The 109,579-nt window shown below is 63.9% G+C and carries 117 protein-coding genes, 1 tRNA gene and 1 pseudogene (2 of these 119 cut by a window edge); 59 read left to right on the top strand and 60 right to left on the bottom strand.

Translation table 11 applies throughout. The features are described from left to right. The 3 genes from ASS64_RS07580 to rpsI all read left to right on the top strand — a co-directional run. Window positions 1-91, top strand: partial view of a hypothetical protein gene (locus ASS64_RS07580; RefSeq protein ID WP_067692186.1) — the 3' end only. The gene continues 629 nt to the left of window position 1, outside the view; 91 of the gene's 720 nt are visible here — the last part of the coding sequence; its start codon lies beyond the left edge, outside the window; the stop codon is at window positions 89-91. A gap of 168 nt (window positions 92-259) precedes the next feature. Further along, entirely contained in the window at window positions 260-739 is a 480-nt protein-coding gene (gene rplM, locus ASS64_RS07575; RefSeq protein ID WP_067692183.1) for a 50S ribosomal protein L13, read from the top strand. Then, entirely contained in the window at window positions 739-1,275 is a 537-nt protein-coding gene (rpsI, locus tag ASS64_RS07570; protein ID WP_083508234.1) for a 30S ribosomal protein S9, read from the top strand. The genes rplM and rpsI overlap by 1 nt, the downstream gene beginning before the upstream one ends. A 69-nt stretch (window positions 1,276-1,344) precedes the next feature. Here the strand turns inward: rpsI and ASS64_RS07565 are convergent, their stop codons facing one another. From ASS64_RS07565 to ASS64_RS07550, 4 genes are all read right to left on the bottom strand, one after another. Continuing rightward, complete coding sequence (locus ASS64_RS07565; protein ID WP_067693065.1) at window positions 1,345-1,542, bottom strand: hypothetical protein; 198 nt, start codon at window positions 1,540-1,542, stop codon at window positions 1,345-1,347. Window positions 1,543-1,630: 88 nt separating this feature from the next. Beyond that, complete coding sequence (locus tag ASS64_RS07560) at window positions 1,631-2,491, bottom strand: metallophosphoesterase (RefSeq protein ID WP_067692180.1); 861 nt, start codon at window positions 2,489-2,491, stop codon at window positions 1,631-1,633. Further along, the gene (locus tag ASS64_RS07555) at window positions 2,481-3,335 is read right to left on the bottom strand and encodes a diacylglycerol kinase family protein (RefSeq protein ID WP_067692177.1); all 855 of its coding nucleotides are present in this window, start codon (window positions 3,333-3,335) and stop codon (window positions 2,481-2,483) included. The genes ASS64_RS07560 and ASS64_RS07555 overlap by 11 nt, the downstream gene beginning before the upstream one ends. Before the next feature lie 38 nt (window positions 3,336-3,373). Beyond that, window positions 3,374-3,640, bottom strand: a complete 267-nt coding sequence (locus tag ASS64_RS07550) for a hypothetical protein (RefSeq protein ID WP_067692174.1) — start codon at window positions 3,638-3,640, stop codon at window positions 3,374-3,376. 194 nt (window positions 3,641-3,834) lie between these two features. Here ASS64_RS07550 and ASS64_RS07545 point away from each other — a divergent pair, with 194 nt between their 5' ends. Further along, on the top strand, window positions 3,835-4,128 hold the full coding sequence (locus ASS64_RS07545) for a UrcA family protein (RefSeq protein WP_067692171.1): 294 nt from the start codon (window positions 3,835-3,837) through the stop codon (window positions 4,126-4,128). A 107-nt stretch (window positions 4,129-4,235) separates the two neighbouring features. Here the strand turns inward: ASS64_RS07545 and ASS64_RS07540 are convergent, their stop codons facing one another. The 3 genes from ASS64_RS07540 to ASS64_RS07530 form a co-directional block, all read right to left on the bottom strand. Beyond that, window positions 4,236-4,988: a LytTR family DNA-binding domain-containing protein gene (locus tag ASS64_RS07540; protein ID WP_067692168.1), complete on the bottom strand. Its 753-nt coding sequence runs from the start codon at window positions 4,986-4,988 to the stop codon at window positions 4,236-4,238. Beyond that, on the bottom strand, window positions 4,981-6,183 hold the full coding sequence (locus ASS64_RS07535) for a sensor histidine kinase (protein WP_067693062.1): 1,203 nt from the start codon (window positions 6,181-6,183) through the stop codon (window positions 4,981-4,983). The genes ASS64_RS07540 and ASS64_RS07535 overlap by 8 nt, the downstream gene beginning before the upstream one ends. Before the next feature lie 99 nt (window positions 6,184-6,282). After that, window positions 6,283-7,800 (bottom strand): fumarate hydratase, encoded by a 1,518-nt coding sequence (locus ASS64_RS07530; protein WP_083508265.1) that lies wholly within the window; start codon window positions 7,798-7,800, stop codon window positions 6,283-6,285. Window positions 7,801-7,960: 160 nt separating this feature from the next. On the opposite strand from ASS64_RS07530, the gene ASS64_RS07525 reads away from it, so the two are divergent. Genes ASS64_RS07525 through ASS64_RS07510 form a run of 4 tightly spaced genes read left to right on the top strand, consistent with a single transcriptional unit; the run spans window position 7,961 to window position 10,963 of the window. Continuing rightward, window positions 7,961-8,557: a protein-L-isoaspartate O-methyltransferase gene (locus ASS64_RS07525; protein ID WP_067692163.1), complete on the top strand. Its 597-nt coding sequence runs from the start codon at window positions 7,961-7,963 to the stop codon at window positions 8,555-8,557. Further along, window positions 8,558-10,039 carry a TolC family outer membrane protein gene (locus tag ASS64_RS07520; protein ID WP_067692160.1) on the top strand — a complete coding sequence of 494 codons (1,482 nt, stop codon included), beginning with the start codon at window positions 8,558-8,560 and terminating at the stop codon, window positions 10,037-10,039. Between the two features lie 53 nt (window positions 10,040-10,092). Next, window positions 10,093-10,572, top strand: a complete 480-nt coding sequence (locus ASS64_RS07515; RefSeq protein WP_067692157.1) for a DUF2497 domain-containing protein — start codon at window positions 10,093-10,095, stop codon at window positions 10,570-10,572. Window positions 10,573-10,588: 16 nt separating this feature from the next. Then, window positions 10,589-10,963 carry a ferredoxin gene (locus ASS64_RS07510; RefSeq protein ID WP_067692154.1) on the top strand — a complete coding sequence of 125 codons (375 nt, stop codon included), beginning with the start codon at window positions 10,589-10,591 and terminating at the stop codon, window positions 10,961-10,963. On the opposite strand, the gene ASS64_RS07505 is transcribed toward ASS64_RS07510, so the two are convergent. After that, window positions 10,960-11,250: a hypothetical protein gene (locus ASS64_RS07505; protein ID WP_067692152.1), complete on the bottom strand. Its 291-nt coding sequence runs from the start codon at window positions 11,248-11,250 to the stop codon at window positions 10,960-10,962. The two genes, ASS64_RS07510 and ASS64_RS07505, sit on opposite strands and share 4 nt — an antisense overlap. A 113-nt stretch (window positions 11,251-11,363) precedes the next feature. Between ASS64_RS07505 and ASS64_RS07500 the strand changes: the two genes are divergently transcribed. The 3 genes from ASS64_RS07500 to xth are packed head-to-tail and all read left to right on the top strand — an operon-like array spanning window position 11,364 to window position 12,980. Then, complete coding sequence (locus ASS64_RS07500) at window positions 11,364-11,795, top strand: CBS domain-containing protein (protein ID WP_067692148.1); 432 nt, start codon at window positions 11,364-11,366, stop codon at window positions 11,793-11,795. Between the two features lie 31 nt (window positions 11,796-11,826). Further along, window positions 11,827-12,156 (top strand): iron-sulfur cluster assembly accessory protein, encoded by a 330-nt coding sequence (locus ASS64_RS07495; protein WP_067692146.1) that lies wholly within the window; start codon window positions 11,827-11,829, stop codon window positions 12,154-12,156. A gap of 38 nt (window positions 12,157-12,194) precedes the next feature. Further along, a complete protein-coding gene (gene xth / locus ASS64_RS07490) occupies window positions 12,195-12,980 on the top strand; it encodes an exodeoxyribonuclease III (protein WP_067692143.1) in 786 nt (261 codons plus the stop codon). A gap of 65 nt (window positions 12,981-13,045) precedes the next feature. Here the strand turns inward: xth and ASS64_RS07485 are convergent, their stop codons facing one another. The 9 genes from ASS64_RS07485 to ASS64_RS07445 all read right to left on the bottom strand — a co-directional run bounded on the left by ASS64_RS07485 (window position 13,046) and on the right by ASS64_RS07445 (window position 19,061). Then, on the bottom strand, window positions 13,046-13,705 hold the full coding sequence (locus tag ASS64_RS07485; RefSeq protein ID WP_067692140.1) for a cell wall hydrolase: 660 nt from the start codon (window positions 13,703-13,705) through the stop codon (window positions 13,046-13,048). Window positions 13,706-13,906: 201 nt separating this feature from the next. Further along, window positions 13,907-14,242 carry a DUF1491 family protein gene (locus ASS64_RS07480; RefSeq protein WP_067692137.1) on the bottom strand — a complete coding sequence of 112 codons (336 nt, stop codon included), beginning with the start codon at window positions 14,240-14,242 and terminating at the stop codon, window positions 13,907-13,909. A 5-nt stretch (window positions 14,243-14,247) separates the two neighbouring features. Continuing rightward, a complete protein-coding gene (locus tag ASS64_RS07475; RefSeq protein ID WP_067692134.1) occupies window positions 14,248-14,712 on the bottom strand; it encodes a PaaI family thioesterase in 465 nt (154 codons plus the stop codon). Between the two features lie 15 nt (window positions 14,713-14,727). After that, window positions 14,728-15,297, bottom strand: coding sequence for a ribosome hibernation-promoting factor, HPF/YfiA family (gene hpf, locus ASS64_RS07470; RefSeq protein WP_067692131.1), 570 nt, complete (start codon window positions 15,295-15,297; stop codon window positions 14,728-14,730). Between the two features lie 78 nt (window positions 15,298-15,375). After that, on the bottom strand, window positions 15,376-16,071 hold the full coding sequence (gene dnaQ / locus ASS64_RS07465) for a DNA polymerase III subunit epsilon (RefSeq protein WP_067692128.1): 696 nt from the start codon (window positions 16,069-16,071) through the stop codon (window positions 15,376-15,378). A 41-nt stretch (window positions 16,072-16,112) separates the two neighbouring features. Next, a complete protein-coding gene (gene coaE / locus ASS64_RS07460; protein WP_067692125.1) occupies window positions 16,113-16,727 on the bottom strand; it encodes a dephospho-CoA kinase in 615 nt (204 codons plus the stop codon). Then, window positions 16,724-17,578 (bottom strand): shikimate dehydrogenase, encoded by an 855-nt coding sequence (locus ASS64_RS07455; protein WP_067692122.1) that lies wholly within the window; start codon window positions 17,576-17,578, stop codon window positions 16,724-16,726. Before ASS64_RS07455 ends, coaE begins: the two co-directional genes overlap by 4 nt. Beyond that, window positions 17,575-18,180, bottom strand: a complete 606-nt coding sequence (locus ASS64_RS07450) for a nucleoside triphosphate pyrophosphatase (protein ID WP_067692119.1) — start codon at window positions 18,178-18,180, stop codon at window positions 17,575-17,577. Before ASS64_RS07450 ends, ASS64_RS07455 begins: the two co-directional genes overlap by 4 nt. Then, complete coding sequence (locus ASS64_RS07445; protein WP_083508233.1) at window positions 18,177-19,061, bottom strand: pyruvate, water dikinase regulatory protein; 885 nt, start codon at window positions 19,059-19,061, stop codon at window positions 18,177-18,179. The genes ASS64_RS07450 and ASS64_RS07445 overlap by 4 nt, the downstream gene beginning before the upstream one ends. Window positions 19,062-19,338: 277 nt before the next feature. Here ASS64_RS07445 and hemE point away from each other — a divergent pair, with 277 nt between their 5' ends. Both hemE and ASS64_RS07435 read left to right on the top strand, forming a co-directional pair. Then, window positions 19,339-20,364 carry a uroporphyrinogen decarboxylase gene (hemE, locus tag ASS64_RS07440; protein ID WP_067692115.1) on the top strand — a complete coding sequence of 342 codons (1,026 nt, stop codon included), beginning with the start codon at window positions 19,339-19,341 and terminating at the stop codon, window positions 20,362-20,364. A 33-nt stretch (window positions 20,365-20,397) separates the two neighbouring features. Then, window positions 20,398-20,841: a CopD family protein gene (locus tag ASS64_RS07435; protein ID WP_067692113.1), complete on the top strand. Its 444-nt coding sequence runs from the start codon at window positions 20,398-20,400 to the stop codon at window positions 20,839-20,841. Here the strand turns inward: ASS64_RS07435 and ASS64_RS07430 are convergent. After that, window positions 20,828-21,784: a phosphatase PAP2 family protein gene (locus ASS64_RS07430; RefSeq protein WP_067692110.1), complete on the bottom strand. Its 957-nt coding sequence runs from the start codon at window positions 21,782-21,784 to the stop codon at window positions 20,828-20,830. The two genes, ASS64_RS07435 and ASS64_RS07430, sit on opposite strands and share 14 nt — an antisense overlap. 206 nt (window positions 21,785-21,990) lie before the next feature. On the opposite strand from ASS64_RS07430, the gene rho reads away from it, so the two are divergent. Beyond that, a complete protein-coding gene (gene rho / locus ASS64_RS07425) occupies window positions 21,991-23,256 on the top strand; it encodes a transcription termination factor Rho (protein WP_067692107.1) in 1,266 nt (421 codons plus the stop codon). A 70-nt stretch (window positions 23,257-23,326) separates the two neighbouring features. Then, window positions 23,327-24,745, top strand: coding sequence for a sensor histidine kinase (locus ASS64_RS07420; protein WP_234002356.1), 1,419 nt, complete (start codon window positions 23,327-23,329; stop codon window positions 24,743-24,745). On the opposite strand, the gene ASS64_RS07415 is transcribed toward ASS64_RS07420, so the two are convergent. The 3 genes and pseudogenes from ASS64_RS07415 to ASS64_RS07405 all read right to left on the bottom strand — a co-directional run bounded on the left by ASS64_RS07415 (window position 24,746) and on the right by ASS64_RS07405 (window position 27,432). Next, window positions 24,746-25,144, bottom strand: coding sequence for a nuclear transport factor 2 family protein (locus ASS64_RS07415; protein ID WP_067692101.1), 399 nt, complete (start codon window positions 25,142-25,144; stop codon window positions 24,746-24,748). Beyond that, a pseudogene (locus tag ASS64_RS07410) lies at window positions 25,141-26,706 on the bottom strand (FMN-binding glutamate synthase family protein). Before ASS64_RS07410 ends, ASS64_RS07415 begins: the two are co-directional and overlap by 4 nt. A 27-nt stretch (window positions 26,707-26,733) precedes the next feature. Continuing rightward, window positions 26,734-27,432: a dienelactone hydrolase family protein gene (locus ASS64_RS07405; RefSeq protein ID WP_067692098.1), complete on the bottom strand. Its 699-nt coding sequence runs from the start codon at window positions 27,430-27,432 to the stop codon at window positions 26,734-26,736. A gap of 99 nt (window positions 27,433-27,531) precedes the next feature. On the opposite strand from ASS64_RS07405, the gene ASS64_RS07400 reads away from it, so the two are divergent. From ASS64_RS07400 to ASS64_RS07375, 6 genes are all read left to right on the top strand, one after another. Then, entirely contained in the window at window positions 27,532-27,795 is a 264-nt protein-coding gene (locus tag ASS64_RS07400) for a DUF6489 family protein (RefSeq protein WP_067692095.1), read from the top strand. A gap of 15 nt (window positions 27,796-27,810) precedes the next feature. Further along, window positions 27,811-29,082 (top strand): tRNA uridine-5-carboxymethylaminomethyl(34) synthesis GTPase MnmE, encoded by a 1,272-nt coding sequence (mnmE, locus tag ASS64_RS07395; RefSeq protein ID WP_067692092.1) that lies wholly within the window; start codon window positions 27,811-27,813, stop codon window positions 29,080-29,082. A gap of 61 nt (window positions 29,083-29,143) precedes the next feature. After that, window positions 29,144-30,994 carry a tRNA uridine-5-carboxymethylaminomethyl(34) synthesis enzyme MnmG gene (mnmG, locus tag ASS64_RS07390; RefSeq protein WP_067692089.1) on the top strand — a complete coding sequence of 617 codons (1,851 nt, stop codon included), beginning with the start codon at window positions 29,144-29,146 and terminating at the stop codon, window positions 30,992-30,994. Further along, a complete protein-coding gene (rsmG, locus tag ASS64_RS07385) occupies window positions 30,991-31,620 on the top strand; it encodes a 16S rRNA (guanine(527)-N(7))-methyltransferase RsmG (protein ID WP_067692086.1) in 630 nt (209 codons plus the stop codon). The genes mnmG and rsmG overlap by 4 nt, the downstream gene beginning before the upstream one ends. Continuing rightward, complete coding sequence (locus ASS64_RS07380; RefSeq protein WP_067692083.1) at window positions 31,617-32,408, top strand: ParA family protein; 792 nt, start codon at window positions 31,617-31,619, stop codon at window positions 32,406-32,408. Before rsmG ends, ASS64_RS07380 begins: the two co-directional genes overlap by 4 nt. Beyond that, on the top strand, window positions 32,405-33,370 hold the full coding sequence (locus ASS64_RS07375; protein ID WP_067692081.1) for a ParB/RepB/Spo0J family partition protein: 966 nt from the start codon (window positions 32,405-32,407) through the stop codon (window positions 33,368-33,370). The genes ASS64_RS07380 and ASS64_RS07375 overlap by 4 nt, the downstream gene beginning before the upstream one ends. A gap of 55 nt (window positions 33,371-33,425) precedes the next feature. On the opposite strand, the gene ASS64_RS07370 is transcribed toward ASS64_RS07375, so the two are convergent. After that, window positions 33,426-34,409, bottom strand: a complete 984-nt coding sequence (locus ASS64_RS07370) for a glycine zipper 2TM domain-containing protein (protein ID WP_067692078.1) — start codon at window positions 34,407-34,409, stop codon at window positions 33,426-33,428. A gap of 123 nt (window positions 34,410-34,532) precedes the next feature. Continuing rightward, complete coding sequence (locus ASS64_RS07365; RefSeq protein WP_067692074.1) at window positions 34,533-35,015, bottom strand: GAF domain-containing protein; 483 nt, start codon at window positions 35,013-35,015, stop codon at window positions 34,533-34,535. A gap of 78 nt (window positions 35,016-35,093) precedes the next feature. Here ASS64_RS07365 and ASS64_RS07360 point away from each other — a divergent pair, with 78 nt between their 5' ends. Next, window positions 35,094-36,554, top strand: coding sequence for a sorbosone dehydrogenase family protein (locus tag ASS64_RS07360; protein WP_067692071.1), 1,461 nt, complete (start codon window positions 35,094-35,096; stop codon window positions 36,552-36,554). A gap of 1 nt (window position 36,555) precedes the next feature. Here ASS64_RS07360 and ASS64_RS07355 read toward each other — a convergent pair whose 3' ends face one another. Continuing rightward, window positions 36,556-38,295 (bottom strand): acyl-CoA dehydrogenase, encoded by a 1,740-nt coding sequence (locus ASS64_RS07355; protein ID WP_067692068.1) that lies wholly within the window; start codon window positions 38,293-38,295, stop codon window positions 36,556-36,558. Window positions 38,296-38,341: 46 nt separating this feature from the next. Here ASS64_RS07355 and ASS64_RS07350 point away from each other — a divergent pair, with 46 nt between their 5' ends. Then, window positions 38,342-39,271 (top strand): L-threonylcarbamoyladenylate synthase, encoded by a 930-nt coding sequence (locus ASS64_RS07350; RefSeq protein ID WP_067692065.1) that lies wholly within the window; start codon window positions 38,342-38,344, stop codon window positions 39,269-39,271. Here ASS64_RS07350 and ASS64_RS07345 read toward each other — a convergent pair. From ASS64_RS07345 to ASS64_RS07310, 8 genes are all read right to left on the bottom strand, one after another. Beyond that, complete coding sequence (locus ASS64_RS07345) at window positions 39,268-39,597, bottom strand: hypothetical protein (RefSeq protein ID WP_067692062.1); 330 nt, start codon at window positions 39,595-39,597, stop codon at window positions 39,268-39,270. The two genes, ASS64_RS07350 and ASS64_RS07345, sit on opposite strands and share 4 nt — an antisense overlap. Window positions 39,598-39,651: 54 nt before the next feature. Then, window positions 39,652-40,428 carry a head GIN domain-containing protein gene (locus ASS64_RS07340; RefSeq protein WP_067692058.1) on the bottom strand — a complete coding sequence of 259 codons (777 nt, stop codon included), beginning with the start codon at window positions 40,426-40,428 and terminating at the stop codon, window positions 39,652-39,654. Window positions 40,429-40,562: 134 nt separating this feature from the next. After that, window positions 40,563-41,300 (bottom strand): head GIN domain-containing protein, encoded by a 738-nt coding sequence (locus ASS64_RS07335; protein WP_067692055.1) that lies wholly within the window; start codon window positions 41,298-41,300, stop codon window positions 40,563-40,565. A 159-nt stretch (window positions 41,301-41,459) separates the two neighbouring features. Continuing rightward, on the bottom strand, window positions 41,460-41,993 hold the full coding sequence (locus ASS64_RS07330) for a CarD family transcriptional regulator (protein WP_050601467.1): 534 nt from the start codon (window positions 41,991-41,993) through the stop codon (window positions 41,460-41,462). Window positions 41,994-42,219: 226 nt separating this feature from the next. Further along, window positions 42,220-43,002 (bottom strand): YihY/virulence factor BrkB family protein, encoded by a 783-nt coding sequence (locus tag ASS64_RS07325; RefSeq protein ID WP_067692052.1) that lies wholly within the window; start codon window positions 43,000-43,002, stop codon window positions 42,220-42,222. Between the two features lie 12 nt (window positions 43,003-43,014). After that, complete coding sequence (gene fdxA / locus ASS64_RS07320) at window positions 43,015-43,353, bottom strand: ferredoxin FdxA (RefSeq protein ID WP_067692049.1); 339 nt, start codon at window positions 43,351-43,353, stop codon at window positions 43,015-43,017. Window positions 43,354-43,405: 52 nt separating this feature from the next. After that, window positions 43,406-43,663 carry an RNA-binding S4 domain-containing protein gene (locus ASS64_RS16660; protein WP_067692046.1) on the bottom strand — a complete coding sequence of 86 codons (258 nt, stop codon included), beginning with the start codon at window positions 43,661-43,663 and terminating at the stop codon, window positions 43,406-43,408. 13 nt (window positions 43,664-43,676) lie between these two features. Then, the gene (locus ASS64_RS07310) at window positions 43,677-46,181 is read right to left on the bottom strand and encodes a helicase-related protein (RefSeq protein WP_369815362.1); all 2,505 of its coding nucleotides are present in this window, start codon (window positions 46,179-46,181) and stop codon (window positions 43,677-43,679) included. A gap of 199 nt (window positions 46,182-46,380) precedes the next feature. Here ASS64_RS07310 and ASS64_RS07305 point away from each other — a divergent pair, with 199 nt between their 5' ends. The 4 genes from ASS64_RS07305 to ASS64_RS07290 are packed head-to-tail and all read left to right on the top strand — an operon-like array spanning window position 46,381 to window position 50,143. Then, a complete protein-coding gene (locus ASS64_RS07305; RefSeq protein ID WP_234002355.1) occupies window positions 46,381-47,988 on the top strand; it encodes a M23 family metallopeptidase in 1,608 nt (535 codons plus the stop codon). Between the two features lie 37 nt (window positions 47,989-48,025). Continuing rightward, entirely contained in the window at window positions 48,026-49,024 is a 999-nt protein-coding gene (gene hemB / locus ASS64_RS07300) for a porphobilinogen synthase (RefSeq protein WP_067692043.1), read from the top strand. Beyond that, window positions 49,017-49,574, top strand: a complete 558-nt coding sequence (locus ASS64_RS07295; protein WP_067692040.1) for a GNAT family N-acetyltransferase — start codon at window positions 49,017-49,019, stop codon at window positions 49,572-49,574. Before hemB ends, ASS64_RS07295 begins: the two co-directional genes overlap by 8 nt. After that, window positions 49,571-50,143: a gamma carbonic anhydrase family protein gene (locus ASS64_RS07290; RefSeq protein WP_067692037.1), complete on the top strand. Its 573-nt coding sequence runs from the start codon at window positions 49,571-49,573 to the stop codon at window positions 50,141-50,143. The genes ASS64_RS07295 and ASS64_RS07290 overlap by 4 nt, the downstream gene beginning before the upstream one ends. A 36-nt stretch (window positions 50,144-50,179) precedes the next feature. On the opposite strand, the gene ASS64_RS07285 is transcribed toward ASS64_RS07290, so the two are convergent. The 4 genes from ASS64_RS07285 to ASS64_RS07270 all read right to left on the bottom strand — a co-directional run bounded on the left by ASS64_RS07285 (window position 50,180) and on the right by ASS64_RS07270 (window position 55,568). Continuing rightward, entirely contained in the window at window positions 50,180-51,772 is a 1,593-nt protein-coding gene (locus tag ASS64_RS07285; RefSeq protein WP_067692034.1) for a cisplatin damage response ATP-dependent DNA ligase, read from the bottom strand. A 2-nt stretch (window positions 51,773-51,774) separates the two neighbouring features. Further along, window positions 51,775-52,782 (bottom strand): ligase-associated DNA damage response exonuclease, encoded by a 1,008-nt coding sequence (locus tag ASS64_RS07280; protein ID WP_067692031.1) that lies wholly within the window; start codon window positions 52,780-52,782, stop codon window positions 51,775-51,777. Between the two features lie 67 nt (window positions 52,783-52,849). Further along, on the bottom strand, window positions 52,850-55,237 hold the full coding sequence (gene clpA, locus ASS64_RS07275; protein ID WP_067692028.1) for an ATP-dependent Clp protease ATP-binding subunit ClpA: 2,388 nt from the start codon (window positions 55,235-55,237) through the stop codon (window positions 52,850-52,852). A 130-nt stretch (window positions 55,238-55,367) separates the two neighbouring features. Further along, window positions 55,368-55,568, bottom strand: coding sequence for a DUF1192 domain-containing protein (locus tag ASS64_RS07270; protein ID WP_067692025.1), 201 nt, complete (start codon window positions 55,566-55,568; stop codon window positions 55,368-55,370). 132 nt (window positions 55,569-55,700) lie between these two features. On the opposite strand from ASS64_RS07270, the gene ASS64_RS07265 reads away from it, so the two are divergent. The 5 genes from ASS64_RS07265 (at window position 55,701) to ASS64_RS07245 (ending at window position 61,364) form a co-directional block, all read left to right on the top strand. Next, window positions 55,701-56,687 (top strand): NAD(P)H-quinone oxidoreductase, encoded by a 987-nt coding sequence (locus ASS64_RS07265; RefSeq protein WP_067692021.1) that lies wholly within the window; start codon window positions 55,701-55,703, stop codon window positions 56,685-56,687. Window positions 56,688-56,789: 102 nt separating this feature from the next. Further along, window positions 56,790-57,686 (top strand): UDP-2,3-diacylglucosamine diphosphatase, encoded by an 897-nt coding sequence (locus ASS64_RS07260; RefSeq protein ID WP_067692019.1) that lies wholly within the window; start codon window positions 56,790-56,792, stop codon window positions 57,684-57,686. Between the two features lie 92 nt (window positions 57,687-57,778). Then, window positions 57,779-58,894, top strand: a complete 1,116-nt coding sequence (locus ASS64_RS07255; protein ID WP_083508262.1) for a glycosyltransferase family 1 protein — start codon at window positions 57,779-57,781, stop codon at window positions 58,892-58,894. Then, complete coding sequence (locus ASS64_RS07250) at window positions 58,870-59,595, top strand: DUF1013 domain-containing protein (RefSeq protein WP_067692016.1); 726 nt, start codon at window positions 58,870-58,872, stop codon at window positions 59,593-59,595. The genes ASS64_RS07255 and ASS64_RS07250 overlap by 25 nt, the downstream gene beginning before the upstream one ends. Window positions 59,596-59,690: 95 nt before the next feature. Beyond that, window positions 59,691-61,364: an AMP-binding protein gene (locus tag ASS64_RS07245; protein ID WP_067692013.1), complete on the top strand. Its 1,674-nt coding sequence runs from the start codon at window positions 59,691-59,693 to the stop codon at window positions 61,362-61,364. Between the two features lie 109 nt (window positions 61,365-61,473). Here the strand turns inward: ASS64_RS07245 and ASS64_RS07240 are convergent, their stop codons facing one another. Together ASS64_RS07240 and ASS64_RS07235 are read right to left on the bottom strand one after the other, a co-directional pair. Then, window positions 61,474-61,863: a polymer-forming cytoskeletal protein gene (locus tag ASS64_RS07240; protein ID WP_067692011.1), complete on the bottom strand. Its 390-nt coding sequence runs from the start codon at window positions 61,861-61,863 to the stop codon at window positions 61,474-61,476. A 16-nt stretch (window positions 61,864-61,879) separates the two neighbouring features. Beyond that, complete coding sequence (locus ASS64_RS07235) at window positions 61,880-62,965, bottom strand: M23 family metallopeptidase (RefSeq protein WP_083508261.1); 1,086 nt, start codon at window positions 62,963-62,965, stop codon at window positions 61,880-61,882. A 327-nt stretch (window positions 62,966-63,292) separates the two neighbouring features. Here ASS64_RS07235 and ASS64_RS07230 point away from each other — a divergent pair, with 327 nt between their 5' ends. From ASS64_RS07230 to wecC, 10 genes are all read left to right on the top strand, one after another. Continuing rightward, window positions 63,293-63,955 carry a nicotinate-nucleotide adenylyltransferase gene (locus ASS64_RS07230; protein WP_067692005.1) on the top strand — a complete coding sequence of 221 codons (663 nt, stop codon included), beginning with the start codon at window positions 63,293-63,295 and terminating at the stop codon, window positions 63,953-63,955. A gap of 57 nt (window positions 63,956-64,012) precedes the next feature. Next, entirely contained in the window at window positions 64,013-64,432 is a 420-nt protein-coding gene (rsfS, locus tag ASS64_RS07225) for a ribosome silencing factor (RefSeq protein ID WP_067692003.1), read from the top strand. 132 nt (window positions 64,433-64,564) lie between these two features. Beyond that, window positions 64,565-64,987: a 23S rRNA (pseudouridine(1915)-N(3))-methyltransferase RlmH gene (locus ASS64_RS07220; RefSeq protein ID WP_067693051.1), complete on the top strand. Its 423-nt coding sequence runs from the start codon at window positions 64,565-64,567 to the stop codon at window positions 64,985-64,987. Between the two features lie 19 nt (window positions 64,988-65,006). Then, window positions 65,007-66,218 carry a murein hydrolase activator EnvC gene (locus tag ASS64_RS07215; RefSeq protein ID WP_067692000.1) on the top strand — a complete coding sequence of 404 codons (1,212 nt, stop codon included), beginning with the start codon at window positions 65,007-65,009 and terminating at the stop codon, window positions 66,216-66,218. A gap of 103 nt (window positions 66,219-66,321) precedes the next feature. Beyond that, window positions 66,322-67,662 carry a S41 family peptidase gene (locus ASS64_RS07210; RefSeq protein WP_067693048.1) on the top strand — a complete coding sequence of 447 codons (1,341 nt, stop codon included), beginning with the start codon at window positions 66,322-66,324 and terminating at the stop codon, window positions 67,660-67,662. A gap of 15 nt (window positions 67,663-67,677) precedes the next feature. Beyond that, window positions 67,678-68,154 (top strand): disulfide bond formation protein B, encoded by a 477-nt coding sequence (locus ASS64_RS07205; RefSeq protein ID WP_067691996.1) that lies wholly within the window; start codon window positions 67,678-67,680, stop codon window positions 68,152-68,154. After that, entirely contained in the window at window positions 68,151-68,678 is a 528-nt protein-coding gene (locus ASS64_RS07200) for a demethoxyubiquinone hydroxylase family protein (protein ID WP_067691993.1), read from the top strand. Before ASS64_RS07205 ends, ASS64_RS07200 begins: the two co-directional genes overlap by 4 nt. A gap of 93 nt (window positions 68,679-68,771) precedes the next feature. Continuing rightward, a complete protein-coding gene (locus tag ASS64_RS07195) occupies window positions 68,772-69,344 on the top strand; it encodes a hypothetical protein (protein ID WP_067691990.1) in 573 nt (190 codons plus the stop codon). 40 nt (window positions 69,345-69,384) lie between these two features. Then, entirely contained in the window at window positions 69,385-70,509 is a 1,125-nt protein-coding gene (gene wecB, locus ASS64_RS07190) for a non-hydrolyzing UDP-N-acetylglucosamine 2-epimerase (RefSeq protein ID WP_067691987.1), read from the top strand. Between the two features lie 71 nt (window positions 70,510-70,580). Next, entirely contained in the window at window positions 70,581-71,846 is a 1,266-nt protein-coding gene (gene wecC / locus ASS64_RS07185; protein ID WP_067691984.1) for a UDP-N-acetyl-D-mannosamine dehydrogenase, read from the top strand. A gap of 8 nt (window positions 71,847-71,854) precedes the next feature. Here wecC and fabI read toward each other — a convergent pair whose 3' ends face one another. From fabI to ASS64_RS07170, 3 genes are read right to left on the bottom strand one after another with little or no spacing between them, the layout of a single operon-like run. Next, on the bottom strand, window positions 71,855-72,661 hold the full coding sequence (gene fabI / locus ASS64_RS07180) for an enoyl-ACP reductase FabI (RefSeq protein ID WP_067691981.1): 807 nt from the start codon (window positions 72,659-72,661) through the stop codon (window positions 71,855-71,857). Then, on the bottom strand, window positions 72,658-73,674 hold the full coding sequence (locus ASS64_RS07175; RefSeq protein WP_234002354.1) for a YihY/virulence factor BrkB family protein: 1,017 nt from the start codon (window positions 73,672-73,674) through the stop codon (window positions 72,658-72,660). Before ASS64_RS07175 ends, fabI begins: the two co-directional genes overlap by 4 nt. 3 nt (window positions 73,675-73,677) lie before the next feature. Next, on the bottom strand, window positions 73,678-74,637 hold the full coding sequence (locus ASS64_RS07170; protein WP_234002353.1) for a DnaJ C-terminal domain-containing protein: 960 nt from the start codon (window positions 74,635-74,637) through the stop codon (window positions 73,678-73,680). A 194-nt stretch (window positions 74,638-74,831) separates the two neighbouring features. On the opposite strand from ASS64_RS07170, the gene pdxH reads away from it, so the two are divergent. The 3 genes from pdxH to ASS64_RS07155 are packed head-to-tail and all read left to right on the top strand — an operon-like array spanning window position 74,832 to window position 77,166. Further along, on the top strand, window positions 74,832-75,440 hold the full coding sequence (pdxH, locus tag ASS64_RS07165; RefSeq protein ID WP_067691978.1) for a pyridoxamine 5'-phosphate oxidase: 609 nt from the start codon (window positions 74,832-74,834) through the stop codon (window positions 75,438-75,440). After that, window positions 75,437-76,372, top strand: a complete 936-nt coding sequence (locus ASS64_RS07160; protein ID WP_067691974.1) for a cation diffusion facilitator family transporter — start codon at window positions 75,437-75,439, stop codon at window positions 76,370-76,372. The genes pdxH and ASS64_RS07160 overlap by 4 nt, the downstream gene beginning before the upstream one ends. Continuing rightward, window positions 76,369-77,166: a PhzF family phenazine biosynthesis protein gene (locus tag ASS64_RS07155; RefSeq protein WP_067691971.1), complete on the top strand. Its 798-nt coding sequence runs from the start codon at window positions 76,369-76,371 to the stop codon at window positions 77,164-77,166. Before ASS64_RS07160 ends, ASS64_RS07155 begins: the two co-directional genes overlap by 4 nt. On the opposite strand, the gene ASS64_RS07150 is transcribed toward ASS64_RS07155, so the two are convergent. Continuing rightward, complete coding sequence (locus tag ASS64_RS07150; RefSeq protein WP_067691968.1) at window positions 77,163-78,293, bottom strand: serine hydrolase; 1,131 nt, start codon at window positions 78,291-78,293, stop codon at window positions 77,163-77,165. The genes ASS64_RS07155 and ASS64_RS07150 overlap by 4 nt on opposite strands. A 31-nt stretch (window positions 78,294-78,324) precedes the next feature. Here ASS64_RS07150 and ASS64_RS07145 point away from each other — a divergent pair, with 31 nt between their 5' ends. Beyond that, window positions 78,325-78,669: a hypothetical protein gene (locus ASS64_RS07145; RefSeq protein ID WP_234002352.1), complete on the top strand. Its 345-nt coding sequence runs from the start codon at window positions 78,325-78,327 to the stop codon at window positions 78,667-78,669. Here the strand turns inward: ASS64_RS07145 and mnmA are convergent. Beyond that, on the bottom strand, window positions 78,666-79,820 hold the full coding sequence (mnmA, locus tag ASS64_RS07140; protein ID WP_067691965.1) for a tRNA 2-thiouridine(34) synthase MnmA: 1,155 nt from the start codon (window positions 79,818-79,820) through the stop codon (window positions 78,666-78,668). The genes ASS64_RS07145 and mnmA overlap by 4 nt on opposite strands. A gap of 106 nt (window positions 79,821-79,926) precedes the next feature. Between mnmA and ASS64_RS07135 the strand changes: the two genes are divergently transcribed. The 6 genes from ASS64_RS07135 to ASS64_RS07110 all read left to right on the top strand — a co-directional run bounded on the left by ASS64_RS07135 (window position 79,927) and on the right by ASS64_RS07110 (window position 87,370). Continuing rightward, window positions 79,927-80,220, top strand: a complete 294-nt coding sequence (locus ASS64_RS07135) for a hypothetical protein (protein WP_067691962.1) — start codon at window positions 79,927-79,929, stop codon at window positions 80,218-80,220. Then, on the top strand, window positions 80,217-80,516 hold the full coding sequence (locus tag ASS64_RS07130) for a DUF1153 domain-containing protein (RefSeq protein ID WP_067691959.1): 300 nt from the start codon (window positions 80,217-80,219) through the stop codon (window positions 80,514-80,516). The genes ASS64_RS07135 and ASS64_RS07130 overlap by 4 nt, the downstream gene beginning before the upstream one ends. Before the next feature lie 142 nt (window positions 80,517-80,658). Further along, window positions 80,659-80,922, top strand: coding sequence for a GlsB/YeaQ/YmgE family stress response membrane protein (locus ASS64_RS07125; RefSeq protein WP_067691956.1), 264 nt, complete (start codon window positions 80,659-80,661; stop codon window positions 80,920-80,922). 252 nt (window positions 80,923-81,174) lie between these two features. After that, the gene (locus ASS64_RS07120; RefSeq protein ID WP_067691953.1) at window positions 81,175-82,377 is read left to right on the top strand and encodes an efflux RND transporter periplasmic adaptor subunit; all 1,203 of its coding nucleotides are present in this window, start codon (window positions 81,175-81,177) and stop codon (window positions 82,375-82,377) included. 11 nt (window positions 82,378-82,388) lie between these two features. Beyond that, complete coding sequence (locus ASS64_RS07115; RefSeq protein WP_067691950.1) at window positions 82,389-85,865, top strand: efflux RND transporter permease subunit; 3,477 nt, start codon at window positions 82,389-82,391, stop codon at window positions 85,863-85,865. Window positions 85,866-86,158: 293 nt separating this feature from the next. After that, window positions 86,159-87,370, top strand: a complete 1,212-nt coding sequence (locus ASS64_RS07110; RefSeq protein WP_067691947.1) for a DUF445 domain-containing protein — start codon at window positions 86,159-86,161, stop codon at window positions 87,368-87,370. Window positions 87,371-87,434: 64 nt separating this feature from the next. On the opposite strand, the gene ASS64_RS07105 is transcribed toward ASS64_RS07110, so the two are convergent. From ASS64_RS07105 to ASS64_RS07095, 3 genes are all read right to left on the bottom strand, one after another. After that, entirely contained in the window at window positions 87,435-88,355 is a 921-nt protein-coding gene (locus ASS64_RS07105; protein WP_067691944.1) for a hypothetical protein, read from the bottom strand. Window positions 88,356-88,418: 63 nt separating this feature from the next. Then, on the bottom strand, window positions 88,419-89,348 hold the full coding sequence (locus ASS64_RS07100) for an electron transfer flavoprotein subunit alpha/FixB family protein (protein ID WP_067691941.1): 930 nt from the start codon (window positions 89,346-89,348) through the stop codon (window positions 88,419-88,421). 122 nt (window positions 89,349-89,470) lie between these two features. Further along, window positions 89,471-90,217 carry an electron transfer flavoprotein subunit beta/FixA family protein gene (locus tag ASS64_RS07095; protein ID WP_067691938.1) on the bottom strand — a complete coding sequence of 249 codons (747 nt, stop codon included), beginning with the start codon at window positions 90,215-90,217 and terminating at the stop codon, window positions 89,471-89,473. 202 nt (window positions 90,218-90,419) lie between these two features. On the opposite strand from ASS64_RS07095, the gene ASS64_RS07090 reads away from it, so the two are divergent. Beyond that, complete coding sequence (locus ASS64_RS07090) at window positions 90,420-90,929, top strand: DUF6265 family protein (RefSeq protein WP_067691935.1); 510 nt, start codon at window positions 90,420-90,422, stop codon at window positions 90,927-90,929. A gap of 18 nt (window positions 90,930-90,947) precedes the next feature. On the opposite strand, the gene sucC is transcribed toward ASS64_RS07090, so the two are convergent. Next, complete coding sequence (sucC, locus tag ASS64_RS07085) at window positions 90,948-92,147, bottom strand: ADP-forming succinate--CoA ligase subunit beta (RefSeq protein ID WP_067691932.1); 1,200 nt, start codon at window positions 92,145-92,147, stop codon at window positions 90,948-90,950. Window positions 92,148-92,264: 117 nt separating this feature from the next. Between sucC and ASS64_RS07080 the strand changes: the two genes are divergently transcribed. Then, window positions 92,265-93,032 (top strand): 3'(2'),5'-bisphosphate nucleotidase CysQ, encoded by a 768-nt coding sequence (locus ASS64_RS07080; RefSeq protein ID WP_067691929.1) that lies wholly within the window; start codon window positions 92,265-92,267, stop codon window positions 93,030-93,032. A 217-nt stretch (window positions 93,033-93,249) separates the two neighbouring features. Here the strand turns inward: ASS64_RS07080 and ASS64_RS07075 are convergent, their stop codons facing one another. Beyond that, the gene (locus tag ASS64_RS07075; protein ID WP_067691926.1) at window positions 93,250-93,945 is read right to left on the bottom strand and encodes an OmpA family protein; all 696 of its coding nucleotides are present in this window, start codon (window positions 93,943-93,945) and stop codon (window positions 93,250-93,252) included. Window positions 93,946-94,129: 184 nt separating this feature from the next. Between ASS64_RS07075 and ASS64_RS07070 the strand changes: the two genes are divergently transcribed. After that, window positions 94,130-95,449: a hemolysin family protein gene (locus ASS64_RS07070; protein WP_067691923.1), complete on the top strand. Its 1,320-nt coding sequence runs from the start codon at window positions 94,130-94,132 to the stop codon at window positions 95,447-95,449. A 314-nt stretch (window positions 95,450-95,763) separates the two neighbouring features. Here ASS64_RS07070 and ASS64_RS07065 read toward each other — a convergent pair whose 3' ends face one another. From ASS64_RS07065 to ASS64_RS17045, 10 genes are all read right to left on the bottom strand, one after another. Next, the gene (locus ASS64_RS07065; protein ID WP_067691920.1) at window positions 95,764-96,174 is read right to left on the bottom strand and encodes a DUF3035 domain-containing protein; all 411 of its coding nucleotides are present in this window, start codon (window positions 96,172-96,174) and stop codon (window positions 95,764-95,766) included. Further along, window positions 96,171-96,722, bottom strand: a complete 552-nt coding sequence (lspA, locus tag ASS64_RS07060) for a signal peptidase II (protein WP_198147675.1) — start codon at window positions 96,720-96,722, stop codon at window positions 96,171-96,173. Before lspA ends, ASS64_RS07065 begins: the two co-directional genes overlap by 4 nt. Then, complete coding sequence (gene ileS, locus ASS64_RS07055; protein WP_067691917.1) at window positions 96,719-99,589, bottom strand: isoleucine--tRNA ligase; 2,871 nt, start codon at window positions 99,587-99,589, stop codon at window positions 96,719-96,721. Before ileS ends, lspA begins: the two co-directional genes overlap by 4 nt. A gap of 135 nt (window positions 99,590-99,724) precedes the next feature. Next, the gene (locus tag ASS64_RS07050) at window positions 99,725-100,651 is read right to left on the bottom strand and encodes a bifunctional riboflavin kinase/FAD synthetase (protein ID WP_067691914.1); all 927 of its coding nucleotides are present in this window, start codon (window positions 100,649-100,651) and stop codon (window positions 99,725-99,727) included. Beyond that, the gene (locus ASS64_RS07045; RefSeq protein WP_067691911.1) at window positions 100,648-101,817 is read right to left on the bottom strand and encodes a dipeptidase; all 1,170 of its coding nucleotides are present in this window, start codon (window positions 101,815-101,817) and stop codon (window positions 100,648-100,650) included. Before ASS64_RS07045 ends, ASS64_RS07050 begins: the two co-directional genes overlap by 4 nt. After that, window positions 101,814-102,308: a dihydrofolate reductase gene (locus ASS64_RS07040; protein WP_067691909.1), complete on the bottom strand. Its 495-nt coding sequence runs from the start codon at window positions 102,306-102,308 to the stop codon at window positions 101,814-101,816. The genes ASS64_RS07045 and ASS64_RS07040 overlap by 4 nt, the downstream gene beginning before the upstream one ends. Next, a complete protein-coding gene (locus ASS64_RS07035) occupies window positions 102,305-103,360 on the bottom strand; it encodes a 5-(carboxyamino)imidazole ribonucleotide synthase (protein WP_067691906.1) in 1,056 nt (351 codons plus the stop codon). The genes ASS64_RS07040 and ASS64_RS07035 overlap by 4 nt, the downstream gene beginning before the upstream one ends. Then, window positions 103,360-103,842 carry a 5-(carboxyamino)imidazole ribonucleotide mutase gene (purE, locus tag ASS64_RS07030; RefSeq protein ID WP_067691903.1) on the bottom strand — a complete coding sequence of 161 codons (483 nt, stop codon included), beginning with the start codon at window positions 103,840-103,842 and terminating at the stop codon, window positions 103,360-103,362. Before purE ends, ASS64_RS07035 begins: the two co-directional genes overlap by 1 nt. Before the next feature lies 1 nt (window position 103,843). Beyond that, window positions 103,844-104,530: a 2,3-diphosphoglycerate-dependent phosphoglycerate mutase gene (gene gpmA / locus ASS64_RS07025; RefSeq protein WP_067693033.1), complete on the bottom strand. Its 687-nt coding sequence runs from the start codon at window positions 104,528-104,530 to the stop codon at window positions 103,844-103,846. A 168-nt stretch (window positions 104,531-104,698) separates the two neighbouring features. Then, entirely contained in the window at window positions 104,699-104,821 is a 123-nt protein-coding gene (locus ASS64_RS17045) for a hypothetical protein (RefSeq protein WP_255356021.1), read from the bottom strand. Between the two features lie 132 nt (window positions 104,822-104,953). Between ASS64_RS17045 and ASS64_RS07020 the strand changes: the two genes are divergently transcribed. Beyond that, a tRNA-Thr gene (locus tag ASS64_RS07020) sits at window positions 104,954-105,028 on the top strand. A gap of 302 nt (window positions 105,029-105,330) precedes the next feature. Here the strand turns inward: ASS64_RS07020 and ASS64_RS07015 are convergent. Next, window positions 105,331-106,227 (bottom strand): SDR family oxidoreductase, encoded by an 897-nt coding sequence (locus tag ASS64_RS07015; RefSeq protein WP_067691900.1) that lies wholly within the window; start codon window positions 106,225-106,227, stop codon window positions 105,331-105,333. Window positions 106,228-106,316: 89 nt separating this feature from the next. Here ASS64_RS07015 and ASS64_RS07010 point away from each other — a divergent pair, with 89 nt between their 5' ends. Both ASS64_RS07010 and ASS64_RS07005 read left to right on the top strand, forming a co-directional pair. Continuing rightward, window positions 106,317-106,784, top strand: coding sequence for a PH domain-containing protein (locus ASS64_RS07010; protein WP_067691898.1), 468 nt, complete (start codon window positions 106,317-106,319; stop codon window positions 106,782-106,784). Continuing rightward, the gene (locus ASS64_RS07005) at window positions 106,781-108,313 is read left to right on the top strand and encodes a PH domain-containing protein (RefSeq protein WP_067691895.1); all 1,533 of its coding nucleotides are present in this window, start codon (window positions 106,781-106,783) and stop codon (window positions 108,311-108,313) included. Before ASS64_RS07010 ends, ASS64_RS07005 begins: the two co-directional genes overlap by 4 nt. On the opposite strand, the gene ASS64_RS07000 is transcribed toward ASS64_RS07005, so the two are convergent. Next, window positions 108,310-108,606, bottom strand: a complete 297-nt coding sequence (locus ASS64_RS07000) for a GNAT family N-acetyltransferase (protein ID WP_067693030.1) — start codon at window positions 108,604-108,606, stop codon at window positions 108,310-108,312. The two genes, ASS64_RS07005 and ASS64_RS07000, sit on opposite strands and share 4 nt — an antisense overlap. Before the next feature lie 55 nt (window positions 108,607-108,661). Here ASS64_RS07000 and ASS64_RS06995 point away from each other — a divergent pair, with 55 nt between their 5' ends. Further along, window positions 108,662-109,579, top strand: the 5' portion of a protein-coding gene (locus ASS64_RS06995; RefSeq protein ID WP_067691892.1) for a low specificity L-threonine aldolase. The gene runs 78 nt beyond the window's last position; the window shows 918 of its 996 coding nt (coding positions 1-918); the start codon lies at window positions 108,662-108,664; its stop codon lies beyond the right edge, outside the window.

Here is a 109,579-nt window from a genome sequence, read left to right as displayed (position 1 = left end):
ATTGCTCGATCTGTTCGAACGCCGGATCACGACGCGAATCGGCGAAGACAGCCGGCTTTCACGCGAAACCTGGCGCCTGAGGCTTGCCTGAAAGGGGTGGGGTTATATTTTACCCCATTCAGAGGGCGCGGAAATGCTTGACTGGCGAGCATTTCGACGCCATTTGCCGCGCGCTTCGCGGGTCCGTTTGCACGGATTCGCCGATTGGCGCCGACGCTACGCAAGGGCACGGCACAAACACTAGGAACGGAAACCAGCCATGAAGGCTCTTACGAAGACCACCCGGTCGATCAAGCCGGCCGAGGTCGAAAAGAAGTGGCACATCATCGACGCCGATGGTCTCGTCGTCGGTCGTCTCGCCGCCATCATCGCCAACCACCTGCGCGGCAAGCACAAGCCGAGCTACACCCCGCACGTCGATTGCGGCGACCATGTCGTCGTCATCAACGCCGACAAGGTGAAGTTCACCGGCAAGAAGCTGAACGACAAGGTGTATTACAAGCACACCGGCCACCCGGGCGGCATCAAGGAAACCACTCCGGCCAAGGTGCTCGAAGGCAAGTTCCCCGAGCGCGTCCTGGAAAAGGCCGTCGAGCGTATGATCCCGCGCGGCCCTCTCGGCCGTGCGCAGATGCGCGCCCTCCACGTATTCGCCGGCACCGAGCACCCCTATGACGGCCAGAAGCCCGAAAAGCTCGACGTTGCCTCGATGAACCGCAAGAACAAGGTTGTCGCGTAATGGCCCCCGAATCGCCGAACGAAACCAAGAACGAAACCGTCTCGGATCTCGCCGATCTGAAGGACATCGCCGGTGACGCGCCTCAGGGCGATGCTGCCGATATCGCAGCCACCGCCGAAGTGCCCCTGCGCGAGCAGGAGCTGGACAAGGAAGGCCGCGCCTACGCCACCGGTCGCCGCAAGGACGCCACCGCTCGCGTCTGGCTCAAGCCGGGCAGCGGCAAGGTCACCGTCAACGGCAAGGACCAGGAAGTCTATTTCGCGCGTCCGACGCTGCGCCTGATCATCGACCAGCCCTTCACGATTACCGATCGCCAGGGCCAGTACGACGTCGTCGCTACGGTCCGCGGCGGCGGCCTTTCAGGCCAGGCCGGTGCGGTCAAGCACGGTATCTCGCAGGCTCTCGCCAAGTACGAGCCGACCCTGCGCAGCACGGTCAAGGCCGCAGGCTTCCTGACCCGCGACAGCCGCGTGGTCGAGCGTAAGAAGTACGGCCGCGCCAAGGCACGCCGCAGCTTCCAGTTCTCGAAGCGTTAAGGCTTACCCGATCATCCGATCACCGAGGGGGCGGTTCCGCGAGGAGCCGCCCTTTCTGTTTGCGGCGTCTTAACGCTGCAGTAGCATAATGCCCCAGGCCAACGCCGTTCCCGCAAAGAACAGCGGCCACGACCACCAGAAGTCGACTTGGTAGATTTCGGCGCGAAAGATCGCGAGCTGGCCACCCGCCGATCCTTGAGAGCCGATCGTCAGCGCCACCACAAATGTAAGAATAGCGCCCAAGGGCGCCGCTTTGACAAGTTCCACCGCATTGCCCCCTGTCAGCAACGTGCCGAACCAGCAGATAGCGACAGCAAGTTTCCGAACCCGTGCCGAGCGGACTTAGCCGATCTGGTTAATGGACCGGGGGATCCACGCGGGGCACTTGCCGGACCGGAGCGACCGGCTCGCCCTCGCTGCGGGGCGGCAGCGCGTTTTCCGGAACGTCGTCGATCTGCATGTCCGGTGTGTCGACATGCTGGAGGTTGCGCACATCCACAGTCAATTTCGTGCCATCCCATTCGATTTCGTTGAAGCTCGGCGGCGTGGAGCGAGTGCGCTGGGAAAGGGTTCCGGCGCCGATCATCCGAACCGGTCCTTCTTCGGTCTCCTCCATAATGTCGAACGCGTCATGGACATGGCCGGAAAGGACAGCTTCGACATTGCGCTTGGCCAATTCCCGCAACGCCTTCCCACCATGTTTCGTCAATGCGGTTCCCTGAGTCCCGACTTCGCGCAAGGGGTGATGCACCGCGACCAGCGCGCGTGTATCCCTGGGCAATGCATCGAGGGCCGCCAGGCAGCGCTCGAGCGCGCGACTGCTGACCCAGCCCTTCGACCAATTGAGCCTGGGCTGCATCCGGACCGCGGTCTTGAGCGGCACAATCGCCAGTGCGCCGAGATCGAGTTCCCTTTCTACTTTCTCCTGCATGCCGCGAAACCGCTTATAGGGCGCCAAAAACCGCTCGATCGGATTGAAATACGGCATGTCGTGATTGCCGACTTCAACCGTGACCGGCGCATCCAGCGAATTGATCCACTCGGTTGCCGCCGCGAATTCGCGGTGCCGCGCGCGCATGGTCAGGTCGCCGGTAATCGCCACTGCGGCCGGACGCTTCTCGACGATTTGCTGTTTCACCCAATCGAGCGCGCGATTGTTCTCGAGCCCGAAGTGGATGTCGGAGAGGTGGAAAATCCGGCGAAGTTCAGAAGCCATGGGCAGTCGCTAGCAGGTCGACGGGGCATTCAGCTACCGTGAATTCGGCGCGCGATCCGAGCTGGGCCGGCTCACCATCGATTAGGACGGGCAATCGCTCGCCCGCGCAGTTTTCGATGACCAATCGGTCGAGCAGGCCAAGCCGCTCGTGCGGGCCCTCGCGAAACCTGCGCCGCAGGACCGCCCAGCTTTGCTGCAGGAATTCTCCCGCGCTCTCGAGACGGAAGCCATCCGCCTGCATCCCACGATGGCTCGGGGTCAGCTCGATGAGGGGGTAGCCTTCCTCGTGGCCGATGGGTGGATCGATCATTCGCACGCGCGAGCCGCTGGTGGTCTCGGCCAATGCTTCTCCCGCTCCCTTCGCCAGGCCCGCGACGTCGAAATCGCGCATCGCTTCACGCACCTCGGCCCAAGCCGTGCCGGGTCCAACCAGCAGACCGGCATGGGCGCGGCCCGCCTCGCAGCATGCCATCATCGGGCGGACGGGTCGGAACGCGCCCCGGGCAACGCGGTCGAGAATCTCCTCGCATCCTGTATCGGAGCCGTGGAGCCGTGCGCTCAAGAGGTTCATCGTTCCACCAGGCAGGACGAGCAATTGACCTTCCCACCCCGACACCGCCTCGATTACCGCATTGAGGCTGCCGTCACCGGTAAAAACGACCAAGCGAGCGACGTCCCCTTCCTGAAGGCGGGCGGAGGTGGGGAGCTCTTCCGCAGGAAATTCGAACGTCCGTTCGGGTGAAAGGTCGCGCGCGGCGAGCGAACGCAAGAGCGAGTCGCGCGCGGCATCGCTGTTCCCGCCGCTGCGCGAATTGACGACCAGCCATGAGCGCAGCGAACCCATGCCAACCAAGCGTCTATGGACCGTTGCGGTTCCCGCAGTCAGATCCGGCGGTTGAGCAAGAGCCAGGCAGTGACACCATTGATCACGCTATAGATAGCGTAGCCCCAAACGGCAGCCCTCCAGCCGCTGCCTGCCAGAAGCATGGCAGCAAGCAGGACGAAGAACTCGAAAATGAGCGAAAACCGGCCGCCGCGCGCACGAAAAGACGCGGGAAGCGTATCGAGCAAGGGATGGTTCGACTCGATGACCGCCTTATGGACCGCGAAATTGGCGATCCCGAGTACGAAGATGATTCCGATGAGCATGGGACGAGTGTTGTAGGCTCGACGTTCGCCGATTGCCAAATGCCATTGGTCGCCGGTTTGGTGCTGCCGGTCCAATCTTCCCGCATTCGGTCGAACCGCGCGTGCGATTACAGATGTAGCCATGTAATACAGTTTGTGCGGCGGGCATCTCCCCCCTCACAGATCGGGCCCGCCGCAGACCCGGAGAAGACATTATGAAGACGACCCTTGCCACTCTCGCCGCTGCTGGCCTTGCCCTGACCGCCAACGCCGCTCACGCCAACTCGGTGAACGTCACCTATGACGATCTCAATCTCGCGACGGAAGCAGGCCAAAAGGTCCTCGAACAGCGCATCGAATCCGCAGCGCGTTCGGTTTGCGGGCTCGATCGCCAGCGCACCGGCACCCGTATCCCCGATACCGCTGCCCGCAGTTGCTACAAGAAGGCCAAGGCCAGTGCCAGCGCACAGATCGCGGCCCGCATCAAGAGCGATGGCTTGGGCGGCTGATACCCCCAGCCCGCCCACTCACGGACCCCGGCCGGATGCAGTCCCCCGGTCGGGGTCTTCTTTTGTGCTTGGCGGATTTTCCTTTTGGGGCAGGAATTTAACGGCGGTCAGCGCCCCGCCATCGCCTTTACCTTGGGCAGATAAGTGCGGCCGATCCGCAGGGCTTCGCCATCGTCCAATTCGACCGACCACACGCCGAGGCCATCGTGGCGCAAGCCGGTAATGCGGTCTTTGCGCAGGATGGTCGAGCGGTGGATGCGGATGAATTTGGCCGGGTCGAGCCGCTTTTCGAGCCCTGCGATCGTCTGCAACAGCAGATAGGTTCTCGCCGTTTCGCCTTCGCCGACATGTAGCCGGACATAGTCGCGCTCCGCATCGATCCGGCCGACTTCCGAGGTCGCGATGCGAATCAGCTCGGAACGATGCGGGATCCACAATTCTTCCAGCCACGCGCTGTCGGAACGTTCGCTGTCGCTGCGACGCGCGAATGCGCGCGATACGGCACGCTCGAGCCGCTCGGGCTTGACCGGTTTGAGGACGTAGTCGACCGCATCGAGATCGAAGGCTTCGACCGCATAATTGTCGTGCGCGGTCACGAACACCACGGCCGGCCGCTGCGATTTCTTGGCCAGCGCCTTGGCGACCGACATGCCGTCCACTTCGGGCATGGTCATGTCGAGCAGCATCAGGTCGGGCTGGAGCGCATCGACCAGGCGCAGGGCCTGTGCCCCATCGCTGGCCGTCCCGACGACCTGCAGTTCCCCGATCTTCGAACAGATGACCTGCATCCGCTCGACCGCGAGCGGTTCATCGTCGACGATCAGCGTCTTTAGCTTTTCGCCCTCTTCTTCGTCAGCCATGTTTCACCATCGGAATGCGCAATTCGGTCTCATAGCCGGTGAGCGAGGGGCCGGAAACGATCGTCGCAGCATTACCAAAACGCGCCTCGAGCCGGTCACGCACATTGGCGAGACCGATACCGAAGCCGTGCTTGCCCGACGTGCCGGGGCCGTCATCGCTGACAGTCAGGACCAGCCGGCCATACTCCTCACGCGCCGAGATCGTGACCGTAACCGGCTTGCTGGAAGCCGACACACCGTATTTGACCGAATTCTCGACCAGCGGCTGCAGGATCATGCCGGGCACCTTATACCCTGCCAGCTCCGAGGGAAGGTCGACTTTGACCTTGAGCCGCTCGGGGAAGCGCACCGATTCGATCTCGAGGTAATGTTCCTGCAAGTCGATTTCGTCCTCGAGGCTGACATCGCCCGTCGGATCGTCGGCGAGGCTATGGCGGTAGAAGCGCGATATGGTCTGGATCATCTGCTCGGCGCGTTCGCTTTTCCCGGTCATGACGAGGGCAGACAGCGAATTGAGCGTATTGAACAGGAAGTGCGGATTGACCTGATAACGCAGCGAGCGCAGCTCTGCCGCCTTGGCGGCGGTACGAAACCGCTCGCCGCGACGTTCCGCCGCGCGCGCCTGCGCGCCGGCCAAAAGGGCAAGAAACAAGGCCGCCCACGCGAGCAGCAGGAAATAACGCCCGATCGCGAGGTCGAAGGTCATCCGCCACTGGTCGAGCGGGGTGGGCGCCGGGGCGATGACCACGCTTTGCGGAGCTGCTTCTCCGGCTTCTTCGACTTCCTCGTCGAGCTGCTTGCGCGGCAAGTCGATCAGCAAATTGCCCGCATCGTCGCGACGCAGCGCAATACCGCGCTCCTTGCCCATCTGCTGCTCGACCTTGGCCTCTATGGAATCGAAAATCCAGCGATTGGCCTGCGCAATCATGATGGCTCCGGGCATCGCGGCAATGAGCGCAACCGCGATCTTGATTCCCATGGAGCGGTTTTCGACCGCGCGCAACAAGAGCCACAGGAGGCCGGTTACGCCGACTCCGATGACGCACACCAATGCGCGACGCCACAGCAACTCGTCCTGGAATTCAAGGCCGACGATCACGCCGCGCAGCGTGATCAGCAGGAAATAGCACAGCCAGACGCCCACCATAGAGGCAAGGACAATCTTGCCGGGCAGGCGCTCGTTTTCGCGATTCATCGGGCGTTCATCAATCGACACGGTTTGCGATGTGCCCATTCGCGCGCGCAAATGCCAGCGCCGCGGTCGAACAGGCTGTGCGGTTTGTCGAGAGCCTTGCTATTCGGCGAGCTCCAGATCCCCTTCGGCGATTCGGCGGCGCCACTCGGCGGGCGCAAGCGTGTGGACGTTGTTGCCAGCGGCATCGACTGCAACGGTCACCGGCATATCCTCTACCTCGAATTCGTAGATCGCTTCCATGCCCAGGTCCTCGAAGGCCACGACTTCGGCGCCCTTGATCGCGCGGCTGACGAGATAGGCGGCCCCGCCCGTCGCCATCAGATAGGCGACCCTAAACTTGCTGATCACCTCGACCGCATTGTGCCCGCGCTCCGCCTTGCCGATCATGGCGAGCAGGCCGAGATCGAGCATCATCTCGGTGAACTTGTCCATCCGCGTGGCAGTGGTCGGGCCTGCCGGTCCGACGACTTCGCCCATCACCGGGTCGACAGGGCCGACGTAATAGATCGCGCGGCCCTTGAAATCGACCGGCAGCTCCTCGCCCGCCTCGAGCATATCCTTGATGCGCTTGTGCGCCGCGTCGCGACCGGTGAGCATCTTGCCCGAGAGCAGCAGGCGATCGCCATGCTGCCAGCTCGCGACCTCATCGGGCGTGAGCGCATCGAGATTCACACGTTTGGCGGCCGCGTCGGGTTTCCAGGTAACCTGCGGATATTCGTCGAGCTTCGGCGGATCGAGATAGGCCGGTCCCGAGCCGTCGAGCGTAAAATGCGCGTGGCGGGTGGCGGCGCAATTGGGGATCATCGCCACCGGCTTGCCCGCCGCATGGCAGGGGGCGTCGAGGATTTTCACGTCGAGCACGGTCGACAAACCGCCCAGTCCCTGTGCGCCGACGCCCATAGCATTGACCGCATCGAAAATGTCGATCCGCAGCTGCTCGATATCGTTCTGTGCCTCGCGTTCCTTCAACTGGCCCATGTCGATCGGGTCCATCAGGCTCAGCTTGGCGAGCTTCATGCAGTGTTCGGCCGTGCCGCCGATGCCGATGCCCAGCATACCCGGGGGGCACCAGCCCGCGCCCATCGACGGAATCTGTTCGAGTACCCAGTCGACGATATTGTCGGAGGGGTTCATCATCTTGAACTTCGACTTGTTCTCGCTGCCTCCACCCTTCGCCGCGACATCCACGTCCACACGATTGCCCGGTACCATTTCGACCGACAGGACCGACGGCGTATTGTCCCGCGTATTGCGGCGGGTGAAGGCGGGGTCTGCCAAGATCGAGGCGCGCAGCTTGTTGTCGGGATGGTTGTAGGCACGCCGCACGCCCTCATCGACGACTTCCTGCAAGGACCGCTCGCTATCAAGGCGACAGTTCATTCCCCATCGGACGAAAACATTGACGATGCCGGTGTCCTGGCAGATCGGTCGGTGACCCTCGGCGCACATGCGGCTGTTGGTGAGGATTTGCGCGATGGCATCCTTCGCCGCCGGGCCCTTCTCCGCCGCGTAAGCATCGCCCAGCGCGCGGATGTAATCCATTGGATGGTAGTACGAAATATACTGGAGTGCGTCGGCGACGCTCTCGATAAGGTCGTTTTCGCTGATGACGGTCATGTCGCTCATCGCCGCAAATTCCCATGTTGCAGATTTGCGCTCCCCGATAGGCGCGTTTGCCGCCATCGGTCAAAGCGCTTGGCCACGACCGGCCATACGCCTAAGGCAACCGGAGCTTGCATAAGCGTGTTATTGATGTAATACAGCTCGCGGAACGACCATGACCCTGACGACCACCCGCCCCGACTATGCCGCCGCCCGCAAGGCGATGATCGACAGCCAGCTGCGCACCAGCGGCGTGAACGATGCTTTCGTGATCGAACGCATGAGCAGCGTCGCGCGCGAAGATTTCGTCCCCGAAAGCGCCAAGGCTACCGCCTATATGGACCGCGCCATCCGGCTCGAAGACGGCGGCTTCCTGGCCGCCCCGCTGTTTCATGGGGCCATGCTGGCCGAGGCCCGCCCCAAGCCGGACGATCGCGTACTCGTGGTCGATGCGGGAAGCGGCTATCTGCCCGCTCTGGTGGAACCGCTCGTCGACAAGCTCGAGACGGTCGCGCCCGACAAGGCAGCGAACGGCGGCAAGCGCGGCGACTACACGCTCGTCCTGGTCGACGGGGCGATCGAACATGTCCCGCCCCAGCTCGCCAAACTGGTTGCCGACGACGGACGGATCGTGACCGGCATGGTCGAGCGCGGCGTGACGCGGCTCGCCACCGGTCGAAAATCGGGCAAGGCCCTGGCGCTCCTGCCGCTCGCCGAAATGGGCATCCCGCGGCTTGGCGCATTCGACCGGCCGCAAAGCTGGAGTTTCTGAATGCCTCGCGGAGGGTTTGCCAAATCGCTGGTTTTGGGCGCGAGTGCCGGCGCGCTGGCGCTCGCCGCACCTGCCCATGCCGACACGCTGCAGGAAGCGTTGAGCCAGGCCTACCAGAACAACCCCACCTTGCTTGCCGCGCGCGCAAACCAGCGCGCAGTCGACGAGAACGTGCCGATCCAGGAAGCCGCGGGCATTCCAAGCGTCGATGGCACCGCGACCTATACCGAATTCATCAAGAACTCGCCCAACAGCTTCACTGCGCCCGACCGCACCTTCAGAATCGGCCCGAGTCTCACCGTGCCGGTCTATGCGGGCGGCGCCATTCGCAACGCAGTCAAGGCCGCCAAGGAGCGCGTTTCCGCCGGTCAGGCCGATTTGCGCGCGATCGAGAGTTCGATTTTCAACCAGGTCGTTGCCGCCTACATGGACGTACTCCGTAGCGAGGCGCTGGTTGCCCTATCGGCCAATCAGGTAGAGGTTCTCACGGTCAACTTGCAGGCGACGAGCGACCGTTTCGAAATCGGCGACCTCACGCGCACGGACGTCGCGCAGTCTCAGTCGCGCCTCGCGCTGGCACAGGGCGATTTGCGCAACGCGCAAGCCACGCTGATAAATGCTCGCGAAACCTACATCCGTCTCGTGGGCGAGGCGCCGACCGACCTGCAGGCACCGCCGGCGCTGCCCAATCTGCCGGAGAACGTGGAGATTGCCGTCGATGTCGCTCTGGAGAACAATCCCGATCTGATCGCCGAAAAGGAACGCGCCGATGCCGCGGGCTTCGATAGCGAAGTCGCCGGGTCGGGCCGCCTTCCGACGGTCGCGCTGTTCGCCAACGCCGCCTATACCGACTATTTCAATACGCTGGCCGGCGGGGCGGGAGGTATCGCGCAGGAAGAGACGACCGCCAATGCCGGCGTGCAGGTGAGCATTCCGATCTTCCAGGGTGGCCTCCCGGCCGCCCGGCAGCGGCAGGCACAGGCGCGCGAGACCGCAGCGCTGGAGCAGGTCATCGCGACCGAGCGCGAGGTTATCGCGCAGGTGCGGGCCGCGTGGTCCAGCTGGCAGGCCTCGCTTGCGGTCATCGAAAGCAGCCAAATCGCGGTCGAAGCCGCGGAACTCAGTCTCGAAGGTGTGCGGGCCGAGAATTCGATCGGCAGCCGCCAGATCCTCGACGTACTCAATGCCGAGCAGGAATTGTTGAGTTCGCGCGTCCAATTGGTGACGGCTAGGCGCAATGCCTACGTCGCCGGGTTCACGCTGCTTGCCGCCATGGGCCGTGCGGAAGCACGCGATCTTGGTTTCGTGGGCGAGGGACTACTCTATGATCCGGCGCTCAATTACGAACGCGTGCGCGAGCGGATCTGGGACTGGGACCGCGATCCCGAACCCACCGCGACCGCCACGAGCACGGTCGATGTGCCCGCGCCCGACGCCAGCGTTCCGGCAGAGGATGAAACCGAAACCGTTTCGGGCTATTGAGCCGATGTACCGAATCGGGGCACGCCGATTCGCCAACAGGGGCTAGACTGACGATGCAGCAACCGGGTGAACCCTCGGTCGAAGAGATTCTCGATTCGATCAAGAAAGTGATCGCGCGCGACAATCGCGAAAGTGCCACCCTCGATCGTCGGCGCCGTACCGCACACACGCCGAACGAAAATTCGGCCGAACCCGCCGACGCCGACGAGGCGGAGCAGGTGCTCGAACTGGCCGAGGAAATCGCCCTCGATGACACCGAGATCGGCGATCCGCGCGAGACCGAAAGCGAAGCCGATGCCTTGACACGCGGCGATACGCGGGAAGCCATGCGCCAGAATCTCGCCGCGCTCGCCATGCTCGCCAAACCGGGCAAGCAGCCGCAGATCGTGCGTTCGGGCGAAACGTCGCTCGAGGGCCTGGTCCGCGAAATGCTGCGCCCGATGCTGGCGCAATGGCTCGACGAAAACCTTCCCGGCATGGTCGAAGAACTGGTCAAGGCCGAGATCTCGCGGATTGCCGGAAAGCGTAGCTGATACCGATCCGGACCTGTTGACTGCCACATCCAAATCCTTGCGCAAGGCCGAACGAGCGCTGGCCAAGACCGGCGCGGCGAGCGCGAAACGGCAGATTTTCCTGTGCGCCCTTTCGGAAAAGCAGAAGTGTTGCCGCCGCGAAGACGGGAAGGAAGCCTGGAACTATTTGAAGCGGCGATTAAAGGAGCTCGGGCTCGCGGGGCGCGAGGGGACAGTGCAGCGCACAAAGGCCGATTGCCTGCAGATTTGCGAAGCGGGGCCGATCGCCGTCGTGTGGCCCGACAACGTCTGGTACCATTCCTGCACACCCGAAGTTCTCGAGGCGATCATCCAGCGCCACCTCGTCGGAGGCGTGCCGGTGGAGGAATTCCGGCTCAGGCCGTTTGACTAGTCTTCCTTGCGAAAGGGGTCCTCAATCGACTCGTCGTGCCCGCTGCCCGAAGACAGGAACACGAGACCCATCAGCGCGCTGGTCAGCAGCATTGTGAAACCGATCCCCAGCGCGGCGGCGATGTAGAAGTGGATCGACACTTCCTCGTCGCCGAACTTGTAGAGCAGGGCGAGGGCAATGGTCACGATGGCGACAGTCAAGAGGAACATGAAACGCATGATCCGCCGGTAGCGCGCCCAGGCGAAAGCTGCGTTCTGGGGGTCGTCGAGAGGCGATTTACGGGTCATGCGGGGTGCACATGGCGGGTGTGCCTGCGAGATTCAACGCCGGCGGAGAAACCGATTCGCTTTTTTGCGTAGGTGGTGGCATTCTGGGCGCTCGCAGCTGGAGGATAGGGCGCATGGAAATTGGCAGGTTGATCGAAGGGCGAGCGAGTTCGGACATCGTCTCCTGTTCAATCGACATGCCGGTCCGTGATGCGGTGGCGATGCTTGCCTCGAAGCGCATCGGTGCGCTGCCGGTGATCGATAACGGCAAGGTCGCTGGAATTTTTTCCGAACGCGATGTGATCTATCGCCTCGCGGAAGAGGGCGAAGCCTGTCTCTCGCGTCCACTGGGAGAAGTGATGACCGCCCCACCCATTACGGTCGAGCGCGACACGCTGGTTCTCAACGCCCTGGGCCTCATGACGAGACGGCGAATTCGCCACCTTCCAGTGGTCGACGGCGAAACCATGTGCGGCTTCATTTCCATAGGCGACCTGGTCAAGGCCCGGCTCGACGAGATCGAACACGAGGCCGAAGCGCTGCGCGAGTATATCCAGACGGCTTGAGACGACCGGTCCGGCGCACTACATCAGGCATATGACCACCGCTCCTACACTCACCGATGCCGCCGCCGCGCGTATTTCCGCCATCGCTTCGAAGCAGGCGAAACCCGCTATCCTGCGCCTGTCGGTGGAAGGCGGCGGATGTTCGGGTTTCCAGTACAGGTTCGGCCTAGCGGACGAACCCGAAGCGGACGACTTGGTCAGCGAACGCGATGGAGTGAAGCTGGTGGTCGATTCGGTAAGCCTCGACCTCGTTGCAGGAAGCACGGTGGATTTCGTCGAGTCGCTCGGCGGGGCGGCGTTTCGCGTCGAGAATCCGCAAGCCGCAGCCGGTTGCGGCTGCGGGTCGAGTTTCGGGATTTAGATTAGACCCGCGTGAGCGTTTCGGGCATCAGGCCCGGCATGCGTATCGCCAGCTTCAATATCAACGGCATCAAGGCGCGCCTGCCGCGCCTCAAGGAATGGCTCGAGGAAACGCGCCCCGCCGTCGCCTGCCTGCAGGAAATCAAGACGATGGACGAAAGTTTTCCGGCCGAAGAATTCGAGAGCATCGGCTATCAGGCTATCTGGCACGGGCAGAAGAGCTTCAATGGCGTGGCCATCCTTGCCGATGGTGAAAAGCCCAACGAAATCCAGCGCGGGTTGGGTATCGATGGACCGAAGGACGGCGAGGGCGAGCAGGCCCGCTATCTCGAGGCCGAGGTGAGGGGTGTGCGCATTTGCAACCTCTACCTGCCCAACGGAAATCCGCATCCCGGGCCGAAGTTCGACTACAAGCTCGCCTGGATGAAGAAGCTGCGCGAACGCATGCACACGATCTGGAACGAGCAGGTTCCAGCTGTGGTGCTCGGCGATTTCAACGTGATTCCCGAGGACAAGGATGTCTGGTCTGTTCGCGCAATGGCCTCGGATGCTTTGATGCAGCCTGAATCGCGCGATTCCTACGCGCGGTTGCTGGCCGATGGCTGGACCGATGCGATCGATATGCTCAATCCGCGCGGCGGCGTATGGACCTATTGGGATTATCAGGCCGGTGCGTGGCAGCGCGATCACGGTTTTCGCATCGACCATCTGCTCTTGTCGCCCGAGCTCGCCGACCGGATGGGTGCAGCGGGCGTCGACAAGGCGTACCGCGGACGCGAGAAAGCCAGCGATCACGCACCCGTCTGGGTCGAACTGCGCGACTGACGACGCGAAGCATGAGGGCCGCCACTTGCGTGACGGCCCCTGCGTTCGAATTCCGGATTGCTAACTCAGCGGTAGAAGACGTGCGTGTCGATGGTGGCGACTGCGACCTTGCGACGGCTCCAGCCGGGACGCACGTAGTTCGCGTGGAAATAGACCGCATCGCTGGCGCTGCTGTCCCACAGGCCGCGATGGGCGATGCGGGCGATCGCCTGCGCACGCTTCCAGGCCTTCGAGCCTGTGCGAATGCGCGGCATACGGCCATTCTTCACGAACGAAAACTGCGCGCGCTGGTAAACGACGCCACAATAGCTCGAAGGCCAGCGACGATCCTCGGCGCGGTTCATGACCACCTGTGCCACGGCAAGCTGGCCGTCGAGCGGCTCGCCGCGCGATTCGAAGTAGACGGCGCCGGCGAGGCAATGCAGCTCTTCCGAGAGCTGGCCAGTGGCAGGCATGGCAGCGACGAGCTCGCGCAGGCTGTCTGCCTGCGGTGCATCGGCGGCGAGAATCTCGGATTGATTCTCCACATCGTCGGAAAGCTCCTGCACCACTTCCTTCTCGACGAAGACGGGCACCACTTCTTCCGTGAGCGGAGCCTCGGGAGCACTGATTTCGGCTGCTTCAGCCGCAACCTGGGCGTTGGCGCCGGAACCTTCCGCTCCGGCAAACGTGGTAAGGGCGATCGCCGCGACAACCGCGGTGAAACCGGTAAACTTGCGAACCATTATTTGCTGACAACTAAGCGGTTGGCGGTCTGTCGCAGGCTGGGACCCTTGGCGCGTTGATTGCGTCCTTGTAAGCGGATCCGTTAGCGGGCCTGCCGGCCACCCCCCGTCTGCGTGCTAGCGTACCGACCCCATTGCCGTCCTACGCCGCCTGCGCATCGAAGTTGGCGGCCAAATAGTCGCAAATGAAATCAAGTCAAGTTAATGTGTCGCCGCTGCGACGAAACGTTCCGCATTTTCGACGTCCAGTTCGACCACCCAGCAATCCGGGTCCGAATTGCGTCGCTTCGCCACATAATCATCGAAATCTTTTTTGTTTTCATCGCCTTGCTCGCGTGTGCAAACGAATGCGCGCGACCCGTCGAGCTGCGGCATTCGCTCCCAGAGGCGGGTATTTCTGCCACTATGCGTGGTTAATATGAGGATGACCCCAGCGTCCCTTTCGCCCTTCTGAAGCACCATGCCGAAGCCCCCCGCAGCTTCGACCGCGCGGATAAAGCCGGAAACCTCGACATGGGCGGGTAGGCGAGCGACCACGCGAATCAGGGATTTGCGCGATAGCCGGGCAGGCTCGACAAAGGGATGTGCGAGCGCATGAATGTGCCCGTGCCGCGACCGATCTCATCCCCCTCGCCATCGACCAGTCGCGATTCGGCAACGAACACGCGCTTGCGCCCGCTCACCCAGCGGCCCTCGGCCACCACCTCGCCGACCCGCACGGGTTTGGTGAAATGAAGATTGAACGAGGTCGTGAGGAGAAAGCGGTCGGTTACGAAGGTATTGGCGGCATAGAACCCGGCGTCGTCGAGCATCTTGAAGTAGATCGTGCCGTGCGCCGCGCCTGCCGCGTGGTAGACCTCTTCGGTCACGTCGAACGTGATACGCGCAGCGCCTTCGCCCGTGATTTCAAGCTTAGAGGAAAACAGCGCGTTGACCGGCGCCGATGCATAGAGGCTCTCGAGCGCTCGATAATGACGCTCCGCCCCGCTGGTCGCGGCCCCGCTCATCGCTGCCTGGTCTCCTCAGCCCGGTTCGACCCAGCCGATCGACCCGTCATGGCGGCGATAGACCATATTATGGTCTCCGCTGCCCGCGTTCTTGAACAACAGGCCGTTGGTATTCTGCAAATCGAGCAGCATGACCGCATCGGCCACGCTGCATTCGGGAATCATCGCCTTGGTCTCGGCAATCACCGGCGGGCTGTCCGAGGCGAGTTCCTCGTCATTGTCGGGCTCCGGCGCCGCCAGGATGGTGTAGGCTGCCTCTTCCTCGCGCACCGCATGCGCGGCCTGCTGGTGGCGATCCTGAATGCGCCGCTTGTAACGGCGCAACTGCTTTTCGATCTTCCCGGCAGCGGCATCGAAGGCCTGGTGCACATCATGCGCCTCGGCATGACCTTTGAGGATCAGCCCCTGCATCACATGCGTTACGATATCCGACGTGAAGGAGCCTCCCGGCCCCTTGCCGAAGGTGACATGCGAAGAGATCGCGCGATTGAAGTACTTCTCGACGATGGAGTTCAAACGATCGCCGACATGCTCCTGCAGGGCCGCACCGGTATCGATCTGGTGGCCGGAAACACGAATATCCATCTTCTCGTCTTCTCCTTTACCGTCCCCCGGACGATTCCAAAGCACCGGCGCCGCGGTCGGTTTCCGATGGTCCACACCCTAACTCCATAGCGGGTTCTCGATCCCGGCCATGAATTCCCTGTGCCGGGCCAGCTCTGCTTCGCTCGGACGATGCACTCGCGGTTCGCGGCGAGGTCCGACAGGTGCCTTGCGCACGGCGGATGTCTGGATTGCCGGCACGGTCTCCAAGGCGCTTGCCTCCGCCGCAAGTTCAAGCCCGATCTGGCGTCCGCCCCTGAGTTCGACATAGACCTGCGCGAGCAGCTCGGCGTCGAGCAGTGCGCCGTGTTTCACGCGGTGGCTGCGATCGATGCCGTAGCGCGAGCAGAGTGCATCGAGCGAGAGCTTCGCCCCCGGATGTCGCTTGCGCGCCAGTGCCACCGTGTCGACCATTCGGCTGGTGCAGACCGGCTCCCGGTCGATGAGCGTCAGTTCGGCATTGAGAAAGCCGAAATCGAAGCCCGCATTATGCGCGACCAGTGGCGAATCGCCCATGAAGTCGAGCAGCTCCGCCGCAAGGTCGCGGAACAGCGGCTTGTCCGAGAGAAACGCCGCGGAAAGTCCGTGTACGGCCTCGGCTCCTGCGGGCATATCGCGCTCGGGATTGAAATAGGCGTGGTAGCTCTCGCCCGTCGGCACGAGATTGACCATCTCTATGCAACCGATCTCGACCATCCGGTCCCCCGTCTTGGGGTCGAGGCCGGTGGTTTCGGTGTCGAATACGATTTCGCGCATCGAGTCTCCTATCGGCCTCGCGCACTCAGATTACAAGGGGGTTACAACGCCTGTCGCGCAGCGCTCTCGGCGCGCAGCTCGGCGGCGAGCGCGATGACCGCATCCTCGGTCTGTTCGAGCGTCGTTCCGGTATCGATCACATGATCGGCGCGGGCACGCTTCTGTGCGTCGGGTGTCTGTAACTCTAGAATATGCGCAAACTTCTCCTCGGTCATGCCTGGGCGGGCCAATACGCGCTCTCTCTGCGTTTCGGCCGGGGCGGAAACGACCACCACCCGATCGACAGATCCGGCACCTCCCTTTTCGAACAGCAATGGAATGTCGAAGACCACCACGGGTGCCCCGGCGTGTTCGATCAGGAACGCCTCGCGCTTCGCCGCGACGGCCGGGTGGACAATCGCCTCGAGGCGGGCAAGTTTTTCTGGATCACCGAAAACCAGTGCCCCCAGCTTTTCGCGCGAAACCCCGCCTTCATCGGTACTGCCGGGAAAGGCCGCTTCGATCGCGGGCACAAGTTCGCCATCCGGCCCTTGCATCGCGCGCACTTCGGCGTCGGCATCGAACACCGGCACGCCCGCCGCCTCGAACATCGCCGCAACGGTCGATTTGCCCATGCCGATCGATCCGGTCAGGCCCACGATCAGGGGGCGGCTCATGCCAGAAGCCTTTCGCGCAATTCGCCGTCGTCTCCGCGCGGCGGTGCGACACCGAAAAAATGGGTAAAGGCCGCGGCGGCCTGGCCAATCAGCATTGCAAGTCCATCGATGGTTTCGAAGCCGGCCGCACGCGCGGACTTCAGGAACGCGGTGTCGACCGGGTCGGTGACGATATCGTAGGCGATGGAGCCGGGAGGGGCGTGGCTCCAATGGAAGGTGAGAGGCTGTTGGCCCCGCATTCCGAGCGGCGAGGCGTTGACGACCAGGTCGCAGCAGCCCTCGCGATCGTCGAAGTCGTAATCGGTGGCAGAGGCAAAATGATCGAGCGGGGCCGCATGGTGCTCTCCCCCGGGAGCAAGCTCTTCCAGCAGTGCGCGCGCCTTGTCGGGATTGCGCCCAGCCAGAACCAGCGTGAAGCCCTCCTTTACAAGACCGGCCACGATCGCGCGCGCTGCGCCCCCGGTTCCGAGCACGCGGCCCATGCGAAAGTAATGCTGTTCGCGTAGCCGCTCGGCCAGCGGTTCGAGGAACCCCGCGACATCGGTATTGCGCCCGACCAGCTTGCCATCGGGCGCCTTCACCACCGTGTTCACCGCGCCGATGCGTTTTGCGAGCGGCTCCAGCCGGTCGAGCAGCGGTATGATCGCCTGCTTGTGCGGCATGGTGACGTTGCACCCGCACCAGTCGTTATCGCCGCGGCGCGAGGCGAGGTATTCGCCGAGCCCGCCTTCGGGTACAAGGGCCGCGCGATATTCCGCGTCGAGGCCCAATTTCTCGATCCAGAAGCCGTGGATCACGGGGGATTTGGACTGGCGAATGGGATCGCCGATCACTTCGGCATATTGTGTCACGACGGTAACGCACCTTCCTCGCGTAGAGCGTCGAGAACCTGCAGCAACGGCATTCCGAGTACGGTGAACTGGTCGCCCGCGATGCTCTCGAACAATTGCACGCCCGGACCCTCGATCCGAAACACGCCGACGCAATAGGAAACTGCGGGCCATTCGACATCGAGATAAGCTGCAATGAAATCATCGCTCAACTCGCGCACCCGCAGGCGAGCGAAATCGGAGCCGATCCAGACGATGCGCCCTCCCCGCGCAAGCGCCGCGGCACTGTGCAGGGTCATCACCTTGCCAGAAAATCGACCCAGATGCTCGGCAGCATTCTCGCGGCTGGCGGGCTTGTCGAATCGCTTGCCGTCGACCTCGACCAGCGAATCCGAACCCAGCACTAAGGCTTCGGGTCGTGCCTCCGAAACGGCCACTGCCTTGGCCGCGGCAAGTGCCTGTGCGATTTCGGCAGGCTCCGCGCCATCCATTTCGGCCTCGAGTGCGCGTTCGTCGACATCCGCACTCTCGGCGGTGAAAGCGATTCCCGCCGCCTCCAGCATCGCCTTGCGCGAGGCGCTGTTCGAAGCAAGCACGATCCCGTTTCCCGAAATCCCGTTCATATCGGCTTGGCTCCCTGGCGCGTCCCGCGCGCTTCGCGCTCATTGTACAGCCGTATCACGGCGGCAGCGGTTTCTTCGATCGAACGTCGCGTAACGTCGATCACCGCCCAGCCATTGTCGGCGAACATGCGCCGAGCAAATTTGACCTCGTCCCTTACCCGATCGTTGTCGACATAATCCGTCTCGCGTTCCTCGTTGAGAGTCAGCAGGCGATTCCGCCGGATCTGAACCAGGCGCTCGGGTGCGGTCGTTAGGCCGACGACCATCGGATGCTTCAGTTCGAACAGCTTGGGCGGAGGCGGGCTTTCGACCACCAGCGGGATATTGGCGACCTTGTAGCCGCGATTGGCAAGGTAGATGCTGGTCGGCGTCTTGGAGCTGCGCGAAACGCCGGCAAGAACGATATCCGCCTCCTCCCAGTTCTCCCAGCCGATCCCGTCGTCATGCGCGATGGTGAACTGAATCGCCTCGACCCGATTGAAATAGGCCTGATCCATCGCGTGCTGCCGGCCGGGTCGGCCATGCGCTTCCTGCCCGAGAGCCTTTTCAAGCGCCTCGGTCACCCGATCGAGAATCGGCACGGCGGGCAGGCCCAGCTGCGTACAGGCCTCTTCCAACCGGTCGCGGGTTTCCGGATTGACCAGCGTGAACAGGACGAGACCCGGATTGGTCTTGAGCTCGGGCAGGATCCTCTCGAGATGCTGACGGCTGCGCACCATCGGCCAGAAATGGCGCACGACATTGGCATCCTCGAACTGCGCGAGCGCGGCCTTGGCGAGCATTTCGAGCGTTTCGCCGGTGGAATCGGACAGCAGGTGAAGATGGACGCGGTTGGAAATTTCGATGCTCTGCGGCCTGTGGAGAACGCTGGCATAAACCACGGGAGAAAGCTGGCGACAAGTTCGGGATGGAAAACCCTTCCCGCTGCGAGTCCTTCGCGGGGCGATTCCCGCACACCAAATACGAGTTTTGCGCAGGGTGGGGACAATGGGCAAAAGTTCGACTCGACTCATGGCGGCTGGCGAGTCGCAATCCGGTCTCGGGCCTTTGCAGCGCGGGAGAAATCGGGCAGGAGCGGCTTATCCCTGAAATCCACAGGGCCAACAGACTCCTTCAACCCTATTATAAATATCATTATTTATTGGATTGGACTCCTCGATGCCCGGTCTCCTTCTCGATACGCTGAACGGCAAGCGCGCGGATCGCGTCCCACTCTGGCTCATGCGCCAGGCGGGTCGCTACCTGCCCGAATATCGCGCGCTGCGGGAGAAGAAGGGCGGGTTCCTCGCCATGGCCTACGACAGCGAGGCAGCCTGCGAGATTACCTTGCAGCCGATCGACCGCTTCGGCTTCGACGGAGCGATCCTCTTTTCCGACATTCTCATCGTGCCGCATGCGATGGGCCAGCACCTGGAGTTCCTGGCCGGCGAGGGCCCCAAGCTGTCGCCGCCGCTGGTCGATGCTGCGCTCGACGGGCTGACTCCCGACCAATCGCGCTACGATCCGATCTACGAGACCGTGCGACTTTGCCGCCAGCGCCTGCCCGAAGGCGTCACCATGCTTGGCTTTGCCGGCAGCCCCTGGACCGTCGCGACCTATATGGTCGCCGGCGAAGGCAGTCGCGACCAGCACGAGGCGCGCGCTCTGGCCTATCGCGATCCGACCAGGTTGGACGCCATTCTCGAGCGGATCGTCGCCGAGACCATCGAATATCTTTCTGGTCAGATCGAGGCAGGTGCCGAGGCAGTGCAACTGTTCGACAGTTGGGCAGGGAGCCTGGCACCCGATGAATTCGAACGATTGGTGATAGCGCCCAACGCGCGGATCGTTGCGGCTTTGCGCGAGCGGCATCCCACGACGCCGATCATCGGTTTTCCGAAGGGTGCGGGTGAAAAACTACCTGGCTATGCCCGCGAGACGGGCGTTCAGGCGGTCGGTGTCGACGAGACTCTCGATCCGCAATGGGTGGCGCGCGAATTGCCGGCGAACATGCCGGTGCAGGGCAATTTCGATCCGCTGCTGCTGCTGGCCGGCGGCGACCGTCTGGAAGAGCGTGCGCGCCTCATTCTCGAAGCCTTTGCCGACCGGCCGCACGTGTTCAATCTCGGACACGGGATCGACCGCCGCACACCGATCGCCCATGTGGAGCGGCTGATCGGTGTGGTGCGCTCATTCGAAGGGTGACGTGAGCGTTAGCGGACCCTACATGGATCATCGATGCAGGATGTGCTTGGGATGACGTATTACTGGCTGAAGGCCGGCCACATCATTTTCATGGTGTTCTGGATGGCAGGATTGTTCATGCTGCCGCGCCAGATGATCTATCTCCACCCGGTGACGCCGAACTCGGAGGAATCGGCTCTGTGGGCGAAGCGGATGGGGCTGCTACGCAAGGTCATACTGACCCCGAGTCTTATCGTCGTGTGGATCCTGGGCCTCCTGCTGGCCATGGCGATCGGTGCATGGGACCAGGGCTGGTTCCACGCCAAACTGCTCGTTGTCGTGCTCCTGACGGCGTTTCACGGCATCATTGTCGCCCGGTCCAAGAAAATGGTCGCGGGCGAACGACCGATGACCGAAAAACAGTTGAGGCTCTGGGGCGAGTTTCCCGGCATCGCGCTGGCGATCATCGTCGTTCTGGTTGTCGTCAAACCCTTTTAACGGGGACCAGGCGCTGTGCGGCAAGCAGGCCGCCAAGTGCCACGATGATCCCAGCGAGAACATCGACGAGGTAGTGCGCGCCGACGAAAACGGCCGAAACTACCATCAGCGCGTTCCAGATCGCGAATGGCCATGCCAGCCTTCGAAGATACGCAAACCCCGCGGCGAGGAGGATTGCCGCGCTGGTATGAAAGCTGGGAAAGGTGACCAGACCGTCGAGATGCTCGCGACCTATCAGGACGATTGCGCCCGCGCGTAGGCTGTCGAAAGTCTCCGCCAAGAGCCATCCTGCTGGTACGAGTATTTCCGGAGCATCGCCCGGGTCGATCCCGTGGATCACGAAGTTCGCATGGGCCGGAAAGAAGGGAAAAATCAGCGTCGCCGTCAACAGGGAAAGCCCCCAGGCGGTCAGGAACTGCCATGCGGCATCGATCCGCCCAGACGCGGCAAGCAGACCGAGCAGCACCACCGGCTGCCATGCCAGCGAGGAATAGATGACGGACAGGCTAAAATAGAGGTTGGGGACCGTTTCCCACGCCTGGAATGTCGCCAGCCAATCGAAGCCGATCACGGCATCGGCGCGCGCGAGCATCGGGTCCACCAGCGGCATGGCGGTCGTTGCCAGGACCGATCCAGCAAGCGAGCCGAGCAAGCATATCAAAAAGAAGGCGGAAAGCAGCTGAAAGCAGGCGCCGATCACTTCCGATCGATGCAATTCTATACATCGCCCCATGGCTGCAAGGCCAACAAGCCCAATCCACACCGGACCAAGCTCGGCCCAGTCGTGCAGCACCGGAAGCAGCGCGAAGGCAACAGCGCTGCTCAGCGCGAGGGCCAGAGCGATGAACAGTGCCGGGCGACTTGCAACCGACAGCGTAAGAAAGGCGTTCTCGCGCGGAGGTGTCGCGGGGACCAGGGTCTGCGAAACGGACAACGCTTCCATGTGACCCGTCCTATGAGATTGTGATTGAGATTTTCTTTCCGGCCGGACGAGTTGAGCCGAAAGCGAATTGACGTGCTTCCTCGACAGGCCTAATTCAACCTCATCCACCGGCTACGGGCCTCGCATGCTGACGAGGCCGGGTCCGCTTTCTCCAAGCCCATACCGACCTGCCGGCCATCCAAACCGAGAATACCGAGTAAAAACACATGCATCTCAAGGATTTGAAAGAGAAAACCCCGGCAGATCTGGTCGCGATGGCCGAGGAGCTGGGCGTCGAGGGGGCCTCGACCATGCGCCGCCAGGACCTGATGTTCTGCATCCTGCGCGAACTGGCCGAGGATGAGGAATACGAAGAAAAGATCATGGGCATCGGCACCATCGAGGTGCTTCAGGATGGCTTCGGCTTCCTGCGTAGCCCGGAAGCCAACTATCTCGCCGGTCCCGACGATATCTACGTCTCGCCCAACCAGGTCCGCAAATGGGGCCTGCGCACCGGCGATACGGTGGAGGGCGAAATCCGCGCGCCCAAGGAAGGCGAACGCTACTTCGCGCTTACCACGCTCTACAAGGTCAATTTCGACGAGCCGGAAGCAGTCCGCCACCGGACCAATTTCGACAACCTCACCCCGCTCTATCCGGAAGAGAAGCTGTCGCTCGACACGCTCGATCCGACGGTGAAGGACAAGTCGGCGCGCGTGATCGACATCATCAGCCCGCAGGGCAAGGGCCAGCGTGCGCTGATCGTCGCGCCGCCGCGCACCGGTAAGACCGTACTGCTGCAGAATATCGCCAAGGCGATCACCGACAATCACCCGGAAGTCTTCTTGCTGGTCCTGCTGGTCGATGAGCGCCCGGAAGAAGTCACCGACATGCAGCGCAGCGTGAAGGGCGAGGTCATCTCCTCGACCTTCGACGAGCCGGCCAACCGCCACGTCCAGGTCGCGGAAATGGTGATCGAGAAAGCCAAGCGTCTCGTGGAGCACAAGCAGGATGTCGTGATCCTGCTCGATTCGATTACGCGTCTGGGCCGAGCCTACAACACAGTGGTCCCGAGCTCGGGCAAGGTGCTGACCGGCGGTGTCGATGCGAACGCGCTGCAGCGCCCGAAACGCTTCTTCGGCGCTGCCCGCAACATCGAGGAAGGCGGCTCGCTCTCGATCATCGCCACCGCGCTGATCGATACCGGCAGCCGTATGGACGAGGTTATCTTCGAAGAGTTCAAGGGCACGGGTAACTCGGAAATCGTGCTCGATCGCAAGGTTGCCGACAAGCGCATCTTCCCGGCGCTCGACGTCGGCAAATCCGGTACCCGCAAGGAAGAGCTGCTGGTCGAGAAGGACAAGCTGTCGAAGATGTGGGTCTTGCGCCGTATCCTCATGCAGATGGGCACGGTCGACGCGATGGAATTCCTGCTCGACAAGATGAAGGATTCGAAGACCAACGAGGACTTCTTCGCGACGATGAACCAGTAGGTTCTCGGCCTCGGGCCCGCGGACGACAATTTTCACCACTTGTTACAACTTCTTGTGATAGGGCGCAGTGGTGACATCGCTGCCCGTATTCGATCTCGGCCAGGTTGCATCCACGGTGGTGCTCGACCAGTTGCGCGAGGGCATCATCGTTACCGATGCGGCCGGGGCGATCCGATTTGTCAACGAGGCCGCAAGGGCCATGCATGGCGTGGCCGAGCTCGATGTGGAGCCGAAAGACTATTCGGATCGCTATCACCTCTTCACGCTGGAAGGTGAGCCGCACCCGTTCGAGGATTTGCCGCTCGCGCGCGCGGTGGGCGGGGAGACGGTTGTCGACGCCCCCTGGGTCATCCGGCGACCCGATGGGACCGAGGTCTATGCCGTGGGTTCGGCCAAGCCGTTGCTGGGCGCCGATGGTGAGCAAATCGGGGCGGTCCTGACGATTCGGGACGAGACCGAGAGTTTCAGGGCACGCAGCGAATTGCGTGAGAGCGAGGAGACGGTCCGCGCCTTCTTCGAGACGGCCGGCGTCTACGCCGCGGTGATCGACCTCATGGCAGAGGACTTCACGCTCGTCATGGGCAACAGCCGGATGGCGAAGGCGTTCGGGCTGGAGGTTCTGACGGGACAGTCAGGCCGGACGATCCTCGGCGATCGACGCGCACAAACCGTGATTGCGGATCTGCGGAGGGCGGCCGTTTCCGACGAGCCGATAATCGTGGAATACCCGTGGAATACGGACGGCAACGACCGCTGGTTCGTCACGACTATCACCAAGATGAGCGGAACACGCGAACGGCTGTTCCTCGCATCTCTCGATATTACCGATCGCAAGCGTGCCGAGCGCGATCTCGCCGCCGCACTCAAGACGAAGGACGTGCTTCTTCACGAGGTCAATCACCGGGTGAAGAACAGCTTGCACATCATCACGTCGCTACTGGAACTCCAGGAGAGTTCGGGCGACGATGACCTCACCGCCCATTTGCGCGAGGCTAGGGGGCGGGTGGAGACCGTCGCCAGAGTGCATGAGCGGTTGTACAAGACGAGCGCGCACGACCGGGTCGAGATCGTCGGTTATCTCGAGGATCTGCTTACCCATGTCGTGGCCAGCGTTGGGCAGCGCGACGGCATCGATTTCGAGTTTTGCAAGAGGGGCGGCGAGGTAGAACTGGCTGTCGAGTACTCGGTCCCGCTTGGGTTGATTCTGGTCGAGATCGCAATGAATGCGGTCAAATACGGGTTTCCTTCCGGCAGCGGTGGAACCGTGTCGGTCGACACGAAAATTGCCGACGGTCATTTGTCGCTGACGATCTACGACGATGGCGTGGGTGTGGATGCAGGACCCAAGGATCAGGGCACTGGTCTCGGACGCCAGATCGTTCGTGCCTTGGCCATGCAGCTCAATGCCGAGGTCGGCTATTTGAAACGACCCCGCGGAACGGCCTTCAGCTTGACCATGCCGCTCCCCGACGCGGATGCGAAAAGCTGATCAGGTTTTCATCTTCTCGAGCATGGCAGCCATCTGCTCCCACACCTTGTTAACTGCCTTCAGCGGACGCACCATCACCTTGAAGTCGACGATCATGCCGTCTTCGTCGAAGCGGATGAGATCGATTCCGTTGACGTGGATGCCGTCCATCTCGGTGGTGAATTCGAGCATGGCATTCTCGCCGTCGATCAGCTCGCGGACATATTCGAAACTGTCGTTGCCGAGCGTGTTTCCGGCGGCCGCTAGATAGGCGACGACGATCGGGCGGCCCTTTTGCGGAGTATGCACGACGGGCGAGTGGAACACCGCATCCTCGTGGATGATTGCGGCGAGGTCTTCGGCCGAGCTGCCATTGTCGATAACTTCGTGCCAGCGTTTCAGGCCGATCGTCGCACTCATTGGGTTCTCCGGAACGTGTCGGCCCGCGCGGCGTGCCAGTGCGGGGCATAGGGTGTCGCATCGGGATCCTCGAGCAGCTGGCCCGGCTCGAGGAAGGTGTAAATGCGATCGATGGCATCCGAACGCGCGCCGTTCAAGCGTTCGCGCATATCGTGTGGGGTGATCTCCCACGGGCTCGACAGGCCCATAGCGACGACGATTTCGCGTAGCGAGTGGACGGTCTGACGCTGGAAGCGGGCGACGCGCGGGGCCTTGTCTTCCACCACCAGCCCGCGCTGGCGCCAGGCCTTCTGCGTGGCAACGCCGGTTGGACAGGTGCCCTTGTGACAGTTCATCGACTGGACGCAGCCGAGCGCGAACATGAACGGACGTGCGGCATTGCACCAGTCTGCACCCAGTGCGAAGGCCTTGGCCAGTTGCGCGCCCGAATGCAGCTTACCCGACGCTGCTATCTTGACCTTCTCCTTCAGGGCCAAGCCGACCAGCATATTGCGGACCATGATCTGCCCCTCGCGCAGCGGCATGCCCACCTAATTGGACAGTTCGAGCGGCGCGGCCCCCGTCCCGCCTTCGGCACCATCCACGGTAATGAAGTCGGGATGCAGACCCGTCTCCAGCATCGCCTTTCCGATCGCGAAGAGTTCGTGCGGCTGCCCGACGCACAGTTTAAGCCCGACCGGTTTGCCACCCGACAGCTCGCGCAATTCTGCGAGCCATTCGAGCATCTCGATGGGTGTTGCAAAGGCGGGGTGGGCGGCTGGCGACGTGACCGTTTCGCCCACCGGTACGCCGCGCGCTTCGGCTATTTCTTTGGTCACCTTGGCGCCGGGCAGGACCCCGCCATGGCCTGGCTTAGCGCCCTGGCTGAGCTTGATTTCGATCATCTTGACCTGCGCGTCGCGGGCATTGTCGCGGAACTGGTCGGGATCGAAGTTTCCATCGGGCCTGCGCGCACCGAAGTAGCCGCTGCCCAATTCCCAGATCAGGTCGCCGCCGGGCGAACGGTGATAGCGGCTGATCGCCCCTTCGCCGGTATTATGCGCAAAGCCGCCCAGCGCGGCCCCGGCGTTGAGCGCTTCGATCGCGCGGGCAGAAAGCGACCCGAAGCTCATTGCCGAGATATTGAGCAAGGCGCTGGAATAGGGCTGGCTGCAGGCCCCTGCGCCGACAACCACTCGCCAATGCTCGGGAACATCAGGCTTGGGCACGATCGAGTGGCTGAGCCATTCGTATTCGTCGGAGTAGACGTCGAGTTCGGTGCCCATGGGGTGCGAATCGAGATCGCCCTTGGCGCGGGCATAGACCAGCGCGCGGGCCTGGTGGCTGAATGGGCGCCCGTCGAGATCGTCCTCGACGATATAGGCCTGAGCAAAGGGTCGCAGATCTTCCATCAGCCAGCGGATGCGCCCAAGCAGGGGGTAATTGCGCCGCAGCGTGTGTTCGTGCTGGATGAAATCCCACAGCGCCAGTGCCGTTAGCGGAAAGAGGGCCCACAGCGCCCAATGCGCTGGCTCCCACCACCAAGCCAGCCCGATCGATGCCAGCAGTCCGGCGGGTACGATATAGCGGAAGGGGATGTGCTCCACGTGTCAGGCGAGGTGCTGCGCGAAGAACTCCGAAGTGCGCTTGTCGGCCAGTTGCGCGGCTTCCTTCGAGCGCCGCTTGCCGAATTCGGTCGCAAATCCGTGGTCGAGGCCTTCATAATCGTGCAGCGTGACCTTTGGGTGGTCGTCGAGCCCGTCATGCATGGCTTTCTGCGTATCCTTGTCGACGAAGCCGTCCTCGGTCGGGATATGCAGCATCAGCGGATGTGCGATTGCGTGCTTTTCGCCGAGTAGGCCATCGATGCCGACGCCGTAATAGCCGACGCTCGCATTCACATCGGTGCGCGCGGCGGTCATGAAGGCGAGCCGTCCGCCGAGGCAGTAGCCGACGCAGCCGACCTTGGGCACGCCTTCCTCGCGGCGGATATGGTGGATCGTCGCTTCGATATCGCGGATGCCCTGATCCTGGTCGAACTTGCCCATCAGATCGAGCGCGCGCTGGAATTCGGGCTCGACATCGGGATCGAGTTCGACGCCGGGTTCGAGCCGCCAGAACAGGTCGGGGGCCACCGCCAGATAGCCTTCTTCGGCCAGCTTGTCGCATTTGCGGCGGATGCCCGCATTCACGCCGAATATCTCCTGGATGACGAGGATTGCGGCTTTTGGCGCATCTGCCGGTCGCGCGACATAGGCGGTAAAGGTCTCGCTGCCGGACAGGGTGGAAATCGTGACGGTCTCGCTCATGGGCTGGTCGGCTCCCTTGGTTGAATCGGTGTCTTATGCTTGCATGACGCGTGATGCGGACCCAAATAGGGCTTCGCAAGCCATAACGGAGAAAGCGCGATGAAGGTCCATATCGAAATCGACTGTACGCCCGAAGAGGCGCGGACCTTTATGGGCCTTCCCGATGTGGGCAAGGCCAATGCGGTCTATGTCGACATGATGTCGAAGGCGATGAAGGGTGTGAACAACACTGATCAGCTGCAGGAATATGCCAAGCAGCTCGCACCGATGGGGCAGGCGGGATTCAAACTGTTCCAGAGCTTCATGGAAGGTGCCAATGCGGCGCGCTCGGCGCAGCAGGGCAAGTCCACCGACAACGACTGAGGGCGCTGCGGCGCGATGGACGACACGATCTACGCCCTGTCCAGCGGCGCGCCCCCGGCTGGTATCGGAGTGATTCGGATCAGCGGGATCGATGCAGGCAGGGCGCTGGAGACGCTTGCCGGTAGCCTGCCGCCGGCGCGATCGCCTCGATTGCGCACATTGCACGATGCAGACGGTGACGTGCTCGATGTCGCTCTCGTCCTGTGGTTCCCCGGACCGGCCACTGCCACTGGCGAGGATCTCGCGGAAATCCATTGCCACGGGGGCAGGGCAGTCGTGGCCGCCATTCTGGCCTCACTCGCATGCATCGACGGACTGCGGGAGGCGGAACCTGGCGAGTTCACAAGGCGGGCGTTCACCAACGGCCGGATCGACTTGGCTGAGGCTGAAGGTCTCGCCGATTTGCTTGCAGCTGAAACCGAATTGCAGCGCAGGGGCGCCTTGCTTGCTGCAGGTGGCGACGTGTCGCGGCGGATTGAGGATTGGCGGGACTCGATCCTGGGTCTGGCCGCCAGTGTCGAAGCGGTGATCGATTTCGCCGACGAGGACGATGTGGCGAGCCTTCCGGCATCGTTCGATGAGCAGCTCCGCGCCCTGGTGGCTGAAATTCGAAAAGTGGCCGAACGCCCGGCGGCCGAGCGGCTGCGCGACGGTGTCCGGGTGGTCCTCGCGGGGCCACCGAATGCAGGAAAATCATCGCTTTTCAATGCATTGCTGGCAGATGACGCGGCAATCGTGACCGCGGAAGCCGGTACGACGCGGGACGTGCTCGAACGACCTGTTTCGATCGCGGGCGTACCTTTCGTGCTGGTCGATACCGCGGGGGTGCGCGACCAAGGCGCGGGAGCGATCGAGGAAATCGGCATCGAACGGGCGCGCCGGGAGATCGCGGCGGGGCAGATCGTCCTCTGGCTGGGCGATGTACGCGATGCGCCAAAGGGTGCGTTGCTGGTGCAATCGAAATCGGACCTGTCGGACAAGACAGACAGCTCGGTGATAAATGTTTCGGCTGTAACCGGTGCAGGGCTGGAGGCGTTGCTGGAGCGCTTGGTGGAGTTGGGCAGGGCGACCCTGCCTCCCGTCGATCGCGTGGCTTTCAATCGAAGGCAGAAAGCTCTCGCCCTCGCTGCGGCCCAACATCTCGAAGCGGTCGATATTGCGGGTGACCTGCTCGTAGCCGCGGAGAACCTTCGCAGCGCGCGCCAGTCGCTGGACGCACTTGTCGGGCGCGATTCGACTGAGGAAATGCTCGACGCGCTCTTCGGGCGCTTCTGTATCGGCAAGTGATGTTCCACGTGAAACATCGCCCTTTGACGCGAATCCGGGTGGAAGCTAAAGGGCGCGTCCAATGCGCGAATTCGATGTTCTTGTAGTCGGCGGCGGCCATGCCGGGGTCGAGGCGGCCTGCGCGGCCGCCCGCATGGGCGCGCGCACTGGCCTCGTGACCCTCGATCTCGAGACGATCGGCGCGATGAGCTGCAACCCGGCCATCGGCGGATTGGGCAAGGGCCATCTCGTCCGCGAGGTTGACGCACTCGATGGCGTGATAGGCCGGGCAGCGGATGCTGCGGCGATCCACTACCGGATGCTCAACCGGTCGAAGGGAAGTGCTGTCTGGGGTCCGCGCGTGCAGGCCGATCGTCGCCTTTTTCATCGCGCGGTGCAGCAGATGGTCCGCCACCAGGATTCGCTCACTCTGGTCGCAGGCGAAGTCGCCGCTTTGCGCCTTGAGGGCGGCCGCGTGACGGGGCTCGATCTGGCCGATGGAACCGCTCTGCATGCACAAGCCGTGATCCTGTGCACCGGGACATTCCTAGGCGGTGTTCTGTTCCGTGGTGAGGAGCGTTTCACCGGCGGGCGGATAGGCGAGGGCGCGGCACATCGTCTCGCTTCGCAGATGCGCGATGCCGACCTCCCGATGGGGCGCCTCAAGACGGGGACGCCCCCGCGGCTCGATGGGCGTACCATCGACTGGGGAGCGCTGGAAGAACAGCCCTCGGACGACGAATGGTGGACGATGAGTTCGCTGACCGGGTCTCGTGCGAACCCGCAGGTGTTCTGCGCGATCACCCGGACCAATGCGCGTGCCCACGACATCATTCGCGCCAATCTCGACCGTTCACCGCTGTTCTCCGGTGCGATCGGAGCGGCGGGTCCACGCTACTGCCCATCGATCGAAGACAAGATCCATCGTTTCGGCGACCGGGAGGGGCACCAGGTCTTCCTTGAGCCGGAAGGCCTCGATACCGAACTCGTTTATCCCAACGGTATTTCGACCTCGCTGCCGACCGACGTCCAGCTCGCAATGCTGCGCGAGATGGACGGGCTCGCGCGCGTCGAGATGGTGGTTCCGGGCTATGCGGTCGAATACGATCATATCGATCCGCGGGCGCTTGCATCGTCGCTCGAGCTGCATGCGCTGCCGGGCCTTTTCTGTGCCGGCCAGATCAATGGCACCACGGGCTATGAAGAGGCGGCCGCGCAGGGCCTGGTGGCGGGCATGCATGCCGCGGCGCAGGCTCTCGACAAGGAGACGGCTCAGCTCGACCGTGCCAATTCCTACATCGCGGTCATGCTCGACGACCTCACGCTTCAGGGCATCACCGAGCCCTATCGTATGCTGACCTCGCGCGCCGAATATCGCCTGCGGCTGCGCGCGAGCAATGCCGATACGCGCCTGACGCCGTTGGGCATAGAGTGCGGGATCGTCGGTGACGAGCGGGCTACGTGGTATAACCGGCGACAAGAACGGCGCCATGCGTATACCCAACAGTTCGATGCGCCGATCCATTCAAAAACGCTGTCTGACGCAGGGTTTCACGTGAAACGCGATGCTGGACCCAAGCCAGCGTCTGAATGGATTGCCGGTGGACATGCGGACGTAACCGCGCTCGCGCCGTGGATGGAGGGTGTCGATCCGACCGACCCGCTGGCCGTGGAGATGGCCGAAGACGCATTTTATGCACCGTATCTCGCCCGCCAACGCTCTGAACTCGCGGATCTGCGCACGAGCGAGGCGCAGCGCCTCTCGCCCGACTTCCCCTTTGCGCAGGTGCCGGGGCTGTCGAATGAGATGATCGAGCGTCTCTCTCTGGCGAAACCCGAGACGCTAGCGGCGGCGGGGCGAATTCGCGGAATTACGCCTGCTGCGCTAGCTGCCTTGCTCGTCCACGCGCGCAAGCTGGATCGCGCGGCGTGATTGCGTCCGAGGAGGAGGCCCGCACCTATGTTGCCTCGCTATGCGACGCAGCGGCGATTCAGCGGCTCGAGGCATTGGCTGAGGAACTGAAGCGCGAGAACCAGCTTCAGAACCTGGTCGCAAAGCCCACGCTCGACATGGTCTGGCAGCGGCACATCGCCGATTCTGCCCAATTGCTCGAATTCTGCGGGGACGCGCAGGGTCCCTGGCTCGATCTCGGGAGCGGGGCCGGATTTCCAGGCCTCGTAATCGCGGCCATGCGACCTGAGATGGAGGTCGTACTGGTCGAATCGCGCAAGCGCAGGGTGGACTGGCTGACGAGGGCGACCGAGCTCATGGGACTTGCGAAGTGCCGTATCGAAGGCCGGCGACTCGAATCTGTCGAACGCTTCGATACGGGCGTGATCTCCGCGCGCGCGTTTGCGCCGCTCGAACGTTTGCTCACCTTATCCGCACGCTTCTCCACAAGCACCACATGCTGGGTGTTGCCGAAGGGGCGTTCGGCATCGCAAGAAGTAACCGGACTGCCGAAGAATCGCCGCTCCATGTTTCACGTGGAACAATCGCGGACGGATCCCGAGGCGGGAATCGTCGTCGGAAGCGGCCAGTGGAGCGCACACAGATGATCACGATTGCCATTGCCAATCAGAAGGGTGGGGTGGGCAAGACCACCACCGCGATCAACATCGCCACCGCCATGGCCGCGACGGGCTGGAAGACGCTGCTGATCGATCTCGATCCGCAGGGCAACGCTTCGACTGGCCTCGGTGTCGCGGGGGCGGATCGCGAGAATACGAGCTACGACCTGTTGCTCGACCAGGCGTCGCTAGCGGAATGCGCACAGGCGACCGAGATTCCCGGCCTCGACATTGTCCCGGCGACGCAGGACCTCTCGGGCGCGGAAGTGGAGCTGGTTTCGGTCGATGACCGGACCGCCCGCTTGACCGATGCGCTATCTGAGAAGGCGCGGGGGAGCTTCGCAGGCTACGACGTCTGCTTTATCGACTGCCCGCCGTCGCTCGGCCTGCTCACGCTCAATGCGCTATGCGCAGCCGATACGCTGATGGTGCCGCTGCAATGCGAATTCTTCGCACTGGAAGGTCTCAGTCAGCTTCTTCAGACGGTCGAACGCGTACAACAAGGCTTCAACCAGGATCTCGGCATAGTCGGCGTGGTGTTGACCATGTTCGACCGCCGTAACCGCCTGACCGACCAGGTCGCCGACGACGTCCGCGATTGCCTCGGCAATCTGGTGTTCGAAAACGTCATTCCCCGCAACGTCCGCCTGTCCGAGGCGCCCAGCCACGGCATGCCGGCGCTGGTCTACGACCACAATTGCCCCGGCAGCCGCGCCTATATCGGGCTTGCGCGCGAGCTGATCGGCCGACTGCCCGAAAAGAGGAAAGCGGCATGAGCGACAATCCAGCAGCCAAGACGATCGACCGCAAGAAGAAGCTCGGCAAGGGGCTGGGTGCCCTTTTGGGAGAAACGCGTCGCGAAGAGCCGCTGGTGCGATCGGCAAGCGGCGGTGCCACGCAGTCCGGGGCGGACGTCCCTTCGCCGCACGCATCTTCGCCGGAAGGCCTCGCATCGATCCCGGTCGCGGATATCGAACCGTTGCCGGGCCAGCCCCGTAGCCATTTCGACGAGGATTCGCTCGAATCGCTCGCCTCCTCGATCGCGGCGCGCGGTGTAATCCAGCCGATCATCGTGTCGCCACTGGGTCAGGGTCGCTATCGCCTCGTCGCCGGCGAACGTCGCTGGCGCGCGGCACAGAAAGCGCGGCTGCACGAAATTCCAGCGCTTGTGCGCGATCTCGACCAGCGCGAAGTGATGGCTCTGGCCCTGATCGAGAATCTCCAGCGCGAGGACCTCAATCCGGTCGAAGAAGCGCGCGCCTACCAGAAGCTTTCCGACGACGAAGGAATGACACAGGCGGAGATCGCCAAGCTGGTCGACAAGTCGCGCAGCCATGTGGCGAATTTCCAGCGCCTTCTGGCACTTCCCGATACGGTGCTTGCCCTCCTCGCCGACGGCTCGCTTTCCATGGGCCACGCCCGCGCGCTTATCGGCCGGGAGGGTGCCGAAGAGCTTGCGCGTAAAGCGGTTTCCGAAGGTTTGTCGGTCCGCGAGATGGAGGCGCTCACGCGCCAGAAGCGTAGCAGTTCACCGTCAGAAAGTGCGCCGCGCGCGCCGACGCCGCAGGAAGACAATGCCGATATCGCTGCGGTGCAGGGTCATCTCGAGGAATTTCTCGGCATGCCGGTGAAGATCACCACCGACACGACGCCGAACACGGGCAGCGTTACCATCCGCTACCGCACGCTCGACCAATTAGACCTTATTTGTCAAAGGCTTACGGGCGGCGATATCTAGCACGGGCTGGCCACATCGGCGGCCTAACCGATCATGACTGCCGCACTCGGCCAGGTCAGTTGACGGGCGTTCCGTCGCGATAGACGGCGCGTTGGGGAACGGCCACCGTCACCGGTACCAGCATATATTGCCCGGGTTGGCTGTATTGTACCGTCCCGGCGCTGGCGGTTGCCTTCCGCATGTAGTCGTCGAGATAGGCCTGGCACTGGCTGTAGCTGTCGGTCCGCCGACGGTTGCCGTCCTCGATCGCATCGCCCGCCGCCATTCCGGCCAGCGCGCCCGCACCTGCGCCGATCAACGTCCCGGCGGTCCGGTTGCCGCTGCCCGCGATCCGATTGCCGAGCACGCCGCCCGCAACGCCGCCGATCAGCGCCCCGATCACTTCGCCGCGGTCGCTGTCGCTCTCATATGTGTCGAGGCGCGCGCGGCATTCCTCGAGCCAGGCGTTTCTGTCGAAGGCAACGACTTGGGCCCCGGCGGGAAGATAGGCCGGAGCCCCGGCATATCCCGCCTGATAGCCATAGCCGTACTGCACGGGAGGTACCGGAGCCTGGGTCGGCGCGTTGGGATAGATCACCCGCGCCGCGCCGGCGGGGGGCTGTGCATAGACCACCGGAGTCGGATAGGCGTAGATCACCTGGGGCGGCTGCCGGACGTAGATATAGGTCGGCTGCACTGTCTGCACCGGGGTCGTGGCGGCGCGGGCCGGGATGGTCCGCGTGGCCGGTGCCGGTTGAGTCGCCGGCGTTTCGGAGCTGTAATAGACCGGATTCGAAGGATCGATCGACTGTATCGTCGGACTGCTGACGAAGACCGGGGTTTGCGGGCGCGGCGGGATGGATCGTGCCGCGCTTACCGTGTCGGTCGTCGAAGTCGCATCGGTCGCCGTTTCGGTGACGACATCGTCGTCAAGTTCGGGGCTGGGCTGCGCGTATTCGTACTGCCCTGTTTCATAGGACATGGTTTCCTGGGCCACGGCAACGCCCGCCTGGAGGGCAAAGCTGGAAGCGGTCAGCGCGAGGGCGGTACGAAGGATCATGGAACGGGCTCCCTGCAAGCGACTCGGCAAAACGCCGGCGCGCAATTACCCGACCAGTGTAGGCATCTGTCGCGCCGAGCGCAAAAACGGTGCACGCCATGTACCGCTATGGGGCAGGCACGCTCAGATCCGGTCCGACAGCATCCGGGCGAGCGCTTCGATCCCGTCCGCATCTTCGCGGTCGAAGCGTGCCTTGGCCGGGCTGTCGAGATCGATCACCGCGATCGCCTTGCCGTCGCGCAGGATGGGGACGACCAATTCGGAATTGGTGACCGCGTCGCAGGCGATATGGCCGGGAAAGGCATGCACGTCCTCAACCAGCTGCGTGGTGCCCTCTTTCGCGGCCACGCCGCACACGCCCTGGCCCATCGGGATCCTTATACAGGCGGGCCGGCCCACGAACGGGCCGAGTACCAGCTCGCCCTCGATTACGCGGTAGAATCCCGACCAGTTGAGTTCGGGCAGGAAGTCCCACAGCAAGGCAGCGATGTTGGCCATGTTGGCCACTCCATCGGGCTCGCCCGCCGTCAGCGCCTCGGCCGCGTCGAGCAGCTGGCGATAGGCTTCGGGCTTGGGGGTGCCGGGTTCGGGACGAAAATCGAACATGGCGCGCGATGTAGCGCGCGCAAGCCGCTCTTCAAGCCCCATTGCTCGCGGGGCCGGGCTCGCTTATCTCCGCTGCCCATGGGTATTCTCAAGAAGCTGGGCACCGCGCTCCTCGTCATCCTGCTGGTGGTCCTCGTCGCTGGCTATTTCCTCACCCGCGGCGATACCGCCGATGTCGCCTTCGAGGAAACGGTCGGGACCGACCCGACGCTCGACGAACCCGCCGAGGAAAGCTTCCCGACTGTCGCGATCGCCGAACCGGTCGGCTGGGCCGAAGGCGAGGTGCCGGTTGCGGCAGAAGGGCTTGCCGTGAATCGCTTCGCCGAGGGGCTCGACCATCCGCGCACACTGCAGGCGCTGCCCAATGGCGATATCCTCGTCGCGCTGACCCAATCGCCCAAGATCCAGACCGGCGAGAGCAACTGGCTGCGCGATCTCGTCGCCGGCTTCCTGTTCCGCAAGGCGGGCGCAGGCGGTGACAGCGCCAACCAGATAGTGCTGCTGCGCGATGCGGATGGCGACGGGATCGCGGAGGGCCGCTTCGTGCTCCGCGACGATCTCGATTCGCCCTCGGGCATCGCCTGGGGCGACGACACGCTTTATATCGCCAATCACGACGAAGTGCTGGCCTTCGATTACGAGCTCGGTTCCACCGAGCTGAGCGGCGAGGGGCGCAAGATCGCCGATCTCGCTCACGGCACAGGCCACTGGATGCGCAATCTGGCGCTGCAACCCGATGGCGACCGGCTCTATGCCGCCGTGGGTTCGAAATCGAACATCGGCGAAGACGGTATGGAGATCGAGGAGGGGCGGGCGCTCATCTGGGAGATCGATCTCCAAAGCGGTCGCCAGCGGGTTTTCGGCGCGGGTTTGCGCAATGCCAACGGCATGGATTTCAGCCCCTGGTCGGGCGAGCTGTGGACGACGGTGAACGAGCGCGACATGCTCGGCTCGGACCTCGTGCCCGATTACCTCACCAATGTCCCAGTCGGCGCGCATTACGGCTGGCCCTGGGTCTATTTCGGCGACAATTTCGACCGTCGGGTGGAGTATCCGATCCCGCAATTCATCAACTATGTCCGCACGCCCGAATATGCGCTCGGCCCGCATGTCGCCGCGCTCGGCCTGGTGTTCAGCCGCGAAGGTGCCAGGATGGGCGAGCGCTTCTCCAGCGGCGCCTTCATCGCACAGCACGGCTCATGGAATCGCAAGCCGCCGTCGGGCTACGACGTGGTCTATGTCGCCTTCGACGAGCGCGGCAATCCGACTGGCAAGCCGCTGCCCGTACTGACCGGCTTCCTCAAGGACGACGGCACGACGCGCGGACGCCCGACCTGGGTCGAATGGGCGGGCGACGGGTCCTTGCTGGTCTCCGACGACACCGCCGGGATCATCTGGCGCGTGGTTGCCCCCGACGCAGAGGCGCAGGCCGGGATCGACAGAGTGACCGGCAACCGGCTTCCCGCCCGGCGCGAGCTTCGCGGGCAGGAAGCGACTTTCGGAGAAGACGATTACGCGCGTCGCGTAACCGCCGAATAGCCTATCCGACCAGCTGGTCGGCCGAGAGCGCGTAGAGCGGTTCGGCCCCGGCCGTGGCCGCAGCCTTCAGCCCCGAGGCTTCGGGAACGATCCGGTCGAGGAAGAAGCGCGCGCTGGCCGACTTGCTTGCCGCAAGGCCGGGCGCGTCGCCCGCCTCGATCGCGCGCAATTGGCGCAGCAACTGCCATCCGGCGACCGAGACAGCGAGCATCGTGCAGAACGGCACCGATCCGGCGAGGCGATCGTCGAGGCTCGCCTCCTCACGCATCCAGTTGGCCACCGCTTGGCAATCGGCGACAAGTGCGGCGAGCGTGGGGTGTTCACCGGCGTCGCGCGCGATATCGGCGATCAGCGCGCTCAGCGCCTCGCCGCCATCGAGCCCGAGCTTGCGTGTGACGAGGTCGGCGGCCTGGATGCCATTGGTGCCTTCATAGATCGGGGCGATGCGCGAATCGCGCCAGTGCTGCGCCGCGCCGGTTTCCTCGACGAAGCCCATGCCGCCATGGACCTGCACGCCCAGGCTGGCGACTTCGATCCCGATATCGGTGCCCCAGGCCTTGATCAGAGGGGTGAGCACTTCGCCGCGCGCGCGTGCCGCGGCATCGCCCAAGGTGCCGCGATCGACCTGGCCGGCGGTGTAGTAGAGCAGCGCCCGCGCGCCTTCGGTGAGGGCACGCATGCGCAGCAGCATGCGGCGCACGTCGGGATGCTCGAGGATCGCGACCGGCGCCTTGTCCGGCGAGCCCGCGCGTGCCGACTGGATGCGATCCCTGGCATAAAGCTGCGCCTGCTGCGTCGCGCGTTCGCCAATCTGGACGCCCTGATTGCCGACGTTGATGCGCGCATTGTTCATCATGGTGAACATTGCCATCAGGCCGCGGTTTTCTGCTCCGACCAGTTCGCCGATGCAATCGTCATTGTCGCCATAACTCATCACGCAGGTCGGCGAGGCATTGATGCCGAGCTTGTGCTCGATGCTGACGCAGCGCAAGTCGTTGCGCGGGCCGGGGGAGCCATCTTCCTTCACGTGATATTTGGGTACGATGAAGAGCGATATTCCGCGACTGCCCTCGGGCGCGTCGGGGAGCCGCGCGAGAACGAGGTGAATGATGTTCTTCGACAGCTCGTGCTCGCCCCAGGTGATGTAGATCTTCTGGCCCTTGATGCGGTACTTGCCCGCGTGCTCGCCCTCGGCGATCGGCTCTGCCGTGGTGCGCAGCGCGCCGACGTCCGATCCGGCCTGCGGTTCGGTCAGGTTCATCGTCCCCGACCATTCGCCGCTGACCAGTTTGGGAAGGTATTTCTCCTGCAGCTCCCTCGAGCCGTGGTGTTCGAGCGACTCGATCGCCCCGACACTCAGCATCGGCAACAGGTTGAAGGCCATGTTCGCGGTGCCGAGGTTTTCGAGTACATTGCACGAGAGCGTGAAGGGCAGGCCCTGGCCGCCGAATTCGACCGGGCCGGAGATCGCATTCCAGCCCTGCTCGACATAATGGGCGTAAGCTTCCGCAAATCCGTCCGGCAGACGCACCAAGCCATTTTTCAGCTTTGCTCCTTCGAGATCGCCGACGCGGTTGAGCGGTGCCCATTCACCTGCGGCGAATTCGCCGATTCCGCCAACGATCGCCTCGACCATGTCGGGTTCGGCGGCGGCGAATTTCTCGCTTCTCGCCAGTTCCTCGATCCCGGCGTTGACGCGGATGGCGAGCAGCTGGTCCTGAGTGGCGGGGGTGTAGGTCACGTCTATTCCTCTTGGCTTTGTGCGCCCCCAGATATAGCGCGCGGGCATGAGCGGCAAATACGCTACGGAAACGCTCGACGTCGATGAAGGTGGCATCGCCCGCGCCGCGCAGATCCTGCGCGACGACGGCCTTGTGGCCGTGCCGACCGAAACGGTCTACGGCCTTGCCGCCCGCGCCGATAGCGATGCGGCGGTGGCGCGAATCTATCGGGCAAAGGGCCGCCCGAGCTTCAATCCGCTCATTGTGCATGTCGCCTCGCTCGAGCAGGCGCGTAGCCTGGCCGAGATCTCGCCCGAAGCCGAGCAACTGGCTGCCCGGTACTGGCCCGGTCCGCTGACGCTCGTGCTGCCGCGCCGGCGCAATGCCGGGTTGTCGGCTGCCGTGACCGCGGGGCTCGACACGCTGGCGCTGCGGATGCCATCGCACCCGGCGATGCGTTTGCTGCTCGAAAGCACCGGCCTGCCGATCGCCGCGCCTTCCGCTAATCGCAGCGGCTTTATCAGCCCGACCTCGCCCGCCCATGTGCTGGCTTCGCTCGACGGGCGGATCGATGCCGTGCTCGATGGCGGGGAGTGTGAACGGGGGCTCGAATCGACGATTGCTGCGGTGCGCGCCGATGGATCGGTCGAAGTGCTGCGGCCGGGGCCGATTGCGCTCGAAGCGGGTGGAAGCAGCGGCGAGCGGATCGAAGCGCCCGGCCAGCTGGCCAGCCATTACGCCCCGGGCAAGCCGGTGCGCCTCGACGCGACGCAAGTTGCGCCAGACGACTTCATGATCGGGTTCGGCTCAGTGCAGGGGGACTGCACGCTGTCGGCGCGCGGCGATCTCGCCGAAGCCGCGGCGCGCCTATACGCCTGCCTCCACGAAGGGGCGCGGTCGGACAAGCCGCGCATCGCGATTGCGCCGATTCCGGAACGGGGTATCGGCATCGCGATCAACGACCGCCTGCGTCGCGCCGCGACGCCTGCCGATTAGTCTTCGGGCTCTACCGGTATCGACGGAATGATCTGCTGCATCTCGGCATAGGTGTCGCGTGCCTCGTCGCAGGCGCGGCGATTGCCGTCCTCGCACCGGTCGAGCTGCTTTTCATAATCGCGCTCGAGCTTCGCCAGCCGCGCCTCGCGCCGCCGGATTTCGCGACCTCGCTTCTCGTCGGCTTCGGACTGGCTGGTAGTGGCGAGGTCCACGCCCTTGCCGACGACCTTTACGGGTGCCGTGGCGACGTCGACCACCGTCTTGGCAAGGCAGCCGGGCAACATCACGGCTGCGGGAAGGAGAACGAAAATGGCTAGGCGACGCATGCGGGATCCTTTCGCTGCGCCGCCTAGCCCAGTTTGTGTGAAACGTCGATGAATTCAGGCTTCGGGAGCCTCGGGGGTCGCCGGTGTCGCCGCCCTGACTTCGCGGCAATTGAGCGTGCCCGATCCCATCGAATTGACGGTGCAGTTCGCGCGACCGTTTACGGTGATCGTGCCCGAACCCATGATGCTGGCCTCGACGCGGCCGTCGGAGGCGAACTCCGCATCGCCCGATCCGGCCACCGAGATATCGGCGTCGCCGACGGCGAGGTCGGGCATTTCTGCCTTGCCCGATCCGGCGATGGTCAAGTCGAGCGTTTCGACCTTGCCGCCGGCCGAGAAATCGCCCGAACCGGCGATCGTGAGATCGAGCGATTCGGCATCGAACGCGGATACTGCCGCCGTTCCCGACCCGGCAATGGTCACATCCGCCCGGCCGGTCATCGACGGTGCTTCGATATCGCCCGATCCGGCCAGAACGATTGCGCGCAAGCTAGGCATCGTCACGCGCACTGTCGCGGTGCCGCGGTCCTTCCAGCTGTTCTTTTCGCGGCTGATGCCAAGTGTCTCGTCGTCGAGCGAGAAGCGCAGCGCATCGACTGCGTCGTCATCGCCCGAGACGGCGATATCGAGATCGGAGCCTTCCGTCACGATGACCTTGTCGGGGCCGGCCAGGACCAGTTTCGTCGGCGAGGCACCGGTCATGTCGAGCTCGGACAGAGGCACGCCTTCACTGTCGCCTATCTGGATGTTCATTCCGTCGCACCCGGCAACGAGCGCGGCGCCGGCAAGGGCGGCAATGGGGGCGAGCCCCTTGAGAAGTCGGTGGATCATCGCGATGGTATTCCTCTAGCTGCGGCAGTCCGTGTTGCTGATATAATACAGCAGGCATAGATCATCAAGGCTATGCAGCAGGAGGCAGGCTCGCAGGACCCCCAGGGTCGACCGGCGATAGTCGCCGCCCAGACTCAGCGCGAACAGGTCAGGCGGCCAGACCCCATCCGCGTCTGCGTGCAGTCGGTCGTTCCCGAAACCACGGCGTCGCCGCTCCCGACGATGCTCGCCGATACGCTGTCATCGGCATTGAAGCGCGCATCGCCCGAACCGGCGATCGACACGGTGGCGCGCCCCATGCGCAGCCGCTGGCCGTCGATATCCCCGCTTCCGGCGATCGTGATGGCCCCATCCTCGGCGCGACCGGCAAGCCGCAGATTGCCCGTCCCGGCGACCGTCGCGGCCAGTTGCCTGGTTGCGATGCGACCGACATCGATCGTACCCGAACCGGCCAATGTGGCGCCCACTTCGCTGGCATCCATCCGGTCGATCGACAGATTGCCCGAACCGGCCAGCGTGACGCCGTCGACCGAGGGGGCCGTAACCTGGATGGTTGCGATGCCATCGACCGGGTCCTCGCGCCAGCGGCGACCGATGACCAATTGCTCGTCCTTGATCTTGAAGCGCAGTTCGGCGAGCACGTCGGGACTGCCGCTGGCCCTCACGCGCCAGCGATCGCCGCGGGTGATCGCGACATTGTCGCGGCTGGCCAGCGTGACCTGCTCGAAGCGACCCGTTGCGGCCCAGGATGCGGAGATACGCTCGCCATCGTCGAGGGAGGACCGCCATTCCTCTTGCGGATGGGCGTGGATGGCGGGCATTGCGGTTGCGGCGGCGAGGCCGAGCGAGCAGGCGGCAAGGATACGAAACATGGCGGTTCTCCCGATTGATGGACGCATGCTTCCCACCATGCCGAGCACAAGTCGAGCGCGTTCGTCGACAAGTGTAATCGTTTCATGGAATCGCCGGCATGCACAAAAAAGGGGGCGCCTTGCGGCACCCCCTCCCGTGTCTCGGGAAACGCGAAGCGCTTACGCGTCCTCGGTGTTCTCGTAATATTGCGGCGCGTGTTCGCGCAGCACATCGAGGATCTTTTCCAGCGCGGTCGGCTCGTCGGTCTTCTCCATCGCCGCAAGTTCGCGGGCGAGCCGGCTCGAAGCCGCTTCGAAGATCTGGCGCTCCGAATAGCTCTGTTCGGGCTGGTCGTCCGGGCGGAACAGGTCGCGGGTCACTTCTGCGATCAGGACGATTTCGCCCGAGTTGATCTTTGCTTCGTATTCCTGCGCGCGGCGGCTCCACATGGTCCGCTTGACCTTGGGCTTGCCCTTGAGGGTTTCCATCGCTTCCTTGAGCGTCTTGTCGCTCGACAGCTTGCGCATGCCGATCGATTCGACCTTGTTCACCGGAACGCGCAGCGTCATGCGTTCCTTTTCGAAGCGGAGGACATAGAGGTCGAGCTGCATGCCGGCGATTTCCTCGCTCTGCAGTTCGATGACACGGCCGACACCGTGCTTGGGGTAAACAACGTAATCGCCAACGTCGAAGGCATCAGCCTTGCTTGCCATGCAATCTATCCTTTCGTCCGGGCCCGGCCGGGGTGGTCAGCAGCGTCACGGAAAGCCTCGGCCGCAATCCCCAAGCGGGAGTGCGGTCTGGTACCGAATGTGACGTGTGCTGGTGGCCTGCCCTTTCAATTCTCACACCTGCCCGGGAGCAAACCGGTGCAGTTGTTGCATTATATAACACAGCTGTAAGAAAATTGCGAATCTGCGCGCTCGCGCAAGCAAGCCACTAGTTCGAGCTGTCGCGCAGCGCCGCAATCAATGCGCCGAACAGCAAGAGGAAGCCGGTCGCCCAAAACCAGGTGATCAATGCGAGAACAGCGCCCAAAGCACCGTAAGTCGCGTTATAGCTGCCGAAATTGGCGGCATAAAAAGCGAAAGCGCCGGTTGCCGCCAACCAGCACACCGCGAAGACGAAAGCCCCAGGCCAGATTGCCGCCCATGGCGGACGAGGTGCATTGGGCGCGAATCGGTACAGCAGGCCCGCGCCCAGAACGGCAATCGCAAAGAGGAAAGCGAGGCTTGCGATTCCCCCGATCGCTCCATCGAGGCTCGCCAGAGCAGCGCTTCCAATGCCTGCCATGATCAAGCCTGAAAGACCCGCTCCGGTAATCGCCACCGCCACGAGATTAGCCTTGATGAAACCGCGGGGCTCGTCTGCATGGAATACGATGTTCAGCCCGGTCATCAGCGATCGAGCCCCGTTGCGCGCCCCGAAGAGGGCGATCCCCAGCGATGCCGCCAGGCCGAGCCCTTGCGCACCCGCTGCCCCGCTCGCAACGGACTCCAGCTGGCTGGCGATTAGTTCGGCAGCCGAAGGGGGTAGCTTCTCGGCCAGCACTGTCACATGCCCGGCAACGGTCGAAGGTTCTGCGATCAGCCCGTAGGACAGGACCAGCGCAGCGAGCGCGGGGACGAGGGCTAGCAGGGCATAATGCGCGATGCCTGCCGCAACGATGCCGATATTGTCTTCGGCGCCGCGCTGCCACGCTCTCTTGAGATCGACGACCACCCAGGCGAGCGATCAGTCGCCTTCGCCGGGTTCGGGCGAGAAGAACTTCTCGAACTTGCCCTCTTCGTCCTTGTGCTCGTCCGCATCGGCGGGCGGTTCCTTAGACTGGGTGATGTTGGGCCATTCGGCGCTGAACTTGGTGTTCAGCTCGAGCCATTTTTCAAGCCCATCCTCGGTATCGGGGAGAATCGCCTCAGCGGGGCATTCAGGTTCGCAAACGCCGCAGTCGATACACTCGCTGGGATTGATGACGAGCATGTTCTCGCCCTCGTAGAAACAGTCGACCGGACAGACCTCGACGCAGTCGGTGTACTTGCATTTGATGCAGGCGTCGGTGACGACATAGGTCATGGGTAGCGTAATCCTCGCGAAGTGTTTCCCTGATCCGCGCTGCTAGGGCGGATTATCCGTTGGGGTCAAGCTCCCGATAGCAGGCTTGTGCTTCGCGCGGCGGACCGCGGCGCTTCGGGAGACGCAGGATTTCGACCAGCTTGACCGAATTGCCGAGCGGCAGGGTGAGGATGTCGCCCGCGGCAATGCCGCGCGAGCAGCGTTTCACGCGCTCGCCATTGCGGCGGATATGGCCCTGTTCGACCAGCCGATGGGCCGCGCTGCGGGTGCACACGAAGCGCAGGTAGCACAGCAGCCGGTCGATCCTCACGCGGGCACGACCATCAGCGGACCAAATCGGCGAGGGCCGCAAAGGCGTTGCCCTCGCGCGGGGGAGCGGGTTTGCTGCGTTCCTGCTTGCGGCGCGAAGGGCGCCATTCCCAGCGATCCGGGCGCGGCGGGCCGAACCGGCCCTCTGCAAGCGGCTTTGCCTTCTGCACGCGGAAACCCGCATTACCGAGCAGCCGCGCAATATTGCCTTCCTCGAGCCCGATCGAGATCGGTAGCGAGTAGTCGAGCACAAACTTGCGCTTGCGGTCCTTGGCCTGCGCCTTGGCGCGTGATTCGTGCGCGGCGCGCAGGATCTTCTCTGCCAGGTCGATGCGGATCGCCTGGCTGCCGGTATGGCGATAGCCCGAGGGCAGTTTCCTTGCATCGGGGATCACCGGTAGCATCGCTTCTTGCAACGGCCGCCGGTCGAGCCCGAGCGCATGCAGCAGCTGCCGCGGTGCGGGTTTGAGCAGCGCAGGCGCGAAAATGTCGAGCGCGCCGAAGGTCACGCCGATCTTGCGCAGGAACGGGCGCATTTCCTTGGGCAAGTGTTCGATGCCCGCTTTTTCCCGCGTCACATAGCCATGTCCCGCAATCAGATTGAGCAGCAGTGCGCGCGCCTGTGACCCGGCATCGGGATTGCTCGCGGCGTGATGCATCTTTTCGAGCGGCGCGAGCGGCTCCAGCTTCGTCGCGAGCCATGCTTCCAGCGCTGCCATCAGCTTTGCGCGCGCAGCTTCGGGCAGCGTGGTCACTTCGCGCGTGGGCCTCAAGAGCGGCGTTACGGCGCCATCGCGATGCTCGAGCTTGGCGAGTTCCTGCCCGTTCCAGCGGATGGCGCCGCGCGCAAGCTCGATCTCTTCCATATCCGAGGCTGCCAGTGCCTCCGCCTTTTCACCGAGCAGTTTCGGCAACGCTTTCTCGGCAGCAGCAAGCAGCATACGCCGGTCCTCGTGCCGGGCGGAGGGATCGACCGCAAAGCGGAGCCCTTCGACATGGCCGAGAACTTCGCCCTCCACGCTCACTTCGCCTGAATCGCTCAATTCGATCGGCAACATGCCTGCATCCTGTCCTAGCGACTTCATCAGGATCGCCGTCCTCCGGTTTACGAATCTCTCGGTCAGTCGCGCGTGAAGCGCATCCGACAATTTGGCCTCGACCGCCCGTGCGCGCGATGCCATTTCATCACGCGCCAACACCCAATCGGGACGCTGGCAGATATAAGCCCAGCTGCGAATCGCCGCGATCCGCCCCTGCAGCGTATCGATGTCTCCGGACATGTTGTCGAGTTCGCTGATCCGCGCCGCGACATAATCCGCGCCGATATAGCCTTCGGCGAGATCCTGCCACAGCCGCGCGACGAAGCGCGCATGCACGTCGGGACCGCGCTGGCGGAAGTCGGGCAGCGAGCAGGCCTCCCAGAATCGGCGCACCGCACCATGTCCCCGGACATCGCCCGCGACGGGTTCCACGGCGAGGCGCTTGAGCGTCGCCAGGTCGATGGCTTCGGGCGCGAGGCGCAGCGCCGGATCGTCGGGCGGCGCTTCGAGATCGGAGATCAGTACGGGCAGTGAATCGAAGCGCGGCTCGGGCTCGCGCCCGTACAGATGGGTTAGCGGAGCGAAGCGGTGTTCTTCGATTGCATAGACCTCCTCCTCGGTGAGTTCGGGAGGAGTGCCGTGCTTATTCGTCCCTGCCAACGTTCCGAAGGTTCCGTCGCGCCGATGGCGGCCCGCGCGTCCGGCTATCTGCGCCATTTCCGCAGGCAGCAGCCGGCGCATCCGCATGCCGTCGAATTTTGTCAGGCCGGCAAAGGCGACATGATTGACGTCAAGGTTCAGGCCCATGCCGATCGCGTCGGTCGCGACGATGTAGTCAACCTCTCCGCTCTGGAACAGCGCGACCTGCTTGTTGCGCGTCTCCGGGCTGAGCGCGCCCATGACCACCGCCGCGCCGCCCCGGAAGCGCCGCAGCATTTCCGCCACCGCATAGACCTGCTCCGCGCTGAAGGCGACGATTGCGCTGCGCGGGGGCAGGCGCGAGAGCTTGCGCGGGCCGATGTAAGTGAGGGTCGAAAAGCGCGGGCGGTCGGAAATCTCGGCCTTGGGCACCAGCTCGCGCACCAGCGGTTCAAGCGTCGCGGAGCCCAGCAGCATGGTTTCCTCGCGGCCGCGCGTGTTCAGCAGGCGGTCGGTGAAGATGTGGCCCCGTTCGCGATCGGCGGCAAGCTGCGCCTCGTCGAGAGCCACGAAGGCGGCGCTCGCCCCGTCGCGCGGCATCGCTTCGACCGTGCAGCACATATAGCGCGCGTTCTTCGGCTCGATGCGTTCTTCGCCGGTGATCAGCGCGACCGCGTCGTCGCCCTTGATCGCACGCACCCGATCGTAGACTTCGCGCGCCAGCAGGCGCAGCGGAAAGCCCATGCAGCCGCTCGAATGCGCCGCCATGCGCTCGATCGCCAGATGCGTCTTGCCGGTATTGGTGGGTCCGAGGACCGCCTTGATCGCGCTACCCTGCACACCCCTTAATTGGCAGTGCGCGGGCGCCAGGGCAACCGCCCGACCCTATGGCGACTCGATTCACCGCAATCCGGACTCGCATGGCCGCAGATTAAGGCGGCCTTTACTTTGTTTTGGCAGGCAATGCGGGCAGAGGACCCGATACGAGGGTCGAGCCGCATCCATTCGCGCCGGAGCGGCCAATGGGAAGGGGCACAGCGTGTATACGTCCCACGCGGACATACAGGATACGGCACAGCCCACGGCGACCGGCGGTTACGGTCAGTCCGCGGCGGCCCTGGCGCATGACCAGATCGTGCCGAATCCATCCGGACCCCCTTTTTCCTGGACCATCTTGCGGGAACAGCTTTCGGGCCGGATCGCCGCGCTCGACCTTGCGCCCGACCTCGGCAGCGAGATCGGCAGCAAGCGTTGGCTGCGCGGGCTGGGCACATTCGTCGGCCTGACTGCCACTGCCCTGGCCTTTTGGCCGAGTTTCGCCCCGCTCGAGGCGGCGGCATCCGCGCATATCGACGATGCGGTGCGCGATGAATACCGCAGCCAGATGATTCTCCCGCTCGCGCTCGGGGCCGACAGTGGCAGGCACATGGGTGCGACCACGCTGGTCGAACCGCTCGCCGCCGCGCCGGAACGGCCGCGGCTCGAAATGGTCGCGACGCTGGCAAGAGGCGATAGCTTCGAACGCATGCTGCGCCGCGCCGGCGTGGGGCGTGACGACAGCCAGCGCGTGGCCGAACTGGTCGGCGCGGCGCTGCCGCTGAGCGAAATCGAATCGGGTACAACGTTCGACATTACCCTCGGTCGCCGCCCCGCACCGGGCGCGCCGCGCCCGCTCGAGACGATCGGTTTTCGCGCGCGCTTCGATCTCGAACTCGAGATCGGGCGGTTCGCAGAAGGCTCCGATCTTTCGCTGACAAAGAATGTGATCCGGGTCGATGAAACGCCGCTGCGCATCCGCGGCACCGTCGGTGACAGCCTCTATCGCTCTGCGCGTGCCGCGGGCGCACCGGCCAGTGCGGTCCAGTCCTATCTCAAGACGCTGGGCCAGTATGTGAACCTCGATCGCGACGTTCGTGCGGGTGACACGTTCGATTTCATCCTCGCCCATCGCCGCGCCGCCACGGGCGAACGGCAGGCGGGCCAATTGCTCTATGCCGGGCTCGAGCGGGGAGAGACGCCGCGCGTGCAACTGATGCGCTGGGGCGAGGATGGCGAATTCTACGAGGCCTCGGGGGTGGGCGAACAGCGCGGAGGGCTGATGGCGCCCGTGCCAGGGCGAACGACTTCGGGCTTCGGCATGCGCCGCCACCCGATCCTGGGCTATCGCAGGATGCATTCCGGCCTCGACTTCAAGGCGCGTCACGGGACCCCTATCGTCGCCGTGACCGATGGCCGCGTCACCGGGGCGGGGCGCATGGGTGGTTGCGGCAATGCGGTGCGGTTGCGCCACGACGGCGGGCTCGACACGCGTTACTGCCACATGAGCCGCATTGCGGTGAATCGCGGGCAGAGCGTGCGGCGCGGACAGGTAATCGGCTATGTCGGCTCAACCGGCCTGTCGACCGGCCCGCACCTTCACTACGAAATGTATCGCCATGGCAGGGCGATCAATCCGGCCTCAGTGAAATATGTCACCCGCGCACAGCTGACCGGGGCGGAGCTGCGACGTTTCAAGGAAGCGCTCACCCGGATCAAGACGGTCGAGCCCGGCGCAGCACTGGCCGAATTGCAGCGCACCTCTGCCGAGGTTGCCGCGCAGGAACCGATCCGCGAAATCGACAAGCTTTCGCCGCCCGTGAAGGGCTGAGATTGCGCCAAGCGCGTGCTTGCGGCACAGCGTCGCCATGACCAATGCAAGCTATCCCGCTACCCGTCTGCGCCGCACCCGCGCGAGCGCGTGGAGCCGCACCATGCATCGCGAGACCGTGCTCACCGTGGCAGACCTCATCTGGCCGCTGTTCGTCACCGATGGATCGGGCGTCGAGGAGCCGGTGACGAGCCTCCCGGGCGTCTCGCGCTGGTCGGTCGATGGGATCGCGTCTCGCGCCAAAGAGGCCGTCGAACTCGGCATTCCGTGCATCGCCTTGTTTCCCAATACGCAGCCGGAAAAGCGAAGCGACGACGGCGCCGAAGCTCTCAATCCCGACAATCTCATGTGCCGGGCGATCAAGGCGGTGCGCGATGCCTGCGGCAGCGATATCGGCATCCTCACCGATGTCGCGCTCGATCCCTACACCAGCCATGGGCAGGACGGGTTGCTCGACGATGCGGGCTATGTCGTAAACGACGATACGGTAGCCGTGCTTGTCGATCAGGCGGTCAACCAGGCCAATGCCGGGGCCGACATCATCGCGCCGTCCGACATGATGGACGGGCGGGTTAAAGCGATCCGCATGGCGCTGGAGATGAATCGGCATCCCAATGTCCAGATCATGGCCTATTCGGCGAAATACGCCTCCGCCTTCTACGGCCCGTTCCGCGATGCAGTGGGCTCGGGCGGCCTGCTCAAGGGCGACAAGAAGAGCTATCAGATGGACCCGGCGAACGGCGATGAAGCGCTGCGCGAAATCGCGTTCGACATCGCCGAGGGGGCCGACAGCGTGATGGTCAAGCCGGGGCTGGCCTATCTCGATGTGATCTGGCGCGCGAAACAGGAATTCTCCGTTCCCGTCTTCGCCTACCAGGTGAGCGGCGAATATGCGCTGATCGAAGCGGGCGCGGCAGCGGGCGTGGGCGACCGCGACGCGCTGCTGATGGAAAAGCTGATGGCCTTCAAGCGCGCCGGGTGCAGCGGCGTGCTGACCTATCACGCACCCCGCGCCGCGCAGCTACTGAATGGCTGATATCATTGCCGAAACCGACCGGCTGATCCTGCGGACCATCGAGGAGGGCGATGCTGCCGAACAGGATCGGCTGCTCAATACGCTAGCGGTGATGGCGCGGCTTGGCGGGGTCAAGGAATTGCACGAGATCGAGGCCAAGCACGCCAAATCCATGGCGCTCTATGCACGCGAGGGCTTCAGCTTCCTGTTCATGATCGAAAAGGCGAGCGGCGAGATGGTCGGCCATTGCGGGATAAAGCGCGTCGACAATCCGCTTGCGCCCAATGTCGGCGATCACGAGGTGGGCTGGCTGGTGCGGGAGGATCGCTGGCGGCGCGGATATGCCGAAGAGGCAATGCGCGCCGTGCTCGACTGGGCCTTCACCCGCGTCGGCGCGCCGCATGTCGTCGCGCTGACCAGCGAGGCCAATGCCGGAAGCTGGAAACTGATGGAAAAGCTCGGCATGGTCCGCCGCGAAGATCTTGATTTTTCCGACCCGGCCTATCCGGCCGAGGACAATCCGACGATCCAGTATTCGCTCACGAGAGAGCAATGGGAGAACACCCGATGACCGCGAGCCGCCCCGGCGTCACCATCGTTCCGATTCACGGCCACACGCCGAAAATTCACGATAGCGCCTTCGTCGCGCCGGGCTGCACGATCATCGGCAATGTCGAGATCGGGGCCGACAGCTCGGTCTGGTACAATTGCGTGTTGCGCGCCGATGTCAGCCGCATTGTCATCGGCGAGCGCTCGAACATCCAGGATGGCAGCGTCTGCCATTGCGACCCCGAAAGACCCGGCGATCCCGACGGTTCGCCGTTGATCATTGGCGACGACGTGCTGATCGGCCACATGGCGATGGTCCATGGCTGCACGATCGAGGATCGCGGCTTTGTCGGCCTCGGCGCGATAGCGATGAACAAGGCGGTGATCGGCTCGGATGCGATGCTCGCCGCCGGTGCCATGCTGACCGAAGGCAAGGTGATGGGGGCGCGCGAGCTGTGGGGCGGTCGCCCCGCGCGGAAGATGCGCGATCTGGATGATGCGGCAATTGCCGGCATGCGCATCGGCGTGGCGCATTACGCCGAGAATGCCAAGCATCACGGCGAGGCGGTGGCCAAGGCGTTTGGGGACTGACGTCACGCTGTCGCAATGTACGCGGCGCGACTTTGCTCAATCGCGGATCAGCGCCCTTAGTGCCTCGATCCGGTCCGCCTCGTGCGCCGGCTTGTCCCATCGAATGCGGTGGATACGCGGAAAGCGCATGGCGAGGCCCGATTTGTGGCGTTTGCTTTCGTGCACGCTGTCGAAGGCGACTTCGAACACCAGTGTCTTTTCGGTCTCGCGCACGGGGCCGTAGCGGTTGATCGTGTTCTGGCGCACGTGACGGTCGATCTTCTTCAGTTCCTCGTCGGTGAAACCCGAATAGGCTTTACCAACCGGTAGCAGGTCCGCGCCCTTGTCTGGATCGCCATTCCAGCAGCCGAAGGTGTAGTCGGAAAAGAAGCTGGAGCGTTTGCCCGAGCCGCGCTGCGCATACATTAGTACGCAATCGATCAGCAGCGGATCGCGTTTCCACTTGTACCAGTACCCGACGCGTCGCCCGGCGATATAGGGGCTATCCTTGCGCTTGAGCATCAGCCCTTCGATTGCGTCTTCGCGACTGCCTTCGCGAATTTCGGCGAGATGTCCGAAGTCGCGCGCCTCGACGACCGAGCTGATGTCGAAATGGCTGTCGGGCAGGCGGGCCATCAGCGCTTCGAGCCGCGAGCGGCGCGCGGTCCACGGCTGTTCGCGCACATCTTCACCTTCGATCAGAAGCGCATCATAGAGCCGGACGAAGGCTGGGAACTCGGTGAGCATTTTCTTGCTCACGGTTTTGCGCCCGAGCCGCTGCTGCAGCGCGTTGAAGCTGGCTGCTCCTCCTTCCTCGCCCCCCTGCGTCGAGCCGCGCACCAGCAATTCCCCATCGAGCACTGCGGGGAAGGGCAGGACATCGAGCAGCTCTGGGAAAGTCACCGAAATGTCGTCGCCCGAGCGGCTGTAGACTCGAGTCTCCTCGCCTGCGCGTACCAGTTGGACGCGGATTCCGTCCCATTTCCATTCGGCCGCATAGTCGGCGAGGTCGACGACCGTGTCCTCGAGCGGATGCGCGAGCATGAAGGGCCGGAAGGTGGGAAGGTTCTCGATGTCGGGCGGAGCCTGGCCATGTGCGGCCCAGGCGAAGAGCGGATCGTAAGGCGGCTCGAGGCCGTGCCAATATTCCTCCACCTGGTCGACCGACACCGCGAAAGCTTGCGCGAAGGCGGTTTTAGCCAGGCGGCTCGACACGCCGATGCGCATCCCGCCCGTCGCGAGCTTGAGCAATGCATAGCGACCCGATGCGTCGAGCCGGTCCAGAAGCTTCGGCAACCCGGTCAGAACGCTCTTTCGGGTCAACGCCGACAGCAGTTCCACGGTTTCGCTCACGCCCGGCGGATCGGGTTCGTTGCCGGGCGCGGGCCACAGAAGGCTCGCGGTTTCCGCCGTGTCGCCGACGAAATCGCGGCTCAGGGTCCACAGAACCGGATCCACGCGGTCTTTCAGGAGATTGCGGATGGTGGAGCTCTTTACCGCTGGAAAATCGAGCCCGTCGGCGAGCGCCGCCAGCGCCCATCCTCGGTCCGGGTCGGGTGTCGCGCGCAGATACTCCGCGATCAGGCGCAGCTTTTCGTTGCGGCTGCGAGTGTAGACCAGAGCATCGATTAGGGCGGCAAACTCGTCCACCCTCAATCGTCCTCGTCTTCGTAGCCGACAAGGGCCAACGCGCGGGCGCGGCGCTGATGGAGCTGGCACCAGCGTAGCAGCGCGTCCTCCCGCCCGTGGGTGATCCAGTTTTCGCTCGCGTCGACCTCTTCGATCGTCCGGGTCAGTTCGCCCCAGTCGGCATGGTCGGAGATGACCAGCGGCAATTCGACGTTCCGCTGCCGAGCGCGCTGGCGAATGCGCATCCATCCGCTCGCCATGGCGGTGATCGGATCGGGCAGGCGTCGGCTCCACCGGTCGTTGAGTGCGCCTGGCGGGCAGACAACGATGTGGCCGCGCATTTCGTCCTTGTCGGCATCCGACACGAGCCGCAGTTCGCCCAGATCCACGCCGTGCTCCTCATAGAGGCGGCACATCTTCTCCATCGCGCCGTGTAGGTAGATCGGATCCGTGTGTCCCGCGCGACGCAGTTCGGCGATCACACGCTGCGCCTTGCCGAGAGCATAGGCGCCGACCAGCACGCAACGGTCAGGATGCGCAGCGAGCCGCTCGAGCAGTTTCTGCATCTCCTCCTCGATCGGCGGATGGCAGAATACCGGCAGGCCAAAAGTCGCCTCGGTGATGAAGATATCGCAGGGCGTGGCTTCGAAGGGCGGGCAGGTGGGGTCGTGACGTCGCTTGTAGTCGCCGGTGACGATCACTCGCTCGCCTGCATGTTCGAGCAGGATCTGCGCGCTGCCAAGGACATGGCCCGCCGGGATATAGGTCGCATCGACCCCGCCGGGCAGGCGGATCGTCTCGCCATACTCGACCGGCGTCGCCCCGTCGCGTGTTGCGTAGCGCAACTCCATGATCGCGAGCGTCTCAGGCGTAGCAACGGTCTGGCCGTGCCCCCCGCGCGCATGGTCGGCATGGCCATGCGTGACTAGTGCCTTGTCGACCGGACGGCTGGGATCGACCCAGCAATCGGCGGGGGCGATATGGATACCGTGCGGCTCGGGGTTGATCCAGGAGAAGGGGGCAGCAGCCATCCTCGATTCAAACGAAAAGAGCGCCGACCGTTCCCGGTGGCGCCCCCCATCGCTGCCGATTCGCAGATCAGCTCTTGGTTTCGTCCTTGCCCTTCTCGGCACCCGCTTCGGGCTTCTTGGGCGTTGGCTTCTTCTTCGCCGCGGGTTTCTTCTTCGGCGCTGCCTTGCGCCTGGTCTTGGGCGGGGCGGGGGTGAGTTCGAAGGCGGGCTTGCCATCCTTCATCGTCACCGACACTTCGCCGCCATCGGCAAGCTTGCCGAAGAGCAGTTCTTCAGCCAGCGGCTGCTTGATCCGTTCCTGGATCAGACGGCCCATCGGACGGGCGCCGTAGAGGCGGTCGTAGCCCTTGTCGGCCAGCCAGGCGCGCGCATCCTTGTCGAACTGGATGTCGACATTCTGTTCGGCCAGCTGCAGTTCGAGCTGGAGGATGAACTTGTCGACCACGCGGGCGACGGTTTCCTTGCCGAGGTAGCCGAAGGGCACGATTGCATCGAGGCGGTTGCGGAATTCGGGGGTGAACATGCGCTTCACCGCTTCTTCGCTCGCATCTTCCTTGCTCACGTCGCCGAAACCGATGCCCTGGCGCGCCATGTCGGCGGCGCCGGCATTGGTCGTCATGATCAGCACGACGTTGCGGAAATCGACCGTCTTGCCGTGGTGGTCGGTCAGTCGGCCATTATCCATCACCTGGAGCAGGATGTTGAACAGGTCGGGATGCGCCTTCTCGATTTCGTCGAGCAGCAGCACGCAGTGCGGGTTCTGGTCGACGGCGTCGGTCAGCAGGCCGCCCTGGTCGTAGCCGACATAGCCCGGAGGCGCGCCGATCAGACGCGAAACGCTGTGGCGCTCCATATATTCGGACATGTCGAAGCGCTTGAGCTCGATACCCATGATCGAGGCGAGCTGGCGCGCGACCTCGGTCTTGCCGACGCCGGTGGGGCCGGAGAACAGGAAAGAGCCGATCGGCTTGTCCGGATCGCGCAGACCCGCACGGCTGAGCTTCATCGCGGTCGACAGTTTGTGCACCGCCGGGTCCTGGCCGAAGACGACGTGTTTGAGGTCGCGCTCGAGGTTTTCGAGCGCCTTCTTGTCGTCCTTCGAAACCGACTTGGGCGGGATCCGCGCCATGGTGGCGATCACGGCTTCGATTTCCTTGGCGGTGATCTTCTTTTTGCGACGGCTCGGCGGAACCAGCATTTGCATTGCGCCGACTTCGTCGATTACGTCGATCGCCTTGTCGGGCAGTTTGCGGTCGTTGATGTAGCGCGCCGAAAGCTCGACCGCCGTCTTGAGCGCATCGATGGTATAGGTCACCTTGTGGTGATCCTGGAACGCGGTCTTCAGACCTTTCAGGATCTTGACCGTATCCTCGATCGTCGGTTCGTTGACGTCGATCTTCTGGAAGCGACGCAGCAGCGCGCGGTCCTTCTCGAAGTGGTTGCGGAATTCCTTGTAGGTGGTCGAACCGATGCAGCGGATCGCGCCGCTGGAAAGCGCGGGCTTCAGCAGGTTCGAAGCGTCCATCGCCCCGCCGCTCGTCGCCCCGGCACCGATCACCGTGTGAATCTCGTCGATGAACAGGATCGCGTCGGGCATGCCCTCGAGCTCATTGACGACCTGCTTCAGGCGCTCTTCGAAATCGCCGCGATAGCGTGTGCCCGCGAGCAACGCGCCCATATCGAGCGAATAGATGACCGCGTCACGAAGCACGTCGGGAACATCGGCCTCGACGATCTTGCGCGCGAGCCCCTCGGCGATGGCGGTCTTTCCAACGCCCGGATCGCCGACATAGAGCGGGTTGTTTTTCGAACGGCGGCACAGGATCTGAATTGTGCGGTCGACTTCGGGGCCGCGGCCTATCAGCGGATCGATCCGCCCGTCCTCGGCCTTCCGGTTGAGGTTGACCGTGAACTGGTCGAGCGCCGTCTCCTTCTTGCCCTTCTCGCCGGGCTTTTCGTCACCCTGCGCCTCGGCACCTTCGGCACCCTCGGGCGGGCGGCTTTCGATCTGTTTGCCGCCCTTGCCGATGCCGTGGCTGATGAAGCTGACTGCATCCAGTCGGCTCATGTCCTGCTGCTGGAGGAAATAGACCGCATAGCTATCGCGCTCGGAAAACAGCGCGACCAGCACGTTGGCGCCGGTCACGGTATCCTTGCCCGAAGACTGGACATGCAGGATCGCGCGCTGGATCACGCGCTGGAACCCCGCGGTCGGTTGCGGATCGGCGCTCTCGTCCGCCTGGAGCGACTGGTACTCCTGCTCGAGATATTGCTTCACCACCGCAGTGAGCTCGGTCAGGTCGACCCCGCAGGCGGTCATCACCTGCGCCGCGTCCTCATCGTCGATCAGGGCGAGGAGCAGGTGCTCCAGCGTCGCATATTCGTGACGCCGTTCGCCCGCATCGGTGAGCGCTGCGTGGAGGGTCTTTTCGAGGTTTGCGGCAAAGCTGGGCATTCAAAGGTCTTTCTCACAGGGACTCGCGCGGGGCGAATACGAAACAGCCTATCGGCCGAAGGTTAGCCAATGCTGTATAGGCGTCGCATATGGTGACAGACGCGGGATATTTCAGCCCCCGCATCTCCAACTATTCCTTTCGCCCAAACAAAGCCTCGGCCGCGTCACGGTGTGCGGCGGCGGACCGGCGATGCTTTTCGACGCGTGCAATCTCGGCTTCGAGCAGCGCGATGCGCGCAGCCAGTTCGTCTTGCGAATAGGGGCCGAGGTCCTCGCTCGCCAGCATGCTCGCGGCATCGCCTCTCGGGCGCGGACTCTCGTCGTCGTTCATCTCCTCCAATCTCGCAAGTCTGCCCGGTTGCTGTCAACGGGGTCGCGCGGTATTGCCTCGCGACGTGGCCACGCCGCCACGCAGAACTGGCTTGATACGGGGGTGTGAGTGGCAGCCGAATTACCCGAGACGATGACCGCGATGGGTTTCGACGACCCGGGCGGTCCCGAAGTCTTGCGGCCGGAGACGCTGCCCGTGCCGAGGCCGGGCGAGAATCAAGTGCTGATCAGGGTCTCCCACGCTGGCATCAACCGCCCCGATGTGATCCAGCGCCAGGGCTTCTACCCACCGCCGCCGGGAGCCTCGCCGATTCCGGGGCTCGAGGTCGCAGGAACCGTCGCCGCCGTTGGCGAGGGGGTCTTGCCCGAGATGGTCGGCCAGCGCGTTTGCGCGCTCGTGTCGGGCGGGGGTTATGCCGAATATTGCCTCGCCGACGCGAAGCATTGCCTTTCCGTTCCCGAAGCCATGCGGATGGATGCGGCCGCGGCGATTCCCGAAACGCTGTTCACTGTATGGCACAATGTGTTCCAGCGCGGCTGGGCGAGCGATGGCGACACGCTGCTGGTCCATGGCGGCACAAGCGGCATCGGTACGATGGCCATCCAGCTCGCCAAGGCATTCGACATCGCGGTGATCGCCACTGCCGGGAGCGAAGAGAAGTGCCAGGCGATCCGCGATCTGGGCGCGGATCTGGCGATCAACTACAAGACGCAGGATTTCGTCGAGGAAGTGAAGGCGTTCACCGGCGGCACCGGCGTCGATATCGTGCTCGACATGGTCTCGGGCGAATACGTCGCACGCAATATCGAATGCCTCGCGGACGATGGGCGTCATGTCACGATCGCGGTACTCGGCGGGCTAAAGGCCGAGATCAACATGGCCACCGTCATGCGCAAACGCCTGGTGCTGACAGGTTCGACGCTGCGTCCGAGATCGGACGAATTCAAGGCGCTTCTCGCCGACGATATCAACGAACAGGCCTGGCACCTGTTCGAAGACGCGACCATCGCGCCGGTGATGGATCGGATCTTCCCTCTCGTCGAGGCCGGTGCCGCGCATGCGCGGATGGAGGCGGGCGACCATATCGGCAAGATCGTCCTCGAGGTTGCGCCACGCTGACTCGCAACCGTCGCAATTTCGCCGATCCGTAACGACACTGTGAATCGCACGTAACAATCTTGCTTCAAGTCAGGGCTCGATACCTAATCGGGGGTCAGGCCCATGAACGATCTGCCCAACCACTTCGATGCGGCGCACAAGGTCGCGAATTTTCCTTCGCTCAAGCCCGCCGTGCCCGAGCGTACCAAGGGAAAGCGGCGCAAGTACCGGACCATCTGGATCAGCGACATCCATCTCGGGACCAAGGGGTGCAATCACGAGCTGCTGATCGATTTTCTAGACCATACCGACAGCGAGACGATGTATCTGGTCGGCGATATCATCGACGGCTGGCGACTGAAGAAGAAGCTCTACTGGCCCGCCGAACATAACGACATCGTCTGGCGCATCCTCAAGCGCGCCAAGCGCGGCACGCGGATCATCTACATCCCGGGCAATCACGACGAGATGATCCGCCCCTTCAGCGGCATGAACTTCGGCGGCGTCGAGATCATGCGCGCCGCTTTCCACGATACCGCCGACGGCCGTCGCCTGATGGTGTTGCATGGCGATGAATTCGACACGATCATGCTCGCGCATCGCTGGCTCGCCTATGTCGGCGACGCGCTCTATCACGTCATGATGAAGCTCAACAATTGGGTGGCCTCCGTGCGTGCGCGGCTCGGCCTGCCCTATTGGTCGCTCTCCAAGGCCGCCAAGCACAAGGTCAAGAACGCGGTCGAGTTCATTTCCCGATACGAGGAAGTGGTTGCCCGGGCCGCTGCCGAGCGCGGCGTCGACGGGGTCGTGTGCGGGCACATCCACACTGCCGAATGCCGCAATTTCGTCCACGAGGGGCGGGAAGTCGAATACTGGAACGACGGAGATTGGGTCGAGGGCTGCAACGCGCTGGTCGAGCATTTCGACGGAACCATGGAAATCCTCAACTGGCCCGAGGAAGTTGCGCGGCGCGAGAATGCAGCGACCGACGTCAAGACGTCCGTGCCGGAGGCTGCGTGAGTTCGCTGCTCGGGGTGGAGGGGCCGATCGCCGAATCGCCACCCCATTGGCCACAGCGCATCGCCATCGTCACCGACGCCTGGTTGCCGCAGATGAACGGGGTCGTGCGCACGCTGACGACGACCTGCGACCAGCTGCGCGAACAGGGGCACGACGTTCTGGTCGTCTCGCCCGATCAGTTCGCTTCGCTGCCCTGTCCGACCTATCCCGAGATCCGGCTGGCTCTTGCCAGGCCCGGCGCGGTAGCGAGCCGGCTGCGCGATTTCTCGCCCGAGGCGATCCATATCGCCACGGAGGGCCCGCTCGGAATGACGGCACGGCGGTATTGCGCAAGGCACGGTATCGAGTTCACTACCGCCTATCATACGCAGTTTCCCGATTACCTCGCCAAGCGCACGCATCTGCCCGCCGAGTGGTTCTGGCGCTATATCCATTGGTTCCACCGCCCGGCCCAGCGCGTGTTGGTGGCCACCGAAAGCATAAGCCAGGAACTGCGCGCGCATGGGTTGACCCGGTTGCACCGCTGGAGCCGCGGCGTCGATCTGGCCTGTTTCACGCCCGATGCTCCGCCGCCGCCCGAGTTTTCCGACCTGCCGCGCCCAATCCAGCTCTATGTGGGGCGCGTGGCGGTAGAGAAGAATATCGAAGCGTTTCTCGAAGGCGACTACCCCGGCAGCAAGGTGGTCGTCGGTGACGGGCCGCCGCTGGCAGCGCTGGAGGCGAAGTTTCCCGAGGCCCGTTTCCTCGGTCGCCGGTCGGGTCGGGAGCTTGCGGGCTGCTATGCTGGCGCGGACGTCTTCGCTTTCCCGAGCAGGACCGACACTTTCGGTCTGGTCATGATCGAAGCGCTGGCCTGCGGCACGCCAGTTGCCGCCTATCCGGTGCCTGGCCCACGCGATATCGTCACCGAACGCGTCGGCGCGTTGCACGAGGATCTCGACCGGGCAATCGGCGCGGCGCTGTTCTGCGATCGCAATGCCTGCGCCGAATATGGCGCGAGTTTTAGCTGGGCCGCAGCCACCGGGCAGTTCCTGAGCGGCCTCGCCGCTTTCGAGGCCGAAGAGCTACCCGCCGCCGGAGGCTTTCGCTTGCCGAATCCGGTGCGCTCGCCTACATCGGGACCACAACGGCCGTCCCGCGAGGGGCGGCCTTCTATTTTCGTAAGGCGAGAAAAGGCACTTTCATGGCCGACCAACCCAAACCGCTGATGCCGCATGCCACCGCCACCTGGCTGGTCGACAATACCGGCCTGTCGTTCGAACAGATCGCCGAATTCTGCGGCCTCCACATTCTCGAAGTGCAGGCCATGGCCGACGACCTGGCGGGCAGCAAATATACCGGCCGTGACCCCGTGCATTCGGGCGAACTGACGCTGGCCGAGATCGAGAAGGGTCAGGCCGACAGCGAATACCGGTTGAAGATGCAGCGCGCCCCGGTCGCGGTAAGCCGTACCAAGGGACCGCGCTACACGCCGGTCTCGAAGCGCCAGGACAAGCCCGACGGGATCGCCTGGATCCTGCGCAACCATCCGGAAATTTCCGATGCCCAGATCGGCAAGCTTATCGGCACCACGCGCAACACGATCACCGCCATCCGCGAGCGCAGCCACTGGAACATTCAGAACATTCAGCCCAAGGACCCGGTCACGCTCGGCTTGTGTTCGCAGCGCGAACTCGATGCGGTGGTGGCCAAGGCAGCCAAGAACCTGCCCGCCGAGGAGGAGGCCGCACCGGTCGAGACCAGTGGTACCAGCGACCGCGAAAAGCTGATCGAAGAACTGCGCGCCGAGCGTGAGGCCAATGAGAAGGCCGCTGCCGAAGCCGCGCAGGAAGCCGAAGCCGCCGCCTGGCTCGAGGCCAAGCGTGCTGCGGAGGAAGCGGGCGAGACAGAAGAACCCGGCGAAGCCTGATCGTTTCGAAGACGTGAAATTCCGAAGGCGGGGGAGGCGGGTGCTTCTCCCGCCTTTTTGCTTGCGTTTGAGGCGCAATTCTCCATGCTACTGACATGGATGTAAGCAAGCTGCCGAACCATCACCCGGTGCCGTGGGACACGCGTTTCGAAGCGATGGCGCTGCCCGCGATGTTCGCGCGCACGACCAAGGCGTCGCCCGAAGCGCCGCTGCTGCACTTTCTCGGTCGCACCTATACCTATTCCGAACTTTACCGCGACGCGCAGGCGTTCGCGCGAGGGCTCGTGGCGCGCGGGATCGCGGGAGGGGATCGTGTCGGCCTCTTCCTGCCCAATGTGCCGAGCTATGTCGTCGCCTATTACGGGGCGATGATGGCGGGCGCCGTGGTCGTCAATTTCTCGCCCCTCTATTCGGTCGAGGAACTCGAACAGCAGGTCGCCGATTCGGGCACGCGCCTTCTGGTGACGGTCGACGTGCCCGAGCTTTATGCGACCGCGGAAAAGGTGCTGCGCGGCTCGGCGCTCGAAACGCTGGTGGTGAGCTCGCTGTCGCAGATGCTGCCGAGGCTGAAGGGTTTCGCGCTGAGGCTTTTTGCCCGCAGCAAGATCGCGAAAGTCGCTTTCGGCTCGGACATCCTGCGTTGGGACGAGTTCCTCGAAGAGGGCGTGCAGGTGGGCGGCGACCTGCCGACCGTCGATCCGCAATCGCTCGCGCTGCTCCAATACACCGGCGGCACCACCGGCACGCCCAAGGGGGCGATGCTGACTCATGCGAACCTGTCGATCAACGCGCAGCAAACCGCTGGCCTCAACCCCTTCGGCGATCCGTCGGGCGAGGTTTTCATGGGCGCGCTGCCCTTCTTCCACGTTTTCGCCAATACTGCGCTTCTCAACCATGCGGTCCTGACCGGCGCCTCGATCGCCATGGTCCCGCGTTTCGAAACCGGTCAGGTGCTGCAGACGATCGAGAAATACGGTGCCACGGGCTTTCCCGGCGTACCGACCATGTATCAGGCGCTGCTCGATCACCCCGATCTCGCCAAGACCGACCTATCGACGCTCAAGGTCTGCATTTCGGGCGGTGCACCGCTACCCGGCCCCCTGCGCGAAAAATTCGAGGCGGCGACCGGCGTTCGTCTGGTCGAAGGATATGGCCTTACCGAGAGCTCGGGCGTGGTCTCGGCCAACCCCTACGAAGGCGCGCGCAAACCCGGCACGATCGGGCAGGTCGTAATGCAGACCGAGGTGATGCTGCTCGACAAGGAAGACCCGACGAAATCGGCGGGCGATGGCGAGCCGGGCGAACTTGCGCTTCACGGTCCGCAGGTCATGCAGGGCTATTGGAACCGCCCCGAGGCGGCGAAAGCCGTCTTCGTCGAGCACGACGGCAAGACGTGGTTGCGCACCGGCGATGTCGCGACTTTGGACGAAGATGGCTTTCTGGAGATCGTCGACCGGATCAAGGACATGATCGCGGTTGGCGGGTTCAAGGTCTTCCCGAGCCAGGTCGAGTACGTGCTACTCGAGCACGAGGCGGTCAAGGAGGCGCTGGTGATCGGCCGGTCCGACACCTATCGCGGCGAAGTGCCTGTCGCCTATGTCACGCTCGATGCGGGCCAAGAGATCACGGGCGCTCAGCTGAAGGAATGGCTCAACGCCCGCGTGGGCAAGCACGAACGCGCCGACGATGTCGTCATCCGCGACGAATTGCCCAAGACGATGATCGGCAAGCTCGACCGCAAGGCATTGCGCGCGGAAGTCCTCGACTAGGGCGCGCCGCTCCACCAGACTACCTGGCGTTTCGCGGGATCGCGCGCAAAAGAGAAGGCCGCCTGCGTCATTGCGCGGGCGGCCCCCATCCCCTCCAAATCGTTGCGCCTCAGCCGGCTACGGCGAGCTCGGGCTTGGTCGCCGGTTGCGTCGCGGCTGGTGCCTTGGCCTTGGCGTCGCGGTGGGCGAACCGGCCTTCGACCTGCGCGCCCTGTTCGATCGTCAGCGCATCGTAGAACACGTCGCCTGTGATCTTGGCGCTCTTGAGAATGACGAGTTCGCGCGCGGTGATCGATCCGTCCACCGTGCCCGCCAGGCGGGCGCTTTCGGCCTTGATCGCTCCCTTGACGGCGCTGGTCTCGCCCTGGACGAGCGATGAACACGAAATGTCACCCTCGACCGAGCCGTCGATATGCAGGTCGGCCGACGCCTTGATGTCGCCGGTTATCGCAATGTCCGAACCGAACACGGAAAAAGTGGAATTGCTCTTGCTGGCCATGCGTTCGCGTCCCGGATTACTTGACTGAGGCGAGTTGGGGGACTCGCCGGATTTCTTCGAGAACATTGGGAGCGGTCTCCAGGAAGGTGCGCGGGTTCACTGCGCGATTGTTGATACGCACTTCGAAATGAAGGTGCGGGCCGGTCGAACGGCCCGTATTGCCGATCGCCCCGATCGTCTCGCCCGCGGCAACGCGCTCGCCCACCTTCGCGTCGAAACGCGACATATGGGCATAGCGCGTCATCAGGCCGTTACCATGCGTGATCTCGACCGTCTTGCCATAGCCGCCCTTCCAGCCGACGAAGCTCACGCGCCCGGCAGATGCGGCGCGGATCGGGGTGCCTATGGCGCCCTTGAAATCGAGACCCTTGTGCATGGCTCCGCGCCCGGTGAAGGGGTCGCGGCGGTAGCCGAAGCCGCTCGAAATCATGTCCTTGCGCGCCGGAGTGACCTGCGGGACACCCGCAAGCCCCCGTTCGAGCGCGGCCATGCGCGCGATCGACAGGCCGAGCCGTTCGAAGCGCGGGTCGATATTGCCCTGCGCGTCGGTTGCCAGCTTTTCGAGCGGGCCACCCATCGCGCTGCGGTCGGCATTGCGGATCATGCGATCGGGATTGAGACCGAGCGATTTGAGCGCGGCTGCCGCCTTCTGCGAGCGCCAGTCGGCATAGCGGGTCAGCCCTTCGACGAAGGCAAGCTGGCGCGCTTCGATCTTCGCCAACGCGCTGGCTTCGGGGATCGAGGCGCTGACCTTGTCGACCGTCGCCGAGGCTTCGCCGGCCGAATCGCTGACATTGGTCACCGACTTCACGTCCTCGGGCAGCGAGGCCACCATGTCCTCGATGAATTCCTGCCGCTTGACGAGGTCGGTGGCGACCGCGTCGATATCCTGGCGATAGGCGTTCACGCGCTCGGTCGCGGTTGCGACCTTCGCTTCGCGGTCGAGCAGCGAAAGGCGATCTGCGGTGGCGCGATATTGCGTCCAGCCCGCGCCCGCCATCGACACCGCCCAGACGACGAGCGCCGCCAGAGCGATCGTAGCGGCGGTCATCTGGACCTTCGACGAGATGGTGATGAAGCGAACTTGGCCTTCCGATCGCATGAAAAATTCGCGATCGGGGAACCAGCTCTTCACGCGGCTCCCCCAGCCACTGGTGGCAATCTTATTGCTCAAAACGACCCGTCCCTTATGGTCTTTTACGTCCCGGGTAGAGCGCTAACAAAGGTTGCTTGTGAAATCGAATCGCGGTTCCCGAAGAATCCACGAGTCGAAGCATCGATGGGACGAGTCGTTTCCTCGCTGCGGAATTTTCGAATCGTCGTGGGAACCGAAAATTAAGTCGTTGTTTACCAACAGCTTGCGATTCACGATGCGCGCCGTGAGCAAACCATTGTATAAATTCGACAAATTTGCGGGAGCTGAGCCGAAATGAGCAAGGGGCGGCGAATCGGCTTGCTCGGCGGCAGTTTCAATCCGGCGCACGGTGCCCACCGGCGGGTTTCGCTGTTCGTTCTGCATGCGCTTGCGCTCGACGAGGTTTGGTGGCTGGTCTCGCCCGGCAATCCGCTGAAGCCGAAGATCGGCATGGCACCGCTCGCGGCTCGCGTCCGTTCCGCGATGGATCAGGCAAAACGCGCACCTATCCGCGTCACGGCGATCGAACGCGAGCTGGGCACGCGCTATACGATCGACACGCTCGGCGCACTCGAGCGGCGCTATCCCAAGAAGGATTTCGTGTGGCTGATGGGCTCCGACAATCTCGCGCAATTTCATCGCTGGCGCGACTGGCGGGGGATCGCGCGCAGGATGCCGATTGCGGTCATCGCAAGGCCCGGCTATGATGCGGATGCTGTCGCGAGCCCCGCGATGGCCTGGCTGAGGCGCTTTTCCGTGCCGCTGTCCAGCTTCGTGAACAGGGGCGAATGGAGCGCACCGGCACTGGTGACATTGCGTTTCGATCCCGACGAAAGATCGGCCACGGCCATCCGCCGCGCCGATCCCGACTGGGCCTTACGCTATGCCGGACCGCCTCCGAGGGACCAGCTGACGCATCACTTGATACTGTCGGGGGAGGAAACCACCGCGCCATGATGCGCGTTGTCCCTCCCATGGCCCAAGCCTCTCATTTCAGGAGTACCGCAATCGCCTATGACACAGGCGCAGACAGGCCCGGCTGCATCCGGGACCGCTTCGGCACAGGTGATCGACTTGGCTGACGCGACAACCGATCCGCTGCTCAAGCTGGTATTGCAACAGCTCGACGACGATCAGGCGCAGGAGGTCGTGACGATCGATCTCGAGGGAAAGAGCTCGATTGCCGATCACATGGTGATTGCTTCGGGCCGCTCGACCCGCCAGGTCGCCGCAATGGCGCAGAAACTGGCCGAGAAGGTCAAACAGGCGGGCTTCGGCCCGGTGAAGCTCGAAGGGCTTCCGGCAGCCGATTGGGTCCTGCTCGATGCGGGCGACGTCGTGGTCCACCTGTTCCGTCCCGAGGTGCGTAGCTTCTACAACCTCGAGCGCATGTGGGCGTTCGGCGACGCACCGCCGGTGGCCGGCACGGCCTAGCGGGGCTTCGCGGACGCGTCCGCGGCTGCATACGCGCGGTCGACCGTGGTCTGCGCTTCGGCCTGTCGGGAGCGGTGGTCCTTGCCGATCCGCCGCCGTGATGGTTCAGGCGCTATTCCCGGAGCACTTCCTATCCTTCTTCACATTATCGCTCGCGGGAAGATCGCACGCTCACCCGAAGCGGATCTTGTCGCGCGTTATGAAAAGCGACTGACGTGGCCGGTGAAGATTACCGAATTGCCCGAAACCGGCGGTCGCACCGCCGATCCGTTGACGCCTTGCAAAACCGTGCTGCTGGATGAGCGCGGAAAGGACCTCTCTTCCGAAAAACTGGCGGAAATCCTCGAACGCTGGCGCGACGACGGCATGCGTGAATGCCGCTTCGTGCTTGGCGCGGCCGACGGTCATGCGCCGGAGGAGCGGCGCGAAGCGGACTTGCTGCTCGCTTTCGGCAAGGCCACCTGGCCGCACCTGCTGGCGCGTGCCATGCTCGCCGAGCAGCTCTATCGCGCAACGACGATTATCGCCGGGCACCCCTATCATCGCAGCGGCTGATCGGGCAGGAATGCCCCCGATGAGCCGCCGCCTTCCCCTCCTTGCCGCACTCGTTGCCATCGGGTTTCTGGGACTTCCTGCGACTGCACAGGCGCCGACGCGGTTCGAAACGGCGGAACAGGCCCGCGCGGCGCTCGATGCGGCGCGGCTCCAGCAGCGCAATGCGCGGGCGCGGGGGGAACGGCTCGAGCGCCAGGCGGCGCGTGGGCGCGAGGCGTCGGAAAAGGCGCGCGCCGAATCGGCGGCGATGGCGGCTCGCGTTCAACAGGCCGAGGCAGGCATCGACGCGGCCGAGGCCCGTCTCGCGCTTGCCAATCGCCAACGCCTTGCACTGGACCGCGAACTTGCCCAGCGCCGCACACCCCTCGTCCGCCTGACCGGCGCTCTCCAGTCTATGTCACGCCGGCCGCTGGCGCTTTCGGCGCTACAGCCGGGTTCTCTGCGCGATCTGGTCTATACGCGCGCCGTTCTCGACAGTACGATCCCGCTCGTGCGCGAACGGACGGCGGCGTTGCGCACCGATCTCGATCGCGCAAAAAGGCTCGAGTCCGAAGCGCGCCAGGCGCTCGCCGATCGCCGCGACAGTGAAGCCGCCTTGCGCGAGCGGCGCAAGCAGCTCGCCGCCCTCGCCGAGCAGGAACGCCTCAAGGCTCGGCAAGCCGCTGGCGGGGCCGACCGCGAAGCGCAGCGCGCGCTTGTTCTGGCCGAACAGGCGATCGATCTGGACCAGCTCATCGGGCGTCTCGAAGCTGCAGGATCGCTACGCGAACGGCTTGCCGCCCTGCCGGGGCCGTTGCCGCGCCCCGCCGATCCGACCAGCGCCAGCGTTTCGGCGCCGGCAAGCCCGCTGGCCAGCGCTACCGAGCCACCGGCGCGCTACCAGCTCCCGGTGGCAGGTGAGATTACCGCGGGTTTCGGCGAAGCGGGAACGAGCGGACAACGGCAGGCGGGACTTGCGCTTGCCGCCCGACCGCGCGCGCAGGTCGTTGCGCCGGGCGCCGGTCGGGTGGTCTTTGCCGGGCCCTATCGCGGCTATGGGCGGATTGTCATTGTCGAGCATGCCAGCGGCTGGACCAGTCTCGTGACCGGGCTCGATACGCTCGATGTGGCGGTCGGGCAGGACGTGACCGCCGGCTCACCGCTCGGGCTCGCTCCCGCACGGCGCGGTGAAGTGACGCTGGAACTGAGGCACGGCGGCGAGCCGGTCAATCCGCTCGACCACCTGCGATAGGACGCCGGTCGAAAATCGCTTTGCTGCAAGGCATTGGCCGCTCATCTGGCATTCAGCGCGCTCCAGCGATAGAATGGTGGCGCGCAAAGGAGAATTCTTGCCGATGAAATTCGCCGCCCTGGCCCGTTCGGCCGCCCTCGTCACCGCCGTCGCGCTGATCCCCGCGACCACCGCCAGCCTCGCGCAGGTGGAAGGCCGCGCCGGTCCGGAATTCGCCAAGGTGCTCGCGGTCTACCAGCGGATCAAGGCGAGCTATGTCGAGCCGGTCGAGGACGACAAGCTGATGCGCGGTATGATCGACGGCATGCTGGCCGCGCTCGATCCGCATTCGGGCTATCTTGACGGTAGCGACCTCCAGCGGCTCGAGACGATGATCGACGGCAATTATTCCGGTCTCGGTCTGTCCGTCGTGGCCGAAGACGGTGCAGTCAAGGTCATCTCGCCGTTCCGTGGCAGCCCTGCTGACAAGATGGGCATCAAGGCGGGCGACTTCATCACCCATCTCGACGGGCGCCTGATCGTCGGCCAGACGCTCGACGAGTCCGTGGCGCAGATGCGCGGGCGCGAGGGCACCTCGATCCAGTTGACGATTTTCCGTCCGGGGCGCGAGGAGCCCTTCGACGTGGATGTCACGCGCGGCGTGATAGAACTCGAGCCGGTCACCTGGGAACTGCATGACGGCAATATCGGCCACATCATGATCAACGAGTTCTCGCGCGATGTCGGCAGCGACGTGTTCACCGCTTGGGAAGATCTGCGTAAGACCGCAACGGGCCGCCTCAACGGGCTGGTGCTCGATATGCGCTCGAATCCGGGGGGCTCGCTCGACGAAGCCGTTGCGCTGTCCGATTTGTTCCTGAGCGACGGGCGGATCGTCTCGCAGCGCGGCCGCGCCCGGGGCGAGAACATCGCTTATGACGCCGAAACCGTGTTTCGCGGCGACATCGCGGAGGGACTTCCGATCGTCGTGCTGATCGATGCGGGTTCCGCCTCGGCCTCGGAAATCGTGGCGGGCGCCTTGCAGGACCATCGCCGTGCAGTGGTCATGGGCGAGCGCAGCTTCGGCAAGGGCAGTGTCCAGTCGTTGCTCCCTCTGGGCCGTGACGCTGCGCTCAAGCTGACTACCGCTCGCTACTACACCCCTGCCGGACATTCGGTGCAGGAAGGCGGGATCAAACCCGACATCACCGTGCCCCAGCTCTCAGATCCCGACCTTGCGCAGCGCGCGCGGTTCCAGATGCGTGAATCGGATCTGCGCGGCCATCTGATCAACGAAATCGGCCTCGCGGACGATGCGGTCGAGAAGGATTCGCGCGAGGATCCGCGCTTCCAGCAAACTGCGGAAGAGCTTGAGGAACAGGGTATCGAGGATTTCCAGCTGCATTACGCGCTGGAAACGCTGCGCCGGACCAGCCCCAAGAGCATTGCCGTACGAGCGAAATAGGCTAATCGCGGCCTCATGAGCCTTTCGCAGCACGCCCGCCTCGCCCGCGTCCTGGCGATTGCCGTTCCGGCTCTGCTGCTGGGCGGCGCCTATGTGTCCGAATACGGCTTCGGCCTCTATCCGTGCGAAATGTGCTGGTGGCAACGATGGCCGCATTTCGCCGCGTTCGGATTCGCGCTCCTGGCATACGTCGTCCCGCCGCAGCGCTTGTGGATCGGCGCCGCGGCCCTCGCCATCCTCGTCTCCGGCGCGATCGGCCTGTTCCATGCTGGCGTCGAATACGGGTGGTGGCCCGGCATCACATCCTGCGCGGTCGTTGGTGGAGGCGGTAGCGGCAATGCGCTCGAGGACATCATGAATACGCCGCTGGTGCGTTGCGATGCTCCGGCCTGGACGCTTTTCGGCATCAGCCTGGCGGGCTACAACTTCCTGATTTCGACGGCCGCAGGGGTGGCTATCGTTTCGCTGTTGATGAAGGATCGCAAGGCATGACCAAGGTTCCCGACCATATCGCGCGGATGATTCGCGTCGATCAGGCAGGCGAGTTCGGCGCAACGCGGATCTACGCGGGCCAGCTTGCCGTGATGGGCGATCGCGGACCCGATTCGGCGGAAATCGCCGGTATGGCCGAGCAGGAAGCCGGTCACCGCGCACAGTTCGATGCGCTGATGGCGCGGCGCGAGGTGCGCCCCACTGCGCTGCAGCCCTTCTGGGACCGAGCCGGTTTCGCGCTGGGGGCGGTAACCGCGCTGATCGGACCCGAAGCGGCAATGGCCTGCACGGCCGCGGTCGAAACCGAGATCGACGATCATTATTCCAAGCAGCTCGACCGGCTGCACGAGACCGGCGAGGATCCGGAGCTGGCCGCCATGATCGAGGAATTCCGCGAGGACGAGCGCGAGCACCGCGATGCGGCGCTTGCCGCCGGGGCCGAGCGCGCGCCCGCCTATCCGCTGCTGTCGGGTATCATCCGCTTGGGCTGTCGCGCCGCGATCCGCATTTCGGAGCGTGTCTGACGGGAACCGGCGGACCCGCCCCTGCGCTTCATAGAGAGTTCACCCCGCCGGGCGCTAGTTGCAAGTTGACAGAATTTCGCCGAGAGGACCGACATGTCGAAACCGTTGATTGCCATCGCCAGCCTCGCGCTTGCCATTCCCGCGGGAGCGCAGGCCCAGGACAGCGTCGAGACCGATGACGACAGCTACAATATGGTAATCGTCTATGGGGACGACGAATGCCCGCAAAGCACGGCAGACCAGATCGTCGTCTGCGCCCGCAAGGCCGAGGATGAGCGCTATCGCATTCCGCAGACCCTGCGCTTTTCCGACAGCCCCGAAAACGAGTCCTGGGCCGCGCGGGTCGAAAGCTTCGAGATGGCAGGCGATTTCGGCATCATGTCGTGCTCGCCCACCGGCGCGGGTGGCTTCACCGGCTGCACGCAGGAAATGATCAACGCCGCCTATGCCGACAAGGCCAACGATGCGGGTGTACGCTTCGGCGAGATTATCGCCGCCGAGCGCGCCAAGCGCCTGGCGACCATCGACGAGGAGGCTGCCGCCGAGCAGGAGCGCGTGGAGATGATCGAGCGCGAATATATGGAGCGGCTCGAGCGGGAACGCGCCGCCGAGGTGCCCGGCGAAGAAGCACTCCCGCAACCGGCGAGCGAAGACGGGCCGCAATAGACTCTATCGCGGGTCAACCATTTGCCGTTACTAGGCGCGCATGACTTCGCGCCGGAAGATTCTCACCGTGTTCGGGACGCGCCCCGAGGCGATCAAGCTGTTTCCGCTGGTCCATGCGCTGGCGCAAGACGAGCGGTTCGAAAGCCGTGTGTGCATATCCGCGCAGCACCGCGAGATGCTCGATCAGGTGCTCGAAATAGCCGCGATCATGCCCGATCACGATCTCGATCTGATGACGCCGGGGCAGACCCTCGATGCGCTGACGGCGCGCGCTCTGGTTGAGATCGGCAAGGTGCTCGACCTGGAGCAGCCCGATTGGGTCGTGGTTCAGGGCGATACGACCACGGTCATGGCAGGCGCGATTGCGGCCTATTATCGCAAGATCCCGGTTTGCCACATCGAAGCGGGCCTGCGCAGCGGCGACATCCACCATCCCTGGCCGGAGGAAGTCAACCGCCGCGTGGTCGGAAGCTTCGCCGCGCTCCACTGTGCGCCGACGGAAAACGCGCGCGGGGCCCTGCTACGCGAAAATGTCGACCCGGCGAGTGTGCACGTCACGGGCAATACGGTAATCGATGCGCTGCACTGGGTGACCAGGCGGGTTGCGGACGAACCGTCGCTCGCTTCCGGCCTTGCCGATCTGGAGGCGCGGTTTGCGGGCAAGCGGATCATCGGGATGACCAGTCACCGTCGTGAAAATTTCGGTGCGGGCATGCAGAATATCGCCAATGCGGTTAGGAATTTTGCATCGCGTGATGACATTGCGGTTATATTCCCCGTTCATCTCAATCCCAATGTACGGGCGGTAATGAACGGGCAACTGGCGGGCCTCGACAACGTCGCGTTGATCGAACCGCTCGACTATCCGCATTTCGCGCGGCTGCTCGATATCAGCCATCTGATGCTGACGGATAGCGGCGGAGTGCAGGAAGAAGCGCCCGCGCTGGGCAAGCCCGTGCTGGTGATGCGCGAGACCACCGAGCGGCCCGAGGGCGTGGATGCGGGTACGGCGAAACTCGTCGGCACCGATGCCGAGACGATCGTGCGCGAAACCAACCGCCTGCTCGACGACGAGGCGGCCTATGCGGCGATGGCGCGCGCGCACAATCCCTTCGGCGACGGCCATTCGGCTGCGCGCATTGCGGACCTGCTCGCAACCGCGTGATCGGGCGTTACTGTAAAATTTACCGACAGCCGCTAGACCCGCCCCCGCCAAGTACCAGGGAATCGATTTTCATGCGTGGTGACACCAAGCCCGACGTCTGCGTCATCGGCCTCGGCTATATCGGCCTGCCCACGGCCGCGATCATCGCGCGCGCCGGATGCCCCGTTCACGGCGTCGACGTGACCCAAGACGTGGTCGATACGATCAACCGCGGCGAGATCCATATCGAAGAGGTCGATCTCGACGGCTTGGTGCAGGCGGTGGTCCAGCGCGGTCTGCTCAAGGCCTCGACCGATGTCGCGCCCGCCGATGTCTTCGTAATCGCAGTGCCCACGCCCTTCGCCAGGGACGGCAACCACACGCCCGATACCTCCTATGTGATGGCCGCCGCCGAGAAGGTCGCCGATGTGCTCAAGAAGGGCGATACGGTGATTCTCGAATCGACGTCACCCGTCGGCACGACCGAGGCGATGCGCGATGCGATCGCAGCCAAGCGTCCGGATCTCGCCATGCCGGGCCTTTGCGAAGGCCAGCCCGATGTCTCGCTCGCCTATTGCCCCGAGCGCGTTTTGCCCGGCAAGATTCTCGAGGAACTCACGCATAACGACCGCTCCATCGGTGGTATCACGCCGCGTTGCGCGCGCAAGGCGCTCGCTTTCTACAAACGCTTCGTGAAGGGCGAATGCGTCACCACCGATGCGCGCAGTGCAGAGATGACCAAACTGGTCGAAAACGCCTTCCGCGACGTAAACATCGCTTTCGCCAACGAGCTCTCGATGATCGCCGACCGGCAGGGGCTCGACGTATGGGAGGTGATCCGGCTCGCCAACCGCCACCCGCGCGTGAACATCCTCACGCCGGGGCCGGGCGTCGGTGGCCACTGTATCGCGGTGGACCCGTGGTTCATTGTTCACGGCGCGCCCGAGGAAGCAAAGATCATCCGCCAAGCACGCGAGACCAATGATGCCAAGATGAACCACGTCCTGGCCCGCGCGAAGGCGCTGGTGGAGGCAAATCCGGACGCAAAGGTCGCCTGCCTCGGCCTCGCCTTCAAGGCCAATATCGACGATTTCCGCGAGAGCCCCGCGCGCTTCGTGGCGGCCTCGCTCGCGCGCGAATACGGCGAGCGCGTGCAAGTGGTCGAGCCCTATGCCGGCGAACTGCCGCCCGAATTCGCGAACACCGGCGCTGAGCTGGTCGACATCGATACCGCGCTGGAGGAATCGTTCGTGCTCATCACGCTGGTCGATCACGATGTGTTCAAGGTCATCCCGCCGGAGGAGCGGGCCGACAAGGCCGTCTACGACACCCGCGGCATCTGGCCCGACGTCGTTTAGGGCGCCCTCTATTTGTCGAGCGCGATATCGGGAGCATCTTCCTGCTTCATGCCGACCACATGGTAGCCGGCATCGACGTGGTGCGTTTCGCCAGTCACGCCCGATGACAGATTGGAGAGGAAATAGAGTCCGGAGCCGCCGACATCGTCGATCGTTATGTTTCGGCGCAGCGGGGAATTGAGTTCGTTCCACTTGAGGATGTAGCGGAAGTCGCCGATGCCGCTGGCCGCGAGCGTCTTGACCGGACCCGCGCTGATCGCATTGACCCGGATGTTCTGCGGACCGAGATCGTTGGCGAGATATTTTACCGAAGTCTCGAGCGCCGCCTTGGCCACTCCCATCACGTTGTAATGCGGGATGACCTTTTCCGCGCCGTAATAGGTCAGCGTCAGGATGCTGCCGCCTTCGGGCATCATCTCGGCTGCGCGCTGTGTCACCGCCACGAGCGAATAGGCGGAAATGTTCATCGTCATCAGGAAGTTATCGAGGCTGGTATCGACATATTTTCCGCGCAGCTCTGTCTTGTCGGAAAAGCCGATGGCATGGACGACGAAATCGATCGTTTCCCAGCGCGACTTGAGCGTGTCGAAGGCCGCATCGAGTGCCTCCATCTTCGACACGTCGCATTCGATCAGGAAATCGCTGCCCAGCTTCTCCGCCAGTGGGCCGACGCGCTTCTTCAGAGCCTCGCCCTGGTAGGAAAAGGCCAGCTCGGCGCCATGCTCGGCAAGCTGTTTCGCAATACCCCACGCCAGCGACTTGTCGTTGGCGAGACCCATGATCAGCCCGCGCTTTCCTGCCATCAACCCGCTCATGCTGCGTGCTCCTCTTCTTCCATTTCCTGCGCCAATGCGGCCCTGCGGGCCTCGTCGGTTTCCTCCGCGAGCTCCTCCTCGGGCGTCTCGGCCAGCGCGGCATTCAGTTCTGCGCCGATAACCACACCGAGCCCGACAAGCCAGAAAAAGAACAACGCGATCATCACACCGGCCAACCCGCCATAGGTAAGGTTGTAGGCGAAGAAATTGCGCAGCACTGCGGGCATGATCGTGGTCACCGAAATCCACCACAGTGTGGTCAGCAGCACGCCGGGCCATTTGGGATAGCGCTTGCGCCGGTACTTCGACGGGGTCAGCGAATAGAATATCAGGTAGAGCGACCCGAACAGGCCGAGCGAGGGAACGATACGCGTGAGGCGCAGGTCGGCAACACGGTCGACCAGCTGCGGGAAAAACGCCTCGATAACCTGTTGCGCGGTGCCGATCAGGAATTGCGCGATCAGGCTGAGCAACAGCAGGAAAACGGCGGCGAGGATCACGCCCGAGGACAACAGCCGGTACTTCCAGAAGGCATGCGTCGCCTGCGTGCCATAGGCGCGGCGCAATATGTCGCGAATGGTTTCGACCAGGCTGCCGACTGTCCACAAGCCGATCAGCGCGCCGACCCACAACAGCCATCCGCTGCGCGCCTCGATCACATCGCGCGCGACCGGCTCGATGACGTTGCCGACCATCGGCGGTAGCGCGAACAAGACCGCGTTGATCGTCGCCGCCCGCTCGGCTTCCTCGCCGAAGGCAGAGAACACCGCCGCACCGAGGATGAAGAACGGGAATATCGCCAGCATCGAGAGATAGGCGAGATTGCCGGCGTGGATGAAGCCGTCGTTGTACGTGCCAACCAGCGTGCGCTTGGCCACTTCCCAGACGCGCGTACCGGGGCCGACGCTGTCCCCGATACGATCCCTCAGATTGCGAGCCTCTTTCCGGCGTTGCTCGGGCGACAGCGAGCGGATCTCGCGCTCCTGACTTTCCGGAAATGGCTTTGGCGACAAGGGCTAAACCCCCAGCTTGCTCCGCGGGTCGCCCGTGTCCTTCCATCCCTCGAGCCGCTTGGCAAGCTCGTCGAGCTGATCGGGCAGCTGGATTTCAAGCGTTACAAGCTGGTCGCCGCGGGTGCCGTTCTTGCGGGTGAAGCCCTTGCCCTTCAGGCGCAGCACGGTCCCGCCGTGGGTTCCGGGCTTGATCGTCATCATCACCGGGCCATCGACCGTCGGCACGCGGACCTTGCCGCCGCTCACCGCTTCATCGAGCGTTATGGGCAGGTCGAGGCGCACGTCGTCGCCCTCACGCCGGTAGTGGCGGTGGCGGTCGATCGCGATGGTGACCAGCCCGTCGCCTGCACCGCCCGGACCCTGTTCGCCCTTGCCCTTGAGGCGCATTTGCGTGCCGTCTTCGACGCCCTTGGGCAGCTTGAGATCGATCGTCTTGCCATCGGACAAGGTAATGCGCTGGGGCTTGAGCGTAGCGGCATCGATGAACGGCACGCGCAGCTTGTAAGCGATATCGGCCCCCTTTTGCGGTCGCGGGCGGTGTTGCTGGGCGCCGCCGAAAGGGCTGCCCCCGCCGTGCGGGCCACGGCCGCCGAAGAGGCCTTCGAAAATGTCGCCCAGATCGACCTGGTCGTTGCCGAAGCCTTGGAAATCCTCGGCCCGAAAGCCGCGCTGACCGCCATTGGGCCTGAAGCCACCGCCCCCGCCCATGCCGGCAAAGGGATTGGCGGGGTTGCCGTCGGCATCGATTTCGCCCCGGTCGAATTGCGCGCGCTTGTCCTTGTCGGACAGAAGGTCGTAGGCATTGGTGACCTGGCTGAACCGCTCCGCCGCGCTGGGATTGTCCTTGTTGCGGTCGGGATGCAGCTCTTTCGCAAGCTTGCGATAGGCGCTCTTGATGTCCTTCTCGGAGGCACCGCGGGTCACGCCAAGCGTGGTATAGGGATCTGGTGTATTCATGGCCATCGAGCGTGTTAGCTAGGCACAACAGCGCGGCTGCGCAAGCGTGAGCGGTTTCCTATGGGGCGCAATGGCGATAGGGGCCTTCGCATGAACGGGAAATCTCTTCTGTTCGCAACGGATTCCGGGCCAAAACGAGCCTCGGCGTGTTTTGCTCCTGAACCGTGTTCCATGTGTTCCATCCCGTAGGAAACCCACCGATGCAGAACGATGAAAGCGCCATCCCGCAAAGCGACCCCTTCGCCCTGTTCGAAGTGTGGTTCGCCGAGGCGAAAGAGAGCGAGCCGAACGATCCCAATGCCATGGCGCTGGCGACCGCGACGCCAGACGGTCTTCCCTCGGTTCGCATGGTCCTGCTCAAGGGGCACGGCCCGGACGGCTTCGTGTTCTACACCAATGTCGAGAGCCGCAAGGGCGAGCAGATCCGGGCCAATATGCGCGCCGCACTGCTGTTCCACTGGAAGAGCCAGCGTCGCCAGATCCGCATCGAAGGCCCGTTGGAAGAGGTCACCGAGGCGGAGGCCGATGCCTATTTCCATTCACGCCCGCGCGTGTCGCAGATCGGCTCGGCTGCGAGTGACCAGTCGCGTCCTTTGGCCGATCGCCGGGTCTATCTAGATCGCGTCGCGGCGATAGAGGAACGCTATCCGGAAGGCGGCATCCCGCGTCCCCCGCATTGGACGGGGTTTCGCCTGAGCCCCCGCAGGATCGAATTCTGGCATGATCGGCAGTATCGCCTGCACGATCGTCGTCTGTTCAGCCGGGACGGCGCGGATGATGCCTGGTCCAACACGCTGCTCTATCCGTGAGCGACAACCGTGCCTTGCTCGCCCGCTCGGCGGCGATGGCCTCCATTTCGGTGGCCGTGGTGCTGGTCGCGCTTAAGACCTGGGCGAGCTGGCGCACCGGTTCGACCGCCATGCTCGGCAGCCTGGCCGATTCGGCGCTGGACCTCATAGCCAGCTTGGCGACCTTGACGGGTGTGTGGATCGCCTCGCAGCCGGCCGATGAAGAGCATCGGTTCGGCCATGGCAAGGCCGAGGCGCTGGCGGCGATCTTCCAGGTGATGCTCATCGCGCTGTCGGCCTTCGGTATCGCGGTGCGTGCCATCATGCAGCTTGCCGGGCAGGGCGAAACTGCCGCCGCGGAAGAGGGGATAGCCGTCTCGCTGATCGCCATCGTGCTGACCTTCGCCCTGCTGGGCTGGCAACGTTACGTCATGAACCGGACGCGCAGCCTAGCAATCCAGACCGATCACCTGCACTACAAATCGGACCTGTTCCTCAACCTCGCAGTCATCGCCGCCTTGGTGCTCGATCAATTCGTCGGAATCGGGATAGCCGATCCGCTTTTCGGTCTGGCCATTGCCGCCTGGCTGGGCCTGGGTGCCTGGCGCGGCGCGAGCGAAGCGGTCGACGATCTGATGGATCGCGAATGGCCCGAGGACAGGCGACTCGCATTCATCGAGGCGGCGTCGAAGCACCCCGAACTTTCGAACCTGCACGATCTGCGCACCCGCACCAGCGGCAATCGCGACTTCGTGCAGTTCCACGTCGACCTCCCGCCGCTCATGACGATCGAGGAGGCCCACGACATCATCGAACGCGTGGAAGCGGATCTTTGCGCGCAATTTCCCGGAATGGAATTGCTGATCCACATCGATCCGGAAGGCCATGTGGACGAACCCGACAACCCGCTGGCCGAGGATAACGAGTTCGCCAAACTGGAGAAAGACGAATGACCGGCAAGCTGCCCTACTGGCATGTCGATGCCTTCGCAGACCGGCCCTTTGCCGGAAACCAGGCGGCGGTCATGCCGCTCGAGCACTGGCTCGACGATCCGGTCCTGCAGGCGATCGGCGAAGAGAACAATTTCGCCGAGACAGCCTTCGTCGTGCGCGATGCGAGTGGCGAAGCCGATTGGGAGCTGCGCTGGTTCACCCCGACCGAAGAAATTCGGCTGTGCGGCCATGCGACGCTTGCCAGCGGACACGTGTTGCTGACACGCGACGGCGGCGAGCGCGTGACCTTCCGCACGCGCAAGGCGGGCGTTCTCGAAGTGGCGCGCGCGGAGGCGGGTTACGCGCTCGCTTTGCCATTGATCCGCACCGAGCCCGGCGAATGGGCCGAGGCCGTGGCGCTGCTCGGGGCAACTCCGGCAGAGGTGTGGCTAAGCCCCGATGGCTACGGCGTCTATCTGTTCGACAGCGAGGATGAGGTGCGTGCGCTGGATCCCGATTTGCGCGGATTGCGGGCGTTGGGGAACGACCAGTTCATCTGCACCGCTCGCGGTGAGGAGACCGACGTTGTGAGCCGTGTCTTCGTGCCCGGCGGCGGCGTCGACGAGGACAGCTTCACCGGTTCGGCGCATGCCGCGCTGACCTATTTCTGGACCGAGCGGCTGGGCCGCGACAGCTTTACCGCCTTCCAGGCCTCGCGGCGGGGCGGGCGGGCGACCTGCAGGCGCGAAGGCGACAAGGCGGTGCTGTCGGGACCCTGCGTAACCGTGGTCGAGGGCAGCTTCTTCCTGCCCTAGGTTTCCGGATAGAGTTCGATCACATCGGCGAGCTGCTGCAGCATCGCGATCCGCTCTTCCCGGTTCGAATGGCCGAGCCGCACGACGGTCAGCTTCTGGGACGGGGAGACGAATACATATTGCCCCATGTGGCCGGCCAGCGAGAAGGCGCTGTGCGGTGCGCGATCCGGAATCAACGGGTGTTCCTCGCCCTCCGGTAGCGGACGATTGAGCCAGGTCTGCAAGCCGTAATGCGGACTTTTCGGGCTCGGTTCGACCATTGCCTCGACCCACTGGCGCGGGACCAGCTGCTCGCCGCGATAGGAGCCCTTGTTGCGCAGCAGTTCCCCCAGCTTTGCCCAGTCGCGCGCGGTGGCGTGAATCAGACTGCCACCGATGAGCGTGCCCGAGCGGTCGAACTCGGGCACCACGCTGGTCATGCCGAGCGGAGCGAACAGCCGCGCATCGAGATAATCGGCCACCGCCTTGCGCCGCACGTCGGGGTCCCTGCTTTCGGTCAGCGCGCGCGCGGCAATGTCGGCGAGGATGACAGTGGTGTTCGACGAATATTCGAACTTTTCGCCCGGTTCGGCCTCGAGCGGTTGGGCGGTGGCATAATCGGCCATATCGTCGCGCCCGTCGAGAAACAGCATGCGCACTTCGGAACTCTCGTAGGGCGGTTCGCCTGCTTCAGTATGCTCGAGCCCGGCACGCATCTGAAGCAGATGGCGCAGCGTGATCTCCGCGCGCGGATCGCCGGTGCGCTGCCAGCGCGGGACCGGCGCCGGGGCATCGAGCCGCAATTGGCCATCGGCAACCAGCATGCCGATCATCACCGCGGTAAGGGTCTTCGCCATCGACCAGCTGACGAAACGCGTGTCTTCGTCATAACCCGGCGCATAGCGCTCCACCGCCAGCTTGCCGCCGTGATAGACGACCAGCGCGCGCGTTTCGCCGAGGCCGTCGAGTGCGAACAGGTCGTCGGCCGCGCGCGCCAGCGGCCTGGTCGGCGCTCCGGGATCGGCTGTTACCGCAGCCAGCGCCTCTTCGCTGACGGGCGGTTCCTCGACCGGGCCGGGGGAGCCGCAGGACGCAAGGCTTGAGGTGGCGAGGGCAAGCGCGATAAGGGGGGCGGTCCGCGTGGTCATGGCCCGCGTCACTCGCACGAAGGAATCCCGCTTGGCAACGGCCAAAACACGCTCCCGCAAGTCGCGCCTCTGGTTGTGGTCGGTTCTCCTCGTGGTCGTGCTGCTCGGTGCGGCCTGGCTCGCTTGGGGCGAAGGCCTGCGCAAAACCGGCGGGGTCGGTTCCGCCTATGCCGCGCGCGTTGCCTGCTCGTGCCGCTTCGTTGCCGGGCGCAGTCTCGAAGATTGCGCCAAGGACAAGCTCGAAGGGATGGAGCTGATCTCGCTGAGCGAGGACGCGGCAACGAAGAGCGTGACCGCCTCGATCCCCTTGGTCGAATCCGACACCGCCAGCTACCGGGAAGGCTATGGCTGCATCCTGCAGGAGTGGAAGGGTTAGGCGGCGACCTGGCTGGTCGATTCGATCCAGCCCCCACCGACGACCCGATCGCCTGCGTAGACGACCGCCGCCTGCCCCGGCGCTACCCCGAACTCCGGCGTGTCGAAGCGGATCGTGGTGGTCGCCCCGTTGCCGAGTGCCCCGTCCAGGATGATCGGAACCGGCTTGGCGAGGCTGCGTACCTTGGCGGTCAATGGCACATCGGGCAGCGGGCCGATCCGGTTGGTTTCGACGATCCGCGCCGCGGTAACTGCCAGCATTCGCTTGGGGCCGACGCGGACCTGCGCGTTTTCGGCGTCGATGCCGACGACATAGAGCGGTTCGGGCTGGCCGCCGATCTCGAGCCCGCGCCGCTGCCCCACCGTATAATGGATCACGCCCCTGTGTTCGCCCAGCGTCTCGCCAGTCGCGGCATGGACGATGGCGCCTGGTCGGCCGCCTTCTGGGCGCATCTTCCTGACGATCTTGGCGTAATCGCCATCGGGCACGAAGCAGATGTCCTGGCTGTCGGGCTTGCCCGCATTGCGCAGGCCGGCACTTTCGGCCATCTCGCGCACCTCGGCTTTGGGCATTCCGCCCAGCGGGAATCGCAGGAAATCGAGCTGCTGCTCAGTCGTGGCATAGAGGAAATAGGACTGATCGCGTGCCGGATCGGCGGCGCGGTGCAGTTCGGGGCCTGCCGGACCGATGACCCGGCGGACATAGTGGCCGGTCGCGAGGCAGTCCGCCCCCAACTCGCGCGCCATCGCCAGCAAGTCGGTGAATTTGGGCCCCATGTTGCAACGGATGCAGGGTACCGGCGTGCGCCCGGCAAGGTAATCGTCGGCAAAGGTCTCGACCACCTCTTCGCGAAACGCGCTTTCGTGATCGTGGACGTAATGCGCGATGCCGAGCCGTTCGGCGACGGCGCGCGCATCGCGGATATCGTCGCCCGCGCAGCAGGCGCCCTTGCGCCCGGTGGCGGCGCCGTAATCATAAAGCTGCAGTGTGATGCCGATGACTTCCGCGCCGGTGCGCGCCGCCAGCGCGGCAACGACCGAACTGTCGACGCCGCCCGACATCGCGACGACGATGCGGCATTCGGCTGCCGGTCGTGGCAAGTCGAACAGAGCGGCGGCCTGGTCCGGCGAAAGGGTTGCAGTTTCGGGCATGCAGCGCCCCATACACATATTGGGGGCTTGCCACCAGTAGCCTACCGTAAGCGCCACATGCGATGTTTCATGGAACCTTTACCATGCGCGCTTATCCACAGCGCCTATGTTTGAACGAAACATCGAAGGGGCAGAGCATCAGGAACCGCGTGACACGGCGGATTTGCGCCAGTTCCGCTGGACCGACCTAGTGGCCAAGCTCGCTGCGACTCGGGACTTGCGCGATGAACTGGACAAGGTCGAGGGCGGGTTCAACGCCTTCGGAGAAGCCCGCCGCGAAGGCGTCCAGGAAAGTGAATCGCCTGTTAACCATGATGCTTTAAGCGATGGCAAAGCAGCGCGCCTAGGCCTTGGACGAGCCGCAAACGATGCGGTGCAAGGCGATAGAGAGAAAGAATGATCGAAAACCAGGACATCCGCCCTGCCCAGGTTATCGGCCCACTCGGGGAGCCGCTGACCCTTGACGACCTGCCCTCGCCCAACACGAAGCGCTGGGTCGTGCGACGCAAGGCGGAGGTGGTGGCTGCCGTCAATGGTGGTCTGCTGACGATCGACGAGGTGCTCGAGCGCTATTCTCTCAGCCTCGAGGAATTCGCATCGTGGCAGCGTGCAGTCGATCGTTCGGGAATGCAGGGCCTGCGCGTGACGCGTATCCAGCACTATCGCGACCTCTACGAACGCCAGCTCAAATACTGACCGCACCGCGACATATCGCGCGGGAACCAACTCACCCCACACACGCTCCACCTCTCACTCCGGCACGAAATCCGGGGAACTGTCCGCCGCTTCCGCTCATTGAAGAAGCATACGGGCGGCGGGCTTAGCAGGAGGAATTGCAATGGGTTGGATTATCGCGATTATCGTAGGCGGTATCATCGGCTGGCTGGCCAGCCTGGTGATGAACCGCGATGCCTCGATGGGCATCTTCTGGAACATCGTCGTCGGCATCGTCGGCTCGTTCATCGGCGGCTTCATCGGCTCGATGATCGGCGTCGGCGCGACGCTGACCGAGTTCAGCGTACCTGGCCTGCTGATGTCGCTCCTGGGCGCCATCGTGCTTCTGGGCATTGCCAATCTCGTACAGCGCGGCCGCGTGCGCTGAGCGGCCGGCTCCCGCATCATTTCAGGGGGCGGAGCGCCAAATAGGCGCTCCGCCCCTTTGTTTTTGCTCGGATTGCGACGCGGTCGACTGTTGTGCGCGAGCGACATTCGTCCAGCCATACACGCCTCCGGTCGAACCCTCGATTGCCCAATCCCGGGCCGAGGTCTATCGCCCGAATGCGAAATTCTTGCGCTGAGTGATATAGCAATGTAATACACTGCTCTTCGACAGCGCTTCTGGGGCAGGTACGAAATGAATTACGAAGCCGGAGTGATAGCGGAAAAGGGCGAAACGATTTCGGTCGACTTCGAACCCGTTGACCAAGCCGCGGAAGAAAAGCGCCGCTCCGACCGTCGCAAGATAATCATCATCGCGGTGCTCATCGTGCTCGGCCTGGCCATTGCGGCGTTTTTCGCGATGCGGGGCAATGGTACGACGACTCCCGCGGGCGACGAAAACGCACAGGCACCCACCGTTACGGTCGTGACGCCCGGCCGCACCACGGTCGAGGGCCAAATCACCGCTACCGGTACATTGGCCGCGCGCCGCGAGATGCCTGTCGGCGTCGTTGGCGAGGGCGGCCGAGTCGTCTCGGTGCCGGTCGATGCTGGCGATTGGGTGCGCCAGGGCCAGGTGCTGGCGAGCATCGACCAGTCGGTTCAGTCGCAGCAGGTCCAGAGCGCCGCCGCCAATATTCAGGTCGCGCAGGCCGATGCCAATCTCGCGCAGGCCAATCTCGACCGTGCGCTGCAGCTGGTGGAACGCGGCTTCGTCTCCACCGCCGATGTCGACCGCTTGACAGCGACGCGCGATGCCGCGGTGGCGCGGGTTCGCGTGGCACAGGCGCAATTGCGCGAACTGCGCGCCCGCAACGCGCGCCTCAACATAGTCGCGCCGGCCTCGGGCTATGTGCTCGAGCGCAACGTCGAGCCTGGCCAGACGGTGAGCGCCGGCTCGCCAGCCCTGTTCCGGATCGCGCGTGGTGGAGAAATGGAGCTTGCTGCCAAACTCGGTGAGAGTGATCTTGCCAACCTCACGGTTGGAACCACGGCGCAGGTCCGCCCTGTCGGAGTAGACAAGCGTTTTACCGGTTCGGTCTGGCAGATTTCGCCGGTCATTAGCCAACAGGATCGGCAAGGCACAGCACGGATTGCGCTGCCCTACGCGCCCGAGCTGCGCCCCGGCGGATTCGCCACCACGATCATCGCCAGTGGCACGATCGTCGCGCCGATTCTGCCGGAATCATCTGTTCTGTCCGATGACAAAGGGAGTTATGTCTACATCATAAACTCCGAAAACAAGGCAGAGCGGCGCGATATCGAGATCGGGCAAGTTACCCGTGCGGGTATCGTCGTGAACAGCGGGCTAACCGGCCGTGAGCGCGTCGTTTTGCGCGCGGGCGGCTTCTTGAATCCTGGCGAATCGGTCAATCCGCAGACGGCTGAATCGGACTAGGGGCGCAGGCAATGGGTTTCCGAAACATCTCCGCGTGGTCGATCCGCAATCCGATCATACCGCTGGTCGCATTCGTCGCGCTACTGCTGGCGGGCCTGATCAGCTTCGCGCGCATGGACGTGGTCAACAATCCGGATATCGAATTCCCCGCGGTGAACGTCGTAATTTCGCAGCCCGGCGCCGCACCGACCGAAATCGAAAACCAGATCACACAGAGGATCGAAAGCGCGGTCCGCTCGCTCAACGGTGTCAAGAATATCAGTTCCACCGCAAGCGAGGGAAGCTCTCGCACCTTTGTCGAATTCGAAGTCGGAGTCGATCCCAACGACGCGACCGCCGAAGTCAAGAATGCCGTCGATTCCGTACGCGGCTCCCTGCCTGACGGAATTCTCGAGCCACGTGTGACGAAGGTCGACGTTGCCGGAGGGTTCCTCGGTATCTACGCTATCGAGGCGCCCGACATGACCATCGAACAGCTAAGCTGGTTCATCGACGATTACGTCGCAAAACAGCTGCTTTCGATTGATGGCATGTCGGAAGTCGGGCGGTTCGGCGGCGTGGACCGAGAGATCGAGGTGGTGCTCGATCTCGCCCGCATGCAGGCATATGGAGTCACCGCCAGCCAGGTGAACCAGGTGCTGCGGGCCGACAACATCAATACTGCCGGCGGTATGGCTGAAGTCGGCGGGACGCGCCAGTCGGTTCGGGTCCTTGGCAATACCGAGAGCGCATTCGAATTGGGCGAACGCCAAATCCGGCTTCCGACCGGAGCGACAGTCAAGCTATCCGATATCGCCACCGTGCGCGACGGGTTTTCCGAGCGCAGCTCGATCAGCGAAGTGCGCGACCGCGAAGTTGTGAATTTCTATATGTCCCGCGCCAAGGGTGCTTCGGACGTAACGGTCTTCGAGGAGGCGAAGGTCAAGATCGAAGCGATGCAGGCGGAAAACCCGAACATCACGTTCATCCCTCTTTTCAACACGGTTCGTTACACTCAGGAACAATACGACAGCTCGATGGCGGCGATGATCGAGGGCGCGATCTTGGCCGTGGTGGTGGTCTTCTTCTTCCTCCGCGATTGGCGCGCGACACTGATCAGTGCGGTCGCGATTCCGCTTTCGGCGATCCCGACATTCTGGTTCATGGACCTGCTGGGGTTCAATCTAAATTCGCTGTCCCTGCTGGCGCTGGCGCTGGTGGCTGGCGTGTTGGTCGATGATGCCATCGTCGAGGTCGAAAACATCGTCCGGCACATGAGGATGGGCAAGACCGCCTACCAGGCCAGCATCGATGCCGCCGACGAGATCGGCTTGCCCGTGGTCGCCACGACCATGTGTATTGTCGCCGTGTTCCTGCCTGTCGGACTGATGCCTGGGATCTCGGGCCAGTTCTTCAAGAACTTTGGTTTGACCGTGGTCGTCGCTAGCCTCATGAGCCTTGCGGTCGCGCGAATGGTCACGCCCATGCTGGCGGCCTACTTCATGAAGGCCAAGGGCGAGGGCGCCCATGGCGAGGGCAGGTGGATGGATCGTTACATGCGTGTCCTCGCCTGGTCGCTCGACCGTGCGAAGATGCGCAACAGACGTGAGGGGGTGCCGGCCCCAAAGCATCGCTGGCTCTATGTCTTGTCGCTGTTGGTTGTGGTCCTTGGCCTACTGGCCGTTAGCGGCGCTGCAACCTACTTCTCGTTCCAACTTATCGAAGAAGCGCAAATTCCAGCTGCGATTGCCGGTCCGCTGGTGAGCGATCCTTATTCGCTTGGACATGCACTTCTTGCTCGCCCTCTGCAGTTGCTGCAATTGGCGCTGGTCGTGCTCATCGGCCTCGCGGCGAGCATCGGAATGCTGGCATTGTTCAATTTCGGGACGCGCATCTCGAGCGAGCGTCTGCACCTGAGCTGGCGCTATCTCCATGCACGCTTTTTCGATCACAGGATATGGATGCTTGGCCTCGGCTGGTTCTCCTTCCTGCTGACCATCCTGCTTTTCGGCCAACTGCCGTTCCAGTTTCAGCCGGAAACGGACGATGCGAACAGCCAGATCGAAATCGAGATGGTTCCCGGCACGACGCTTGAAACTACCAAGCGCAAAACGGATGAGATTGCCGACTTGCTCTACGAGCAGCAAGAAGTGGAAATGGCGCTCGAACGTATTCGCGAGGGCAACGCCACAATCTACATCACGCTCAAACCGGATCGCGAGCGGACCTCGATCGAATTTCAGCGCCAGCTGGCGCCGCAACTTGCGCAGATCGCCGATGCGCGTGTGCGGTTCCAAGATATGGGTGGCCCCGGTGGCAGTGGAAGCGGCCGCGACCTCACGATCATGTTGGCGGGGTCCAACCCCGATCTTCTCAACGAGACGGCAGGCCGCTTGGTCGAGGAAATGAAGGGGCTCGACAGTATCGTTGCGCCGCGCATTACCGCAGACATCCGTCGTCCAGAGATCATCATAAGGCCGCGCACGGGCTTGCTCGCCGAGCTTGGGGTATCGACTGCGGCACTCAGTCAAACGATACGTATCGCCACCATGGGCGAGATCGAACAGAATGCGGCGAAGTTCTCGCTGTCGGATCGTCAGATCCCCATTCGGGTCCGTTTGCCAGTCTCTTCCCGCGAAGACCTTACGACACTCGAAAATTTGCCAGTACCGACGATAAGCGGCGGATCCGTGCCGCTTGGGCGGATTGCCGACGTCGAATTCGGCTCGGGACCGACCACGATCCAGCGATACAACCAGAACCGCAGAGTGTTTGTCGGCGCGGATGTTGCAGACGGGGTCTTGCGCGGTGACGCGATGCAAGAGATCGAGAGCCTCCCCACTCTGGTGGATCTCCCGCAGGGCGTAATCAGGGATGCGGTCGGGCAGGACGAGTTGCAGCAGGAACTGCTCGCCAATTTCGGCGTTGCGCTACCCGCCGGAATCTTTCTCGTCTTTGCCGTGCTGGTACTGCTCTACAAGCGCTTGATGAGCCCGCTGGTCAATATGACCAGCCTCGCGCTAGCGCCGCTCGGGGGGGTATTCCTACTGTGGTTGGTTGGCCAACCTTCCTCCATGCCGGTGCTGATCGGTGTCCTGCTACTGCTTGGGATTGTGTCAAAAAACTCAATTCTGCTTATCGATTTCGCGATCGAAGCAATGGACAGGGGTGTGTCGAAAATCGAAGCGATCATGGATGCGGGTCACAAGCGCGCGCAGCCCATCGTCATGACTACCGTTGCCATGACCGCCGGTATGGTGCCTGTGTCCCTCTCCGGCGTGCTCGGCTCCGGCGACGGCGCCTGGCGCGCGCCGATGGGCACGGTGGTTATCGGTGGCCTGATCCTGTCCACGTTGCTGACGCTGCTCATCGTGCCGGCAGGCTTCAGCCTGGCCGACGGCTTCGAGAAGCGGGCCGGCCCCTGGCTGCGCAGCAGACTTCTGACATATCGTCCTGAAGATAAGGCAAAGGCCGCTCCCTCTGTGGAAGAAGCGGCCCCTACCATCTAACCTTATCAAATGAGGTTTTTACAGACTCACCGGCATGTAAAGACCTTGATTACCCACTCGTTGAAGGTCCTTGCTTCTCGCTCGCATATCGAACTGCCAGAAGCCCACGCGGTAGTCGCAGTCGCCGCAGAAGCCATCGCGGCGGCGAGGATCGTGATTTTTGTCAATCGCCGACTAAAATTCATTACACTCTCCATTCTAATCCACGACAACTGCGCCGCTTACTTACCATTTCAGGAAGATCGATGAAAAGCAAGCCACTCGATCTACATATGCAGAGGTCCTGTTCTACTATGCGCCGCACCGCGACCGGGCTGATCGTGCTGATGGCGGCACTGTTCCTGTGGTCGGGCCGGTATCTCGATGCGCATCCGGCCTGGGGGTATCTCCATGCCTTCGCCGAGGCCGCGATGGTCGGCGGGCTGGCCGACTGGTTCGCGGTTACCGCGCTGTTCCGTCGGCCACTTGGCCTGCCGATCCCGCACACGGCGATCATTCCGGAGAACAAGGATCGCATCGCCGACACGATGGCGGGTTTCCTGCGCGAGAATTTCCTGACCCCCGCCGTCGTCGGGCGCCGAATGGGGGCGATGAACCTCGCCCAAGCGGTCGGCAGCTATTTGGCCGATCCCAAGTCGACCAGGGACTCACGCATCCGCGCAGGGGCCGGCGAGCTGGCGATCGAGGTCCTCGAATCGCTCGATCCCGACCGGCTTGGGACGCAAGTGCGCAGCGGAATAAAGACCCAGCTGGGCAAGCTCGAGATTGCACCGCTGCTCGGCGGCATGCTCGAGGCGATGATCGCCGACGGGCGTCACAAGCCGCTAATCGACAAGATCATCCGCTGGGCGGGCCTCGTCCTCGAAGACAACGAGACGATGGTGCGCGACATGGTTCACCGGCGTGCCAATGCGGTGCTTCGCTTTACCGGCCTCGACGAACGGCTGGCCAATTCCGTTCTCGATGGACTCTACAAGCTCCTGGCCGAAGTGCTGGTCGATCCCCAGCACCCGCTGCGCGACAAGATCGAGGAAGGCCTACAGGAACTCGCAAAGGGCCTGCGCGAGGATCCCGAAATGCAGGAGCGGGTCGAGCGCATGAAGCGCGAACTGCTCGAAAATCCGGCGATCGGCGAATGGTGGCAGGGCGTATGGGAGCGGCTGCGCGCGAACCTGATCCAGACGATTCGCAGTTCGGGCGGGACGGGCCATGGCTATGTCGGCGAAACGCTGGGCGAACTGGGCGCGGCGTTGCGCGACGACGAGCGTCTACAGCGCCAGGTCAACCGCTTTGCCCGGCGGACCGCCGTGGGCGTGGCGACACGCTATGGCGACCAGATCGTTCGCCTCGTGTCGGAAACGGTGAAGCGTTGGGATGCGCAGACCATTACTGACCGCGTGGAAAGCGCCGTCGGCCGCGACTTACAGTTCATCCGCATCAACGGCACGCTGGTCGGCGGTCTGGTCGGCATGACCATCCATACGCTGGATGTCTATGTGATCTGACGTTGCATACGGCGAGTCGACCGCTTTCGAGCAATACGCAAAAGACGTCGCCGGGACTGGCCATTTATCCGATGCGATAGAGAACGCTGGTTTGGTAGATCGAGCGGATGGGACGATCATTTTCGTCCAGTGCGGGTTCGAACTCCGCTTTTTTCATTATGACGTCGCAAGGTGTCCGGGACATATCGAAATTGTCGGCTGACGTGTCGTTGATCCAGTCGCATCGCTCGGCCCTTCCATCGACGCCGACTATGATGCGCATCCGAAAGTTGGCCTGCGAGCCGCGCGTTAAAGCTCGTGAAGGATAGTTTCTTTGAATCTCAGTAGCTACGTCACGAACATTGAGCCAAACCGCTCTTGTCGTTAGCCGGTCCTTGTAAGACTCATCGAATCCCCAGCTCGTCGCCAAATCAAGGGTGCATTTATTGAGTGCGGCAATGGCGGCTCCCATGTGTTCGAGGAGCAATGTCGTCTTCATCCGATCGCCTTGCCAGAACGAAAGGTATTCGACCCGGGATGCGCGGTGCTCGTCCAAACCAGCCAGAACGGGCTCAAGACCGGACGCCAGTTCTGCGCGGCCCAGTTCGCGTAGTTCCTTCTCCTTGACTTTCGATTGAACCACCGTGTGGGCTTCCCAGCCCTTGCCGACAAATGCAGGCCCGAATTTTCCTAGGTCCGCCTTGAGAAATCTCTTCTCGTACGATTGGAATTCCGGTCCCCATCGAACTTCGACGTCTCTTGACCAGCGTACTCTGGCTAGCGATGTGCCGGCAACGGTCCAGTTAAAGTCCGTGGACGGTGCGATCTGCTCAATGATTAAGACCGTCTGCTCATCGGACTTTCCGAATGTACGGATCAGCCGGCAATTATCTTCACCAAAATCCGCGACCCATTTGCTATCAGGCTTTAAGATCAGTTCTTCGGCATGCGCGCTTGTTGCAAAGAACGCCGCAACCAAACAAAGAATTGCTCGAATCACCAACATGTAAATCCCCTTTTCAGCAGATCTACTGAAAAGGGGATTACGGCACAATCACAGTGTCATGCCTTACAGCTTTTCGGTCAGCTCCGGCACGACCTTGTACAGATCGGCGACGAGGCCGATGTCGGCGACCTGGAAGATCGGGGCGTCCTCGTCCTTGTTGATGGCGATGATGGTCTTGGAATCCTTCATGCCGGCCAGGTGCTGGATCGCGCCCGAGATGCCGATGGCGATGTAGACTTCCGGGGCCACGATCTTGCCGGTCTGGCCGACCTGGTAATCGTTGGGGACATAGCCCGCGTCGACCGCGGCGCGGCTGGCACCGATCCCGGCACCGAGCTTGTCGGCGAGCGGGGTGATGACTTGCTCGAAGGTTTCGGCGTCCTTGAGCGCGCGGCCACCCGAGACGATGACCTTGGCGCTGGTCAGTTCGGGGCGATCGCTTTCGGCGATTTCCTCGCTGACGAAGGTCGAGATCCCGGCATCGGTCGGACCGGATACCTCTTCGATCTCCGCCGAGCCACCTTCGGACTCAGCCTTGTCGAAGGCCGTGCCGCGAACCGTGATGACCAGCTTCTCGTCCGAGCTCTCGACCGTCGCGATGGCGTTGCCGGCGTAGATCGGCCGGGTGAAGGTCTTGTCGCCTTCGACCGACAGGATGTCGGAAACCTGCATCACGTCGAGCAGCGCGGCGACGCGCGGGGCGATGTTCTTGCCGGTCGTCGTGGCGGGCGCGACGAAAGCGTCGTGATGCCCCATGAGGTCGGCAATCAGCGGAGCTACGTTCTCGGCCAGAGCGTGTTCATAGGCTGCGTCGTCGGCCAGATGCACCTTCCCCACGCCCGCGATCTTGGCGGCTTCCTCGGCCACGTCGCGGCAGCCCGATCCGGCGACCAGCAGGTGGACTTCGCCGAGCTTGGCGGCGGCAGTCACCGCAGCCAGCGTGGCGTCGGCGACGTGTGAATTATCGTGTTCGACCCAAACGAGTGTCTTCATTTTAGAACCTCTAAGTCCGTTCGCCCTGAGCTTGTCGAAGGGCCGTACTTTTCGTCACCCGAGCGCCCGGAGAAGGACGGTGCTTCGACAAGCTCAGCACGAACGGGTGAGGGGTGGTATTCCTATGCGATGCCGAGCGCCTTGATCTTGGCGACCAGCGCATCGACGTCCTCGACCTTCTCGCCTGCCTGGCGGACCGGCGGTTCGGAGACGTTGGTGGTCTTGAGGCGCGGGGCGGTGTCGACGCCGTAGTCGGCCGGGCTCTTGGTATCGAGCGGCTTCTTCTTCGCCTTCATGATGTTGGGCAGCGAAGCATAGCGCGGCTCGTTGAGGCGCAGGTCGGTGGTGACGATGGCGGGCAGCGTCAGCTTGACCGTCTGCAGGCCGCCGTCGACCTCGCGCTTCACGGTGACGTGATCGCCCTCGACCTCGACCGTGTTGGCGAAGGTGCCCTGCGGACGGCCCATCAGCGCGGCCAGCATCTGGCCGGTCTGGTTCGAATCGTCGTCGATCGCCTGCTTGCCCAGCATCACGATGCCGGGCTCTTCTTCCTCGGCAATCGCCTTGAGGATCTTGGCAACCGCCAGCGGTTCGACCTCGTCGTCGGTCTCGACCAGGATCGCCCGGTCGGCGCCCATGGCGAGCGCGGTGCGCAGCGTTTCCTGCGCCTTGGCGGGACCGATCGAAACGGCGATGATTTCTTCCGCCTTGCCGGCTTCCTTGAGGCGGATGGCTTCCTCGACGGCGATTTCGTCGAACGGGTTCATGCTCATCTTGACGTTGGCAAGATCGACGCCCGAGCCATCGGCCTTGACGCGCGGCTTGACGTTGTAATCGATCACCCGCTTGACGGGGACGAGGATTTTCATGCGAGTACCTTCCTCTCGATTCAGAACTGTGGCGCCCGCCTAGCTTGCGTTTACGTAAACGTCAAGTAAGGCGGCGGGCCGGAACGCGACACTTGGACGATCCCTCGCGCGGTGCGCGAGGCAGGTCAAGCGGCGGATGGCTCAGTCTTTACTATGGTTGGCGCGAGGCATAGTTTCACGCTCCCGAGACAGGAGGTGTCCCATGCGCGTCTGGCCCCTAATCGCTACCGTTTCGGTGCTGATTTCCACTCCCGTACTGGCGCAGGAGACCCGCACGGCGCCCGATGACGACGTGCCGCCCCCGGCCACGCTGGAGCAGATGGACTGGCTGGTCGGCCAGTGGGCGGGCGAGGGCATCGGCGGCCAGCCCGCCTATGAGAGCTGGCTCCCGCCCGCTGGCGGTACGATGGTCGGCACCTTCGTCCAGCAGGCCGACAATGACACGATCCGCTTCACCGAGCATCTCTATCTGATGGAAGAGGGCGGCACGCTGGTGCTGCGCCTGAAGCACTTCAATGCCGACCTTACCGGGTGGGAGGAAAAGGACGACATGCTGACCTTCCGCCTCATCGCGGTGGAGGAATGCGCGGCCTATTTCCGCTCGCTCACCCTGCGCTGCGATGGCGAGGACGGCCTGCTCGCCGCCGTACGTATGAAGAGCGACGGCGACGAGATCAGCGAGCTTGTATTCCGCTTCGACCGGATGGACTGACGAATGGGAGGCGGCCGATCAGGCTGCTTGCTTGACCTCGGCAACGATCTTCCGTGCGGCATCGCCCAGATCGTCGGCGCTGACGATAGCGAGGCCCGAATTGTCGAGGATGGCCTTGCCTTCTTCGACATTGGTGCCTTCGAGACGCACAACCAGCGGAACCGAGAGGTTCACGTCTTTCGCCGCCTGGACGATACCATTGGCGATGACGTCGCACTTCATAATGCCGCCGAAGATGTTGACGAGGATGCCCTCGACCGCAGGGTCCTTGAGGATAATCTTGAACGCCGCAGTCACCTTCTCGGTGGTGGCGCCGCCGCCCACGTCGAGAAAGTTGGCCGGAAAGGCGCCATTGAGCTTGATGATGTCCATCGTTGCCATGGCGAGCCCGGCGCCATTGACCATGCAACCGATGTTACCGTCCAGCTTGATATAGGCGAGATCGTACTCGCTCGCTTCCACCTCGGCCGGATCTTCCTCGGTCTCGTCGCGCAGCGCCTCGATGTCCTTGTGGCGAAACAGCGCGTTGCCGTCGAAGCTCATCTTGGTGTCGAGGACCAACAGATTGCCGTCTTCGGTTTCCACCAGCGGGTTGATTTCGAGCATCTCGCAGTCGAGATCCATGAAGGCGATGTAGAGCTGCCTGGCGAGCTTCTGCGCCTGCTTGTTGAGATCGCCCGTCAGCTTGAGCGCGAAAGCCACCGCGCGGCCGTGATGGGGCATGAAGCCTTGCGCCGGGTCGATCGTGATGGTGGTGATCTTCTCGGGGGTCGAATGCGCGACTTCCTCGATGTCCATGCCGCCTTCGGTCGAAACGATCATGGCGACGCGGCCGGTGGCGCGGTCGACCAGCATCGAGAGATAGTATTCCTCGGCGATATCGACGCCGTCGGTGACATAGAGGCGGTTGACCTGCTTGCCCTCATCGCCGGTCTGCACGGTCACCAAAGTGTTGCCGAGCATTTCCCTGGCATTGGCTTCGACTTCCTCGATGCTTTTCGAAAGGCGCACGCCGCCCTTGGCATCGGGGCCGAGTTCCTTGAACTTGCCCTTGCCCCGGCCGCCCGCATGAATCTGTGCCTTCACGACGTAGAGAGGTCCGGGCAGCTGCTTGGCACCTTCGACCGCTTCCTCGACGGTCAGCGCGGCATGTCCGGCGGGTATGCCGATGCCGTATTTCGCAAGCAGTTCCTTGGCCTGATATTCGTGAATGTTCATGGGAGGCTTCGTCCTTCGCGTGATGCGCGTGGGGGATATGGAGTCGCGAGCGCCATAAGCATGTCTGGGCGCGCTTGAAAAGGCCCGCTTTCGCGTGCAGTGCGCTGCGATCCGCACATGATCGACAGCCAGCGCCTCGAATCCATCGTCTCCGAAGCCGGGAGGATCGCCTACGACCTGTGGCCGGGGGCGGGCAACGCGCTGGCTGCGTGGGAAAAGAAGCCGGGCGATCCGGTATGCGAAGCCGACCTCGCGGTCGATGCTTTCCTCAAGCGCGAGCTGGGCGCACTGCTGCCTTCGGCCGGATGGCTTTCGGAAGAAACCGCCGACGATCCTTCGCGGCTCGGCAACGACCTCATCTGGCTGGTCGATCCGGTCGACGGGACGCGCGATTTCATTCGCGGGCGGACCGGCTGGGCGGTGTCGGTCGCGCTCATCAGCGGTGGCCGCCCGCTGATTGGAACCCTGTGCGCGCCCGCGCGCGGGGAGACCTGGCAAGCGGTTGCCGGACGGGGCGCCTTTCGCAACGGCAAAAAGCTCAGCGCCAGTACGCGGCGCGAATTTCCCGGATCGCGCGTTCCGGCCCACGCCCTGCCCAGGACCGACGCCGATCTCGTCACGGTCGACCAGCCCAATTCGATCGCGCTGCGAATCGCCATGGTCGCGGCCGACGAGGCGGATCTGGTCGCCACAGTCCGCTGGGGCTTCGAATGGGACATCGCCGCCGCCGGAATGATCGCGCGCGAGGCCGGCGCTGCGGTGAGCGATGCCTATGGCAACAAGCTCGACTACAACAAGCGCGACCCGAGGGCCTTCGGCGTGCTGGTCAGCGCGCCGGAGATTCACGGCGCCGCCGTCGAGCGGTTGGCGAAGCGGATTGGGTAGGCTGATATGAGGTGCGCTATCGACCTCCGTCGATAGCTTGCGGCTGCACCGGCCCACGCCCCCACCCGGCCACCCACAGCACGGTATCTTATGGGTGGCCGGGTGGGGGCGTGGGCCGGTGCCGCAAGGTAAGCGCGGACGCGCTTACCGCACGCAAAAAGGGGCCGACCCGAAGGCCGGCCCCGTTTCGGTGCGATTTTCCCGAAGGGTCGTACGCTTAGTAGCCCTGCTGCTGGGCGGCCTGCACGTCCTGCTGGTCGAACGGAATGATCTTGATTTCGACACGGCGGTTGAGCGGTTCGTTCACGTTGTCGCCGGTCTGCACCTTTAGGCGTGTTTCGCCGAAGCCCATCCAGCGGATGCGCGAGGAGCTTACGCCGCGCGAGATCAGGTAGTTCGCAACTGCCTGCGCGCGCTGTTCCGACAGGCGCTGGTTCGACTGCGCCGAGCCGACCGTGTCGGTATGGCCGTAAACGTCGACCAGGCTGTTGGGATATTGCGTCAGGCTGCTGGCCACGCGATCGAGCAGGTCGCGGAAACCGGGCGTTATGGTGTAGCTGCCGGTGGCAAAGGTGACGCCGTCGGGCAGGTTGACGAGGATCGCTTCGCCGCCGTCCACTTCCGATACGTCGACTCCGGACCCTGCGGTCTGCTCCTCGAGCTCCTTGATCTGCTGGTCCATCCTGTAGCCGACCACGCCGCCGGCAACGCCGCCTGCGGCTGCGCCGATGATGCGGCCTGTTTTGCCGCCGATGACTCCGCCGAGCAGGCCGCCCGCTACCGCGCCGCCGACCCCGCCGAGCACGGTGCGTGAGACCTTGCGTTCGCCGGTATTGGGATCGGTGACGCAGGCCGAAACGGTCAGCAGCGACACGGCGGCTAGGCTGGCGGTAAGAATGCGCGACTTCTTCATTTGAACTTCCCCATCATGTGTGGCCCCGGCCCTTGTCGGGACAGGTGCCGGGCGAGTGGTGCCGGACGCGCCCACCCGCGTCACAATTCCTCCAACCTCCAACGCGCATCGCCGTTCCGAGCGAGTGGCAGATAAGTTGCGCGAGGCACTGGCAGCGCCCGGCTTTTGTGCTAGCCGTTGGCGCGTGACACCCTTTCCCTGGACCGACCTGCTGATCATTGCGGGACTCATCGTGCTCAACGGCGTTTTCGCCATGAGCGAACTCGCCATCGTTTCCGCGCGGACCGCGCGGCTGCGGGCGGCCGCGCAACAGGGCAATCGCGGCGCTCAAGTGGCGCTCGAACTGGCGGCCGAACCGGGCAAGTTCCTTTCGACCGTGCAGATCGGCATCACGCTGATCGGTATCGTCGCCGGCGCCTATTCGGGCGCGAGCCTGGGCGGGCCGGTGGGCGAGCGGCTGGCGGCGGTGGGCTTTCCGGCGAACTGGGCGGCCGAAGCGGGCTTTGCCACCGTCATCGCTGTGACGACCTATCTCAGCCTCGTAGTGGGCGAGCTGGTGCCCAAGCAGGTGGCGCTGCGCGCCGCCGCCCCGATCGCGATCTACATGGCGCGCCCGATGGCGACGCTGGCGCGAATCGCCGCGCCGCTGGTGTGGCTGCTCGACGCCTCTTCGGGGCTGCTGATCCGACTGCTCGGCGTGCGCCCGGCGGGCCAGAGCGCGGTCACCGCCGAAGAACTGCACATGCTGTTCGCCGAGGCGACGCGCAGCGGGGTGATCGAGCACGAACAGCACCAGATGCTGCAGGGTGTGGTCCGCCTCGCCCAGCGCCCCGTGCGGGAGCTGATGACGCCGCGCACCGAGGTCGACTGGATCGACATCGGCGCCGACGAGGATGCGATCCGCGCTGTGCTCGATGAGAGCCCGCATTCGCTGCTCCCCGTCGCCGACGGATCGCCCGACAAGGTACTCGGCGTGGTCAAGATGCGCGACATTCTGACCCGCCTCGTCGCCAAGGAACCCGTCGATCTCGCCGCGCTGATGATCAAGACCGAGGTCGTGCCCGACCAGCTCGACGCGGTCGATGCGCTGCGCGTGCTGCAACAGGCCGAAGTCGCCATGGCGATGGTCCATGACGAATACGGCCATCTCGACGGGATCGTCACCCCGGTCGACCTGCTCACCGCGCTGGTGGGCGATTTCGTCAGCGACCAGGACGCGACCGACGGGCCGGGCATCATCGAGCGCGAGGATGGCAGCCTACTGGTCTCCGGCTCGTTGTCGGCGGATGTCCTCGCCGACCGGCTGGCGATCGAGTATGGCGAAGACCGCGAATTCGGCACCGCCGCCGGCTATGCACTCCACGTGCTCAAGCGCCTGCCGGGCGAAGGCGATTTCTTCACCGACCAGGGCTGGCGATTCGAAGTGATCGACATGGACGGCCGCCGGATCGACAAGCTGCTGGTGAGCCGCGAGAGCGATGCCGTTCAAGCGGCGGAGGGTTAGAGGAGAGGGGGGTTTTGTTTTTCGCACCGACCTCCGTCGGTGCGTCCTCGCTAGACGTGCAGCAAGCTGTACCCGCTGCGGGCGCGCAGTCACGCTTGCCGTCCGCTAGTCGCGGACGGGGTCATCATGAGTAAGCAAACTGGCGATGGATCCGAGCCGTTAGGCGAGGCAAGGCCGGAAGCGAAGTCGAAGACGCAGCTGGCCAAAGGCCACCTGCATGGCCGCCCGCAGCGACGCGCCCGGAGGGCGTGTGAGCGAGGAAAGCCTAAGGCCGCGGACGCGGCCGCCGGCGCTTGAAGCTAACCAAAAACCCCTTACCCGGGGATCACCGCGCTCGCGCTCGCACCGTCGCCTTCGGGCGCGGCAATGATGTCGCGGGTCACGCTGCCCTTGGCGACGGTCGCGGTATCCGGGTCACCCACCGCGCTGCGGATACCGGGCGCGGCTGTTCCAGCGCGTTCGAGCAGGCTCGTCTCCACGCCGCTGCGTGCCTGAGGGCCGCCAAACAACGCTTCGAGTGTCTGCTGTGCGGCGCTGCCTTCGGCCGGGCGCGGGGCGCCGGGCTGCGGAGGAACGAGGTTGAATTCGGGCGGCACCACCAGGGGAGCCTGGCGCTGGACGGCGAATTCGTCGGGCCGGTCGCGGTTGAGCAGGCCCCCGCCACCGCAGGCTGCGGTCATGGCGCCGAGGCCGGCGATCAGGGCGATACGGGCGTATTGGGTCATTGCTTGCTCTCCGAGGCGTCGGCCGCCTTGTTGTTCATGAGGCCATCGACCTCTTGTTCATCCTTGTCGCGCATGAAGAAGGCACGCGCAAGGACGATGACTACGCCGATGGTGATAGCCGCATCGGCGACATTGAAAATCAGAAAGGGGCGGAAATCCCCGAAATGCAGATCGGCGAAATCGACGACATAGCCGAACGCGTACCGGTCCTTGATATTGCCCAGAGCCCCGCCGAGGATCAGCGACAGGGCCAGGATATCGCCGAGCAGTTTTTCGCGCAGCATCCACACCGTCACGACCAGCGCGATCAGTGCGGTGACGAGGACCAGGCCCCAGCGCATTTCGGGGCTGGTCGCCTCGAACATACCCAGCGACACGCCGAAATTGCGCGTGAAGCGCAGGTCGAAGATCGGCAGAAGTTCCATGGCGTCGCCGACCCGGTCGATACCGAGCACCTTGGTAACGTAGTTCTTGCTCCACTGATCGGCGGCAAAGATCGCCAGCGCGACCACGCAGCCGATCAGGTGGTTTTTCAGCACGGCGCTCATCGGACGGCATCCCATTGCGCGACGACGGGTTCGCAGCGATCGCACAGATCGCCGTCTTCGTCGACGCTTGGCAACAGACGCCAGCAGCGCCCGCATTTGCTTTCGTTTGTCCGTGTGACCGTCACCGTATCGCTATCGCCGCGCGTGACTGACGCGGTGATGAACAGTTCGGCCAGATCGGCATCGCTGAAGCCCTCGGGCACCGCCGCGGCGGGCACGACCACGTCGGCCTCCAGCCCCGAGCGGATCACCTTGTCGCGCCGCAGCGGCTCGATCGCTTCCATCACATCTTCGCGAAGGGCGCGCAGCTTGTCCCACTTGGCGCCATCTGCGCCGACCCCGGGAACCTGTGGCCATTCGAGCAGATGGACGCTGCCCCCATCGGGATAGCGGGTCGACCACACTTCCTCGGCAGTGAACACCAGTACCGGCGCGGCGTAGCGTACCAGCGCGTGGAACAGCAGGTCGAGCACGGTGCGATAGGCATTGCGCTTCACGCTGTCCGGCCCGTCGCAATAGAGCACGTCCTTGCGGATATCGAAGTAGAAGGCCGACAAATCCTCGTTGCAGAAATCGACCAGCAGCCGGGTATAGGTGTTGAAGTCGTATTTCTCCGCCGCCGTGCGCAGCTTGCCGTCGAGATCGGCGAGCAGGGCGAGGACGTAGAGTTCGAGCTCGGGAACCTCGCCCATATCGCCCATGTCGCCGACGAAACCGTCGAGCGCGCCCAGCAGGTAGCGGAAAGTGTTGCGCAGGCGGCGATACTGATCGCCGGTACCCTTGAGAATCTCTTCGCCAATGCGGTGATCCTCGGTCGAATCCACGCTCAGCGCCCACAGGCGGATGATGTCCGCGCCATACTGTTCCATCACCTTGAGCGGATCGATGGTGTTGCCCAGGCTCTTCGACATCTTGCGCCCGTCGCTGGCCATGGTGAAGCCGTGGGTCAGCACCTGGTCGTAGGGAGCGCGGCCGCGCGTCGTGCAGCTTTCGAGCAGCGAGGACTGGAACCAGCCGCGATGCTGGTCGCTGCCCTCGAGATAAAGGTCGGCGGGCCATTTGAGCGCCGGCCAGCGCCCGCTTTCGAGCACGAATGCATGCGTGCAGCCCGAATCGAACCACACATCGAGGATGTCGGTGACCATCTCGAATTCGTCCGGATCGTAATCGGACCCGAGGAATTCCGCCTTCCGGCTTTCGTCCCAGGCATCGACGCCTTCCTCGCGCACGGCATCGACGACACGGGTGTTGACCCGGGGATCCTGCAGGTAGGAGCCGTCCTGGCGGACGAACAGCGTGATCGGCACGCCCCAGGCGCGCTGGCGTGACAGCACCCAGTCCGGGCGACCCTCGACCATCGAGCCGATGCGGCGGCGGCCCTTTTCGGGAATGAATTCGACCCGTGCGATCTCGGAAGTGGCGATTTCGCGCAGCGTGCCGGACACGCCCTTGGCATGGCCGGTGCCTTGGTCCTCGACGACCGGAGTCTTCGAGGGATCGAGCGGCCCATCGAGCGGCTTGTCCATCGGCACGAACCATTGCGGCGTGCAGCGGAAGATGACCTTGGCCTTCGAGCGCCACGAATGCGGGTAGGAGTGCTGATAGTCGTCGCTTGCCGACAGCAGTGCGCCTGCCTCGCGCAGGTCCGAACAGATCGGGCCGTCGGGCGCGTTGAAGGGCTTGTTGATGACGCTGCGGCGGCGCTCGTCATCGCCGCCGAGCCACAGCCAGTCGTCGCGATAGCGCCCGTCGGCCATGACCGCGAATTGCGGTTCGATTCCGTGCTCGCGGCACAGCAGGAAATCGTCCTCGCCATGGTCGGGCGACATGTGGACGAGCCCGGTGCCGCTGTCGGTGGTGACGAAATCGCCCGGCAGGAACGGGCGCGGCTTGGCGTAGAACCCGCCGAGATGGTGCATCGGGTGGCAGGCGACCGTTCCGGCGAGGTCGGAGCCCCGGTAAATTTTGATGTTATCGGCGCCACTCTGGGCGGCACCAGTCCCATTTTCGTTAGCTCCTGTCCGAAGAGACAGTGCGTAGCAAAGGTCCTCGGCAACCAAGTAACGACGATCGCCATAGTGTACCAAAACATACTCGATGTCCGGTCCATAGGCGATCGCCTGGTTCACCGGGATCGTCCACGGTGTCGTCGTCCAGACCACCGCGTGCGCGCCGACCAGCTCTGCAAACGGGCTCTCGGTGATCTCGAAAGCCACGTCGATCTGGGTCGAGACGATATCCTCGTACTCGACCTCGGCCTCGGCCAGCGCGGTTTCCTCTACCGGGGACCACATCACCGGCTTCGAGCCGCGGTAGAGATTGCCGGCCTCGGCGAACTTCATCAGCTCGGCGACGATGGTCGCCTCGGCGTCGAAATCCATGGTCAGATAGGGATCGTCCCAATCGCCCATGATGCCGAGCCGCTTGAGCTGGCCCTTCTGCACATCGACCCATTTCTGGGCATAGGCGCGGCATTCGGCGCGGAATTCCTTCGGCTCGACCTCGTTCTTGTTGCGCTTCTTCTTGCGGTACTGCTCCTCGACCTTCCATTCGATCGGCAGGCCGTGGCAGTCCCAGCCCGGCACATAGGGCGCGTCCTTGCCCATCAGGTTCTGCGTGCGGCAGACCATGTCCTTGAGCGTATGGTTGAGCGCGTGCCCGATATGCATGTCGCCATTGGCGTAGGGCGGGCCGTCATGCAGCACGAAAGTCTCGCGCCCGGCGCGCGCCTCGCGCAGCTGCCGGTAGAGCCCTTCCTCTTCCCAGCGCGCGGCAATCTTCGGCTCCTTTGCGGGGAGGCCGGCCTTCATGGGAAAATCGGTCTTGGGCAGGAAGACCGTGTCTCTGTAATCGCGCTTCTCGGACATAGAGGCGAGCCGTTAGGGCAATCCCGTCCCGCAATAAAGACTTTCGTCGCCCCTGCGCAGGCAGGGGCCCCGATGAGCTGGCGTCGGGCATGTCGGTAGCGTTAGCTGGACCCCTGCCTGCGCAGGGGTGACGGCTCAGGAGAGCAGCCGCCTCGCCTCGTCGCAATCCTTCTCCATCTGCGCGATCAGTGCGTCGAGCGTATCGAACTTCGCCTCGCCGCGCAGGAAGTGGTGGAAGGCGACTTCGATCTCCTGCCCGTAGAGATCGCCCGAGAAATCGAAGAAATAGGGTTCGAGCAATTCCTTGGGCGGGTCGAATTGCGGTCGCACACCGATATTGGCCGCGCCCTTCAATTCCTGCCCGGTCGACAGGATGCGCCCGGTCACGGCGTAGACCCCGTATTTCGGGCGCAGGTAGTGCTCGACCGGCAGGTTCGCCGTCGGATAGCCGATTTCGCGCCCGCGCTTGTCGCCATGCTGGACCACGCCGCGGATGGCGAAGGGGCGGGTGAGCAGGCGCGCGGCCTCCTGCGGATCGCCCTCGCGCAGCGCATCGCGCACCCGGCTGGAGGAGATCGGCTCGCCGCCATCCATGACAGGGGCGACCGCGCGCGCCTCGATGCCGATATCTCTGCCCAGCTGCACGAGCTTTTCGAAGTTGCCGCCCCGCGCCTTGCCGAAAGTGAAATCCTCGCCCGTGACGACACCGGCGACGCCGAGGTGGTCGCCGAGCAATCCGTGCACGAAATCCTCCGCGGTAGTCCCGGCAAGCTCGCCGTCGAAGTGAAACACCAGCATCGCCGTGGCCCCGGCGGCGATGTAATGTTCCTGCCGCTGTTCGAGCGTGGTCAGCCGAAAGGGCGGGGCATCGGGTTTGAAATGGCGGACCGGGTGCGGGTCGAAGGTTGCGATGATCGAGGGGCGGCCTTCCTCGCGTGCCCAGCGGATCGCCTCGCCCGCCACAGCCTGGTGGCCGAGATGGAAGCCGTCGAAATTGCCCAGCGCGATCACCGCGCCGCGCAAGCTTTCGGGTAGCGGTTCGCGATGATCGAGCCACCTCATCGGGGCACCAGCCCTTCGCCGATCACGCGCAAGGCATTGCCCCCCATCGCCGCGCGTATCTCGTCTTCGGAGAAACCCTCGTCCATCAGCGCCTGCGTAACTTGCGTCAGCTGCGACGTATCGAAGCGCACGGTAACCGCGCCGTCATAGTCGCTGCCCAGCGCGACATGCTCGATCCCGACGAGATCGCGAATATGCTTCATCGCCCTGGCGGCGGCGTGCGGCGAAGTGTCGCACACCGCGCCTTCCCAATAGCCGACGCCGATGATCCCGCCGGTCGCAGCAACGCCGCGGATTTCTTCGTCGGTGAGATTGCGATTGACCTCGCAGGTCGCCTGCACCCCGCCATGGCTGGAAACCACCGGGCGCGTCGCCATGGCGAGGACTTCGGCGACGCACTGGTGGCTGCAATGGGCGATGTCGACGATCATCCCCATGCTCTCCATCCGGCGGATCACATCGCGCCCCATCGGCGTGAGGCCGCCCTTCTCGATGCCATGCATCGATCCGGCGAGCTCATTGTCGAAGAAATGGGTGAGACCCGCCATGCGCATGCCCGCCCCATAGAGCCTGTCGAGATTATCGGCATCGCCCTCGAGGCTATGGAGGCCTTCGGCGCTGAAGAGGGCGCCGGTCGGCTGATCTTCCTCGCGCCGTGCATCGAGCACCGCGTCGAGGGAAGCGGGATCGGTCACACGCGTCAGCATGCCGCCGGAATCGTCTGCGGCGCGCTTCAGCTTGGTCGCATGCCACAGCGAGCGCTCGAGCAGGCTGTTCCAGGTCCGTACCGGCTGCAGCTGGCCGATCGCGAGCAGGGTGATGTTGTCACTGTCGGCCCCGTTCGAATCGTAATTCTGGCCACGCGGGGTCTTGGTCACGCTGGAGAAGACCTGCAGCGCGACATTGCCCTGCCGGAGGCGCGGCAGGTCGACGTGGCCTCGGTCGGCGGGTTCGAGCACGTCGCGCTTCCACAGCAGCGTATCGGAATGCAGGTCCACGATATCGAGCGTCGCATGCAGCGCCTTCGCCTCGTCGGAAACCTCGATCAGCGGCTTGCCGTCGATCCGATTCATGTCGCGTTCGGCCATGCCCGGCGCGAGGATGAAAAACCCGGCGAGCGTCAGGAGGGTAAGCCCCAATAGGCCGTAGAGGAGCTTGCGCTTCATTCGGCCCGCTCCAGGGTCACGAAGCTGTAGGCGGGCCGCTCGCCCTTGCTGTCGAAATCCTCGCGCCCGACCACTTCCCATTCGGGCCCCAGCGGCTTCATGAAAGTATCGCCTTCGAACTCCGCGTGGATCTCGGTCAGTTCGATGCGATCGGCATGCTCCATGAACACGTCATAGATTGCCGCGCCGCCGATGACCGCCACGTCGCCTTCGCCCGCCGCCGCGAGCGCTTCGTCGACCGAGCGCACGACTTCGGCGCCGGTCGAATCCCACCGCTCGCGGCGGGTGAGCACGATGTGGCGGCGGCCCGGTAGCAGGCCCGGCAGGCTCTCGAAGGTCTTGCGGCCCATGATCATCGGGAGACCTTGATTCTCCCGGCCCATGGTCAGTGCCTTGAATCGCTTGAGATCGGCGGGCAGATGCCAGGGCAGCGCACCGTCCTTGCCGATGCAGCCATTCGCCGCACGCGCATAGATCAGCAACAGGCTCATCGTTCGAGCTGGGTCACATGGCCCATCTTGCGCCCTTCACGCACTCTGGCCTTGCCATAATCGTGCAGATGCGTGTCGGGCGTCTTCAGGTGATCCTGCGAGGCCTTGATCCCGGCCCCGATGATGTTGGTCATGGTCACCGTTCTCGCGAGCGTTGCCGTCTCACCCAGCGGCAGGCCCGCAACGGCGCGGATATGGTTTTCGAACTGACTGGTGGTGGCACCCTCGATGGTCCAGTGCCCCGAATTGTGCACGCGCGGTGCCATCTCGTTGAAGATCGGCCCTTCGCGCGTGGCGAAGAATTCGAGCGTCAGCACGCCGACATATTCGAGCGCATCGGCAACCTGCCGCGCCAGTTCGCGTGCCTCGCCGACTTGCGCCTCGATCAAGTCGCCGGAAGGCAGGGTGGAAGCGGTGAGGATGCCATCTTCATGCGTGTTGCGGGCGGAATCCCAGAAACGGATTTCCCCGTCCCTGCCGCGCACGAGAATGACCGAAAACTCGGCCTCGAATTCGACGAAACCCTCGTAGATCAGCGGCACGTCGGGCAAACGCAGTCCCTGGGCATCGCGGTCAGAACCGATCCGCCACTGACCCTTGCCGTCATAGCCGTCGCGCCGGGTCTTGAGGATGCCGGGCGCACCCAGCCGGTCTGCGGCAGCTTCGAGGTCGGCGCGCGAATCGACTCGCATATAGGCCGCCGGCCTGCCGCCGAGATCTTCGACGAAACGCTTTTCGTTCAACCGGTCCTGCGCGGTTTCGAGCGCGCGCGGGTGGGGGAAGATGCGACCCTCGGGCATGGCCCTTGTAGTAGCGACGGGGACGTTCTCGAACTCCCATGTTACGACGTCGCACCTGGCGGCAAAGGCGGCGAGGGCGGCCTTATCGTCCCATTTGTTGACGAAGAGATCTTCGCAGACCCCGCTGACGACATTGTCGCCTTCGGGCGCATAGGCGATGCAGCGATAGCCGAGTTGCGCGGCGCTCATCGCCATCATCCGGCCGAGCTGGCCGCCGCCGAGGATCCCGATCGTGCCCCCGCGCTTCAGCATCAGTCGACGGGACGTTCGGTTACCGCCGCGCTCCGCTTTGCGCGCCAGTCCTGGAGGCGCTGCGAAAGGCCGGTGTCGTTATTGGCCAGGATTGCTGCGGCGAGCAGGCCGGCATTGGTCGCGCCAGCCTTGCCGATGGCGAGCGTTCCCACCGGCACGCCCGCCGGCATCTGGACGATGGAAAGCAGGCTGTCCTGGCCCGAGAGCGCCCTGGACTGCACGGGGACGCCGAGCACGGGCAGGTGGGTGAGCGCCGCGATCATACCCGGAAGGTGCGCTGCACCGCCCGCGCCCGCGATGATGACCTCGAGGCCTGCGTCCGCCGCGCCCTTGGCGAAATCGTACATGCGGTCGGGCGTGCGATGCGCGGAAACGATGCGCACATCGGTGTCGACGTCGAGCTCGTCGAGGACCTCCGCGGCGCAGCTCATGGTCTCCCAGTCGGACTGGCTGCCCATGACGATGGCGACCTTGGCGCTCATCTCAGGCTTCCTTCAGATAGTAACGCTCGCCCGACACCTGCGTGCCGTCGAACTCGTAGATGATGGGCTCGCCGGTCGGGATTTCGAGGCCGGTGATCTCGTCGTCCGAAATGTTCGAGAGGTGCTTGACCAGCGCGCGCAGAGAATTGCCGTGGGCGGAAATGATCACCGTTTCGCCCTTGCCCATCTGCGGGAGGATCGCTTCCTCCCAATAGGGCAGCACGCGCTCGATCGTGAGCTTGAGGCTTTCGGTGCGCGGCACGTCGACCCCGGCATAGCGCGGGTCGCTGGACAGGTCGAACTCACTGCCCGGTTCGAGCTCGGGTGGCGGCACGTCGAAGCTGCGGCGCCAGATATGCACCTGCTCGTCGCCGTGCCTGTCGCGGGTTTCCTGCTTGTTGAGACCGGTCAGCCCGCCATAGTGGCGCTCGTTGAGGCGCCAGTCGCGCGTGACCGGTATCCACAACCGGTCGCAGGCCTCGAGAGCGATGTTGAGCGTCTTGATCGCGCGCTTTTGGACGCTGGTGAAGGACACGGTGGGCAGCACGCCCTTGGCCTTCATCAGCTCGCCGGCCTCGCGCGCTTCGGCCACGCCTTTCTCGGTCAGGTCGACATCCCACCAGCCGGTGAAGCGGTTCGCGAGGTTCCACTCGCTCTGGCCGTGACGGACGAGGATAAGTTTCGACATTGGCACTCCGTTTTCGTTGCGTGCGGTCCGGACCTCCGTCCGTCCCTTGCTGCACCGGCCCACTCCCCCGCCCGGCCACCCACGGCACTATCCTCGAATGGGTGGCCGGGCGGGGGAGTGGGCTGGCACGGGTCCTCGCGCTGGCGAAAAAACAATGAGCAAGGCGCGTTAGCCGCCTGCATCGTCCTTGGAAAGGCCTTGCTCGTCCGATTCGCGGATTTCGCGTGCCTGGCCCTTGCGGCGGCGCAGGTTCTCGCGAAGTTTCGCAGCGAGGCGTTCTGCGCGGCTCATTTTGTCGTTTTCGCTTCCCATGGCGCAAGCTTTCGCCAATTTTGCCGCGCGGCTCAAGCGGAGGTTGACTTATCCTCCATGTCTGCCAATAGCGCCCGCCTCCACCCCGCGAGCCTTCTCGCGGCGACATGTGCTGCTGTAGCTCAGTGGTAGAGCGCACCCTTGGTAAGGGTGAGGCCGGGAGTTCAATCCTCCCCAGCAGCACCATTTTTCGAAGAAAAATGGATTCCTTGTTTTTCGCACCGACATCCGTCGGCGCGTCCTCGCTATGCGTGCAGCAAGCTGCACCCGCTGCGGGGCGGCCGCTTGGCCTTGCCGCCTGCTGGTCGCAGACGGTGCTCTTGCGGTCACTTGCGTTTGGCGATGATTCCCGAGCCGATAGGCGAGGCAAGCGCGACTGCGCGCCCGCAGCGACGCGACCGCCAGGTCGCATGAGCGAGGATAGCCTAAGGCCGCGGACGCGGCCGCCGGCGCCTGAGGCCAAACAAAAAACGAATGCGCTCCGGGACCTAGGTCGAACGCTCCGCCCTATCCTTGGCATTCGTGCCCTTGATCATCGCGCGCATCGCTTCCCATTGCTCGTCGCCCATGTCCTTGAGCGCGGCGTAGAAGTTGCCGCCATGCGCCTGGAAGCCGCCGCCGTCGATGGCGATCGTCTGGCCGTTCACCCAATCCGCGCCCGGCCCCATCAGGAACACCGCGAGATTGGCCAGTTCGTGCATCTCACCATGGCGGCCCATCGGATTCATCTCGTCGTGCGAATTGCCACCGCGCCCTCCCGGCGACAGGCGCGCGCTCATGCCGTCGGTGGGGAACAGGCCCGGGGCGATGGCATTGAAGCGCAGGCCGTAGCGTCCCCATTCGACCGCCAGGCTCTGCGTCATCGCGTTGAGGCCCGCCTTGCTCATCGCGCTGGGCACCACGAAAGGCCCGCCGTTCCATATCCAGGTGGTGAGGATCGAAAGGAAACTGGCCTTGCGGCCTTCCTCGATCAGCCGCTTTCCGACATCGAGCGTGACGTAAAAGCTGCCGCGAAAGACGATGTCGCTGATTGCATTGAAGCCATTGACCGACAGATCCTCGGTGCGGCTGATGAAATTGCCTGCGGCATTGTTGACCACGCCGGTCAGCGGGCCGTGCCTCCAGATCGCGTCGACCATTTCGTGAATCGCTTCGGGATCGCGAATGTCGCAGGCATGGCCCACGATCGTGCCGCCGTGGCGGTCGGCCAGTTCCCCGGCGGCTTGGTCGAGCTTGCCCTGCCGCCTCCCGCAGATATGCACTTCGGCGCCAAGTTTGAGGAAGGCTTCGGCCATCTCGCGTCCCAGGCCCGTGCCCCCGCCGGTAACCAGGATCCGCTCGCCTTCCATCAGCCCGTCGCGAAACATCAGTTTCGAAATATCCATCGCTCTCCCCTTTCTCGGCTTCCGGCATAGCGCAGGAAGGGCGCGATACCAGATTGAATCACCGGGCTGTATTGCCTAGCTACGACGCTATGGACGATGCCGAAGACCTCAATCCGCTCGACCCCGCATACAAATCGATGCTGCGCCTGCAGTTGGCGATTGCCGCGCTCGTCCTGCTCGCGGCGGCCACGATTGCCGAGGTGGCGATACCGGGATGGACCGGCGCGGTGTGGATTCCCGCGCTGCTGCTGACCACGTATGCGCTGATCCGTGTGCCGCTGCGGCGGTACCATGCGACCGGCTTTTCGCTGGCGGAGGAACGGCTGCGGGTCGTACGCGGAATTTTCTTCCGCGCCGATACGGTCGTCCCCTTCGGCCGGGTCCAGCATATCGACGTCGGCCAGGGGCCGCTCGAGCGGGTCTTCGGACTGTCCACCCTGACCGTGCATACCGCAGGAACGCACAATGCCTCGGTGTCCTTGCCGGGGCTGAGGCATGAAGACGCGACCGCCATGCGCGAGGATATCCGCGCCGCGATCAGGCGCGATACGCGGTGAGCGAGAGCGCCGACCACACGCCGCGCCGTACCGATCCACGCACCTTCGCGGTGCGTGCCGTTTCGCTTCTTTCGCAGCTTGTCCTGCCCATTCTGGTCGGCGGATACGCCATACTCGACGATGGCAATCTGGCCGATTTGATCGTGTTCTTCCTGCCGCTGGTCCTCGCCGTGGTGGGGGCGAATATCCTCTTCGCCTATCTGCGCTGGAGCCGCCTGACCTATGCGGTGGGCGAAGCCGATATCCGGGTCGAGAGCGGTGTGCTGTCGCGCGCCGCCCGCTCGGTTCCCTATGAGCGCATTCAGGACGTCAGCCTCGAACAGAAGGTGGTGCCGCGCCTGTTCGGCCTGGTCGAGGTCAAGTTCGAAACCGGCGCAGGAGGCGACGACGACTTGACGCTGGCCTATCTGCCCGAAAGCGAAGGCGAACGCCTGCGCGAGCTGGTCCGCAGCAGGCGCGAGGGGACCACGCTGCAGCCGTCGGATCCGGACACGCCCGTACCGACGGACAGCAGCCGGCTGCTCTTTGCCATGTCGCCACGGCGCGTCGTCACCTTCGGCCTGTTCGAATTCTCGCTCGCGGTCGTGGCGGTCGTGGCCGGCTTCGTCAGCCAGTTCGATTTCCTCCTGCCCTTCGAGCTGTGGGACTGGAACGCGTGGCGCGAGCAGCTGGCGGGTCCGGAGCAATGGCTGGCGGGCATGGGCTTCCTCGCGCAGATTATCGGCGGCGTATTCGCCCTCGGCTCGCTCCTGCTGGTCGGCGTTGTCACCGGCATCGTGCGCACCGCGTTGCGCGAATGGAATTTCCGGCTCGAGCGGACCGACAAGGGGCTGCGGCGAAGGCGCGGGATGATCACGCGGACCGATCTCGTCATGCCGGTGCATCGGGTTCAGGCTCTGCGCGTCAGGACCGGCCTCGTCCGGCGCCTGTTCGGCTGGCATGCGCTCAAGGTGGTGAGCCTTGCCGGCGACAGCGGATCGGCCAACCACGAAGCGGTGCCGTTCGCGCAGATGGAGGAGATTGCACCGGTTGTCGCCGAAACCGGCTTTGCGCTCCCCGAAGACACTGTCGAATGGCGCCGCGCCATGCCCGCCTACCGGATCGACGACTTCCTGATCGGATTTGTCTTCATGCTCGCGATTTCGGCGGTGGCCCTTGCCTTTGGCCGCGGATTTCTGGCGCTGTTGCCGGTGCTGATCGGCGGCACCTGGATGGGGTCGCACGAGTTTCTGGCCTGGCGCTGGGGCTGGCATGCGCTCGGCGAGCGGCAGCTTTACACGCGGCGGGGTTGGTTTGCGCCGGACCTCTCGATCGCCTCGCGCCACAAGCTGCAGTCGGTCGAAATCGTCCGCAATCCGCTCGCGCGACTGCGCGGCTATGCCGATCTCCGGTTTGGGCTGGCCGGAGGGCGCTTGCGCATCCGCGGCCTTCCGCTGGCCGAGGCCCGGCGGATTCGCGATGCGGTGCTCACCAGCATGGCCGAGCAGGATTTTTCCGCTGTCGTCGACGACGCCGGAAGCGTGGCCTAGCCGCGCAAATCCGCCCAATCGGGGTGGCGATCGAACTGCGCTGCCACGTAGGAACAACTCGGGATGATGGTGAACCCGTCGCTGCGCGCATCCTCTATCAGAGCGTCGACGAGACGCGCGGCGATTCCGCGACCGCGCATTTGCGGCGGTACGATCGTATGCTCGGCATCGCGCGCGCCATCGCGCAGTGTCCAGGTCAGCTTGCCTAATTCTGTGCCATCGCCGTCCCTGGCGAGATAGGCGCCATGGTCGCCCTGGTTGCGGCGTTCGATTTCGATCTGGTCCGGTTTCATCGGCTGCAGCTTTCCTTCCTGTGCAAGCAATGCTCCGGCGGTTAAGGGCGTTCCGATGCAGTTCCTTTCCGACAATGCCGCCGCCGTGCACCCGGCCGTATGGGATGCGCTGAAAGCAGCAGATTCGCCCGATTCGCCTTATGATGGGGATGCCCTCAGCGCCGCGCTCGACGAACGGTTTTCGCAGGTTTTCGACAAACCTTGCGCGGTGCTGTGGGCGGCAACCGGCACGGCGGCGAACTGCCTTGCGCTGGCCACCATGGTCCAACCGCATGGTGCGGTGGTGTGCCATGAAGAGGCGCATATCGAAATGGACGAGTGCGGCGCGCCGGGGTTCTACCTGCATGGCGCCAAGCTGATCCTGGCCAAGGGCGAGGGTGCCAAGCTGGCGCCCGAGACGATCCGCGCAGCGATCGACCCGATCCGCGATGACGTTCACCAGGTCCAGCCGCACGCAATCTCGATCACGCAGGCGAGCGAATATGGTCGCAGCTACCGGCCTGCGGAAGTGGCGGTGATTGCCCAGCTGGCGCGTGAGCGCGGGCTCGGCCTGCACATGGACGGCGCGCGGTTCGCCAATGCGGCCGCGTTTCTGGACTGTGCGCCGGCGGAGGTGGCCGGACCGGTCGATGCGCTCAGCTTCGGCTTCATCAAGAACGGCGCGATGAGTGCCGAGGCGATCGTGTTGTTCGACGAGCAGCTGGCCGATGTCGCGCGCTACCGGCGCAAGCGGGCGGGGCACCTCCAGTCGAAGGGTCGCTTTCTAGCCGCGCAGCTTCATGCGATGCTCGATGGCGATGTCTGGCTCGAGAATGCCCGCCACGCCAATGCCGCCGCGCAGCAAATCGCCGGGGCGTGCAATGGACGGTTGATGCATCCGGTCGAGGCCAACGAATTGTTCGTGCACTGCACCAATTCGGAGCGCGAGACGCTGCGGTCCCAGGGCTTCGGCTTCTATGACTGGGGCGAGGAT

The sequence above is a fragment of the Erythrobacter sp. AP23 genome, from assembly GCF_001542855.1.
In the GTDB taxonomy this organism is placed as follows: Bacteria; Pseudomonadota; Alphaproteobacteria; order Sphingomonadales; family Sphingomonadaceae; genus Qipengyuania.
This window is presented reverse-complemented; position numbering and strand designations above follow the sequence as displayed.

Excerpts from the sequence above, each read along its gene's own strand:
- rplM (WP_067692183.1), top strand. The coding sequence starts at position 260 with ATGAAGGCTCTTACGAAGACCACCCGGTCGATCAAGCCGGCCGAGGTC.
- rpsI (WP_083508234.1), top strand. The coding sequence starts at position 739 with ATGGCCCCCGAATCGCCGAACGAAACCAAGAACGAAACCGTCTCGGAT.
- ASS64_RS07560 (WP_067692180.1), bottom strand. The coding sequence starts at position 2,491 with ATGGCTTCTGAACTTCGCCGGATTTTCCACCTCTCCGACATCCACTTC.
- ASS64_RS07555 (WP_067692177.1), bottom strand. The coding sequence starts at position 3,335 with ATGGGTTCGCTGCGCTCATGGCTGGTCGTCAATTCGCGCAGCGGCGGG.
- ASS64_RS07550 (WP_067692174.1), bottom strand. The coding sequence starts at position 3,640 with ATGCTCATCGGAATCATCTTCGTACTCGGGATCGCCAATTTCGCGGTC.
- ASS64_RS07545 (WP_067692171.1), top strand. The coding sequence starts at position 3,835 with ATGAAGACGACCCTTGCCACTCTCGCCGCTGCTGGCCTTGCCCTGACC.
- ASS64_RS07540 (WP_067692168.1), bottom strand. The coding sequence starts at position 4,988 with ATGGCTGACGAAGAAGAGGGCGAAAAGCTAAAGACGCTGATCGTCGAC.
- ASS64_RS07535 (WP_067693062.1), bottom strand. The coding sequence starts at position 6,183 with ATGAATCGCGAAAACGAGCGCCTGCCCGGCAAGATTGTCCTTGCCTCT.
- ASS64_RS07530 (WP_083508265.1), bottom strand. The coding sequence starts at position 7,800 with ATGACCGTCATCAGCGAAAACGACCTTATCGAGAGCGTCGCCGACGCA.
- ASS64_RS07525 (WP_067692163.1), top strand. The coding sequence starts at position 7,961 with ATGACCCTGACGACCACCCGCCCCGACTATGCCGCCGCCCGCAAGGCG.
- ASS64_RS07520 (WP_067692160.1), top strand. The coding sequence starts at position 8,558 with ATGCCTCGCGGAGGGTTTGCCAAATCGCTGGTTTTGGGCGCGAGTGCC.
- ASS64_RS07515 (WP_067692157.1), top strand. The coding sequence starts at position 10,093 with ATGCAGCAACCGGGTGAACCCTCGGTCGAAGAGATTCTCGATTCGATC.
- ASS64_RS07505 (WP_067692152.1), bottom strand. The coding sequence starts at position 11,250 with ATGACCCGTAAATCGCCTCTCGACGACCCCCAGAACGCAGCTTTCGCC.
- ASS64_RS07500 (WP_067692148.1), top strand. The coding sequence starts at position 11,364 with ATGGAAATTGGCAGGTTGATCGAAGGGCGAGCGAGTTCGGACATCGTC.
- ASS64_RS07495 (WP_067692146.1), top strand. The coding sequence starts at position 11,827 with ATGACCACCGCTCCTACACTCACCGATGCCGCCGCCGCGCGTATTTCC.
- xth (WP_067692143.1), top strand. The coding sequence starts at position 12,195 with ATGCGTATCGCCAGCTTCAATATCAACGGCATCAAGGCGCGCCTGCCG.
- ASS64_RS07485 (WP_067692140.1), bottom strand. The coding sequence starts at position 13,705 with ATGGTTCGCAAGTTTACCGGTTTCACCGCGGTTGTCGCGGCGATCGCC.
- ASS64_RS07475 (WP_067692134.1), bottom strand. The coding sequence starts at position 14,712 with ATGAGCGGGGCCGCGACCAGCGGGGCGGAGCGTCATTATCGAGCGCTC.
- hpf (WP_067692131.1), bottom strand. The coding sequence starts at position 15,297 with ATGGATATTCGTGTTTCCGGCCACCAGATCGATACCGGTGCGGCCCTG.
- dnaQ (WP_067692128.1), bottom strand. The coding sequence starts at position 16,071 with ATGCGCGAAATCGTATTCGACACCGAAACCACCGGCCTCGACCCCAAG.
- coaE (WP_067692125.1), bottom strand. The coding sequence starts at position 16,727 with ATGAGCCGCCCCCTGATCGTGGGCCTGACCGGATCGATCGGCATGGGC.
- ASS64_RS07450 (WP_067692119.1), bottom strand. The coding sequence starts at position 18,180 with ATGAACGGGATTTCGGGAAACGGGATCGTGCTTGCTTCGAACAGCGCC.
- hemE (WP_067692115.1), top strand. The coding sequence starts at position 19,339 with ATGCCCGGTCTCCTTCTCGATACGCTGAACGGCAAGCGCGCGGATCGC.
- ASS64_RS07435 (WP_067692113.1), top strand. The coding sequence starts at position 20,398 with ATGCAGGATGTGCTTGGGATGACGTATTACTGGCTGAAGGCCGGCCAC.
- ASS64_RS07430 (WP_067692110.1), bottom strand. The coding sequence starts at position 21,784 with ATGGAAGCGTTGTCCGTTTCGCAGACCCTGGTCCCCGCGACACCTCCG.
- rho (WP_067692107.1), top strand. The coding sequence starts at position 21,991 with ATGCATCTCAAGGATTTGAAAGAGAAAACCCCGGCAGATCTGGTCGCG.
- ASS64_RS07415 (WP_067692101.1), bottom strand. The coding sequence starts at position 25,144 with ATGAGTGCGACGATCGGCCTGAAACGCTGGCACGAAGTTATCGACAAT.
- ASS64_RS07405 (WP_067692098.1), bottom strand. The coding sequence starts at position 27,432 with ATGAGCGAGACCGTCACGATTTCCACCCTGTCCGGCAGCGAGACCTTT.
- ASS64_RS07400 (WP_067692095.1), top strand. The coding sequence starts at position 27,532 with ATGAAGGTCCATATCGAAATCGACTGTACGCCCGAAGAGGCGCGGACC.
- mnmE (WP_067692092.1), top strand. The coding sequence starts at position 27,811 with ATGGACGACACGATCTACGCCCTGTCCAGCGGCGCGCCCCCGGCTGGT.
- mnmG (WP_067692089.1), top strand. The coding sequence starts at position 29,144 with ATGCGCGAATTCGATGTTCTTGTAGTCGGCGGCGGCCATGCCGGGGTC.
- ASS64_RS07380 (WP_067692083.1), top strand. The coding sequence starts at position 31,617 with ATGATCACGATTGCCATTGCCAATCAGAAGGGTGGGGTGGGCAAGACC.
- ASS64_RS07375 (WP_067692081.1), top strand. The coding sequence starts at position 32,405 with ATGAGCGACAATCCAGCAGCCAAGACGATCGACCGCAAGAAGAAGCTC.
- ASS64_RS07370 (WP_067692078.1), bottom strand. The coding sequence starts at position 34,409 with ATGATCCTTCGTACCGCCCTCGCGCTGACCGCTTCCAGCTTTGCCCTC.
- ASS64_RS07365 (WP_067692074.1), bottom strand. The coding sequence starts at position 35,015 with ATGTTCGATTTTCGTCCCGAACCCGGCACCCCCAAGCCCGAAGCCTAT.
- ASS64_RS07360 (WP_067692071.1), top strand. The coding sequence starts at position 35,094 with ATGGGTATTCTCAAGAAGCTGGGCACCGCGCTCCTCGTCATCCTGCTG.
- ASS64_RS07350 (WP_067692065.1), top strand. The coding sequence starts at position 38,342 with ATGAGCGGCAAATACGCTACGGAAACGCTCGACGTCGATGAAGGTGGC.
- ASS64_RS07345 (WP_067692062.1), bottom strand. The coding sequence starts at position 39,597 with ATGCGTCGCCTAGCCATTTTCGTTCTCCTTCCCGCAGCCGTGATGTTG.
- ASS64_RS07340 (WP_067692058.1), bottom strand. The coding sequence starts at position 40,428 with ATGATCCACCGACTTCTCAAGGGGCTCGCCCCCATTGCCGCCCTTGCC.
- ASS64_RS07335 (WP_067692055.1), bottom strand. The coding sequence starts at position 41,300 with ATGTTTCGTATCCTTGCCGCCTGCTCGCTCGGCCTCGCCGCCGCAACC.
- ASS64_RS07330 (WP_050601467.1), bottom strand. The coding sequence starts at position 41,993 with ATGGCAAGCAAGGCTGATGCCTTCGACGTTGGCGATTACGTTGTTTAC.
- fdxA (WP_067692049.1), bottom strand. The coding sequence starts at position 43,353 with ATGACCTATGTCGTCACCGACGCCTGCATCAAATGCAAGTACACCGAC.
- hemB (WP_067692043.1), top strand. The coding sequence starts at position 48,026 with ATGACCAATGCAAGCTATCCCGCTACCCGTCTGCGCCGCACCCGCGCG.
- ASS64_RS07295 (WP_067692040.1), top strand. The coding sequence starts at position 49,017 with ATGGCTGATATCATTGCCGAAACCGACCGGCTGATCCTGCGGACCATC.
- ASS64_RS07290 (WP_067692037.1), top strand. The coding sequence starts at position 49,571 with ATGACCGCGAGCCGCCCCGGCGTCACCATCGTTCCGATTCACGGCCAC.
- ASS64_RS07280 (WP_067692031.1), bottom strand. The coding sequence starts at position 52,782 with ATGGCTGCTGCCCCCTTCTCCTGGATCAACCCCGAGCCGCACGGTATC.
- clpA (WP_067692028.1), bottom strand. The coding sequence starts at position 55,237 with ATGCCCAGCTTTGCCGCAAACCTCGAAAAGACCCTCCACGCAGCGCTC.
- ASS64_RS07270 (WP_067692025.1), bottom strand. The coding sequence starts at position 55,568 with ATGAACGACGACGAGAGTCCGCGCCCGAGAGGCGATGCCGCGAGCATG.
- ASS64_RS07265 (WP_067692021.1), top strand. The coding sequence starts at position 55,701 with ATGACCGCGATGGGTTTCGACGACCCGGGCGGTCCCGAAGTCTTGCGG.
- ASS64_RS07260 (WP_067692019.1), top strand. The coding sequence starts at position 56,790 with ATGAACGATCTGCCCAACCACTTCGATGCGGCGCACAAGGTCGCGAAT.
- ASS64_RS07255 (WP_083508262.1), top strand. The coding sequence starts at position 57,779 with ATGAACGGGGTCGTGCGCACGCTGACGACGACCTGCGACCAGCTGCGC.
- ASS64_RS07250 (WP_067692016.1), top strand. The coding sequence starts at position 58,870 with ATGGCCGACCAACCCAAACCGCTGATGCCGCATGCCACCGCCACCTGG.
- ASS64_RS07245 (WP_067692013.1), top strand. The coding sequence starts at position 59,691 with ATGGATGTAAGCAAGCTGCCGAACCATCACCCGGTGCCGTGGGACACG.
- ASS64_RS07240 (WP_067692011.1), bottom strand. The coding sequence starts at position 61,863 with ATGGCCAGCAAGAGCAATTCCACTTTTTCCGTGTTCGGTTCGGACATT.
- ASS64_RS07235 (WP_083508261.1), bottom strand. The coding sequence starts at position 62,965 with ATGCGATCGGAAGGCCAAGTTCGCTTCATCACCATCTCGTCGAAGGTC.
- ASS64_RS07230 (WP_067692005.1), top strand. The coding sequence starts at position 63,293 with ATGAGCAAGGGGCGGCGAATCGGCTTGCTCGGCGGCAGTTTCAATCCG.
- rsfS (WP_067692003.1), top strand. The coding sequence starts at position 64,013 with ATGACACAGGCGCAGACAGGCCCGGCTGCATCCGGGACCGCTTCGGCA.
- ASS64_RS07215 (WP_067692000.1), top strand. The coding sequence starts at position 65,007 with ATGAGCCGCCGCCTTCCCCTCCTTGCCGCACTCGTTGCCATCGGGTTT.
- ASS64_RS07210 (WP_067693048.1), top strand. The coding sequence starts at position 66,322 with ATGAAATTCGCCGCCCTGGCCCGTTCGGCCGCCCTCGTCACCGCCGTC.
- ASS64_RS07205 (WP_067691996.1), top strand. The coding sequence starts at position 67,678 with ATGAGCCTTTCGCAGCACGCCCGCCTCGCCCGCGTCCTGGCGATTGCC.
- ASS64_RS07200 (WP_067691993.1), top strand. The coding sequence starts at position 68,151 with ATGACCAAGGTTCCCGACCATATCGCGCGGATGATTCGCGTCGATCAG.
- ASS64_RS07195 (WP_067691990.1), top strand. The coding sequence starts at position 68,772 with ATGTCGAAACCGTTGATTGCCATCGCCAGCCTCGCGCTTGCCATTCCC.
- wecB (WP_067691987.1), top strand. The coding sequence starts at position 69,385 with ATGACTTCGCGCCGGAAGATTCTCACCGTGTTCGGGACGCGCCCCGAG.
- wecC (WP_067691984.1), top strand. The coding sequence starts at position 70,581 with ATGCGTGGTGACACCAAGCCCGACGTCTGCGTCATCGGCCTCGGCTAT.
- fabI (WP_067691981.1), bottom strand. The coding sequence starts at position 72,661 with ATGAGCGGGTTGATGGCAGGAAAGCGCGGGCTGATCATGGGTCTCGCC.
- ASS64_RS07170 (WP_234002353.1), bottom strand. The coding sequence starts at position 74,637 with ATGGCCATGAATACACCAGATCCCTATACCACGCTTGGCGTGACCCGC.
- pdxH (WP_067691978.1), top strand. The coding sequence starts at position 74,832 with ATGCAGAACGATGAAAGCGCCATCCCGCAAAGCGACCCCTTCGCCCTG.
- ASS64_RS07155 (WP_067691971.1), top strand. The coding sequence starts at position 76,369 with ATGACCGGCAAGCTGCCCTACTGGCATGTCGATGCCTTCGCAGACCGG.
- ASS64_RS07150 (WP_067691968.1), bottom strand. The coding sequence starts at position 78,293 with ATGACCACGCGGACCGCCCCCCTTATCGCGCTTGCCCTCGCCACCTCA.
- mnmA (WP_067691965.1), bottom strand. The coding sequence starts at position 79,820 with ATGCCCGAAACTGCAACCCTTTCGCCGGACCAGGCCGCCGCTCTGTTC.
- ASS64_RS07135 (WP_067691962.1), top strand. The coding sequence starts at position 79,927 with ATGTTTGAACGAAACATCGAAGGGGCAGAGCATCAGGAACCGCGTGAC.
- ASS64_RS07130 (WP_067691959.1), top strand. The coding sequence starts at position 80,217 with ATGATCGAAAACCAGGACATCCGCCCTGCCCAGGTTATCGGCCCACTC.
- ASS64_RS07125 (WP_067691956.1), top strand. The coding sequence starts at position 80,659 with ATGGGTTGGATTATCGCGATTATCGTAGGCGGTATCATCGGCTGGCTG.
- ASS64_RS07120 (WP_067691953.1), top strand. The coding sequence starts at position 81,175 with ATGAATTACGAAGCCGGAGTGATAGCGGAAAAGGGCGAAACGATTTCG.
- ASS64_RS07115 (WP_067691950.1), top strand. The coding sequence starts at position 82,389 with ATGGGTTTCCGAAACATCTCCGCGTGGTCGATCCGCAATCCGATCATA.
- ASS64_RS07110 (WP_067691947.1), top strand. The coding sequence starts at position 86,159 with ATGCGCCGCACCGCGACCGGGCTGATCGTGCTGATGGCGGCACTGTTC.
- ASS64_RS07105 (WP_067691944.1), bottom strand. The coding sequence starts at position 88,355 with ATGTTGGTGATTCGAGCAATTCTTTGTTTGGTTGCGGCGTTCTTTGCA.
- ASS64_RS07100 (WP_067691941.1), bottom strand. The coding sequence starts at position 89,348 with ATGAAGACACTCGTTTGGGTCGAACACGATAATTCACACGTCGCCGAC.
- ASS64_RS07095 (WP_067691938.1), bottom strand. The coding sequence starts at position 90,217 with ATGAAAATCCTCGTCCCCGTCAAGCGGGTGATCGATTACAACGTCAAG.
- ASS64_RS07090 (WP_067691935.1), top strand. The coding sequence starts at position 90,420 with ATGCGCGTCTGGCCCCTAATCGCTACCGTTTCGGTGCTGATTTCCACT.
- sucC (WP_067691932.1), bottom strand. The coding sequence starts at position 92,147 with ATGAACATTCACGAATATCAGGCCAAGGAACTGCTTGCGAAATACGGC.
- ASS64_RS07080 (WP_067691929.1), top strand. The coding sequence starts at position 92,265 with ATGATCGACAGCCAGCGCCTCGAATCCATCGTCTCCGAAGCCGGGAGG.
- ASS64_RS07075 (WP_067691926.1), bottom strand. The coding sequence starts at position 93,945 with ATGAAGAAGTCGCGCATTCTTACCGCCAGCCTAGCCGCCGTGTCGCTG.
- ASS64_RS07065 (WP_067691920.1), bottom strand. The coding sequence starts at position 96,174 with ATGACCCAATACGCCCGTATCGCCCTGATCGCCGGCCTCGGCGCCATG.
- lspA (WP_198147675.1), bottom strand. The coding sequence starts at position 96,722 with ATGAGCGCCGTGCTGAAAAACCACCTGATCGGCTGCGTGGTCGCGCTG.
- ileS (WP_067691917.1), bottom strand. The coding sequence starts at position 99,589 with ATGTCCGAGAAGCGCGATTACAGAGACACGGTCTTCCTGCCCAAGACC.
- ASS64_RS07050 (WP_067691914.1), bottom strand. The coding sequence starts at position 100,651 with ATGAGGTGGCTCGATCATCGCGAACCGCTACCCGAAAGCTTGCGCGGC.
- ASS64_RS07045 (WP_067691911.1), bottom strand. The coding sequence starts at position 101,817 with ATGAAGCGCAAGCTCCTCTACGGCCTATTGGGGCTTACCCTCCTGACG.
- ASS64_RS07040 (WP_067691909.1), bottom strand. The coding sequence starts at position 102,308 with ATGAGCCTGTTGCTGATCTATGCGCGTGCGGCGAATGGCTGCATCGGC.
- ASS64_RS07035 (WP_067691906.1), bottom strand. The coding sequence starts at position 103,360 with ATGCTGAAGCGCGGGGGCACGATCGGGATCCTCGGCGGCGGCCAGCTC.
- purE (WP_067691903.1), bottom strand. The coding sequence starts at position 103,842 with ATGAGCGCCAAGGTCGCCATCGTCATGGGCAGCCAGTCCGACTGGGAG.
- gpmA (WP_067693033.1), bottom strand. The coding sequence starts at position 104,530 with ATGTCGAAACTTATCCTCGTCCGTCACGGCCAGAGCGAGTGGAACCTC.
- ASS64_RS17045 (WP_255356021.1), bottom strand. The coding sequence starts at position 104,821 with ATGAGCCGCGCAGAACGCCTCGCTGCGAAACTTCGCGAGAACCTGCGC.
- ASS64_RS07015 (WP_067691900.1), bottom strand. The coding sequence starts at position 106,227 with ATGGATATTTCGAAACTGATGTTTCGCGACGGGCTGATGGAAGGCGAG.
- ASS64_RS07010 (WP_067691898.1), top strand. The coding sequence starts at position 106,317 with ATGGACGATGCCGAAGACCTCAATCCGCTCGACCCCGCATACAAATCG.
- ASS64_RS07000 (WP_067693030.1), bottom strand. The coding sequence starts at position 108,606 with ATGAAACCGGACCAGATCGAAATCGAACGCCGCAACCAGGGCGACCAT.